This window comes from Nocardia sp. NPDC050713, assembly GCF_040654315.1.
Classification (GTDB): Bacteria; Actinomycetota; Actinomycetes; order Mycobacteriales; family Mycobacteriaceae; genus Nocardia.
The window spans coordinates 229,725-342,675 of record NZ_JBFAHS010000002.1 but is presented as its reverse complement, the minus strand read 5'-3'; the positions used below and the strand labels follow the sequence as shown (position 1 = coordinate 342,675).

110 protein-coding genes and 1 pseudogene (2 of these 111 only partly in view) are annotated in these 112,951 nt (G+C 69.0%); 52 read left to right on the top strand and 59 right to left on the bottom strand.

Translation table 11 applies throughout. The features are described 5' to 3' along the window. The 3 genes in view from AB0H49_RS04895 to AB0H49_RS04885 are tightly spaced (at most 22 nt apart) and all read right to left on the bottom strand, a layout consistent with a single transcriptional unit that may run on beyond the window. A protein-coding gene (locus AB0H49_RS04895; RefSeq protein ID WP_357247262.1) for a VWA domain-containing protein crosses the window boundary here: on the bottom strand, positions 1–967 show its 5' portion. Its footprint begins 320 nt before the window's first position; only the first 967 of its 1,287 coding nucleotides appear in the window; it begins with the start codon at positions 965–967; its stop codon lies beyond the left edge, outside the window. A gap of 22 nt (positions 968–989) precedes the next feature. Further along, positions 990–2,399 carry a phosphatase gene (locus AB0H49_RS04890; RefSeq protein ID WP_357247259.1) on the bottom strand — a complete coding sequence of 470 codons (1,410 nt, stop codon included), beginning with the start codon at positions 2,397–2,399 and terminating at the stop codon, positions 990–992. Next, the gene (locus AB0H49_RS04885) at positions 2,396–4,462 is read right to left on the bottom strand and encodes a tetratricopeptide repeat protein (RefSeq protein ID WP_357247946.1); all 2,067 of its coding nucleotides are present in this window, start codon (positions 4,460–4,462) and stop codon (positions 2,396–2,398) included. The genes AB0H49_RS04890 and AB0H49_RS04885 overlap by 4 nt, the downstream gene beginning before the upstream one ends. Here AB0H49_RS04885 and AB0H49_RS04880 point away from each other — a divergent pair. Then, positions 4,401–4,685: a hypothetical protein gene (locus AB0H49_RS04880; protein ID WP_355001731.1), complete on the top strand. Its 285-nt coding sequence runs from the start codon at positions 4,401–4,403 to the stop codon at positions 4,683–4,685. The two genes, AB0H49_RS04885 and AB0H49_RS04880, sit on opposite strands and share 62 nt — an antisense overlap. Before the next feature lie 40 nt (positions 4,686–4,725). Here AB0H49_RS04880 and AB0H49_RS04875 read toward each other — a convergent pair whose 3' ends face one another. From AB0H49_RS04875 to AB0H49_RS04845, 7 genes are all read right to left on the bottom strand, one after another. Continuing rightward, a complete protein-coding gene (locus tag AB0H49_RS04875; RefSeq protein WP_355001577.1) occupies positions 4,726–5,910 on the bottom strand; it encodes a hypothetical protein in 1,185 nt (394 codons plus the stop codon). Further along, positions 5,907–6,875 (bottom strand): glutamate ABC transporter substrate-binding protein, encoded by a 969-nt coding sequence (locus tag AB0H49_RS04870; RefSeq protein ID WP_357247256.1) that lies wholly within the window; start codon positions 6,873–6,875, stop codon positions 5,907–5,909. The genes AB0H49_RS04875 and AB0H49_RS04870 overlap by 4 nt, the downstream gene beginning before the upstream one ends. Beyond that, on the bottom strand, positions 6,872–8,143 hold the full coding sequence (locus AB0H49_RS04865; RefSeq protein ID WP_357247254.1) for a hypothetical protein: 1,272 nt from the start codon (positions 8,141–8,143) through the stop codon (positions 6,872–6,874). The genes AB0H49_RS04870 and AB0H49_RS04865 overlap by 4 nt, the downstream gene beginning before the upstream one ends. Before the next feature lie 135 nt (positions 8,144–8,278). Then, positions 8,279–10,243 (bottom strand): CocE/NonD family hydrolase, encoded by a 1,965-nt coding sequence (locus tag AB0H49_RS04860; RefSeq protein WP_357247251.1) that lies wholly within the window; start codon positions 10,241–10,243, stop codon positions 8,279–8,281. A gap of 26 nt (positions 10,244–10,269) precedes the next feature. After that, positions 10,270–11,130: an SDR family oxidoreductase gene (locus tag AB0H49_RS04855; RefSeq protein WP_357247248.1), complete on the bottom strand. Its 861-nt coding sequence runs from the start codon at positions 11,128–11,130 to the stop codon at positions 10,270–10,272. Between the two features lie 117 nt (positions 11,131–11,247). Next, positions 11,248–11,892, bottom strand: coding sequence for a helix-turn-helix domain-containing protein (locus tag AB0H49_RS04850; protein ID WP_357247245.1), 645 nt, complete (start codon positions 11,890–11,892; stop codon positions 11,248–11,250). Beyond that, positions 11,876–12,487, bottom strand: a complete 612-nt coding sequence (locus tag AB0H49_RS04845) for a helix-turn-helix domain-containing protein (RefSeq protein WP_357247242.1) — start codon at positions 12,485–12,487, stop codon at positions 11,876–11,878. Before AB0H49_RS04845 ends, AB0H49_RS04850 begins: the two co-directional genes overlap by 17 nt. 357 nt (positions 12,488–12,844) lie before the next feature. Between AB0H49_RS04845 and AB0H49_RS04840 the strand changes: the two genes are divergently transcribed. From AB0H49_RS04840 to AB0H49_RS04805, 8 genes are read left to right on the top strand one after another with little or no spacing between them, the layout of a single operon-like run. Continuing rightward, positions 12,845–13,690 (top strand): ABC transporter permease, encoded by an 846-nt coding sequence (locus AB0H49_RS04840; protein ID WP_355001584.1) that lies wholly within the window; start codon positions 12,845–12,847, stop codon positions 13,688–13,690. A gap of 1 nt (position 13,691) precedes the next feature. Beyond that, the gene (locus tag AB0H49_RS04835; RefSeq protein WP_355001585.1) at positions 13,692–14,558 is read left to right on the top strand and encodes an ABC transporter permease; all 867 of its coding nucleotides are present in this window, start codon (positions 13,692–13,694) and stop codon (positions 14,556–14,558) included. A 4-nt stretch (positions 14,559–14,562) separates the two neighbouring features. Continuing rightward, positions 14,563–15,624, top strand: coding sequence for a mammalian cell entry protein (locus AB0H49_RS04830; RefSeq protein WP_357247239.1), 1,062 nt, complete (start codon positions 14,563–14,565; stop codon positions 15,622–15,624). Further along, positions 15,621–16,643: an MCE family protein gene (locus tag AB0H49_RS04825; RefSeq protein WP_357247236.1), complete on the top strand. Its 1,023-nt coding sequence runs from the start codon at positions 15,621–15,623 to the stop codon at positions 16,641–16,643. Before AB0H49_RS04830 ends, AB0H49_RS04825 begins: the two co-directional genes overlap by 4 nt. Then, positions 16,631–17,665, top strand: a complete 1,035-nt coding sequence (locus AB0H49_RS04820) for an MlaD family protein (protein ID WP_357247233.1) — start codon at positions 16,631–16,633, stop codon at positions 17,663–17,665. The genes AB0H49_RS04825 and AB0H49_RS04820 overlap by 13 nt, the downstream gene beginning before the upstream one ends. Before the next feature lie 3 nt (positions 17,666–17,668). Then, positions 17,669–18,766: an MlaD family protein gene (locus AB0H49_RS04815; protein ID WP_357247231.1), complete on the top strand. Its 1,098-nt coding sequence runs from the start codon at positions 17,669–17,671 to the stop codon at positions 18,764–18,766. Continuing rightward, positions 18,763–19,821, top strand: coding sequence for an MlaD family protein (locus AB0H49_RS04810; RefSeq protein WP_357247228.1), 1,059 nt, complete (start codon positions 18,763–18,765; stop codon positions 19,819–19,821). Before AB0H49_RS04815 ends, AB0H49_RS04810 begins: the two co-directional genes overlap by 4 nt. Further along, complete coding sequence (locus tag AB0H49_RS04805) at positions 19,818–20,867, top strand: MlaD family protein (protein WP_355001591.1); 1,050 nt, start codon at positions 19,818–19,820, stop codon at positions 20,865–20,867. The genes AB0H49_RS04810 and AB0H49_RS04805 overlap by 4 nt, the downstream gene beginning before the upstream one ends. A gap of 188 nt (positions 20,868–21,055) precedes the next feature. Here the strand turns inward: AB0H49_RS04805 and AB0H49_RS04800 are convergent, their stop codons facing one another. From AB0H49_RS04800 to AB0H49_RS04775, 6 genes are all read right to left on the bottom strand, one after another. Next, positions 21,056–22,069 (bottom strand): HEAT repeat domain-containing protein, encoded by a 1,014-nt coding sequence (locus tag AB0H49_RS04800; protein ID WP_357247225.1) that lies wholly within the window; start codon positions 22,067–22,069, stop codon positions 21,056–21,058. Next, a complete protein-coding gene (locus tag AB0H49_RS04795) occupies positions 22,056–22,748 on the bottom strand; it encodes a HEAT repeat domain-containing protein (protein WP_357247223.1) in 693 nt (230 codons plus the stop codon). The genes AB0H49_RS04800 and AB0H49_RS04795 overlap by 14 nt, the downstream gene beginning before the upstream one ends. Before the next feature lie 86 nt (positions 22,749–22,834). Further along, positions 22,835–24,361: an FAD-dependent monooxygenase gene (locus AB0H49_RS04790; protein WP_357247220.1), complete on the bottom strand. Its 1,527-nt coding sequence runs from the start codon at positions 24,359–24,361 to the stop codon at positions 22,835–22,837. 200 nt (positions 24,362–24,561) lie between these two features. Beyond that, positions 24,562–24,852 carry a hypothetical protein gene (locus tag AB0H49_RS04785; protein ID WP_357247217.1) on the bottom strand — a complete coding sequence of 97 codons (291 nt, stop codon included), beginning with the start codon at positions 24,850–24,852 and terminating at the stop codon, positions 24,562–24,564. Positions 24,853–24,940: 88 nt separating this feature from the next. Next, positions 24,941–25,591: a pentapeptide repeat-containing protein gene (locus AB0H49_RS04780; protein ID WP_355001595.1), complete on the bottom strand. Its 651-nt coding sequence runs from the start codon at positions 25,589–25,591 to the stop codon at positions 24,941–24,943. Positions 25,592–25,660: 69 nt separating this feature from the next. Then, complete coding sequence (locus AB0H49_RS04775; protein ID WP_357247943.1) at positions 25,661–28,849, bottom strand: carboxyl transferase domain-containing protein; 3,189 nt, start codon at positions 28,847–28,849, stop codon at positions 25,661–25,663. A 50-nt stretch (positions 28,850–28,899) separates the two neighbouring features. On the opposite strand from AB0H49_RS04775, the gene AB0H49_RS04770 reads away from it, so the two are divergent. Next, complete coding sequence (locus AB0H49_RS04770) at positions 28,900–29,532, top strand: helix-turn-helix domain-containing protein (protein ID WP_357247214.1); 633 nt, start codon at positions 28,900–28,902, stop codon at positions 29,530–29,532. Positions 29,533–29,596: 64 nt separating this feature from the next. On the opposite strand, the gene AB0H49_RS04765 is transcribed toward AB0H49_RS04770, so the two are convergent. Further along, positions 29,597–30,070: a DUF1801 domain-containing protein gene (locus AB0H49_RS04765; protein WP_357247211.1), complete on the bottom strand. Its 474-nt coding sequence runs from the start codon at positions 30,068–30,070 to the stop codon at positions 29,597–29,599. 43 nt (positions 30,071–30,113) lie between these two features. Further along, positions 30,114–30,458: a VOC family protein gene (locus tag AB0H49_RS04760; RefSeq protein ID WP_357247208.1), complete on the bottom strand. Its 345-nt coding sequence runs from the start codon at positions 30,456–30,458 to the stop codon at positions 30,114–30,116. Between the two features lie 209 nt (positions 30,459–30,667). On the opposite strand from AB0H49_RS04760, the gene AB0H49_RS04755 reads away from it, so the two are divergent. Continuing rightward, positions 30,668–33,466, top strand: a complete 2,799-nt coding sequence (locus tag AB0H49_RS04755; protein WP_357247205.1) for a LuxR C-terminal-related transcriptional regulator — start codon at positions 30,668–30,670, stop codon at positions 33,464–33,466. 97 nt (positions 33,467–33,563) lie between these two features. Here the strand turns inward: AB0H49_RS04755 and AB0H49_RS04750 are convergent, their stop codons facing one another. Further along, positions 33,564–35,063, bottom strand: coding sequence for an NAD(P)/FAD-dependent oxidoreductase (locus tag AB0H49_RS04750; protein ID WP_355001600.1), 1,500 nt, complete (start codon positions 35,061–35,063; stop codon positions 33,564–33,566). A 145-nt stretch (positions 35,064–35,208) separates the two neighbouring features. Between AB0H49_RS04750 and AB0H49_RS04745 the strand changes: the two genes are divergently transcribed. After that, positions 35,209–35,337 (top strand): hypothetical protein, encoded by a 129-nt coding sequence (locus AB0H49_RS04745; RefSeq protein ID WP_357247202.1) that lies wholly within the window; start codon positions 35,209–35,211, stop codon positions 35,335–35,337. Between the two features lie 162 nt (positions 35,338–35,499). Continuing rightward, complete coding sequence (locus AB0H49_RS04740; RefSeq protein ID WP_357247199.1) at positions 35,500–36,915, top strand: amino acid permease; 1,416 nt, start codon at positions 35,500–35,502, stop codon at positions 36,913–36,915. Here the strand turns inward: AB0H49_RS04740 and AB0H49_RS04735 are convergent. Both AB0H49_RS04735 and AB0H49_RS04730 read right to left on the bottom strand, forming a co-directional pair. After that, entirely contained in the window at positions 36,912–37,313 is a 402-nt protein-coding gene (locus AB0H49_RS04735; protein ID WP_357247198.1) for a hypothetical protein, read from the bottom strand. The genes AB0H49_RS04740 and AB0H49_RS04735 overlap by 4 nt on opposite strands. Before the next feature lie 183 nt (positions 37,314–37,496). Beyond that, positions 37,497–38,888, bottom strand: a complete 1,392-nt coding sequence (locus AB0H49_RS04730; RefSeq protein ID WP_355001603.1) for a hypothetical protein — start codon at positions 38,886–38,888, stop codon at positions 37,497–37,499. Positions 38,889–39,095: 207 nt separating this feature from the next. Here AB0H49_RS04730 and AB0H49_RS04725 point away from each other — a divergent pair, with 207 nt between their 5' ends. The 3 genes from AB0H49_RS04725 to AB0H49_RS04715 all read left to right on the top strand — a co-directional run bounded on the left by AB0H49_RS04725 (position 39,096) and on the right by AB0H49_RS04715 (position 42,239). Next, the gene (locus AB0H49_RS04725) at positions 39,096–40,649 is read left to right on the top strand and encodes an alpha/beta hydrolase (protein WP_357247195.1); all 1,554 of its coding nucleotides are present in this window, start codon (positions 39,096–39,098) and stop codon (positions 40,647–40,649) included. Positions 40,650–40,670: 21 nt separating this feature from the next. Beyond that, entirely contained in the window at positions 40,671–41,312 is a 642-nt protein-coding gene (locus AB0H49_RS04720; RefSeq protein ID WP_357247192.1) for an HAD hydrolase-like protein, read from the top strand. 723 nt (positions 41,313–42,035) lie between these two features. Continuing rightward, a complete protein-coding gene (locus AB0H49_RS04715; protein ID WP_357247189.1) occupies positions 42,036–42,239 on the top strand; it encodes a cold-shock protein in 204 nt (67 codons plus the stop codon). 106 nt (positions 42,240–42,345) lie between these two features. Here the strand turns inward: AB0H49_RS04715 and AB0H49_RS04710 are convergent, their stop codons facing one another. From AB0H49_RS04710 to AB0H49_RS04700, 3 genes are all read right to left on the bottom strand, one after another. Further along, entirely contained in the window at positions 42,346–42,714 is a 369-nt protein-coding gene (locus tag AB0H49_RS04710; protein ID WP_357247186.1) for a MerR family transcriptional regulator, read from the bottom strand. A 432-nt stretch (positions 42,715–43,146) separates the two neighbouring features. After that, complete coding sequence (locus AB0H49_RS04705) at positions 43,147–43,344, bottom strand: hypothetical protein (protein WP_357247183.1); 198 nt, start codon at positions 43,342–43,344, stop codon at positions 43,147–43,149. Positions 43,345–43,376: 32 nt separating this feature from the next. After that, a complete protein-coding gene (locus tag AB0H49_RS04700; RefSeq protein WP_357247180.1) occupies positions 43,377–44,543 on the bottom strand; it encodes an erythromycin esterase family protein in 1,167 nt (388 codons plus the stop codon). An 81-nt stretch (positions 44,544–44,624) separates the two neighbouring features. Here AB0H49_RS04700 and AB0H49_RS04695 point away from each other — a divergent pair, with 81 nt between their 5' ends. Further along, on the top strand, positions 44,625–45,386 hold the full coding sequence (locus AB0H49_RS04695) for a MerR family transcriptional regulator (RefSeq protein WP_357247177.1): 762 nt from the start codon (positions 44,625–44,627) through the stop codon (positions 45,384–45,386). On the opposite strand, the gene AB0H49_RS04690 is transcribed toward AB0H49_RS04695, so the two are convergent. The 4 genes from AB0H49_RS04690 to AB0H49_RS04675 form a co-directional block, all read right to left on the bottom strand. Then, positions 45,373–45,720 (bottom strand): hypothetical protein, encoded by a 348-nt coding sequence (locus AB0H49_RS04690; protein ID WP_357247174.1) that lies wholly within the window; start codon positions 45,718–45,720, stop codon positions 45,373–45,375. The genes AB0H49_RS04695 and AB0H49_RS04690 overlap by 14 nt on opposite strands. 852 nt (positions 45,721–46,572) lie before the next feature. Next, complete coding sequence (locus tag AB0H49_RS04685) at positions 46,573–47,091, bottom strand: hypothetical protein (protein WP_357247171.1); 519 nt, start codon at positions 47,089–47,091, stop codon at positions 46,573–46,575. Between the two features lie 164 nt (positions 47,092–47,255). Next, a complete protein-coding gene (locus AB0H49_RS04680) occupies positions 47,256–49,538 on the bottom strand; it encodes an excinuclease ABC subunit UvrA (RefSeq protein WP_357247168.1) in 2,283 nt (760 codons plus the stop codon). Positions 49,539–49,712: 174 nt separating this feature from the next. After that, positions 49,713–50,375 carry an HD domain-containing protein gene (locus tag AB0H49_RS04675; protein WP_357247165.1) on the bottom strand — a complete coding sequence of 221 codons (663 nt, stop codon included), beginning with the start codon at positions 50,373–50,375 and terminating at the stop codon, positions 49,713–49,715. A 70-nt stretch (positions 50,376–50,445) separates the two neighbouring features. Between AB0H49_RS04675 and AB0H49_RS04670 the strand changes: the two genes are divergently transcribed. After that, on the top strand, positions 50,446–51,390 hold the full coding sequence (locus tag AB0H49_RS04670; RefSeq protein ID WP_357247162.1) for a helix-turn-helix domain-containing protein: 945 nt from the start codon (positions 50,446–50,448) through the stop codon (positions 51,388–51,390). A gap of 55 nt (positions 51,391–51,445) precedes the next feature. Here AB0H49_RS04670 and AB0H49_RS04665 read toward each other — a convergent pair whose 3' ends face one another. From AB0H49_RS04665 to AB0H49_RS04655, 3 genes are read right to left on the bottom strand one after another with little or no spacing between them, the layout of a single operon-like run. Further along, a complete protein-coding gene (locus AB0H49_RS04665; protein WP_357247159.1) occupies positions 51,446–52,330 on the bottom strand; it encodes an LLM class F420-dependent oxidoreductase in 885 nt (294 codons plus the stop codon). Positions 52,331–52,386: 56 nt separating this feature from the next. After that, positions 52,387–52,608 (bottom strand): hypothetical protein, encoded by a 222-nt coding sequence (locus tag AB0H49_RS04660; protein WP_357247156.1) that lies wholly within the window; start codon positions 52,606–52,608, stop codon positions 52,387–52,389. A 9-nt stretch (positions 52,609–52,617) separates the two neighbouring features. Further along, positions 52,618–53,700, bottom strand: a complete 1,083-nt coding sequence (locus AB0H49_RS04655; RefSeq protein WP_357247153.1) for an aldehyde reductase — start codon at positions 53,698–53,700, stop codon at positions 52,618–52,620. A gap of 108 nt (positions 53,701–53,808) precedes the next feature. Between AB0H49_RS04655 and AB0H49_RS04650 the strand changes: the two genes are divergently transcribed. From AB0H49_RS04650 to AB0H49_RS04635, 4 genes are all read left to right on the top strand, one after another. Continuing rightward, entirely contained in the window at positions 53,809–54,429 is a 621-nt protein-coding gene (locus tag AB0H49_RS04650; protein ID WP_355001618.1) for a TetR/AcrR family transcriptional regulator, read from the top strand. 95 nt (positions 54,430–54,524) lie between these two features. Then, entirely contained in the window at positions 54,525–54,839 is a 315-nt protein-coding gene (locus AB0H49_RS04645; protein ID WP_355001619.1) for a nuclear transport factor 2 family protein, read from the top strand. A gap of 40 nt (positions 54,840–54,879) precedes the next feature. Further along, the gene (locus tag AB0H49_RS04640) at positions 54,880–56,022 is read left to right on the top strand and encodes a nucleotide pyrophosphatase/phosphodiesterase family protein (RefSeq protein ID WP_355001620.1); all 1,143 of its coding nucleotides are present in this window, start codon (positions 54,880–54,882) and stop codon (positions 56,020–56,022) included. A gap of 100 nt (positions 56,023–56,122) precedes the next feature. Beyond that, positions 56,123–56,437, top strand: a complete 315-nt coding sequence (locus tag AB0H49_RS04635) for a hypothetical protein (RefSeq protein WP_355001621.1) — start codon at positions 56,123–56,125, stop codon at positions 56,435–56,437. Between the two features lie 38 nt (positions 56,438–56,475). Here AB0H49_RS04635 and AB0H49_RS04630 read toward each other — a convergent pair whose 3' ends face one another. Beyond that, complete coding sequence (locus tag AB0H49_RS04630) at positions 56,476–56,904, bottom strand: MmcQ/YjbR family DNA-binding protein (protein WP_357247148.1); 429 nt, start codon at positions 56,902–56,904, stop codon at positions 56,476–56,478. Between the two features lie 202 nt (positions 56,905–57,106). Between AB0H49_RS04630 and AB0H49_RS04625 the strand changes: the two genes are divergently transcribed. The 3 genes from AB0H49_RS04625 (at position 57,107) to AB0H49_RS04615 (ending at position 60,352) form a co-directional block, all read left to right on the top strand. After that, a complete protein-coding gene (locus AB0H49_RS04625; RefSeq protein ID WP_355001623.1) occupies positions 57,107–58,327 on the top strand; it encodes a transcriptional regulator in 1,221 nt (406 codons plus the stop codon). Positions 58,328–58,409: 82 nt separating this feature from the next. Next, complete coding sequence (locus tag AB0H49_RS04620; protein WP_357247144.1) at positions 58,410–59,927, top strand: aldehyde dehydrogenase family protein; 1,518 nt, start codon at positions 58,410–58,412, stop codon at positions 59,925–59,927. Positions 59,928–59,947: 20 nt separating this feature from the next. Then, on the top strand, positions 59,948–60,352 hold the full coding sequence (locus AB0H49_RS04615; RefSeq protein ID WP_355001625.1) for a DUF779 domain-containing protein: 405 nt from the start codon (positions 59,948–59,950) through the stop codon (positions 60,350–60,352). Between the two features lie 60 nt (positions 60,353–60,412). Here AB0H49_RS04615 and AB0H49_RS04610 read toward each other — a convergent pair whose 3' ends face one another. Continuing rightward, positions 60,413–61,966, bottom strand: a complete 1,554-nt coding sequence (locus tag AB0H49_RS04610) for a succinic semialdehyde dehydrogenase (RefSeq protein WP_357247141.1) — start codon at positions 61,964–61,966, stop codon at positions 60,413–60,415. Positions 61,967–62,169: 203 nt separating this feature from the next. Between AB0H49_RS04610 and AB0H49_RS04605 the strand changes: the two genes are divergently transcribed. The 4 genes from AB0H49_RS04605 to AB0H49_RS04590 are packed head-to-tail and all read left to right on the top strand — an operon-like array spanning position 62,170 to position 65,879. After that, the gene (locus AB0H49_RS04605; protein ID WP_357247139.1) at positions 62,170–64,518 is read left to right on the top strand and encodes a nitrate- and nitrite sensing domain-containing protein; all 2,349 of its coding nucleotides are present in this window, start codon (positions 62,170–62,172) and stop codon (positions 64,516–64,518) included. After that, a complete protein-coding gene (locus AB0H49_RS04600) occupies positions 64,518–64,913 on the top strand; it encodes a roadblock/LC7 domain-containing protein (protein ID WP_355001628.1) in 396 nt (131 codons plus the stop codon). The genes AB0H49_RS04605 and AB0H49_RS04600 overlap by 1 nt, the downstream gene beginning before the upstream one ends. Then, complete coding sequence (locus AB0H49_RS04595; protein WP_355001629.1) at positions 64,910–65,284, top strand: DUF742 domain-containing protein; 375 nt, start codon at positions 64,910–64,912, stop codon at positions 65,282–65,284. Before AB0H49_RS04600 ends, AB0H49_RS04595 begins: the two co-directional genes overlap by 4 nt. Then, entirely contained in the window at positions 65,265–65,879 is a 615-nt protein-coding gene (locus AB0H49_RS04590) for an ATP/GTP-binding protein (RefSeq protein ID WP_355001630.1), read from the top strand. The genes AB0H49_RS04595 and AB0H49_RS04590 overlap by 20 nt, the downstream gene beginning before the upstream one ends. Positions 65,880–65,957: 78 nt before the next feature. Here AB0H49_RS04590 and AB0H49_RS04585 read toward each other — a convergent pair whose 3' ends face one another. The 3 genes from AB0H49_RS04585 to AB0H49_RS04575 are packed head-to-tail and all read right to left on the bottom strand — an operon-like array spanning position 65,958 to position 68,876. Then, positions 65,958–66,323, bottom strand: a complete 366-nt coding sequence (locus AB0H49_RS04585) for a hypothetical protein (protein WP_357247134.1) — start codon at positions 66,321–66,323, stop codon at positions 65,958–65,960. Between the two features lie 4 nt (positions 66,324–66,327). Continuing rightward, positions 66,328–66,846, bottom strand: a complete 519-nt coding sequence (locus AB0H49_RS04580) for a hypothetical protein (RefSeq protein WP_355001632.1) — start codon at positions 66,844–66,846, stop codon at positions 66,328–66,330. After that, positions 66,843–68,876 (bottom strand): PEP/pyruvate-binding domain-containing protein, encoded by a 2,034-nt coding sequence (locus AB0H49_RS04575; protein WP_357247131.1) that lies wholly within the window; start codon positions 68,874–68,876, stop codon positions 66,843–66,845. The genes AB0H49_RS04580 and AB0H49_RS04575 overlap by 4 nt, the downstream gene beginning before the upstream one ends. 343 nt (positions 68,877–69,219) lie before the next feature. Between AB0H49_RS04575 and AB0H49_RS04570 the strand changes: the two genes are divergently transcribed. Beyond that, the gene (locus tag AB0H49_RS04570) at positions 69,220–69,465 is read left to right on the top strand and encodes a hypothetical protein (protein ID WP_355001634.1); all 246 of its coding nucleotides are present in this window, start codon (positions 69,220–69,222) and stop codon (positions 69,463–69,465) included. Between the two features lie 9 nt (positions 69,466–69,474). On the opposite strand, the gene AB0H49_RS04565 is transcribed toward AB0H49_RS04570, so the two are convergent. The 4 genes from AB0H49_RS04565 to AB0H49_RS04550 form a co-directional block, all read right to left on the bottom strand. Continuing rightward, positions 69,475–69,972 carry a hypothetical protein gene (locus AB0H49_RS04565; protein ID WP_355001635.1) on the bottom strand — a complete coding sequence of 166 codons (498 nt, stop codon included), beginning with the start codon at positions 69,970–69,972 and terminating at the stop codon, positions 69,475–69,477. 62 nt (positions 69,973–70,034) lie between these two features. Continuing rightward, on the bottom strand, positions 70,035–70,568 hold the full coding sequence (locus tag AB0H49_RS04560; protein ID WP_357247127.1) for a hypothetical protein: 534 nt from the start codon (positions 70,566–70,568) through the stop codon (positions 70,035–70,037). 184 nt (positions 70,569–70,752) lie between these two features. Beyond that, positions 70,753–71,169, bottom strand: a complete 417-nt coding sequence (locus AB0H49_RS04555; protein WP_357247124.1) for an NUDIX domain-containing protein — start codon at positions 71,167–71,169, stop codon at positions 70,753–70,755. A 9-nt stretch (positions 71,170–71,178) separates the two neighbouring features. Further along, positions 71,179–71,688 (bottom strand): helix-turn-helix domain-containing protein, encoded by a 510-nt coding sequence (locus tag AB0H49_RS04550; protein WP_357247121.1) that lies wholly within the window; start codon positions 71,686–71,688, stop codon positions 71,179–71,181. 53 nt (positions 71,689–71,741) lie between these two features. On the opposite strand from AB0H49_RS04550, the gene AB0H49_RS04545 reads away from it, so the two are divergent. Further along, positions 71,742–72,548, top strand: coding sequence for a thioesterase family protein (locus AB0H49_RS04545; protein WP_357247118.1), 807 nt, complete (start codon positions 71,742–71,744; stop codon positions 72,546–72,548). Between the two features lie 25 nt (positions 72,549–72,573). Then, positions 72,574–73,989 carry an MFS transporter gene (locus AB0H49_RS04540; protein WP_357247115.1) on the top strand — a complete coding sequence of 472 codons (1,416 nt, stop codon included), beginning with the start codon at positions 72,574–72,576 and terminating at the stop codon, positions 73,987–73,989. Positions 73,990–74,039: 50 nt separating this feature from the next. Here the strand turns inward: AB0H49_RS04540 and AB0H49_RS04535 are convergent, their stop codons facing one another. Next, on the bottom strand, positions 74,040–74,858 hold the full coding sequence (locus AB0H49_RS04535; protein ID WP_357247112.1) for an ABC transporter permease: 819 nt from the start codon (positions 74,856–74,858) through the stop codon (positions 74,040–74,042). Further along, entirely contained in the window at positions 74,858–75,817 is a 960-nt protein-coding gene (locus AB0H49_RS04530) for an ATP-binding cassette domain-containing protein (protein ID WP_355001642.1), read from the bottom strand. The genes AB0H49_RS04535 and AB0H49_RS04530 overlap by 1 nt, the downstream gene beginning before the upstream one ends. Positions 75,818–75,909: 92 nt before the next feature. On the opposite strand from AB0H49_RS04530, the gene AB0H49_RS04525 reads away from it, so the two are divergent. Together AB0H49_RS04525 and AB0H49_RS04520 are read left to right on the top strand one after the other, a co-directional pair. Beyond that, the gene (locus tag AB0H49_RS04525) at positions 75,910–76,653 is read left to right on the top strand and encodes a TetR/AcrR family transcriptional regulator (protein WP_357247109.1); all 744 of its coding nucleotides are present in this window, start codon (positions 75,910–75,912) and stop codon (positions 76,651–76,653) included. Positions 76,654–77,251: 598 nt separating this feature from the next. Next, complete coding sequence (locus tag AB0H49_RS04520; protein ID WP_355001644.1) at positions 77,252–77,506, top strand: IPT/TIG domain-containing protein; 255 nt, start codon at positions 77,252–77,254, stop codon at positions 77,504–77,506. 179 nt (positions 77,507–77,685) lie between these two features. On the opposite strand, the gene AB0H49_RS04515 is transcribed toward AB0H49_RS04520, so the two are convergent. The 4 genes from AB0H49_RS04515 to AB0H49_RS04500 all read right to left on the bottom strand — a co-directional run bounded on the left by AB0H49_RS04515 (position 77,686) and on the right by AB0H49_RS04500 (position 80,862). Further along, positions 77,686–78,147, bottom strand: a complete 462-nt coding sequence (locus AB0H49_RS04515; protein ID WP_357247106.1) for a hypothetical protein — start codon at positions 78,145–78,147, stop codon at positions 77,686–77,688. Positions 78,148–78,352: 205 nt separating this feature from the next. Further along, positions 78,353–79,459 carry a winged helix DNA-binding domain-containing protein gene (locus AB0H49_RS04510; protein ID WP_357247103.1) on the bottom strand — a complete coding sequence of 369 codons (1,107 nt, stop codon included), beginning with the start codon at positions 79,457–79,459 and terminating at the stop codon, positions 78,353–78,355. A 78-nt stretch (positions 79,460–79,537) separates the two neighbouring features. Continuing rightward, positions 79,538–80,464 (bottom strand): M56 family metallopeptidase, encoded by a 927-nt coding sequence (locus tag AB0H49_RS04505; protein WP_355001647.1) that lies wholly within the window; start codon positions 80,462–80,464, stop codon positions 79,538–79,540. A gap of 17 nt (positions 80,465–80,481) precedes the next feature. After that, positions 80,482–80,862, bottom strand: a complete 381-nt coding sequence (locus tag AB0H49_RS04500; protein ID WP_281292405.1) for a BlaI/MecI/CopY family transcriptional regulator — start codon at positions 80,860–80,862, stop codon at positions 80,482–80,484. Between the two features lie 117 nt (positions 80,863–80,979). Here AB0H49_RS04500 and dinB point away from each other — a divergent pair, with 117 nt between their 5' ends. Together dinB and AB0H49_RS04490 are read left to right on the top strand one after the other, a co-directional pair. Then, on the top strand, positions 80,980–82,242 hold the full coding sequence (gene dinB, locus AB0H49_RS04495; protein ID WP_357247099.1) for a DNA polymerase IV: 1,263 nt from the start codon (positions 80,980–80,982) through the stop codon (positions 82,240–82,242). Positions 82,243–82,348: 106 nt separating this feature from the next. After that, positions 82,349–82,726 carry a PLD nuclease N-terminal domain-containing protein gene (locus AB0H49_RS04490; RefSeq protein WP_355001649.1) on the top strand — a complete coding sequence of 126 codons (378 nt, stop codon included), beginning with the start codon at positions 82,349–82,351 and terminating at the stop codon, positions 82,724–82,726. 3 nt (positions 82,727–82,729) lie between these two features. On the opposite strand, the gene AB0H49_RS04485 is transcribed toward AB0H49_RS04490, so the two are convergent. The 5 genes from AB0H49_RS04485 to AB0H49_RS04465 are packed head-to-tail and all read right to left on the bottom strand — an operon-like array spanning position 82,730 to position 87,685. After that, complete coding sequence (locus AB0H49_RS04485; RefSeq protein WP_355001650.1) at positions 82,730–83,608, bottom strand: phosphoribulokinase; 879 nt, start codon at positions 83,606–83,608, stop codon at positions 82,730–82,732. Positions 83,609–83,651: 43 nt separating this feature from the next. Further along, positions 83,652–84,743, bottom strand: coding sequence for a class 1 fructose-bisphosphatase (locus AB0H49_RS04480; protein WP_355001651.1), 1,092 nt, complete (start codon positions 84,741–84,743; stop codon positions 83,652–83,654). 14 nt (positions 84,744–84,757) lie between these two features. Next, positions 84,758–85,819 carry an AAA family ATPase gene (locus AB0H49_RS04475; protein ID WP_355001652.1) on the bottom strand — a complete coding sequence of 354 codons (1,062 nt, stop codon included), beginning with the start codon at positions 85,817–85,819 and terminating at the stop codon, positions 84,758–84,760. Further along, positions 85,809–86,231 carry a ribulose bisphosphate carboxylase small subunit gene (locus AB0H49_RS04470; protein ID WP_355001653.1) on the bottom strand — a complete coding sequence of 141 codons (423 nt, stop codon included), beginning with the start codon at positions 86,229–86,231 and terminating at the stop codon, positions 85,809–85,811. The genes AB0H49_RS04475 and AB0H49_RS04470 overlap by 11 nt, the downstream gene beginning before the upstream one ends. A gap of 11 nt (positions 86,232–86,242) precedes the next feature. Then, positions 86,243–87,685, bottom strand: coding sequence for a form I ribulose bisphosphate carboxylase large subunit (locus tag AB0H49_RS04465; protein ID WP_355001654.1), 1,443 nt, complete (start codon positions 87,683–87,685; stop codon positions 86,243–86,245). Between the two features lie 126 nt (positions 87,686–87,811). Here AB0H49_RS04465 and AB0H49_RS04460 point away from each other — a divergent pair, with 126 nt between their 5' ends. After that, on the top strand, positions 87,812–88,693 hold the full coding sequence (locus AB0H49_RS04460; protein ID WP_357247941.1) for a LysR family transcriptional regulator: 882 nt from the start codon (positions 87,812–87,814) through the stop codon (positions 88,691–88,693). Between the two features lie 171 nt (positions 88,694–88,864). Here AB0H49_RS04460 and AB0H49_RS04455 read toward each other — a convergent pair whose 3' ends face one another. The 5 genes from AB0H49_RS04455 to AB0H49_RS04435 form a co-directional block, all read right to left on the bottom strand. Next, entirely contained in the window at positions 88,865–89,803 is a 939-nt protein-coding gene (locus AB0H49_RS04455; RefSeq protein ID WP_357247093.1) for a sigma-70 family RNA polymerase sigma factor, read from the bottom strand. Between the two features lie 10 nt (positions 89,804–89,813). Next, entirely contained in the window at positions 89,814–91,004 is a 1,191-nt protein-coding gene (locus AB0H49_RS04450) for an FAD-dependent oxidoreductase (protein ID WP_357247090.1), read from the bottom strand. A 90-nt stretch (positions 91,005–91,094) separates the two neighbouring features. Continuing rightward, the gene (locus tag AB0H49_RS04445) at positions 91,095–92,447 is read right to left on the bottom strand and encodes an FHA domain-containing protein (RefSeq protein WP_357247087.1); all 1,353 of its coding nucleotides are present in this window, start codon (positions 92,445–92,447) and stop codon (positions 91,095–91,097) included. A gap of 52 nt (positions 92,448–92,499) precedes the next feature. Next, positions 92,500–92,943, bottom strand: coding sequence for a hypothetical protein (locus AB0H49_RS04440; protein ID WP_355001658.1), 444 nt, complete (start codon positions 92,941–92,943; stop codon positions 92,500–92,502). 3 nt (positions 92,944–92,946) lie between these two features. After that, entirely contained in the window at positions 92,947–94,488 is a 1,542-nt protein-coding gene (locus tag AB0H49_RS04435) for a hypothetical protein (protein ID WP_357247083.1), read from the bottom strand. 211 nt (positions 94,489–94,699) lie between these two features. On the opposite strand from AB0H49_RS04435, the gene AB0H49_RS04430 reads away from it, so the two are divergent. The 15 genes and pseudogenes from AB0H49_RS04430 (at position 94,700) to nuoN (ending at position 111,383) form a co-directional block, all read left to right on the top strand. Next, positions 94,700–95,035, top strand: a complete 336-nt coding sequence (locus tag AB0H49_RS04430) for a hypothetical protein (RefSeq protein WP_355001724.1) — start codon at positions 94,700–94,702, stop codon at positions 95,033–95,035. Between the two features lie 524 nt (positions 95,036–95,559). Beyond that, complete coding sequence (locus AB0H49_RS04425) at positions 95,560–95,940, top strand: NADH-quinone oxidoreductase subunit A (RefSeq protein ID WP_355001660.1); 381 nt, start codon at positions 95,560–95,562, stop codon at positions 95,938–95,940. 48 nt (positions 95,941–95,988) lie between these two features. Continuing rightward, positions 95,989–96,543: an NADH-quinone oxidoreductase subunit B gene (locus AB0H49_RS04420; protein ID WP_141810953.1), complete on the top strand. Its 555-nt coding sequence runs from the start codon at positions 95,989–95,991 to the stop codon at positions 96,541–96,543. Further along, complete coding sequence (locus AB0H49_RS04415; protein WP_357247079.1) at positions 96,540–97,319, top strand: NADH-quinone oxidoreductase subunit C; 780 nt, start codon at positions 96,540–96,542, stop codon at positions 97,317–97,319. Before AB0H49_RS04420 ends, AB0H49_RS04415 begins: the two co-directional genes overlap by 4 nt. Then, positions 97,319–98,698: an NADH-quinone oxidoreductase subunit D gene (locus tag AB0H49_RS04410; RefSeq protein ID WP_357247076.1), complete on the top strand. Its 1,380-nt coding sequence runs from the start codon at positions 97,319–97,321 to the stop codon at positions 98,696–98,698. The genes AB0H49_RS04415 and AB0H49_RS04410 overlap by 1 nt, the downstream gene beginning before the upstream one ends. Continuing rightward, positions 98,695–99,405, top strand: a complete 711-nt coding sequence (nuoE, locus tag AB0H49_RS04405) for an NADH-quinone oxidoreductase subunit NuoE (RefSeq protein WP_355001663.1) — start codon at positions 98,695–98,697, stop codon at positions 99,403–99,405. The genes AB0H49_RS04410 and nuoE overlap by 4 nt, the downstream gene beginning before the upstream one ends. Then, a complete protein-coding gene (nuoF, locus tag AB0H49_RS04400; RefSeq protein WP_355001664.1) occupies positions 99,402–100,724 on the top strand; it encodes an NADH-quinone oxidoreductase subunit NuoF in 1,323 nt (440 codons plus the stop codon). The genes nuoE and nuoF overlap by 4 nt, the downstream gene beginning before the upstream one ends. A 23-nt stretch (positions 100,725–100,747) precedes the next feature. Then, entirely contained in the window at positions 100,748–103,258 is a 2,511-nt protein-coding gene (locus AB0H49_RS04395) for an NADH-quinone oxidoreductase subunit G (RefSeq protein ID WP_355001725.1), read from the top strand. Then, positions 103,251–104,564 (top strand): annotated as a pseudogene (nuoH, locus tag AB0H49_RS04390) (NADH-quinone oxidoreductase subunit NuoH); the annotation flags it as partial. The gene AB0H49_RS04395 and the pseudogene nuoH, both read left to right, overlap by 8 nt. Next, positions 104,556–105,134, top strand: a complete 579-nt coding sequence (nuoI, locus tag AB0H49_RS04385) for an NADH-quinone oxidoreductase subunit NuoI (protein WP_355001726.1) — start codon at positions 104,556–104,558, stop codon at positions 105,132–105,134. The pseudogene nuoH and the gene nuoI, both read left to right, overlap by 9 nt. 8 nt (positions 105,135–105,142) lie before the next feature. Further along, complete coding sequence (locus AB0H49_RS04380; protein ID WP_357247936.1) at positions 105,143–105,964, top strand: NADH-quinone oxidoreductase subunit J; 822 nt, start codon at positions 105,143–105,145, stop codon at positions 105,962–105,964. Continuing rightward, complete coding sequence (gene nuoK / locus AB0H49_RS04375; RefSeq protein WP_036536861.1) at positions 105,961–106,260, top strand: NADH-quinone oxidoreductase subunit NuoK; 300 nt, start codon at positions 105,961–105,963, stop codon at positions 106,258–106,260. The genes AB0H49_RS04380 and nuoK overlap by 4 nt, the downstream gene beginning before the upstream one ends. A 1-nt stretch (position 106,261) precedes the next feature. Then, complete coding sequence (gene nuoL, locus AB0H49_RS04370; RefSeq protein ID WP_357247072.1) at positions 106,262–108,148, top strand: NADH-quinone oxidoreductase subunit L; 1,887 nt, start codon at positions 106,262–106,264, stop codon at positions 108,146–108,148. Further along, on the top strand, positions 108,145–109,767 hold the full coding sequence (locus AB0H49_RS04365) for an NADH-quinone oxidoreductase subunit M (protein WP_357247069.1): 1,623 nt from the start codon (positions 108,145–108,147) through the stop codon (positions 109,765–109,767). Before nuoL ends, AB0H49_RS04365 begins: the two co-directional genes overlap by 4 nt. Further along, positions 109,764–111,383 (top strand): NADH-quinone oxidoreductase subunit NuoN, encoded by a 1,620-nt coding sequence (gene nuoN, locus AB0H49_RS04360; RefSeq protein ID WP_357247066.1) that lies wholly within the window; start codon positions 109,764–109,766, stop codon positions 111,381–111,383. The genes AB0H49_RS04365 and nuoN overlap by 4 nt, the downstream gene beginning before the upstream one ends. 60 nt (positions 111,384–111,443) lie before the next feature. Here nuoN and AB0H49_RS04355 read toward each other — a convergent pair whose 3' ends face one another. From AB0H49_RS04355 to AB0H49_RS04345, 3 genes are all read right to left on the bottom strand, one after another. Next, positions 111,444–112,376 (bottom strand): hypothetical protein, encoded by a 933-nt coding sequence (locus tag AB0H49_RS04355; protein WP_357247063.1) that lies wholly within the window; start codon positions 112,374–112,376, stop codon positions 111,444–111,446. Next, complete coding sequence (locus AB0H49_RS04350) at positions 112,373–112,729, bottom strand: hypothetical protein (RefSeq protein WP_357247060.1); 357 nt, start codon at positions 112,727–112,729, stop codon at positions 112,373–112,375. The genes AB0H49_RS04355 and AB0H49_RS04350 overlap by 4 nt, the downstream gene beginning before the upstream one ends. 216 nt (positions 112,730–112,945) lie before the next feature. Then, positions 112,946–112,951, bottom strand: partial view of a serine hydrolase domain-containing protein gene (locus AB0H49_RS04345; RefSeq protein ID WP_357247058.1) — the 3' portion only. It continues 1,356 nt past the right edge of the window; only the last 6 of its 1,362 coding nucleotides appear in the window; its start codon lies off the right edge, out of view — the gene reads right to left on this strand; the stop codon is at positions 112,946–112,948.

Below are 112,951 nucleotides of genomic sequence, written 5' to 3'. Positions count from 1 at the left end.
TCCACACCGCCCGCACCAGACCCTGCCCGACGACCTCGTCGCCGGCGATCACACTGACCCGCGCCGCCAGCTTCTCCCGTCCCGGCGCGGCGGGTTCCACCCGCACTTGCACGTGGTAATCGCGCTCCTCGGCGCCCCACGCTCCGAGCGGATACTCCCCCACCTGCGCGCCCGCCTCGACGCGGCGAGCCGTCAGGTCCTCGATGGCGGGCGCGACCTGCTTGACGAAGCGCACCGTCGCACCGGCCGGAGTCCAGACCCGCAGTGTCAGTTCGGGAATCGCCTTGGCCATCGAGGTGTGCGTCATCGCCGCGAAGTCCGCGGCCAAGTGCGCCGGGTCGGCGACGATGTCGACGGTGCCGTGCAGCGACGAGGCGATGGACCGCAATTCGTCCACCCGCCAATCGGTTCCGACGCCGCGGCAGTCGCAGGTGAACACGCCCTCGGACTGGGCGATCTCGGCGGCGAGGGACTCCGGCGACTCGTGTTCGTTCTTGCCGTCGGTGAGCAGGATCGCGTGCACCATGGCGCCCTCGTGTTTCTTGGCCAGTTGTCGGGCCAAGCCGAGCCAGGTACCCATGGCAGTGCCGCCGTCGGCACGCAATTTGTCGAGCTTTCGGCGCGCCGCCGCGCGCGTGGTCTCGTCCGCGGGCACCGAGGGCACGTCGGTCGGAAAGACCAGGCGGGCCATGGAGGTGCCCTGCACGATCGCGAAGCGGGTGCCGTCGGGCAGCGCGTCGAGCGCGGCCATGGCGGCGCGGCGGGCGCCTTCGAGCTTCTTGCCGTTGCCCATCGACCCCGAACTGTCGATGATCAGGATCTCCACGCGCTCCGGCGGCGGCCCGGCCGCGACGAAATCGGCGCCGGTCTCCACCGAGACCACCGCGTCGACCGTGCCCGAACCTTCCGCGAGGAACTCGTTCTGGTCGACGACCACCGAGATGCCATTGCCGGCAACAGAATTCACAATACTTCTCCTGGCTGGTCGATCAGGGCACCCGCGCGAGCGCGACAGTGATGTTGTCGCTGCCCCCGCTGCGCAGCGCGAACTCGACGAGATCGCGGGCCGCTCGCATCGGTTCCGCGGCGGTCGCGAGTGCGGCGAGCGCGTGGGCGTCCGGCTGGTAGTTCCACAGGCCGTCGCTGCACAGCAGCAGCAGGCCGGGACCACGGGTGCGGAAGACGCGCACGCAGGTGTCCGACCACGGCCGATCCCCCGAATCCGCGCCGAGCCAGCGCAACAGGGTGTGCGCCCTCGGGTCCTTCATGGCGGCCTGCTCGTCCATGGCGCCCGCGTCGACGAGGGCCTGGGCCCAGGAGTCGTCCACGGTGAGCCGTTGCGAGGGCGGGATGTCGGGCGCGCCGGGCGCGGGCACGAGCCAATACGCGCGGCTGTCACCGACGTTCGCCACCGTGATCTCGACCGTATCGGCGTCGTAGCCGCGCACGATGGCCGAGACGTACGTGCAGGACGGCGCGTGACTCTCGTGCACAGCGATATCGCGCACCGCCTGCGCCGCGGCGGCGAGACCGGCCAGCGCGGCGTCGGGGGCCTCCTGGCCTTCGGCCAGCGCGGCGAGCGTGGCGTCCACACCCGACCGAGATGCGGTGCCGGAGGCGGCCTGCGGATCCTCGGAGGTGGACACGCCGTCGCACACCACGATGACGACGGTTTGCGGACCCGCCGCGTCGTCCACCACGGCGGCGGCGACCGAGTCCTCGTTGCGCGCGTGCGCGATGCCACGGTCGGTGGCCACGCACACCGCGCCCAGGTCGGCCTCGAAACGGTCACGCGGAGCGCGCAATTGGCCGCAGCCGCGGCAGTAGCCGTCCGGGTCGTACTCCTGCGCGCCGCAGGCGTCGCACGGCCGCGGAGTCGCCGACTCGGACTCCGGATGCGGCAGCGCGACCCGGCGCGCGCCCAGTTCCCGCCCGCAGGCCTCGCAGTACCGATCGGCGCTCGAGACGCTCTCCCGGCAACCGGGGCAGCGCGGCGAAGCGCTCGGCGGTTCGGCGGGTTTCGCCAGGGGCATGGTCGGCACGGTGTCCGCCGGATGGGTCGGCACTGCGCTCACAGGTGGGGTCACGTAGGCACTCACGGTCGAAGTCGGCTGGTCGGGTGGGGTCGGCGCCGGGCCGGGCTCGGCGGGGTTGTCAGGCTCGGCGGGACGGGCTGTCTCGGTTGGACTGGTCGGCTCGGCGGGGTTGTCCGGCCCGGTGGTAGCGGTTGGCGCGGTGGGACTGGTTGGCGCGGTCGGACTGGCGGGCGCGGCGGGGGTGATCGGCTCGGTGGGTCGGTCGGGCTCGGCAGGGGCGATCGGCTCGGTGGGTCGGTCGGACGCGGCGGAACGGTCGGGCTCGGTGGGTCCGCTCGGCTCGGTGCTCCCGTCCCGGTTCACAGCGTGGTCCTCGGGCGGATGGCGTTGGCGCGGTCCACCAACTCGAAACGGGCCCACATGTCCTCGGTCTCGCGCGCCAGGTCGCGGAAGCAGCGCTCCAACCCGGTGCGCACCCCCTCCTGGTCGAATGGGACGCCGAGCAGCGGCACGTGGTTCGTCACCGCTCGGCCACTGTCGAGCCAGGCCAGCGCGGCGTCCAGCACTCGCATCCGCACCTGTGCGCCGCGGCGTTTGGAATCGAGCGCCAGCGCGTCGACCCGGCCGCCCGCGTCGCGCAGTACCGCCTCGGTCAGCTCGGCGGGCCCGCGTTCGGCGAGCAGCGCGTCCACCGCGGCGACGCGCGCGTCGGTGTACAGCGACGAGGACGGATCGACTTGGTCGAGTGCCGCGACCGCGCCGTCCCGGTCGCCCGCGCGGCGGCGCATCCGCGCCAGACCGAACACCGCGGCGGCGAAGGAGCGGTCGGTGCGCCAGACGGTGTCGTAGTAGCGCGCCGCCGCGCCGCCGTCGGCGGTGAGTTCGGCGACGGCCGCCAGCGCGAGCTTAGGCGCCGGTTCACCGGGCAGCGCCGTGTACACGGCGTCGAATTCGGCTCGGGCGGCGGCGAAATCGCGGGCGAGCAGCCTGGCCTGCCCGCGATACCAGGCCAGCCGCCAGTCACCGGGCAACCGGTCGGCGAGCTCGGTGAGCCTGCGCTCGGCCTCGGCCGGATCGCCGGTGTCGAGTGCGGCGCGCACCAGCCGCAGCGGGATCTCCACCGATTCGCCGCGGCCGGTGACCACCGAACGCAGCCCGTCGGCGAACGCGCGCTCCAGTTCGCCGGGCGTCGTCCCCGCCGTCGTGGCGAGCAGCGCGGCGCCGCTGTCGCTGGGATCCACCAGCGGCACCGGCAGTCCGGCCACGACGTCTTGCGGCGTGACCGCCGCGTCGACGCCGACACCGAAGACCACGCGCGGCGGCCCGAAATACGCCGACATGCCGGGGCGCGGTACCGCGTCGTCGGCGCTGAGCACCTCGCGCAGCACGCCGGTCAGCTGATCGGCCACCTCCTCCATCGAGGCGAACCTGGCCTCGGGATCGGCGTCCGTGGCGCGCAGCAGGAACCGGTGCAGCGAGTCGTAGCGGGTGAGCAGGGGTTCGGCGTCGGGTCCCGGCAGCGCGCCGAAATGCCCGCCCTGCTGTGGCACGTGCATGATCAGCACCGCAAGCGTGCGGCCGACGGTGTACACCTCGGTCGCGACGGTCGGTCCGGTGGCGGCGATCTCGGGCGCCTGGTACCCGATCGTGCCGTAGATGGCGCTGTCCTGATCGTCCATGGCGATCACCGCGCCGAGATCGATGAGCTTCAGTTGCTCGTCGGTCTGCATCACGTTGTCTGGCTTGAAGTCGCAGTAGGCGAGACCGAGCGAGTGCAGGTAGCCGAGTGCGGGCAGCATCTCCAGAATGTAGGCGATGGCTTGGGGCACCGGCAGGTATCCGCCGTCGGTGTCGCGCCGATCGCGCAGGATCTGCTTGAGCGAGGTGCCGCCGACGAACTCCATGACGATGTAGCCGACCGCGACGCCATCGGGTCCGGCGTGTTCGACGAAGTTGAAGATCTTGACGATGCTCGGATGCTCGACCTCGGCGAGGAACCGTTTCTCGGCGACGGCCGCCGCCATGGCGTCCAGGTCGCCGGAGTTGAGCAGACCTTTGAGCACCACCCAACGGTTGCCGACATTGCGGTCGGTGGCCAGATAGATCCAGCCGAGCCCGCCGTGCGCGAGGCAACCGACCACCTCGTACTGGCCGCCGACCAGGTCGCCAGCGCTCAGCTTGGGCGCGAAGGAGAACCGGGCGCCGCAGTTCGGGCAGAAGCCCTCGGTGCGGCCCGGCGCACCGTCCCTACCGCGGCCGACCGGTCGTTCGCAGGCGCCGCAGAAGCGCTTCGACTCGGCGACCATCGGGTCGGCGAGAACGGCGGAGGTGGGGTGAATCCGAGGCACCCGAGGCACGTCGACCATGCCCGCGCCGAGCCGTCCGCGCGCGCTGGGCTTCGACGAGGTCGACCGGCCGGTCCGCACCGAGCGCGCCGATCCCCGCGTGCTGCCCGCGGACGTGCGGGCCGAGGCGGCGACGGTCTCGGTCGCCGCCGGAGCGGTGCCGCAGGTGTCGCAGTATCCGCCGGATACGGTTCCGCCGCAGCCGGGTTCGGCGCAGACGTCGTCCGTCGTGCCCGCCGAATGCCCTGATTTCGATGCCGTCGCGCCGGTCGCAGCCGGTGCGGTCCCGCACACGGTGCAATAACCGTCCTCGACCGCCCCGTCACAGCCTGGCTCGGTGCAGGTCATGATCTCCTCCCCGATTTCCGCGCGACGATCTGCTGGTAGTCGGCGACCGCGCGGGTGGCCGCGGCGAGATCGCACGGCCGGTGCGCGAGCAGGTCGCTCGCGATCCGATGGCTCGCCAGGAGCTCGTCGTCCTCGGCGAGCGCCAGCCTGGCCGCCTTGGCGCGGTACGCGGACAGTCGCCCGCGCAGCTCGGCGCGGCGGTCCAGCAAGCCCTGGGCGAGTTCGGCCGCGCCGGCGGCCGCCTGGGTCGCCGCGGCGATCCGGCGGCGCAGGTTCAGTAGCTCCGCGGCCGCGCCGGGTTCGGCATCGAGGGCGGCCAGTTCGGCGTCGAGCCCCTTGTGTTCCGCGCCGGATGACGGCAGCGGCCCGGTACGGATCTTGCGTTCGGCTTCCGCACGCGCGCGTCCGGCTCGGGCCTCGGTCTCGGCGAGCACGGTCAGCCGGTCGCGGGTCGCCGCCACGGCGGCATCCCAATTCGCGGTGATCGATGTCAGCTCGGCGAGCACGTCGGCCGCGCGGTCCAGGCGCGCGCCGATATCGGCGAGGCGGGCGTCGATCTCGGGCGGTGTCAACGCCAGCGGGTCGGTGGCCGAGCGGCGCAACAGCTCGGCGATGGCCGCCCCGATGTCCCGCAGTTCGGCCGTGACGGCGCCCGCCCGATCCAACCGATCCTGAAGGGGCGCGAGCCCGGACAGCACCCGGTCGTTCACCGCGCCGACCTCGTCGAGAAAGGCGGCGATTCGGGGAAAGGTCGCGCGCATGCGATCCACCGTGTCGGCCAAGCCGACGAACAGCACGTGTTCGCCGGGCCCGGTGAGCGACCGCTGCGCCAACGGAATCGGGGTGCGCGAGGCCTCGTGCGGCCGCCCGTACAGCAGCCGGGTGAGTTCGGCGCGCGTCTCGGCGTCCAGCCGGGGGCGCGTGCCGCGCACAGTGCGCGCCGAGTCGAGGATGGCTTTCAGCCTGGCGAAGTCCTGCCACATCAGGTCCAGCTCGGCGTTGATCGGCGTCCACCGGCGCTCGGTGCGGCCGGTGGGCGGAAAGCGGCGCAGCAGGGTCAGTCCGGGGTGCCGGTCCAGTTCCAGCAGGGTGGCGGCGATCGCGTCGAATTCGCCGGTGCGGGCGGCCAATTCGCTGTCGATCTCGGCGAGGGTGCGTGGCTGCATGATCGCCCGGCTCACGCGGTGTACCGGGTTTCCGGCGGGCCGGGCGAAGGTCCGAGCGCGCTGAGGCGCGCGGCGTAGATGCGCTGCCAGGTGCCGTCGGCGCGCATCCGTTCGAGCACCGCGTTGACGAAGCGCACCAGATCGGGTGCGCCCTTCGCCACACCGACGGCGTAGGCGCCGCTGCCGATCGGTTCGCCGACCACCTCGAGGTTCCGGTCCTGGGCGACGAGACCGAACAGAATGGGGTCGTCGGCGCTGATCGCGTCCACGTGACCCTGTTGCAGCGCGGCCAGGCAGTCGGTCCAGTTGGCCACGCCGAACACCGTGAGTCGCTTGGGCAGCGCGAACAGCGGCCCCGACGCGGTGGTGCCCCTGGTGACGCACACCCGCTTGCCGCCGAGATCGGCCCCGGACCGGATGCCGGAGTTCTTCGGCGCCAGAATCCGCTGCGCCGCACGGTAGTACACGGCGGAGAAGTCGACGTCGCGGCGGCGCTCGCAGGTGGCCGAGAAGGTGCGCACGATCAGGTCGACCTTGTTCTCGCGCAGCGCCGAGATGCGCTCCTCGGCGGTCACCGAGCGCAGTTCGATCCGATTCGGGTCGCCGAACAAGGCCCGAGCGATCTCCCTGGCGATATCGATGTCGAAGCCCTCGATCTCGTTGGTGGTGGGATTGCGGAAACCGAACAGGTAGGTGTTCTGGTCGACGCCGACCCGGATCCGGCCGTTGGCCACGATCGCGGCCATCGGCGAGCCCGCGGGCATCGCGCCCGGCGGCGGCAGCGGGCCCGGCCGCAGGCTGGCCTCGGCATCGCACTCGTCCTCGGCCTGGCCGGGCGTGGTGATCTCGGCGAATTCGGGCGGGGCCGGATTCACCGCGACCGCGGGCGGCGTCGCGGGCACCGAGCTGTCGGTGCTGCACGCGACCAGCGGGCCGAGCGCGGCCAGGGCGACGACCAGTGCGAAGAGCCGTCTTGTCACAGGAACTCCTTCAGCCGCGGCCACAATCCGACGACCGCGGCGCCCGCCGCGAACAGCATCAGCAGCAACACTCCGGAGGGGCTCCAGGTCAGCGCGTCACCGGCGGCGTCGACACCGCCGCGCAGGTCGCTGCGCACCCGCTGCACGTCTGCGCGCAACGATTCGTCGAGCTGGGCGAACCGGGTCGCCGAACTCTCCGGCCCGGCGCCGATGGCCTGGTCGACGGCCGCCGGATAGTCGGCCGCCTGATACGCCGCGAGCTGGCGGCGATGACCCGCGGTCCAGCCCTCGAAGCGCAGGGCCGCGGGCGAATCCGGTCCGGTGACCTCCGCGAGCCGGTCGCGCAGCGCCGCGGTGTGGCGGGTGAAGGTCTCCTCGCCCGCGGCGATGTCACCGCGGGTGATCAGCTGCAAGGTCTCCGCCGTGCGGGCCTGCTGCGCCAGAATCCTTGCCTCGGCGAGAGTTTGGAATCGCAGGGCCGCGGCGTCGTCGCCGGTCTCCAGTGCCGCTGCGGCCACCGAGGTCGCCAGCACGGTCCACAGCAGCGCGACTCCGGTCGCCGCCGCCGCGGCGACGAGTCCGGGGTTGACCCGCCGGTTGGTGCGGCGCAGCAGGACGAAAGAGCCCGCGCCGCAGGCGAACAGCACCAGCAACAGTGTCGTGATCGTGGTGAACGGCAGCGCGCCGATCGCCCGCTGCTCCTCGTGCAGGGCCGCGAAGCGGAGGGTGCTGAGCTCCTCGGCGTTCTTCAACAGCGAATCCTGCATGACCTCGGAGGCCTCGCGCAGGTAGGCCGAACCGACCGGGAACCCTTGCCGGTTGTTCGCCCGCGCCGTCTCGACGAGACCGGTGTAGGCGGGCAATTCGGCGCTGATGGCCGCCACGATGCGGCGGGTGCGCTCGTCGGAGGCGTCCGCGGTGGCCTGGGCCAGCGCGTCGGCCGCGTCGGCGAGCGCCTGCTGGTAGCGTGCGCGCACCTGCGGCGTCTCGATGCCGCCGGTCAGAAATGCCTCGGCCGCGGCGGCGTCGGCCGCCGAGAGCGAGACGTAGAGGTTCTGCGCCGCGTAGGCGAGCGGCTCGGTGCGAGCCAAGGCGGCGTCGCGGCGGTCGATCTTCCCACTCGACTGGTTCGCGCCCGTGAAACCCGCGAGCAGGCACAACACCACCGTCACCAGCACGAGCGCGCCGATCAGTCCCGGTGTCGTGCGCGCGAAGCGCCGCACCCACGCCGCCCCGTCGCGCGCGGTCGCCGGAAGGCGAGGTCCCACACCGTCCCCCCTTCATCTACCCGGCCGGTGTCTCCGCACGCGATAGTACGGTAGGCCGCTGCGATCCGCTCCCCCTTGCCTTTCCGGTCTCGCGACCGCGCGGCAACGGCCGCCGATCCAGTTCGTTCGCGAGTATCAGTCGCCGCCGAGCGCGCGGAAGCTCAGGTAGCTGGGACGGTCAGGGCGCAACAGGATGCGCTGACCGGCGATCTGGCGCTGCTTCCACGGCGGAATCAGATGGCGCGGGAAACTAGTGGGGCTGACCGCGACTCGCAGCCGATGCCCGGCGCGAAGCAGCGCCTCGGTGGGGTTGATCTCGATGTCGATCTCGAAGGCCTCCCCCGGCGTCACCGGCAGCGCGGAATCGGCGGTCATGGGGTGCATGGCGAAAAGCAGTTCGCCCTCGGCGTAATAGCTGTCGGCGGCATCGATCGCGCGGAGCGTCGACAGCAGCGCGCCGCGAGTGAGGGGCGCCGACACACCGTCGGGGCGCACGTCGCACACGGTGACCGACCAGAAAGCGTCGGCCCCGTCGACCGCGGCGAGCAAGTGCAGATTCATCGGACCGGAGAGCACGGTGTCGGTCCCGAACGGCGCGCTGGTGAAGGTGATCGCGGTGGCCTCGCTGCGCCGGTCGTCGTTGCCGAAACGGTCGCCGAACAGCAGCGCGACGCCCATCGTCATGACCGCGGTATTGTTCGAGGCCGCGCTGACTCGGCCCGTCGGCACCGTCAGCGGGTACTCGGTATCCGTTGGCGCGGTCGACAATCCGCCGTCGGCGGCGGCGTGTGCCGCGGTGCCGCTCGGATCGGCGGTGAGGTAGAGCCTGCGCACACGCGTCGCCGGGTCCGGGAACTCGGCGCGGCGGATCCAGCGTCCATCGCCTTGTCTGCGCACCGTCACCGGTCCGTACCGGTCGATTCCGTTGTCGACGCCCTTGACCCAGCGGTCGAAGAACGCGCACTGGAGTTCGTCGAGCGCCTGCGGGTTGCCGGGATCGCCGAAGCCGGAGCCTGGCGTGAGGTGGTAGGAGTCGTCCACCAAGATCTGCTTGGCTCCCGGCGCGACCGGAATACGTTCGTAGATGCGGAAATTCGAGCGGTTGTAGACGTCGTGCCAGCCGCCGTGGATCCAGGTGGGGACGTCGATATCCTCGAAGTGCGCCAGCCGCGCCGCCCACTCCGGATTGAGGTAGCCGTCGGGGTGGTCGATGCTGACGGCGATCCGGATGGCGCGGCGTACCCAATCCGAGCGCCCGGTGATCCGGTCGCGCAGGTACCGGCCGAGCAGCCCGTTGCGGACGAGACCGGGCAGCGCCGGAAGCCGCCCGGCTCCGTGCACGAACAGGATCCACGCGAGCATGCCCGGTGTGGGCACCCCGCCGGTGAGCCCGAGTTCGCGCACCGGGTTCTCTCCCGCCTCGATGGCGAATACGGCGGCGAGTCCCTCGGGGCGCAAGCCCGCGGTGACGAGCGCCGCGATCGCGCCGTAGGAAAGACCCGTCACCGCGACGCGTCCGTCGCACCAGGGCTGTTCGCGCACCCACCGGACCACCTCGAGATAGTCCCGCTGTTCCCGGTGACCGAAGAAATCCCAAGTGCCCGTGGAGCTTCCGGTGCCGCGTACGTCCACCATCAGCCCCACGTACCCGCGCGACACGGCGGTGCGGTTGATCGCGAACGGTTCCAAGACACCGCCCGCGGGTGTGCGCAGCACGTCCCGCGCGGTCATCCTGGCGCGGTCGGACGGTGCGACGCGACCCGCCAGCGTGCGCAGCGCCCGATTCGCGCGCATGCCGTGCCGGTTGATCATCTTGTTGTAGGCGGTGAAGTTGATCAACGCCGGGAGCGGTTCGGTGGTCGGCCCGGAGCGGTCGCCTGGGCGCAGGACGTCGGCGCTCAGGACCGCGCCGTCGGACATCGTGATCGGAACCGTCACGGACGCATGCAGTTTCGGATAGCGCTCCGGTCCGATGTCGAAACGTGCGTCCGGCGGTGCGCCGGTGGCGCTCGTCAGCGGTTCGACCATGGCGATCCCCTCTCCGAGGTGGGTGTCCGGCCGCTGGCGCAGCCGGACGAAGCCCGCCGTCGAGCCGCGCATGGCCGGAGCGAAGGCGGAGGTACGCCTCAGGGTGCGCGCAGCACCCCTGGCTTGTCGACGTACCGCTGCATCGCCCAGTTCAGCCCGCGCATGGCGAGGTTGTAGGCGGGCGGGAAGTAGCGCTGGGCCCAGTGTCCGATGCGAATGTCCTGCGAGGTGTAGATCAGGTACCTGTTCCGCTCGACCCCGCGCACAATGGAATTCGCGGCCTGCTCGGCGGTGACGGCGTGCCGCAGGAACAGCTTCAGCCCGCGCTGTACCGCCTCTGCCTCGCGGTCGACGCCCGCGATGTCCACGCGGTTCACCATCGGGGTCGACATCGCGCCCGGGCACACCAGGCTCACGCCGATGCCGTGCCTGCGCAGGTCGAAGCGCAGCACCTCCGAGACGCCGCGCAGCCCGAATTTGCTCGCGCTGTACGGCGCGTGCCACGGCAGGCCGAACAGGCCCGCGGCCGAGGACACATTGACCAGGTGTCCGCCGCGTCCAGCCTCGATCATCGGCGGCAGGAACTCCTCGATGACGTGGATCGGCCCCATCAGGTCGATGTCGATGGTGCGCCGCCACTGGTCGTGGGTGAGCCGGTCGACGGTCCCCCAAGTGGCGATGCCCGCCACGTTCATCACGATGTCGACGCTGCCGATCTTCTCGTGCACCTTGGCCGCCAGCGCGACGACGGCGGTGTGGTCGCTGACGTCGAGCGCTTCGGCCAGGTGCACGGTGGCGCCCGTCGCGCGCAACTCTTCGGCAGTACGCTGCAGGCCTGCCGCGTCGATGTCGGTGAGGATCAGTGACGCGCCCTTGGCCGCTACCGCGTGCGCGGTGCCGCGGCCAAGACCGCTGGCCGCCCCGGTGATCAGGCAGCTCTTACCGTCGAACTTCGTCATGGCTAGACCATAGTGTTGACGAACATCATTGTCTATAAATCGGGCGCGATCCGTCCCAGACGGAACCGACCATGCGGCTGCGCAGCCCGCCGCCACTGCCTCGGAGCCCGTTGTAGCTCAGGGTTTTTCGTACAGCAGCAGATCGACCACCCGCAGAATCCGGTCGAGGTCGAAGCGCTCGGGTTCGGCGAGCATCTGGCGCGCGACGGTCTGCACGGCGCCTTGCACGATTTCGACGAAGACGTCCAGATCCACCTCGTCGGCGCGCTCTTCGGCAGGTCGGCTCGCCAGCCAGTCGCGCAGCAGCCGCCGCAACGGTGCGCGCAGTTCGTCGCGCGCCCGCTCGATCGGTGCGCGCAGTGCGGCGGGCACCCCGTCGATCGGGTAGTAGACCAGCCGCCAGCTGTCCGGTACGGAGCGCAGATCGCACAAGAAGCGCCTCAGGCCCGAGAACAGCGCCGCCTTGGGATCGGCGGGCGCGGCGGCACTCTCGGCGACGTGCGAGGTGGCGGCGACCATGCGCGCGGTCTCGCGCGCGATGAGATCGCGGAGCAGGTCGTCGCGGTTGGCGTAGAGGTCGTAGACCACCGGGCGGGTCACGCCGCCGCGCTCGGCCACCGCCGCGATGGTGACGTCGGCGAATCCGGACTCGGCGAGGATGCGTAAGGCCGTGTCGAGCAACTGTTCTCGCCGGTCGGCGGGCTGCAGGCGCTTGGCGTACCTGCGGCGCGGCCGCGCGGCGTCGCTACCGGCCCGCGCCACCGGACGCCTCCCCGATTCCAGCCGTCGCCACCGCTCGGCGCGCGATCCAGCGCAAGGTCGAGGCGATCGCGTCGCGGCGCTGCGTTCCGCCTTCGGCCAGCAGCAAGCGCGCGGCGGTCTCGCTGGTGCTGATGGCGGTGTAGCTGACGAGTTCGGCGTCCAGTTCGCGTTCGGCCATGGCGGCGATGATCCGGATCATCGCTTCGGAGCGCTCGCGCAGCGCCATCCGGCCGCGCGCCACCCGTTCGTGCGCCGAGGGCGGCAGGGCTTGGTCGCGCATCAGCACGAAGCGCCACGTGCCGGGCGCGGCCAGCACCATGTCCAGGAACAGGTCGGCGGCCTCGACCGCGATCGCGGTGGGATCGGTCCCTGGCCGGATCTCGGGAAAGGCCGCGGCGGCCATCGTCAACGCGCGCTCTTCCTCCCGATCGAGCAGGGCGGTGAAAAGAGCGTCGCGGTCGCCGAATTCGGCGTAGAGGGCGGGCCTGGTCAAGCCGGCGGCTCGGGCGATGGCGTGCATGCTCGCCTGGGCGTAGCCCTCGCGGAGGACGAGATCGCGTGCCGCGTCGAGGATCTGGTCGCGTCGCGCTGACACCTTCGCCTCCATGGTCGTAGGTTGTTGAGCGTCAGCACTCCCCCAGCGAACTGGTCACTCGATTGAAACAGTGTACGCAGGAGATGACTCGCCGGGGCGGAGCGCGCTCGAACGTCGGGCTGCCACACCTCGTCTTGCCTTCGGAGACAACCGGATTCGTCGAATTCTACGGCGACGACGTCGGCTCGGAGGTAAATTGACGTCGTTGTATTTGCGTGTGACGTGGATTACTTCCGGCCGGTAAAAGTGCTGGCTGTCACATGCGAATGTGTCGTCGGGCTACCGGCTTCCGGTGACTGTCGGGCGACGAGCGCCGAGGCGGATCGGCGTGCGCAACGGGGGACGCAGGGAGGAACCATGAAGGAGGCGCCACCGAGCGTCGCGGACGCGGGCGCGATCCGGATCGTGCGGGAAAATGTCACCGGCACAGCGGTTTCCAGCGTGCGCACCTTCGGAAGGGCCGTCGATCTCGGCATCGAGTCGGTGCGCGGCGCGCTCTCCGATCTGATCGGCCTGCGCTTCCAGTGGCAGGAGATGCTGCGCCAGGCCTGGTATCTGGTGACCGTCACGGCACTGCCCGCCGTCCTGATGGCGGTGCCCTTCGGCGTGGTGGTGTCGGTGCAGGTCGGCAACCTGATCCACCAGCTCGGCGCCGACTCGATGATCGGCGCGGCCGGCGGGCTCGGCGTGATCCAGCAGGGCGCGCCCATCGCGACCGGCCTGCTGCTCGGCGGTGCGGGCGCCTCGGCCATCGCCGCCGATCTCGGCGCGCGGACCGTGCGCGAGGAGATAGACGCGTTGCGCACCATGGGCATCAGTCCCGTGCACCGGCTGGTGATTCCCCGGGTGGTGGCCATGCTTTTCGTCGCGCCCCTGCTCAACGTGCTCATCATCTTCGTCGGCGTGGTCTCCGGCTACGCGGTGGCGATCAGCGCGCAGAACGTCACGCCGGGCAGCTACTGGGCGACGTTCGGTTCCTTCGCGGTCGTCGCCGACGTGTGGATCTCGCTGGCCAAGGCCATGCTGTTCGGATTCCTGGTGGTGATCATCGCCTGTCAGCGCGGGCTGGAGGCCAGAGGCGGTCCGCGCGGCGTCGCCGATGGTGTCAACGCCGCCGTGGTGATCTCGGTGGCCTCGATCATCGTCGTCAACCTGGTGATCACCCAGATCGTCACGATGTTCCTACCGCTGCGGGTGGCCTGAGATGACCGCGACACCGTACGCGCCAAGGGGTCTCGGCTGGGCCTATCGCGTCGTCCGCGAGCGCGGCAGGCTCCTCGCTCCGGTCGAGAACACCGGCTTCCTGCTCGGGTTCGTCTTCCAGGCGCTGTGGGCGATACCGCTGACGTTGCGCCGCTACCGCGCCCAGACGATGCGCACCATCACCGATATGACCTGGGGACGCGGGTCGGTCATCGTCGGCGGCGGCACCGTGCCGATGCTGGTGGTGCTCGGCGTCGCGATGGGCGCGGGTGTCGGCATCCAGTCCTTCGCCGCGCTGGACCTGATCGGGCTCGGACCCGTCACCGGGGTGGTGTCGGCCTTCGCCAACACCAGGGAGCTCGCACCGATCGCGGCGGCGGTCGGCTTCGCGGCGCAGGCGGGCTGCCGGATGACCGCGGAGATCGGCTCGATGCGCATCTCCGAGGAGATCGACGCCATCGAGTCCCTCGGGCTGCGCTCGGTGCCGTTCGTCGTCACCACGCGGGTCATCGCGGGCGCCGTCGCGATCGTGCCGACCTTCCTCATCGCGCTGATCCTGAGCTACCTGGCCTGCTCGGCCGTCATCGTGCTGCTGCACGGTCAGGCGGGCGGGGTCTACAACCACTACTTCTTCCAGTTCACCAGCGGCTACGACGTGCTCGCCGCGGTGATCAAAATCCTGGTGTTCGGCGTCACCGTGATCCTGATCCATTGCTACTACGGCTTTTTCGCCTCCGGCGGACCCGAGGGAGTCGGCATCGCCTCCGGTCGCGCGGTGCGTGCCAGCTTCGTCGCCATCATCGCCCTCGACATGGTGCTCACCATCGTGCTGTGGGGCGTCGACTCCGCCATCGAATTCCCGGGGTGAGCGCATGCCGAACTACGGACTGCCCGGCGTGCCGATGAACAAGCGCGGTTCCCGCGCGCTCGGCGCGGCCGCGTTGACGTTGACGGTCGTCGCGGCTCTCACCTGGCGCGCGGGGCTCGACGACCGGCCACCGGACCGCCTCCAGGTCCAATTGCGCACCGAGCAGATCGGCGAGGGCGTCATCGAGGGCACACGGGTGCGCTACGACGGCGTCACCGTCGGCGAGATCACCGAGATAACCGCCGTCGGCGTGGGTCGCCAGCTGATCACGCTGAATCTCGACAAGACGCAGACGGCGGGCCTGACCGACGCGCTGACCGTGGACTACGCCCCCGAAAACCTGTTCGGCATCAGCGCTCTCACGCTGCGAGCGGCCGACGGCGGCGCCCCGCTCACCGAGGGCGACCTGATCGATCTCGCCGGAGCGCACGCGGACAAGGTCACCGACGTGACCATGGGCAGCCTGCTGCGCGCGCTCACCGAGACCTCCACGGAGGTGCTCACCCCGCGGCTTTCGGAATTGCTCGCCACGGTCAACAGCGAGATGAGCTCGTTCGCACCGCTCTGGGAGGCGATCATCTCGCTGAGCCGCGCCGTGGCCGACACCCAGCGTTATCCGGCGCCGTACCTGATCGACCAGTACTCGGCCTTCTTCGGTGGCGTCGGCGATTTCGCCTCCGCGACCTTCCGGCTGCTGCACTCGGTCATGAACATCGAGATCTTCCTGAACGACCGCCCGCGCTACGACGCCACCATCACCATGGTCGTGGACGGTGCGCTGCCGTCGATCGGCGCGCTCGGCGACGCCGCGAACCGGCAATTGTCGCCGTACACAACCGAACTGACGCCGCTGGTCGCCGCCCTCGCCGCCACCGTGCCCGCGCCGGGTCGCTCGCGCGCCGAGCTGCTGGAACTGATCGATCGGTTGAACCGCATGTTCTCCGACACCCCTGACGGCCCCGCTTTGAACGTGGCCGTGATCCTGCGCGGGATGCCCGGGCTGGCGGTGCCGTTGCTCGGGACGTCGGACTTCGCGGCGCTCGATGGTTCGGGGGGTGCGCGATGACGACCCTGCCGATCCGAGCGGTGATGTGGCGACTCGGACTGTTCGCCGTCGCGATGCTCGTGCTGCTCGTCGTCATCGTGCAGGCGATCACCCGGCCGGTGGACGGCGAGACCGGTTCCTATACCGCGGAATTCACCGATGTGAGCGGATTGAAGACCGGCGACGACGTCCGGATGTTCGGTGTCTCGGTCGGCAAGGTCGCCGAGATCGAGCGGGCGGGCACCAACGCGCGGGTGCGCTTCACGGTTCAGCGCGACCGTCCGATCTACGACTCCAGCGTCCTCGCCATCCGCTACCAGTCGCTCACCGGGCAGCGCTACGTCGATGTGCGGCAACCGGATCGGCCGGGCACGCCGCTGCCGCCCGGTGCGGCGCTCGGGGTGGCCAACACGGTGCCGTCCTTCGACATCACCCAGCTGTTCAACGGGTTGCAGCCGGTGATCGCCGAGTTCTCCCCCGGCGCGCTCAACCAGTTCACCGAGAGCGTGCTCGCGGTGATCGAGGGCAACGGCTCCGGCATCGGTCCCGCGCTGGACGCCATCGAGAAACTCAGTCGCTACACCTCCGATCGGCAGGCGGTGATCGCGACCATCGTGGCCAACCTGCACGCGATCTCCGGGCAGATCGGCGGTCGCTCACCGCATCTGGTCACCCTGATGGCAGGCATCGCCGAGGTGATCAGCGCGTTCCGGGTGAAACTGGACGGATTGCTCGACTTCGCCGCCGCGGCCCCCTCGGCGATGGCGCCCCTGAACCGCCTGATGGAGACCCTCGGATTCACCGAACACGCGAACCCGGACCTGATGACGGACCTGCGGCTGCTGTTCCCCGACCCGGACGCCGCGCTGGACCTGCTCGGCAGGCTCCCCGGTCTGCTCCAAGCGCTGAGCAATGTACTGCCGCCCGCCCCCGGCGCGGCGGGACCGGTGTCGATGAGCTGTTCCAAAGGGTCGTTCCAACTTCCCCAGGTGCTTTCGGTGCTCGTCGCCGGGCAGAGGATCGCGATATGCAACGGATGACGCAACATCTGCTGAATCGGCTCGCGCCGCACGGGTTTTCGCACGACCGGCACCAGGCGGCGAAGAACGCGAGGGAGTTCCGCTTCGGCGTCCTCGGCGGACTGTCCGTCGCCGCGTTGCTGCTGGCCACGGCGGTGATCTATCTGGTCCCGTTCGGCAAGGCGAGCTACACCGCCGACCTGGTGGAGGCCAACTCGGTGAAGGTCGGCGACCAGGTCCGCCTGGCAGGCATCACCGTCGGCTCGGTGACGGCGCTCGAGCTGGGCGAGACGAAAGTGCGGATGACCTTCACCGTCGACCGCGACGTGTTCCTCGGCGACACGACCAGCCTGGAGATCCGCATGCTGACCGCGGTCGGCGGCCACTACGTCGCGGTGTTCCCCTCGGGCACAGAAGCTCTCGGCTCGCGACCGATTCCACCAGATCGAGTCCGGCTCCCCTACAGCCTAATGCGCATTCTGCAGGACGCCGCCGCGCCGGTCTCGGAAGTCGACGGCGAGACGCTGCGCCAGAATCTGGCCGCCCTCCAGCAATCCCTCGACACCAGTCCGGACGCGCTGCGTCAGATGGGCGGCGCGATGCAGTCGTTCGTCGACATCCTGCGCAGGCAGAACCACGAGGTCTCGCGCGCGCTCACGGTGATGGACGAGTACCTGCGCACCATCGACGTCAACAAATCGCTCATCGGCACGTTCGTCCGCGAGCTCGGCACACTGATGACCGTCGGCCTCGGCAAGCGCGCCGAGATCGCCTCGGCACTGACCATCGCCGCCTCGCTGCTGTCCAGGATCGCCGCCATAGAGCCGTCTTGGCGCGAGATCCTCGCGCCGCTGGCCGGGAAGCTTCGCGAGTTGCTGCCCCAACTGGAACAGCTTGCCGCGCAACTGGATCTGGCCCTTCCGCAGTGGAAGCAGCTGCGCGAGCGACTCGTGGCGCTGACCGCCTCCGAGGAGGGTGTCGTCATCGATCAGTCGGCGCTCACCGCGCCGGTGTGCATTCCGCTGCCCGGATGGGAGTGCTGAGCGATGAAACGCATTCTGCGTTCCCAGGGTTTCGTGACCGTGCTCGGCGCGCTGGTACTCGCGGCGGTCGCCGCAGTCGCTTACCTTGTGGTGTTCGATCCCGTGAAGAAGACGGTCGCCTACTGCGCCATGATGCCCGACGCCGTCGGCCTGTATGCGGGCAATCACGTGACAGCCCTTGGCATTCCGATCGGCACTGTGAACTCGGTGCGCCCCGAGGGCACTGGTGTGCGGGTGGACTTCGAGGTGCGGGAGGATCGCGTGTTGCGCGGCGAGGTCACCGCGACCACGGTCTCCGACACACTGGTGGCCGATCGCGACCTCGCGGTCCTCGGCGAGCCGGGCGCCGCGCCGTGGGACCGGTCGACGTGCATCACCAACACCTTCACGCCGAAGAGCATCAGTCAGACGCTCCAAGGCTTCTCCCAGCTCGCCGGACAGCTGACCGGCGGCGGAAATCCGGGCGAGCAGACAAGGATTCGCGACAGCGTCGTCGCCTTCGAAGCCGCCACCTCCGGCACCGGACCGGCGCTGAACAAGCTGATCACCGATCTCGGCGACGCGCTGCGCGCGCCCGACGCGGCCATCGGACATATCGGCGGGCTGCTCGACTCCTACGGCAGGCTGATGTCGAGCATCGCGATGAACTGGGACGACATCCGGATCGTGCTGTTGCAGGCGAGCGAGGGCATCGCCTTCATCAACGAGCTCTGGGACCGGGTGGTGCAGCTCATCGACTCGCTGCTGGTCATTCTGCCGTGGCTGAACAGCATCGCCCGCGAATACGGCAGGCCGATCCTCGGGGCGCTGGACGGCGCGCTGCCCGGATTGCGGCTGCTCTCGGCGAACGTCGCGACGCTGCGGCAGCTGGTGGAGATGATTCCGCCGATCGTGCAGTTCTTCGAGGAGGTGATCGACCCGGCGACCGGCAGGCCGCAGCTGACCTACGCCGCGCCCAGGGTCGGACTGCCCCGCGAGCAGGCCGACCAGGTCTGTGCCGCGCTGAACGCGGTGCTGCCCGGCCACTGCGGCGGAGCCGAAAACGGTTTGGCCGACGTGAATCTCATGTCCCTGGTGCTCGGAACGGTAGGTGCCCGATGACCACGCGATCTGTCCGGCGCGCCGCGCTCGTCCCGGTGCTGACACTAGGGCTGCTGTCGGGATGCGGATTCGATCCCGCGCAAGTGCCGGTGCCCGGCGCGACGGTGTCCGGCCCCACCTACCAGGTGCGGATCGAGCTGGCCAACGCGCTGAACCTGCCCGCCCGGGCGAAGGTCGTGGCCAACGGCGCGCAGATCGGCAGCCTGCGCGAGGTGAGCGTGGTGGATCCGACGCTCGAGCAGCCGGGCCGGGTGGAGGCCGTCGTCGAGATCGCCGAACGGGTGCGGCTGCCGGTCGGCACCACCGTCCAGCTGCGCCAGAACACCATCCTCGGCGACATCTACATCGGACTCACCACGCCGACAAGCGATTTCGACCGCACCATCCCGCCGGGCGGAACCATCCCGCTCGCGCGCACCCGGCCCGCGCTCCAGGTCGAGGATCTGCTGGCCGGCATGTCCACCTTCGTCGGCGGCGGCGCGATGCAGCAGATGCAGGACATCGTCAACCGGGTCAACGCGACCCTGCCCGACCGGCCCGCCGAGACGGCGCGGATCTTCGAGGTCATCGGTCGCGACGTGTCCGACGTGGCCGCCGACATGGCGGTGGTGGACCGGTTCCTGGACACCATCCAGCGGGATCTGGATGCCGCGCTGGACAATCCGCGCGAACTGGACGCGTTGCTCAGTGAGCGCGGGGCGGTCGAGATCCCGGCCGACGCGAAATCGCTGGTCCTCACGCTCGGCGTCGTCGGCGGGCTCGGCATCGTCGGGCACGCGATCGCCTGGCTCGGCCCGCTGCTGGAGGCGAGTGACGCTGCCGCGAAAGCCTTGGTGCCCTTGCTGTTCGCGGATCAGCCACTGGATCTGACCGCGCCGTCGAATCTGAACCGGGTCGTGTCGCTGGTTCGCGACAAGATCATTCCGTTCGTCGAGCGCGGTCCGAAACTGAACATCGGCGCGGTTGCGGTGGACGGAGCCGAGACGCCGGTCGCCACCGACGAGCAGGTGGCGCGAATCATCGCCACCCTCAGGATGATCGGAGTCGTGCGATGACCGTCGCCACCGAGCCCGACTATCCCGGCTACGTTCCGCCTGCTCCCGCGGGCAGCACGAGCGACGAGGTGCTGCGGCGGCTCGGCCCGGTCGCCTCGCTGGCCGCGATCGCGGCGATTCTGCTGATCGGCGTCGGCTACCTGAGTTTCGGCGTGGTGCGGGTCGGCTGGTTCACCGAGCACACCGAGGCCACGATGACGGTCCCGGATTCCGGCGGACTGCTGCCGCGCTCCAAGGTCCTGCTCTCCGGTGTCCAGATCGGGCAGATCACCTCGGTGACCCACACCCGCGCGGGCATCGAGGTCGACTTCCGCTACGACGCCGAATACCGTGTGCCCGCGAACAGTTCGGTGCGCATCGAAACACTCTCCGCACTCGGCGAGCCCTACCTGGAATTCCGGCCGACGGCCGCGGGTGGGCCGTATCTGCGCGACGGCGACCGGTTGGCGGCCGCCTCGGTGCAGCGTCCGGTGTCGATTCCCGAGGTCGCCCGCACCGCCACCCAGCTGCTGGAACAGGTGGATCCAGCGACGGTGGCCGCCATCATCGAGAACTTCAGCACCGGTCTCGCGGGCACCGAGGCGGTGATCCCGCAACTGTCCAGAGCCTCCGATCTGCTGGCCGCGACGCTCGTGAGCCGCACCGACCTGATCCGCGAACTGCTGATCGACATGCAGGCCCAAGCCGCCGAGATGACTTGGGCAGGTGGCGAATTGACCGCCGCCGCCACCCCGTGGGCGGACTTCGGGCCGCGGGTCAGCGAGGTGGCCGCGGCGATCGCGCGAGTCGTGCGGATCGGCGACACCCCGGGCGACTACCTCACCGACACCGAAGACGTGATCGGACTGCTTCCCTTCCTCGACGCGCTCACCCGGAAACTGGACATGCTCGGACCCGAACTGCGCGAACTGTTCCCGGTCGTCCAGCCGCTGCTCGCGCTGACCACCGGCGTGCTCGGCAAGGTCGACCTCGGCAGCCTGATCTCCCAGGCGCTGCACGCCACGACACCGGACGGCGCGCTGCGATTGCAGATCACCGTCCGGTAGGACCGCCCCGCTACCTCGACGTGATGTGGTCGCTCCGATCGACCACGTGACACCGCTCGATCTCGTACTCCAGCACCCGGTCGGTGCGGTACTCGGCTATTGCAGCGACTGCTGGATATTGCGCTGGAACCGATCGAAGGTGGGCGGGGCGCGGGTCGAGGCCAGCAGATCTCGGGGTTCCGGGCAGCTCAGGGCATCGTCGGCGCTTCGAGCACTTTCACGAGGGACGAGGCGAGGAGGGCCACGGCCCGATCATCGTCATCGGCCAGCTGCCGCAGGATATCGAGCGCGATGGTCCCCGGCATCTCGGCGAGTGCCTGTGTCAGTCGCATCCGCACCGCCGAATCCGCTGTGGGGGCGGCGAGTTCATCGGCTATCGCGCTCATGATCCGGGCCGCCCAGTCGGGGTCGACTGCCAAGGTGCCCAGTATCTCGGCTGCCTCCACATCGTTCGGGCCTTCGACCACTGTGCCGACGAGCGTCGGCACAGCTCGGGTGACGCCGCGCGCACCGAGGGCCAGGGCGGCATGTCTGCGGATCGTCGTGTCCGTATCGCCGAGCGCGTCTGTGAGCGCCGCGATCGCTTCGTCGCCGGGTAGTTCGGCGAGCGCCAGGACCGCGCGCCGCCGGATGTCGACGTCGTCCGAACTCATGGCGGGTATCAGACTTGCCACACCGTCACCGCCCGCCCTCGTGAGGGCCCACCGAAGGGCCCCTGCGACGTTCGGATCCGATTCGGTGAGGACCGCCTCGGCCAGCAACTCGGCGGGCATCGCCGGGACCTCGGCCGAGGCCAGAACGGCTTGCTGCCGTCGCGCGGCACTCGGCGATTCGAGTCCGTGCAAAAGCTCGACGATGCGCGCGACGTCCCGCCAGCTCGAGGGCTCGGCCGTATCGACCATGCGGAGCCGCTCGAGTAGCTCCCGCTCCCGGTTCAGTCGTCCCTCGGCTTTTCGGATGAGGTCGCCGACCAGTGCGGATGGAGTGAATCCTGGATCGTCGAGAGCGGATCCGATCTGGCGCAGTGACAGTCCCAGGGATCGCAGACCCTCGACGTGGAAGATCCGCCGGATGTCGTCGGCAGAGTATTCCCGGTAGCCGCCCACGGTGCGGCCGGTGGGTCGTACCAGCCCGAGCGAGTCGTAGTGCCTGAGCATTCGGGCGCTCACACCCGAGTAGCGCGCCACTTCACCGATCAGCACGCGTTTCCTCCTTCCGGTCCGGACCGAGCGCGACGACCCGCCGTGCCTCGTCGACGGCGAGGTCGAATCCGGCGTCCGGGTCGTGCAGCAGCCGCCGCGTGGCGCTCGCATGGGCACGCACCGTCGGGTCGTGACTTGCCGTCGCCGCCTTCAGGATCGGCTCGATCACGTCGCCGAGCGCGACGAGGGCGCGGCTCAGACTCAGCCGTACGTCCCGGTCACCCCGGCCCAATTGACTGGCCAGTTCCGCGGCCAGCACCTCCTTCTCCGCATCGGGCACGAGAACGACGGCGGCGCGCCATGCACTCCGCGCGACATCGTCGTCGGAATCGCGCAGCAACGACCGCGTGAGCGCGGGCCACGCGTCCTTGTCCCCGATCTTCGACAGTGTGTGCAGGGCCTGGCTCCGGGCTTGTGCGCGTTCGGAAGACAGTTCCGCGCGCAGTTTCGGAACCGTGATCTCCGACGGGTGGCGGGTCAGCGCCCAAGTGAGCATGTCGCGCACGAAGAAGTCCGGCTCGATCGCGCACCGTGCTACGAGCGCATCGATGAAATCGGGTGCGGGTCGCGTACCGATCGCCAGCGCCGCCTTCAGCCGCGTCGACGAGTTCCCAGCGGCCAATGCGTCGCGCAGCCGCGTGTCCGGTGAATTCCAGTGTCTCGAGTTGATGGGGACCACCTCCGACCGCCAGTGAAGACCTTCGCACTGTGACAAGGTCAAGCTGGCGGGCAAGACGACATGCACATCTGAAGTGGGCATGGCGCTTACGCAGCGGCCGCCGAGCCGAACCAGTGCGACAGCGCTTCGCGCAGAGTCGGTGCGGCGGTCTCGGCCGGTTCGCCGATCGTGGCGGCCCAGGCGATGTGGCCGTCCGGGCGGATGAGCAGGGCGTCGGCTGATTGATCGTCGGCCTTGGCCGTGCGAATGTCGATGCGGTGCGCCCATTCCCCGGCGATCTCGCGGAGCTGCGAGCGTTCGGCCAGGTCGAGGAAAACAGGCCGCCCGGCGCGCATGAGTTCCGCGACACTTGTCGTGCCCTGGTCGGTGCGCAGGGCGAGATCGGTCGCGAAGACGCCGGTCAGGGCATGCTCGCCGGGCATCGGGTAGCGGATGTCGGTGCCGCCGACCAGCGCTCCGACGCGGCGCAGAGCCGATTCGTCCCGGAGCAATTCCTGGAAGACCTCGCGCAGCGAGTCGGCGGCCTCGTCGTGTCCGCGCCGCAACGCCACCTGCGCCCGGGTCTGCAACCGCGCCCGCGCCCCGGCGAAGTGGCGTTCGTCGTGATAGGTGTCCAGCAGTCCGGCCGGAGCCCAGCCCTGGACGTCGGCGGCCAGCTTCCACGCGAGGTTGACCGAATCGAGCATGCCGACATTGAGCGCGGTGCCGGTGGCGGGCAGCAGGTGGGCCGCATCGCCTGCCAGCAGGATCCGCCCGGCCCGGTACCGTTCGGCTTGCCGATCCTTGAAGGTGAAGCGAGACAGTCGCTTCGGATCCGACATGGGAAGATCCACGCCCAGCACCCGGCGTACGCTGTCCGCGAGTTCGGTCAGGGTCAGCGGCTCGTCATCGTCGTAGTCCGCGGTCTCGTCCTCGACGGTCTGCAGAAACAGACCCCCGGGGTTGGGCGCGAACGCGAACATACCGCGGTCGGTTCGGTTGAACCCGAAGGGAAGCCGCCCCAAACCGGGGACATCGATGTCGCCGTTGTCGTGCACGGTGACCGCATCGCCCACCGAGACCTGAGCGACCCGGTTGACCTCCGGATAGGTGGTGCCGGGGAACCCGATACCCGCCATGTCGCGGATCCGGCTGCGGCCGCCGTCGCAGCCGACCAGGTAGCGGGCGGTCAGCCGGTACGGTCCGTCCGGCCCGCGCACCTCCGCGGTCACCGTGGCCTCGTCCTGGCTCACTCCGACCACCTCGTGACCGCGGCGGATCTCGGCGCCGAGTTCGCGGGCGCGTTCACCGAGTAGTCGTTCGATCTCCATCTGCGGAAGCGGCACCGCCCGCATCGGCGGATCCGCCATCTGTGTGAAGTCGAGATGCGTTCCGCCGAAAGGGAATCGGGCGGCCACGTGTGGGTCGCTGCTGGCCGCTTCGAAGCGATCCAGGATGCCGCGGTAGCGCAGCACGTCCAGGATCCGACCGGCGATACCGCTGGCCTTCGGGACGTCTCGGGGCTCCAGATGCTTCTCCAGCACCAGCGGCCGCACACCGGCCAGGCTCAATTCGGCGGCCAGCGTCAGTCCGGCCGGTCCGGCGCCCACGATGATCACGTCGATGTCGGTCACGCGTTACTCCCAATGTCCGCAGATTCTGGCTCAGGTCGGCAATTCTGCGGTACACCCGGGGTCTTGCCGCAAGGCCCCCGGTCGGCTATACCTTGAAAAGGGAAAGCACCGAGTACCTCCCGTTTCCATGGAGCGGCTGTTCACGAAGAGCCGGTGCGGAAACCTTCTGGCTTACCGGCGATCTGGTGGCCGCAGTCCGCTCAGGGGTTCGGCGGAAGAATCGGCGGCGCGAACACATCCTCCAACGGAGTCGGTCCGTTGTACCGGCGGCACTGACAGCCGACCCACTCCCGCATGCCGTGCATACCTCTCCGCGAGATCTCGGCATGACACTTACCCGTCTCCCGGTCGTGCAGCGCCAGGTCGTGCCCGCAACCGCAGCGCGCGGTGAGCGCCTTCGCCCCCGACCGAGCTCGCCGCCGCCCGAACCTGCCGCACACGAAGCCGACACCGACCAGCGCGGCACCAACCGCAAGGCTCAGGGGATCCATGCCCGAAGTATACGTATACGCATAGCCGCGGTCATTCGAACCGTACAGTGCCGCCAAGGGCCGTGGCCTCGAAGTCGGTGGTTCTCCGTTACGGCTCGTCGGCGACGGTGATGCCGAGGGCGCTTGCGAAACTCGGTGCGAGGTCCATCAGCTGTAATGGGGTGATCGTCGCGCCGCGGAGGCCGTCGAGTCCTTCGGCGACGCCGATTCGGGTGGCGCCGCGTAGGTCGACCTTGCGCATCCGGGTTTTGTTCAGTGCGAGGTCGGTGAGGGTGGATCCGGGGAAGCTCACCGTGTTCAGCTCGGCGTCGCCGAAATCGGGGTGGCGCAGGACGCAGTCGACGAAGGAGACCTCGCGCAGCTTCGCGCCGCGGAAGTTGACCGAGTCGAATTTGCAGCCCTCGAATCGGACGCGGCGCAGCACCGCGCCGCCCGCGTCCACGCCGGACAGCGCGCCTTCGACGAATTCGGCGTCGTGCCAAGAGGTATCGGCGAGCTCGGTGCCGACGAAGGCGACGGCACGCAACCAGACGTCGTCGAACCGGCCGTACCGGAAGCTTCCCCGGGTGACCGTCAGCGAGCTGAACGCGGACTGCGCGAAGCGCACGTGCTCGGCGGCGGGGTGTTCGAGCTGCCGGTCCTCGACGTGCACGCAGTCGTAATCGCCCTCGCGCGCCGGTTCCTCCTCGAACGGCGTCAGGTATCGCGCGAACGGCAGATCCGCCAGCTCACGTGCCACGCCCCACCTCCCTACCTCGGTCGACAACGGTCGGTCCTGTCTATCAGCACCCACCGACAACAGACGTCGTCACCGCAGCGTGCGCAACCAGCGGCGGGTGTCGGCGGGATCGATGACGTCGTCCAGCTCCAGCACGGTCGCCGCGGTGAGCGCTTTGCCGTTGGCGTAGGCGAGTCGCACCAGGTTGTCGAAGGCGGTCTGTCGTTCGGCGGGGTCGTCGATGGCGGCCAGTTCCTTGGCGAAGCCGAGTCGCACCGCGCCCTCCAGGCCCATGCCGCCGATCTCGCCGGTCGGCCAGGCGATCACGAAGCGCGGGGCGCGGAACGAGCCCGCGGCCATGGCCTGCGCGCCGAGGCCGTATCCCTTGCGCAGGATCACCGTGCCCCACGGCACCGACAGCCCGGCGGCCTCGATGAACAAGCGGCTGAACTTGGTCACTGTCGCGTGCGTCTCGGCTTCCGGACCGACCATGAAACCCGGTGTGTCGCAGAGGGATACGATCGGCAGTCCGTGCGCGTCGCAGAGCCGGAGGAACATGGCGAGCTTGTCGGCGGCGGGCGCGTCGATGGCGCCACCGAGGTGGTGGCAGTCGTTGGCGATCAGGCCGAAGGGCCTGCCCTCGACCCGCACCAGGGCGGTCACGACGCCGACGCCCCAGTCCGCGCGCAGCTCCAGCACAGAGCCGACATCCGCGACCGCCGCGATGGCGGCACGAATATCGAAGGCGCGCAGACGATTCTCGGGCACCACGTGACGCGCTAGACGCGGATCGGGCGCCGTCCATTCGGCGGTGCCGCCTTGGAAGTAGCCGAGATAGCAGCGAGCGAGGGCGACGGCTTCCGCTTCGTCGGCCGCGACCAGGTGCACCACGCCGTTGCGGTGCTGGACATCGATCGGCCCGATGTCCTCCGGCGCGTAGACACCGAGACCGCCGCCTTCGATCATGGCGGGGCCGCCCATGCCGATGTTCGCGTCGGGGGTGGCGATCACGACGTCGCACATGCCGAGCAGCGCGGCGTTGCCCGCGAAGCAGCGGCCGGAGACGATGCCGATCAGTGGCACGCGCCCGGACAGCGCGCCCATCGCGCGGAAAGTGGTGACGTCCAGGCCCGAGATGCCCGGGTAGTCGGTGTCGCCCGGCCGTCCGCCGCCGCCCTCGGTGAAGAAGACGACCGGAAGTCGTTGCTCGCGAGCCAGTTCCAGCATTCGGTCGGTCTTCGCGTGGTTGCGCATGCCCTGGGTGCCCGCGAGCACCGTGTAGTCGTAGGAGAGGACGACCGCGCGGCTCGCGTCCGCGCCGAAGCGGTCGGCGTTGATCGTGGCCACGCCGGTGATCAGGCCGTCGGCGGGGGTGTTGGCGATGAGGTCCTCGGGACTGCGGCGCAGCCGCTGGGCGGCGACCGCGAGGGCTCCGTACTCGACGAAGCTGTCGGCGTCGACCAGATCGGCGATGTTCTCGCGAGCGGTGCGCCTGCCGAGGCGGTGGCGTTTGGCGACGGCCTCGGGCCGGGCGGCGTCCAAGCCGACGCGGTGGCGCTCCTGCACCTCGGCGAGGTCGGCGCGAATCGCGTCCAGGTCCACGGCGGTGACGTTTACGGTCTCGCCCTCGTGCTCGGCGGCGGCCCAGACCAGCAGCGCGGTGTGCGGATCGACCGTGTCGCCGGGGGCGACCAGGTGTCGCAGTACACGCAGCGGCTGCTCCGCGCGCAGCACGTGCTGCATCTTCATGGCCTCCAAGACGGCCACCTCGTCGCCCGGCGCGACGACGACGCCCGGCTCGACCACGCTCACGACCGTGCCGCCCATCGGCGCCAGCAGCGCGGTCTCCCCGTCGAGCAGCGGGTCGGAAACGCGGGCGACGGCGTTGTCGGGCGTCGTGTCGGCCACCGGGAGGGCGGTGGCGAGATCCCCTGCGCGAGCGACGAATTCGGCGGCGCGCTGCTCGAACCAGGAGGTGCTCACCGTGCGTCCGTCGGCGAGTTCGTCGAGCACGACGCGCAGCACCGTCGCGTTGGTGTCCACACCGGCGACCACGGTCTCGGCCAGCGCGTCGGCGCACCGACGCAGCGCCGCCGGATACGTCCCGGCGCGCGCGATCATCTTGGCCAGCAGCGAATCGAAGTGCACACCATGCCGCATACCCGCGTACAGCCCGGTGTCGACCCGCACGCCGACGCCGGTCGGCGCGGCGAACCGCGCGACGGTGCCGGAGGCGGGCAGCACTTCCCCACCGGCCGTGACGATTTCGGCGTTCACCCGAGCCTGGACCGCGTAGCCGCGCGGCGCGAGATCGGGCAGCGCGAGCTCGGTGAGCGAGGCGCCGCGCGCCAGCTCGAACTGGATCGCGACCAGGTCGATGCCCGTGACCTCCTCGGTGACGGTGTGCTCCACCTGGAGTCGCGGATTCACCTCCAGGAACCAGTAGTGCGCTCCGCTGACCAGGAATTCGACGGTGATCACGCCGCGACAGCGCACCGATTCGGCGAGCGCGACGGCGTCCGCGTGCAGCCGCTCGCGCAGCGCGGTATCGAGTCCGGGCGCGGGCGCGATCTCGATCAGCTTCTGGTGGCGGCGCTGCACGCTGCAATCCCGGTCACCGACCGCCACCGCCGCGGCGCCGTCCGCGACGACCTGCACCTCGATGTGCCTGGCCTCCGGAACCAGCGCCTCGGCGTACACCGTGTCGTCGCCGAACCCGGCCCGTGCCTCGGCCCGGCAGTGCTCGTAGGCGGTGGCCAGTTCGTCCGGGTCGCGCACCACTCGCATGCCGCGTCCACCGCCGCCCGCCGCCGCCTTGACCATGACGCCCTCCGGATAGCGGGCAAAGAGCTCGGCGATCTCGTCCACACCGGACCCCGCGGGTGTCGCGGGCAGCACGCGCACGCCCGCGCGTTCGGCCGCCGCACGCGCCGCGGTCTTGTCGCCGAAGATCCGCAGTACTTCCGGCGTCGGACCGACGAAAACCAGCTCGGCCGCGGCGCAAGCGGCCGCCAAATCCGCGCTCTCACTGAGGAATCCATATCCGGGGTGGACCAGCGCTCCGGCCCCCGCCTTCCGCGCCGCGGCGACGATGCCCGGCACGTCGAGGTAGGCGGACGCGCCGTGTCCGGACAACGCCACCGCGTCATCGGCCAGGCGCACGTGCATGGCCTCGCGTTCGTCCTCGGTGTACACCGCGAGCGTGGAGTATCCGTGCTCACGTGCGGTCCGCAGGACTCGAACCGCGATTTCTCCTCTGTTGGCCACGACGACGCGCATGCCGCCCAGTGTCGTTGACATTGACGTCAACGTCAATGAGCATGGGTGTCGTGACCTCTTCCGCCTGGTCGGTGCGCGCCGCGCGCGAACGCTCGCACACCGACCGCCACCGCGACCTGCTCGACGCCGCCGCCAGGGTCTTCGCCGCGCGCGGCTACGCCGAGACCACCGTCGCGGCCATCACCGCAGAGGCCGGTGTCGCGCGCGCCACGCTGTACGTGTACTTCGCGTCGAAAGAGGAGATCTTCCACGCGCTGGCCGCCAGGGTGCGCGACGATTTCCTCGCCGCGCAGGAACCCGGGCTCATCGGCGACGATCCGCGAAAGACGTTGCACGCCACCATCGACGCCTTCGCCGCCGCGGCCCGCGACGCCGGTCCGCTGCTGCGGATGATCGAGGAACGCGGTGCCATCGAACCGGCACTAGCGGGTCTCGCGACCGAGATCGCCGAACGTCCGATCCGTCGCTTCGCCCGATGGATCGAGCGCCAGCGGCGGGCCGCGACGGTCGCGCCGGTCGCCGAGCCGCGCGTGGTCGCGGAGACGATCGGCTATGCGCTGGCCAGCGGCGCGCTACAGCGCCGGGCCGCGGATTCGGCGGCGTGGGAGGAGTATCTGCGCAGCATGCGGACGGTGGCGGAGACGCTGCTCGGCATGAGCTCCGCAGCGGCTCCCGCATCCTGAACTCGCGGTCCCCTGCCACCGGGGTGCGGGTGCGGTCCGCTCCGCGCCCCGATAATTGGGCGCCTCAGCCCACCGCCCGCCGCACGAGCTCGCCGATCCTCTTCTCGTCGTCGGCGGTCAGCTTCGTCAGCGCGAAAGCCGTCGGCCACAGGGTGCCGTCGTCGAGGTTCGCCGAGTCGTTGAAGCCGAGCGTCGCGTACCGCGCCTTGAACTTCTCCGCGCTCTGGAAGAAGCACACGACCTTGCCGTCCTTGGCGTACGCGGGCATGCCGTACCAGAGTTTCGGCGCGAGCTGCGGCGCGCTGTCCTTGACGATGGCGTGGATCCGTTCGGCCAGAACGCGATCGGCGTCGGCCATGTCGGCGATCTTGGCGAGCACGTCCTGCTCACCGTCGGCCTTGGTGGCGCGCGAGCCGCGGCGCGCGGCCGTCTTCAGCTCCTGGGCGTGCTCTTTCATCGCGGCAAGTTCTTCGTCGGTGAAGGCGACAGCGCTCTTGCTCTTGGCGGCGGTGCGGGCGGTGGTCTTCTGGGTGGTCATCGTCGGTTCCTTCGTTCGGGGGGTTGATGGGGTCGGGCGGCGCTCAGCTGTCCTGAAGCAACCCGAGGACATTGCCGTCGGGGTCGGTGACGGTGGCCACGAGGCGACCGGCACCGACGTCGCGCACGGGCTCCTTGACCGTGGCGCCCGCGGCGGTGACTTCGGCGAGCTTCGCCTCGATGTCGGGCACGTGCCAGTACGCCACCGGGGCGGTCATGTTCTGCGGTCCACCGCCGGGCACCAGCCCGATGTGCTGGCCCTCGACTTCGAAGCCGACGTAGTAGGTTCCGTCGGTCTGCGGCTCGACGCCGAGCAGCGCGGCGTACATCTTCTTGGCCGCCGCCAGGTCGGAAACCGGATGCAGGACGGTCTTGATTCCCGCGGTCATACTCACTCCTGATGTGGTCGAGATCGTCTTGGGTGCGGAACCGGAGGGCACTCGCACCGTTTCGGCCGTTCCTCCGATGTCCATGGCAATTACGGTAGGCACGGCGCGGGGCACCGACATCCGTGCCGACCACGGAACGCTCCACTGAACGTGTGCGTAGCTTGCCCGTGCGACCCCGGGGACAAGACCCGTACGGGAAGATGGGCGACGTGTCGAAGCAGAAGGTCGCCGTAGGGATCTCCGACCGGGAGGCCGAAGTCCTGAATCTCGTTGGGCAACATCGCAGCAATGCGGAGATCGCCGCGCAGTTGTTCATCTCGGTGCGCACCGTGGAGACCCATGTGTCCTCGCTGCTGCGCAAGGTCGGTGTCCCCGACCGGCGGGCGCTCGCCGCCCGCTCGGCCGAATTCGCGCGGGCGGAGCGGATGAGCGAGACGATCGTCGCCCTCCCCTCGCCCCTGACGTCGTTCGTCGGCCGAGCTCGGGAACGCGACGCGCTGCGCGAAGCCGTCCGGACGCACCGCCACGTGACCGCCCTCGGTCCCGGCGGGATCGGCAAGACCCGGCTGGCGTTGGCCGCCGCCGCGGATCTGGCCGGTGACTTCGCGGACGGCGTCTGGTTCGTCGACCTCGTGCCGGTCACGGATCCCGCGATGATCGGCTCCGCCGTGGCCAGCGCCCTCGGCCTCGGCGAGAACCCGGGTCGCGGCCTCGACGACTCGGTGCAGTCCGCGCTGGCCGATCGCCACACTCTGCTCGTGCTCGACAACTGCGAGCACCTCCTCGACGCCGCGGTGCCGTTCATCGAGCGCCTGCTCGCGCGCTGCCCGCGCGTGACCGTCCTGGCCACCAGCCGGGCTCGGCTCATGGTGCCCTTCGAGCACGTCTACGTGGTGCCCCCGCTGTCCCTCGACCGCGACAACGACGCCATCGCACTGTTCCTGGAACGCGCCTCCGCTTTGGGCTGGGCCGTGGATCCGGAGCAATACGACCGAGTCACCGAGATCTGCGAGCGGCTCGACGGGCTGGCTCTGGCGATCGAACTCGCGGCCGCCCGGCTGCCCACGCTCGGGCTCGACGGTCTTACCGCGAGCCTGGCCGACCCGCTGCGGCTGCTCGTCGGCGGACGTCGCGCCGACGACCGGCACCGGTCCGTGCGGGCCATGCTCGACTGGAGCCAGGCGCTGCTCACCGACCCGGACCGGTGCCTGCTGCGCCGCGTCGCGGTCCTCGTCGCGCCGTTCACCGCCGCCGACGCCGCGGTGGTGGCCGGTTATCCGCCGCTGGCGCCGGACGCCGTCGCGGACGGGCTGGCTCGGCTCGCCGAGCAGAGCCTGCTGACCACCGTCGCGTCCTCGGCCGGTACCCGCTATCGGGCGTTGGAGGCGATTCGCCAGTACGAGACCGAGCAACTCGGCGCGACCGGCGAACTCGCCGAAGTTCTCGCCCGCCACGTGCGCTGGTGCGCGAAGACCGCCGCCGAACTGGCCGTGGAATTGCCCGCGACGAGCGGCGGGTGGCGCACCAGGTTCGACGCGGCGGTCGACGACATCCGGGCGGCGCTGGCCTGGGCGGCGGAACAGCCCGGTCATCGCGCCGAGGCGCACGAGCTGGCCGTGCTCCTGGCCCAGCTGACTTTCGCCCGGAATCTGGTCGGTGAGTCCCAGCAGCGCTACGAACAGGCGGCCTCGCTCACCGACGACCCGGCGGCCGCGGCGTCGGCGCTTCGGTCCGCCGCGGCGGTGGCCGGTTGTCGCATGCGCGGCGAGGACATGTACCGCCTCTACCGCGCCGCCGCCGGGACCGGCGCCCACGACCCCGCCGCGGCCGCACGCGATCTGGCCACGGCCGCGATCACGGTCTATCGGATGACCGACACGTTCAGCCAGCTGCCGCCCTCGGGCGTCGCCGCGATGCTGTTGTCCGAGGCACGCGAGCTCGCGGGGGCGGATCCGGCCGCGCAGGCCGCGATAGCGCTGGCCGAGTGCGGGGTGCTCGCCGACGCCATCGATCCGGATCAGGGTGGGCTCGGCGCGCCCGAGGCGATCGCGCTCGCCGAACGAGCTGTCGATCTGGCGTATCGGACCGGCGATCCGCTGGCGCAGAGCGCGGCGCTCGACGCACTCGCCGCGGCCCAGTGCTGGGCGGGCGACACCTTCGCCACCGCGGCGACGGCGCTTCGGCGAGTCGAGCTCCTCGGGTCCGTGCCGGTGACGCCTGCGGGCGCGGTCGAGCGGGTCAACGCGCTCGCGGAGGCGGCCGAAACCTGCGTCGGGGTGGGCGATTTGGCGAACGCCCTGCGCTGGGGTGAGCAGCTTCGCGACCTGCCGCTGCTAGCCGAGCGGGGCGACTTCGCCACGTCCCGGCTGCTGGTGGCGAATGCGTTGGCGGGCAATGTCGCCGACGTGCTGGCGGGCAGCGGGCGGTTCCTCGACGGATGGGAACTCTCCGGACGCCTGCCCGCACCTCACCTCGGCACGGCGGCGGCCGCGGTGGCGCTGGTCCACGGTTTGCGTGGTGACGACGCGGCGCGCGCCGAGTGGTTGGCCACCGTCGACGCGCTCGGCGTGACGCGCGAGCAGAAGACCGCCTACAGCGCCGTGTTCGACGCGATCGTCCTGCTGCACCGTGGACAAGCCGACCGGGCGCTGGCAGGGCTGGCGGCGGAGCCGGACGAGATGGACGAGCGAGTCGTGTGGGTATGGCGCCATTGGTATCTGGCACTGCGCGCCGAGGCCGCGGTGCTCGCCGGTCATCCGAACGCCCGCGACTACCTCGCCGCGGCGCGAACCGTCGTGGCGGGCAACCCGATCGCCGACGCGATCCTCGATCGGGCCGCGGCCCTGCGCGACAACGAACCCGACGGCCTACTCGCCACCGCGGCCGCCTTCGAAGCAGCCCGCTGCCCCTACCAACAGGCCCGAACTCTGACGCTCCTCGGGGGCGACTCCGTCGAGGTCGGCAATGCCGTTCTGGCAGACCTCGGCATCACCCCTCCCACGCCATAACGAACCCGCACAACCGCTGACGAGCCGCACATCGTGCCCTCGAACGACTTCAGCCCGCCGACGTATCGGCGGCTGAAGATCGACTGTGTCGCGGAGGTCAGGCGCTGCGGCTCTCGAGCAGCGCGTCGGGCCGTTCGGCGGCGGCGCTGAAGGTCAGCACGCCGTCCTCGAGCGGCGCCTTGCGCAGCAGCGCGCGGTCCCGGAAGTAGTTGTTGACGACCTGCCACGGCCCGTTGGTGCCCTGGCGCGGCATCACCGCGTCGCCGCGCTTGATGTAGCCGGAGGTCAGCGCGCCGCCCATGACCGAGTCGGCGCCGCGGTCGCCGTCCTTGGCCACCGCGACGAACTTGGTCAGACCGTTGGACTTCAGGTGGTTGAGCAGGCGGCAGAAGTACTCGGCGGCCAGATCGGCCTTGAGCGTCCACGAGGCGTTGGTGTAGCCGAGCACCATCATCGCGTTGGGCACGCCGTCGAGCAGCGCGCCCTTGTAGACGACGCGGTCGCGGGTCACCACCGGCTCACCGTCGATCTCGAGCGACGCGCCGCCGAGCATCTGCACGGTGAGGCCCGTCGCGCTGATCACGATGTCGGCCTCGAGTTCCTCGCCGGAGGCCAGCCGGATGCCGGTCTCGGTGAACGTGTCGATGCGGTCGGTGGCGATCGAGGCCTTGCCGCTGCGCAGCACCTTGAACAGGTCGCCGTTGGGCACCACACACAGGCGCTGGTCCCAGGGGTTGTAGGACGGCGTGAAATGGCGCATGTCCAGATCCGCGCCGACCTGCAACCGGACCGCGGCGAGCAGCAGCTTCTTGGCCGCCGCCGGGTTGGTGCGGGACAGCTGGAAACTGGCGCGCTGCAAGGCGATATTGCGCGCCCGGCCGATCCGGTAGGCGAGCTTGGCGGGCACCTTGGCCGCCTTCATGCCGACGGCGACCGGGTCGTCGGCGGGCAGTGCGGTGATGTATGTGGGCGAGCGCTGCAGCATGGTCACGTGCGCGGCGTCGTCGGCCATGGCGGGGATGAGCGTGATGGCGGTGGCGCCGCTGCCGATGACGACCACGCGCTTGCCGCGGTAGTCCAGGTTTTCGGGCCAGTGCTGCGGGTGCACGATCTGCCCGCCGAAGTTCTCCTCGCCGGGGAACTCGGGGCGGTAGCCCTTGTCGTAGTCGTAGTAACCGGTGCAGCCGACCAGGAAGTTGCTGGTCCACTCCTCGGTGGCGCCGGTCTGTTCGTCGAGCGCGGTCACCGTCCACAGCTCGGTCTCGCTGGACCAGCGCGCGGTGGTCACCTTCCTGCCGAACCGGATGTGCTCGGTGACTCCGTACTCGGCGGCGGTGTCCTCGACGTACTGGCGGATGTGCGGGCCGTCGGCGAGCACCTTGGTGCCGTGCCAGGGACGGAAGCCGTAGCCGAAGGTGTACATGTCCGAGTCGGAGCGAATGCCGGGGTACTTGAACAGGTCCCAGGTCCCGCCGATGGCGCTGCGACGTTCCAGGATCGCGTAGCTGCGTCCGGTCCGCTCGCGGGTGAGGTGGCAGGCCACGCCGATTCCGGACAGGCCAGCGCCGATGATCAGTACGTCGACATGCCGCGTCATTGAGGTACTCGTTTCGTTCTGGTCGCGCACCCGGGCGCCGTCGTCCGAGCGTGGTAATCGAGAGTACATGTTATTCGCAGTAACGTCTAGAGCGCCAATCCCCTTGATCGGCGATAAAACCACGGTGGTCGCAAACCGTGCCCCCATGCCCAGCGCTCGGATGGTGCGGTTGCACGGCAGCAGCGCCGACCGGCTGGAGATCACGCCGAATCCGTGGGCCGGTGTCGGATTGGTGCGCGTCGGGACGCCGGGCGCGGCGTCGTTTTCCAGCTGACGGGCGTGCGGCCGCTGCCGATCGGCACTGTCTGCAAACCCCCGGTTATCGACCCCGCTACGGCACCCACGAGAATGGATCCTCGGTTTCGGCCCACGAAGGCCGAGCCGAGGATCCACATCTCGTATGGGGACGGGTGAACCGCGTCCCGAGAGGAAGCCGATGACCAGCGCAGAACAACGGTGGCGCCGCCGCACGCCCGACGACGCGAGCCTGCCCGGCGCCGACTCGTCGCTGAAACGCAGCCTCGGGCGGCTCGACCTGACCGCCATGGGCGTGGGCACCATCGTCGGCGCGGGCATCTTCGTCATCACCGGCGTGGCGGCCGCGGAGAAGGCCGGGCCGTCGATCGTGCTGTCGTTCGGACTGGCCGGTCTGGTCTGCGTGCTCGTCGCGCTCTGTTACAGCGAACTCGCCGCGATGGTCCCTGTCTCGGGCAGCGCCTACACCTACACCTACGCCACGCTCGGCGAAGGACCGGCGTTCCTGGTCGGCTGGAACCTGCTGCTGGAATTCGTCATCGCGGGCGCGGCCGTGGCGATCGGTTGGTCCGGCACCACGGTGTCGGCACTAGATTCGATGTTCGGCATCACGCTCCCGCACGCCATCACCGCCGGGCCCGGCGAGGGCGGTGTGGTGAACCTGCCCGCGGTGCTGATCATCGCCGCGATCGTGGCCGTGCTGGTCGGCGAGGTCTCACTCACCGCGCGCATCACCAAAGCGCTCGTCGCAGTGACCATCGGCGTGCTGGTGCTGGTGATCGCCATCGGCGCCCCGCACGTCGACCCGGGCAACTGGGCGCCGTTCGCGCCGTTCGGCTGGAGCGGCATCATCGGCGGCGCGGCGATCGCGTTCTTCGCCTTCCTCGGTTTCGACGTGGTCGCGGCCTCCGCCGAGGAGGCGCGCAACCCGAAGCGCGACGTGCCCTTCGCCATCATCGGCACCGTGCTCATCGCGACGTTGCTCTACGCGCTCGTCAGCGCCGTGCTCACCGGCGTCGCCCCGTTCCCGACCCTGAACAACGGCGCCCCGATCGCCACCGCCTTCGGCGCGCTGAACATCGGCTGGATCGGCAACGTCATCATCGTCGCGTCGATCATCGCGCTCACCAAAGGCCTGCTGCTCATCGTCTACGCGCAGGTGCGGTTGAGTTTCGCGATGTGCCGCGACGGCCTGCTCCCCCGCGGCCTCGCCGCCACCGGCACGCGTTCGACGCCGGTGCGGCTGACGCTGGTGCTCGGTGCGGGCTGCGCCGCCATCGCGGGCCTGCTGCCCATCGACATCGTGGTCGAACTGGTGAACATCGGCGCGCTGTCGGCCTTCGCCGTGGTGTGCGTCGGAGTGCTGGTGCTGCGCAAGCTGGAGCCGGACCGCGAGCGTCCGTTCCGCACCCCGCTCGTTCCGCTGGTGCCGATCCTCGCGCTGATGGGCTGCGCGCTGATGGCGTTCACCCTGGACGAGCTGACCTGGGTGCGTTTCGCGGTCTGGGTCGCTATCGGTGTCGCGGTCTACCTCGGCTACGGACGCAAGCACTCGGCCTTCGCCGCGAGCCGCGTCCCCGTCGCGCCGAGAAGTTAGCCCCGCCCGCCGGGCTGCACCCAGCGCAGCAATGCGTCCACCGTCGTTTCCGGCGAGGTGTTGAAACACAGCCGGATGCCGGGCGCCGACTCGGTCAGAACGTTCACGATGCGCTCGAACAGCAGCGTCTGCTCGGGCAGCATCCGCACCCCGCCGCCGATCATCGCCAATCCGTAGTCGGCCTCCGCCAGCCTGTCCTTGACCATCTCCTCGGCCGCGTCGGGGTCGACCGGAACCGAGCACGACACGACGTCGAAGCCCGAATCTCGCAGCATCGCCGTCCCGGCCTCGACCCGCGCGGTCAGCTCGGCCTCGTCGAGACCGGCGTGTTTGCTGTAGTCGAGCTGGCTCGGATGCAGGCCGATGGACAGGATCTTGGTATCGGAACCGAGGGGCATGCCGTCCACAGTGCCAGCGGTCGCCGATTCGCGCAGATCCACACGTGATGCCGGTCTGCACTCGGTGCAGATCGCGCTGTCACGTGGGAGGTTTCGGATCGCGGCATCGAGTGCAGCCGGAGTTCCACGTGAATCAGGGCGGTTACCAACCGGATTCGCGACGGTCCGCTCGGACGCCCCTCCTCACCGCGTGTACCGATGCTTGACTCCCACCGGGAAGTAGTCCGGATCCCCCAGCGGCCGCAGCTCCACATGCGGCACATGTCGCTCGACCGGCACATAGTTAGCGTATTCGCTGTTGTGGGCCAGCAACTCGTCCCGAACGGCGTCGGCGACGAGCCGGGTCCGTTCGACGGTGTTCGCCTCGTCCGGTCCGAGCTCGACCGTGATCCGCAGCAGCCGATTGCGATCGGCGTCCTCCCAAGCCTCGAGCACGAACTTCCCGGTGACCCAGTCGCTGATCTCCGGGCGCTCCAACCCGAGCGACACCGTTTCGGGATAGACATTGGCCCCGAACACCGAAACCGCGTGGATGGAGCGGCCGAACACGAACACGAAGGGCAGGTCCGGCCCGGTCTCCTCGTCCGGTTCGAACCCGTGCGCCCGGCAGAACTCCACCATGCGTTCGTGCGGGATGACACCGCCGTCGTCGGCGAGGTGATACCGGATCAGCGGCACACCGGAGTCGGCGGTGAACACCAATGTGCCGTCGACTGTTTCGAAGAAGCGGTCGGCCGGGTTGTACTGCATCAGCGCCGGCAGGCGCTGACCGCCGAACAATTCGCGCGCCGCCGCGGGATGTTCGGCGAGGAACCGCCGGATCCGCACGCTGAGCGGGGTCTCGTTGCCGAGCACACCGGCGTCGGCCGTGCCGTAGAGCGCGGCGACATCGCGCACCGGATCGAGACCCGCCCGCTTACCCATGAGATCGCGCCACTGCTCGCTGAACACCTCCCCCGCGCACACCAGTTTCACCGCGTAGCGCGACCAATCGACCTTTTCGCGCAGCCCCGTGTCGATGACGTCCTTGAGGAAGGGCGGATACCCGAACAGCACCACCTGGTCGAAGTGTGAGCCGAGTTCCGGTACCACGCGCAGGATCTCGGCCTTGTTGTTGCCGGGGGCCACGATCGTCATGGCCAGTTCGGCGGCCAGCCCGCGCAGGCAGGACAGCGTGTAGAGGCCGCCGACCCAGGTGCCGAGCGGGAAGCACACCACGGCGAGGGTGCGCCGGTGGGTGGCGTCGAAGCCGTGCACGAGAACCTGTTCGAAGCGGCGGGTCGCGGCCGCCTCGTCGGCGGCGGAGCGAGGCCAGAAGGTCGGCGTGCCCGTCGAACCGGACGACACCGCGATCAGGTCGCACGCCCCCAGATCGCCGTCGCGACAGCGCTGTGGCAGCGAATAGCGTTGGTGATAGTTCTCTTTCGTGACTAGCGGCAGTCGCGCGAATCCCGTGCCGTCGACGACCGAGGCCGCGTCGACACCGTGGCTGTCGAGGAAAGCGCGGTAGGCGGGCACGGTCGCCGCCGTTCGCTGGAACAACGCCACGAGCCGCTGCTGCAAATCCGAATCCATCTCCGAGGTAGCCCTTCCGCGAGGCGAAACCTGCGTGGGTCCAACGTACCGCCGGGCCGTGCCGCGCGGGGCGATCCGCACGGATCGCCACTTTCTCGCTATCTTCGAAGAGACCTGTTGCGAGAGTTCGACGGGCGCGGCGCGATATTCCCGCGGAATGTCGCGGAGGATCGGGGGACGACGGTGCGGTCGAGTCGGTGCGTACTGATGAGCGTCATCGCGGCCGCGGCACTGGTAGCCAGCGGCTGCTCGATCACGCCGACCGTGCAAGGCAGCGCGAGTCCCTCCCCCGCCCCGCTGCCCACGCTGCGGGATTACGAGGCGCAGCGGGTCGAGTGGGCGCCCTGCCGCGAGCAACGCGAGGCCGAGTGCGGCGAGATCCGCGTGCCCGTCGATTACGCCCATCCGGAAGCCGCCGCCCTCACCATGCCGCTGGTGCGTTTGCCCGCCACCAACCCCGCCCAGCGCATCGGAGTGCTCACCACCAACCCGGGCGGGCCTGGCGAATCCGGTTACCAGGACGTGCTTTCCGCGCTGAACCCGGACGACACCGGACTGCGCAAATTTCGTATCCGCTACGACCTCGTCGGCTTCGACCCGCGCGGCGTCGGCCGCACCGCTCCCGTGCGGTGTCTCGGCGACCGCGCGATGGACGAATACTTGGCCACCGACTTCACGCCGGTGAACGACGAGGGTCGCCGCTTGGTCGCCGAGGCGCACCGCCGTTACGCCACCGCGTGCCTGCGCAACACCGGCAACCTGCTCGGTTTCGTCGGCACCGAATTCGTGGTGCGCGATATGGACATCATGCGCTCGGCGCTCGGCGAGTCGAAGCTGAACTTCTTCGGCTTCTCCTACGGCACCCGGCTCGGGCAGCTGTATGCCGAGCAGTTCCCGGATCGGGTCGGGCGAATGGTGCTGGATTCCGTCGACGACCCGAGCCTGACGCCGGACCGGTGGGATTCGCTCGACGCTTCCGACGCTCCCGTGCCCGGTGCGATCTCGGCGCGAGATCGCTTGGTGCACAGCATTCTCGAAGGCTGCGCGAGACGTGCGGACTGCCCCCTCGGCAACGATCTGGACGCCGCCATGCGACGACTGATCGACCTGATCGACCGGGTGGACGCCGACCCCATCCCCGCCTCGGACGGCCGCCGCGTCGGTTCCAATCTGGCCCTGCTCGGCATCTTCATGGCGACCTACGACGAGCGCTACTGGCCGCGGTTCGAGCGCGCCTTCGCCGACGCCTTGCGCGGTGACGGCACCGGGTTCGCGGAACTCGCCGACTTCTACGTCGGTCGCGAGGAGGGCCGCTACAGCTCCTCCGATCCGGCGTTCTGGTCCGTGGAGTGCATGAACGACGACCCGGCCGCTTGGCGCTCGAAGCCGGAAGACGTGATCCTCCGGGATCTGGCGCAGGAGGCCGAGTGGGCGGCCGTGCGCTCACCGCTGTTCGGCGCGAACCGGGTGTTCAGCACCCCGCTGTGCCTGTTCTGGCCGGTCCGGCCGACCCAGAAGTCGGCGGGCGTGGACGCGGCGGGCGCACCGCCCATTCTGCTGCTCAACAACAGCGGCGATCTGGCGACCACGATCGAGGACGCCGAGAACGTGGCCGCCACCTTGGCCGACGCCGTGCTGGTGGTCAGCGAACACGACGGCCACATCGCCTTCGACAACGGTTCGGCCTGCGTGGACGCCATCGTCATGGCCTACCTCTACGACGGAACCCTCCCACCGGACGGGACTCGCTGCACGGACTGACCGGCCGGATAGAGTCGAGCGGTGACCTGGACCGTCGGCTTCGACCTCGACATGACCCTGATCGACTCGCGACCGGGAGTCTCGTACGCCATCGACACCGTCGCCGCGGAATTCCAGCTCCCGCTGCGCGGGGCCGACTTCGTGCAGCGGCTCGGGCCGCCGCTGAATCTACTGCTCGCCGAGGCGGGCGCGCCCGACGAGCTCATTCCCGCACTGATCACCCGCTACCGCGAGCTGTACCCCGACGTGGTGCCGCGCATCCCCGCCATGCCCGGCGCGGAGGCCGCCCTCGCCGCGGTGACCGCGCGCGACGGGCGTGTGATGGTCGTGACCGGCAAGCACCAACCGCTCGCACAACTCCACCTCGACGCGCTCGGCTGGCGAATCGACTACCTCGCCGGTGGGTTGTGGTCCACCGGCAAGGCCGAGGTCCTGCGCGCGCAAGGCGCGGCGATCTACGTCGGCGATCACGCCGGTGACATGCGCGGCGCCAAGGCCGCCGACGCGTTCGCCGTCGGCGTCACCACCGGTCCCTGCGACGCCGCGGAGCTGGTGGACGCGGGGGCCGACGTCGTACTGCACGACCTCACCGAATTCCCTTCCTGGTTGGCGGAATTCGCGGCGGTCGTGGCGCCCTTCGCGTCGGGCTCGCTTCAGGCGTAGCTCCGCCGCCTCCGGCCTGCGCGTTCTGCGTACCTCGGCATTCGCTCCCGCGTGCGCGGGCCAGGGGCGGCGCACTGGCCGTCCGGCAGCGTTCCTGCTCGGGTGTAGTGGCGCAATCGCCCGGGATCCGGCGCTGAGCCCGGCCGAGGATTGAGACCGTGTGACCTGTTTGGCGAATCGCGGGCGTTGTTGTCTAGCGGCTGCCGAACCTGAATTCTTGTGTTGCAGCGAGCTGGGGGTGCGGTCGTCTCGGCCGCCGCCTGCGCAAAACGGAACGGGACCAGACCCTGGTGGCGGAGGGTAGGGGCAACGAGGCTGTCGAGGCCTTTCAAACGAGGGACCATCCAGTTGTCCGACAAATCTCCGCGTAGCAAGATGCCCAAGGCGCAGGGCAAATCCCCGAAGGAGAAGCGAGCGGAGAAGAAAGCCAAATCCGCCGATCCGCAACCCGTAATCGAAGGCTTCGAAAAGAAGAGCAATAAGCACCGCTGACCTGCGTTGACCGCAGCGAGGGCAGGCCGAGGCGAACACGTCGTTCGGATGTGTTGAAACGCTTCAATTTTCGATACCTCGATCATCCAAATCGCAGGCCATGCCTGGCGGAGTGTTCCGCGTCACACAACGCGGGGAATCACGGGCACTTGTGGCATAGTTGGCGATCGAGAACGGGCTTCTCACCAAGAATTTGCCCGGCTCACCTACAGAAAAGAAGTTGCTTACAACATGGCTCAAGGCAGTGTGAAGTGGTTCAACGGTGAAAAAGGCTTCGGCTTTATCGCTCAAGACGGAGGCGGCCCGGACGTCTTCGTGCATTACTCGGCCGTGAACGGCACGGGTTACAAATCCCTCGATGAGGGTCAGCGTGTCGAGTTCTCGGTGGAGCAGGGCCAGAAGGGTCCCCAAGCCCAGGACGTCCGCGCCATCTGATCCCGCGCGAACGGTTTTCGTGAAGAGCTTCGCACCCCTAGGTGCGAAGCTCTTTTCATTTGGCCACCCGACCGCGGGCTGACTGCGTTGGACCTGCATGCGGTGGCTACGGATGCTCCACGTCGCGGACTTCATGCGCGTCGAGGGCGTGCTGCAGAGTGACGTTGAGCGCCTGGGCCTCCGCGAGCTGATCTTCCAGGATCACGATCCGGCACGCGCCCTCCAAGGAGTTGCCTGCGTCGATCAGCTCGCGCACCCGCGCGGCGATCCGCAACTGATAGCGCGAGTAGCGACGATGCCCCCCTTCCGAGCGTTGCGGGGTCAACAGGCGCGCACCATCAAGAGAGCGCAGAAACGCCTGGGTGACACCAAGGAGCTCGGCGGCGCGACCCATGCTGTAGGCGGGGAAATCCTCGTCATCTAGTCGGTCCACCCCGCCTTTATCCGGAGTGGGAGTCATATCCGGTTGCTGCATAGCACCTCTCAATGATTTTCAAACGACAGGAGGCCCCGGCGCACTGGGCGCCGGGGCCTGGGAAATACGTATACGAAGGGGTAGAGCTGATCACCGGCCCTCATAGGCCGATGGCATACATCGCACCCGAGAGCGCTCGGGTCGCGGAACACGATTTCGACTATTCAGTGGCCACCACCTCCATGTGTACGCGTCTTGTCTGCGAGGTTTCGTTTCTTGCTGTGCCCGCCCCGCCAGCGGCGGTCCAGCAGCCAGAGGGCCAGCCGGATTCTCGCCTGCGTCGGCGGGGCGGGGGTACCGCATACCAGGCAGTTCGCCTACCCAGTCACTCGATCTCTCACTTTCGACGGCAGTGAAATTACACAACCACACAGAGAATGTCTAGAGTCACCACTGCAGATTTTCTGGTGAGTGATCGGCCCACCGGAAGCATCAGCCAGCGTCGTCGCGCTGCCAGATCGTGCTTCGCAGGTCGGCACCCCGAATCACCTGGTCGCGCCAGGGGGACATGTCGCCGAACCGTTGCAAGAGCTGCTGCTGCGCTTGGTCGCGCAGTCCCTGAAGACTCCCCTGGAAACCCCCAAGCGGCCCGAGCAGTGTCTGCATCAACGGGCCGAGTTCTTCCAGCATGTCCTCTGCCCCCTGCTCCGGCCGTGCGCGGCTTACGACGGACTCCGTCCCGCTGCGTCGCTCAGGCGGGCACCGGTATTGATGTGCAGGACCGCGTCGGCCGTGTCGAGGATCGCTTGGTCGAGCGGCGAGTAGCCCTGCTGCGGGGTGGTGTCGGTGCGCGGACGAGCGGAGGTCACCGTCTCGGCCGGTGTCAGACCCCAGTCGGCGATGCCGGTCTGGAGGACGCTCTCGTAGGTGCCCGGTTCGGGCTCACCGAGTTCGAGCGTTTCGCTGCGGCCCAGGCTTCCAGCGATGAAGGCGTACCGCTCACCCAGCAAGGAACCCACTATGGCGCCCGCCCCGAACCATCGGAAGTCCATTCCCGCCATTTGGATGCCGCCCATATTCCGCTGTAGGTGGGCGTTGTGGGCGCCGACCATGGTTCCGCCGCGCCGGGCCTCAATGTTTCGGATGTCGAAGAGGTTCTGGGCCATCGACGTCTCGCGGATGTCCAGCAAGCCCGATAGGCGCCTTCGCTCGTCGCCCTGGTGAGCGGCCTGCCGGTGATAGCGCAGCAGACAGAGACCGGCGGTGAGGTGGACCTCGGTCTTCAGCCACGCCGCGCGTGATGTCGCCGCGATCAGTTCCGGTGCGCGCGCGTAGAGCGCGAGGAGCATGTCGTCGGCGACCTCCCGCAGGCGCTCGGCCGCGGCTGTGGCGCCGATCGACATGGACGGATCCATGATCGCCTCCGCGCGATCCCAGCGGTCGTCGTCCCCGAGGAGTTCGGCGAGGTCGAGATCGAGACGCAGATAGTCGCGGGCGTGCTCGAGATAGCGGCGTGGGCTCGCTGCGTTCGGGTTCTCCATCGGGGCGTCGAAACCGTGGAAGGCCAAGCGTTCCAAAGGCGGTCGGTCCCGGTTGTATTCGCGCATCCAGGCGACCAGTTCGCGGTTGGCGTCCAGTTCGCCGAAGCCGTGCGAGAAGCCTTCGCTCATCGCGGTGTCGAGGCTGCCGACACCGTCCTGCACGAAGTCGTTCACGAGGAGCGCGGCGACGCGGTCGGTCTCCAACGCGATCGAGCGGAAGCCGCGGTCGACCAGTTGGACGAACAGCTCGTTGCGGACGAACCCGAAGGACGGTTCCTGGTGCGTCGGTTCGCCGAGCGCCAACAGCTCACATGACGTGGAGACGAAGTCTCGAATGTCCTGACTCATGTGTTTCGATCGTATCGTTGAAAGATCGGTTGAGGCTTCCGCTGCTACGACCTGACATCTGCGCGGTAAAGTCTCGAATCGGTGATAACTGTGCGTCCCTCCGATCTAGCCCGCGAACACGGCCTCTCGACCCAAGCGGTCCGCAACTACGAGCGCGACGGGTTTCTCCCGCCCGCCGAGCGCACACCCACCGGCTACCGGATCTACACCGAAGTGCACGCGGTGGCTCTACGCGCCTACCTCGGTCTCGTCGCGGCGTACGGGCACGCGACCGCGGGCCGGATCATGAACGCGCTCCACGACGACGAACTCGACGACGCCCTGCGCATCATCGACGGCGGCCACGGCCAATTGCTTCGCGACCGGGAAACCCTCGACTCGGTGCGGCGAGCGGTGAAACACCTGACGGCGGAGTCCCACGCCCTCGCCGATCACGCGGAAGACATCGACAGCCGAACCATCCGCGAACTCGCGCACGGCCTCCGCCTCACCCCCGCGACCCTGCGCAACTGGGAAAGCGTCGGCATCCTCGCACCGGTGCGCGACCCAGCCACCGGGTACCGCCGCTACAGTGCGAGCGATGTCCGCGACGCCGAGCTCGCGCACCTCCTCCGGCGCGGCGGCTATCCGCTGGAGCAGATCGCCACCGTGGTGCAACAGATCCGAAATGCCGGTGGCACAGCCGCATTGGCCGCCGCCCTGGACGACTGGCAACGAAAACTCACCGCGCAGGGTCTCGCCATGCTCGACGCGGCCGGTCTGCTCGGGACCTACATGCGCTTGATCGACCACGCTGCGCCGGAACCAGTTTCGACGTCGTCCGCGCCGGTCAGTCGGCGATAACCTCCAGTTCCGGTCGGTGCTCACGCATCGCCTCGGTGACCTTCAACAGCGAGACCGACAGCGATGTCATCGGGATGGACGGCGCGGTGGCGATCGCGAACTCGCGATCCGGATGCGCCAGCACCAGGTCGATGGCGTCGCCACTCGAACACCGGCGCACCCGCACGTGATCCACCGTCGACCACGCGATGCGCCCGAACGCCCGGTGCTCCACACCCTCGTCGGTGATCACCAGATCCGGCCTACGCCGAAACCCGGACCACGCCATCTCCGCACCGATCGCGACAAACACCAGCGCCCCGATCTTGCCACCGATCACCGCGGTATCGGTCACCACCGCGAGCACACAAATCGCGGCGAGCCCCAGACACGCGACCGCCACTCCCAACGTCGTCCGCCACGACCGAAACACCGTGTCCGGCCGCCGAGACGCCCCCTTCCGCACATGCATTGGCGCATCCTAACGGTGGGCCACCGACCACCAGCCCGCGCGTACACGTGACTACGCCCCCAGTCCGGCCAGAACCGTGCCGCGTGTCCGACGGATACCGCGGAGGCCTGCTGGCCGAAAACTGTTGAGCGTCGGGTCTTCGACACGACGTCGACCACGTGGTCGGCGATCTGGATGACATCCGGGTCGCGCTCGACCACTAGAAGGCTTGAACAGCAAGCGTTCGACACGGTGACAGAGTGCAGCCTCCGAGCCGACTCCGGTGCGCTGAGGCTCGCTTCTCCGTGCTACGGCGAGGACGGCGGTGATCTGGTGACAGTTCCGAGGGGGTGGCTGCGGTTGCGCGTGTCCTTGACGACGTCGGCCGATACGGATTTCACCGATTGGCAACACATCCGGATTCAGTGCTGGCCTGCCGAACCCACCGACGCCGTCTTGGTCAAGGGATGGAATCACGAGACAGGCTCATTCCACCCCGTACCGACGAACTGAAACCCGCGTCGCTTCGGTTCGTGTTCGGGCGAGTCGCCGTGACATTGTCACTCTCGACAACCGCTGATGTCAGGAGTTCTTCATCTTCGGGTAACTCCACGCCGGGCCGAACCTCATTCATCCGCAACAACCTTCGGCGAACCCGGCCCTATCGAGCCCAGCGCGACGTGGAATCTCAGACAGTGAAAGCCGCAGGCTGCTGGCCTGCGGCTTTCACAATGGTGGACCCCAGACAGTGCTGCGCTATTTTCCAGGCTCGAAACGCCAGCGCTGGTGTGCACCACCGCGAGGGGTCATGATCAGCTCGACCTTGCCGAACATTCCTTCATTGCCCGGTGCATAGGTGATGACGTTCTCGGGCTGACCCTCCAGGTAGATATATCCATCCTTGGTCTGCAACTGAGCGGCATGGATGGAACCAATACCGACCATCTCCACGTAGTCCGGGTTGTTGCCGTCGCCGAGGCTACTCATGGAATCGGGGCTGATCCGGAGGGCGAAGTTCCCGCGGACGTCTTCTTTGACTGTGTTGATCAACAGGGCGCCGTCGGTGTACCAGCGTTGCCGTGGCTCCCCGGTGACCGAGAGCACCTCGACGGCGGGGTTTCCGGTTTGTGTAGCCATACCGTGACGCGCGTTGTACTCCTGGTTGCCGTCAGTCCTGCTGGTGATGCCGGGCTTGGTGGTCAGGCATAGTCCGGAATCCAGCTCGACGATCCGGAACTCACCCGAAGGAAACCCGTTGGTCTGTGAACTGGTCATGACAATAGCCTCCCACCTGCGCAGACGTGCTGTCCGTAGGCGGAGATCGCGTGTCCGTCATCGCAGCTGGGGCTCTGGCACGGCTGTCCCGCTATGTTCTGACGGCCGTCGCCGGAAACCGCGCGGCCGCACCGATTCTCGTCGGTGCGGCCGCGGGGTTCGGGTCAGGCTCCCTTGTACTTGCGCAGGTATTCGCCGGTCAGGGAGGTCGGGTGGGCGAGGAGGTCGGCGGGAGTGCCGGTGAAGACGATTTGGCCGCCGTCTTTGCCGCCGTCGGGGCCGAGGTCGATCACCCAGTCGGAGTGGGCGACGACGTCGAGGTTGTGTTCGATGACGACGACGGTGTTACCGCGTTCGACGAGGCCGTCCATGAGCGCGAGCAGGGTGTCGACATCGGACATGTGCAGGCCGGTGGTCGGCTCGTCGAGTACGTAGATCGAGCCGGTGTTCTGCAACTGGGTCGCGAGCTTGATGCGCTGGCGCTCGCCGCCGGAGAGCGTGCTCATCGCCTGGCCGAGGCTCAGGTATTCCAGGCCGACCTCGTTCATGGTGCGCAGCTTGCCGTTCAGCGCCTTCTCCGTGAAGAAGGCGAGCGCCTCCTCCGCCGACATCTCCAGCACGTCCGCGATGGATTTGCCGCGCAGGGTGTGGCCGAGCACGTCCTCGCCGAAGCGGCGACCGTCGCAGGCGTCGCAGTGGGTGGTGACCGGATCCATGTAGGCGATCTCGGTGATGATCACACCGCGCCCCTCGCACTGCTTGCAGGCGCCGTCGGAGTTGAAGCTGAACAGGCTCGGCGATTCGCCCGTCGCCTTGGCGAACAGCTTGCGGATGGGATCCATCAATCCCAGATAGGTCGCGGGGGTCGACCGGGACGACGCCGCGATCGGCGACTGGTCGACGAACAGCGCCTCGGGATGTTGGCGCACGAACACGTCTCGGATGAGGGAACTCTTGCCCGAACCAGCCACGCCGGTGACCGAGGTGAGGACACCGGTGGGGATGGCGACGGTGACATCGCGCAGGTTGTGGACGCTCGCGTGCTCGATCAGCAGCTCACCGGTGGCGGCGCGGAAGGTGTCCTTGACGGTGAAGGGCCTGCGCAGACCCGCGCCGGTGGGCGTATCGGCGGAGCGCAGCTCGGCGAAGCTGCCCTGGAACACCACTTGCCCGCCGTGCACACCGGCGCGCGGACCGACGTCGACCACGTGGTCGGCGATCTGGATGACATCCGGGTCGTGCTCGACCACCAGCACGGTATTGCCCTTGTCCCGCAATGCTTTCAGCAGATCGTTCAACCTGCCGACGTCGCGGGGATGCAGCCCGACACTCGGCTCGTCGAAGATGTAGGTCATCCCGATCAGCGTGCTGGACAGATGCTTGATCATCTTGAGCCGCTGGCCCTCGCCGCCGGAGAGCGTCGAGGTAGACCGGTCCAGGCTCAGGTACCCGAGTCCGATGTCGGCGACGCGCCGCAGCGCGGTCCGGATGGCGTCGGCCAGGCCCAGCGCGGCCGGGTCGGTGATCTCGTCGAGCACCGCCATCAGGTCGGTGATCTGCATCCGCGACCAGTCGGCGATATTCCGGCCGCCGATCTCGGTGGCCAGCGCGGCGGCATTGAGGCGGGCGCCCTGGCAGCTCGGGCACACGGCCTCGGTGAGGAACTTCTGCATCTGCTCGCGGGTCTTCTCGCTGAGCGTGGAGGTGTCGCGCTGGAGGCGGGTGCGGGTGAACTTCGCCGCGAGCCCCTCGTAGTCGGCCTTCCAGGTGCCCTTGGCGAAGGTCAGTTCCACCTTGCCGCCGCTGCCGTACAGGAAGTCCTCGTACTCGGCCTCGGTGTAGTCGGCCAGTTTCTTGTCCGGATCGAAGCGACCGGAATTGCCGTAGAGCTGCCAATCACCGCTGCCCACACCGTAACCCGGGAGCAGGATGGCGCCTTCGTTGAGCGACTTGGTGCGATCGATCAGCCGGTCGGGATCCGCGCGGACCGTCATGCCGAGCCCGTCGCAGTCCGGACACATACCCTGCGGCACGTTGAACGAGTAGTTGTAGACGAATCCCGCCGAGGGCGAACCGAATCGGGCGAACATCGCGCGCACCATCGAGTAGATGTCGGTCATCGTGCCGACCGTGGAACGCGGGCCGCCGCCGACCGGCTGCTGATCGATGACGACCGGCGCGGTCAGGTTCTCGATCGCCTCGGCGTGCGGCCGCTCGTAGCGCGGCAGGAAGTTCAGCACGAACGCCGGAAAGGTGGCGTAGAGCTGCCGCTGCGACTCGACGGCGATGGTGTCGAAGACAATGGACGACTTGCCAGACCCGGAAACACCGGTGAAGACGGTGATCTTGTTCTTGGGGATCTCCAGCGAGACATTGCGCAGATTGTGCTCGCTGGCCCCGAGCACCCGGATGACATCGACGGAAGCGGCCGAATCGGTAGAAGGCATGCCGAACACCATGCCATCGCGCACCGACAAAAGGCCCAGTGCCGAGTGACGCAAATCACAACTCCAGGGCATCGGTGTCACCCTCGGCCGCAAAGGCCTGCCCGGGCGAAGCATGAGTCAGGTACACAGGGACGCCGACTCCGAAGCACGGAACTTTCGCAGCCCCTCCGCAGTTCATTCCCCCCATCTGGATTCGTTCACCATCCGTTCCAGGCTGGTGATGTGTGGTGGGGTCGAGCGTTCTCGGACCAGTTCGCCTGCGATGGTGCAGATCGGCGCTTTGTTCGGACGAGCAGTAGCCTGGTCGACGATGACATCGACCAGGGTCCGTGCCAACGACAGGCGAGGATAGGCTCGATGGATCACCGCTGCCTGCGCGTCGCTCACGGCGTCGGGAAAGAGCCCGCCGTCCATGGCGATACCGTTGCGCGTCAGGTCGCACAGGGATCCGCGACGTTCAGCGATGCCCGGCGAGGTGTGCAGGGCGATGGCCATCCAGACCGCGTCGACATCGGCCGCGGCAAGGCCGTGGCCGGAAAGGATCTCCGCGGCGATATCGGCGCCGTCGACCTCGAAGCGCTGATCACCGTTGCCCCGCTCGCTCAGGCCGATGTCATGTAACACGCAGGAGGCGAACAGTAACTTCGTGTCGAAGTCACGTTCGGCCACCATGCCGCGGTGCGCCGCGAGCAGCCGGGCGAACAAGAAGCTGCGGACGCTATGGTTGGCCACCGCCGGTGCTTCCGCCGCGACCACGAGTTCGACCACGACGTTCGTCCACGGCGCTGTCGGCAGCGCAAGCAGTTCCAGGTCGGCACTAGGCGATTGATCAGTCATTCCCCGATCATCGGCGTCGCGGTATTGATCGGCGAGTGGCAGGAATGCCGATATTCGTTAGATTAACGCCATGCCCGTGCATCGTGTCGCCATCCTCGCGCTGGACGGGGTGATCCCTTTCGACCTCGCCATCCCCACCGGCGTCTTCGGCCCACACGCCGGAACTCCCTACCGGTCGACGATCTGCGGACTCCGCGGAGAGGTCGAGACGGCCGCCGATTTCTCCGTGTCGGTGAACGGCCGGATGGGCGACCTGCTCGACGCCGACACCGTCATCGTTCCCGGCTATACACCGCACCGCCGTCCACCTCCGCCGGAGGTGCTGGCCGCGTTGCGCGCGGCGCATCAACGAGGCCGACGGGTGGTGTCCATCTGTACCGGCGCGTTCGCACTGGCCGCCGCCGGGATTCTCGACGGGCGGCGGGCGACGACGCATTGGCGCCATACGGACGAGCTGGCCGCTGCTTATCCGCTGGTGACGGTCGATCGCGATGTCCTCTACGTCGATGAAGGCGAGATCCTGACATCAGCAGGCGTTTGCTGCGGCATTGATCTGTGCCTGCACATCGTCCGGCGCGACCTCGGCGCACACGCCGCCAACGAGATCGCGCGCGCCATCGTCGCGCCACCGCATCGCGACGGCGGACAGGCGCAATATGTACGAACACCATTGGGAGCGCACGCCGCAACGGCGTTGACCGCCACCCGCGCCTGGGCGCTGCAACACCTCGACGAACCCCTCACCATCGCCGCACTGGCAGGCCATGCCAACACCTCGCCGCGCACCTTTGCCCGGCGCTTCGTCCAGGAAACCGGGCTGACCCCACTCCAATGGCTGCTGCGGGCACGGCTCGACTCGGCCAGAGAGCTGCTCGAATCGCGTGACGACTGCATCGATGACATCGCCCGACGCTGCGGTCTCGGCACCGCGGCCAACCTTCGACTGCACTTCCGCAGACACTTCGGCACCACCCCGACTGCCTACCGTCGCACATTCGCCCACGAATCGAAATGACCTGTGAGCAAACGGCAGCCATCGAGATGCGGCAGCGGCCCGCATGAACCCCGGATCAGCGCAGGCGGGCGAGGACCGGGGCGAACTGCTCCATACTGCTCTCCAGCACGGTGAAGTAGCTGAATCCGAAGCGCTCGCGCAGTTCTCGGACGCGGTCGGCAATCTCGTCCGGGGAACCGATGAGCAGGGCCGGGACCCGCTCGGGGCTGTCGGCGGCCGAGGGCGGCAGCGCCGGTGCGTAAGCGTCGGCGAGCGCGGGCCAATCTTCCCGCGAGACAACGCGCTGCAACAGGAGATTGAGTTCGACCTCGCCCGCGCGATCGCCGAGCCGCCCGTTGACGTAGGCCACCCGCTCGGCGATCTTGTCTTCGTCGGCGAGCTGCACGGGGCCGCCCGGCGTCACCGCTCCCCCGCCCGCGAAGCCGACGATGTCCGCTTGCTCGGCGGCGAGCTTCAGCAGCCGATCGCCCCACCCGGCCAGCAGCAGCGGCGGGCCCGACGGCTGCGCGGGGCGCGGCTGGTAGTCCGGGTCGGCGAACAACTCCCGCAGCGTGGTCACGGTCCGCTCGAGGTGCCGCACCCGCTGACCACCGCTCTCGAAAGGGATTCCCGCGGCGTCGAACTCGGCGCGGACATAGCCCGCGCCGAGCCCGAGTTCCACGCGCCCGTCGGTGAGCTGGTCCGCGCCCGCCGCGTCGCGAGCCAGCAGCACCGGGTTGTAGAAGGCGGTGTTGAGCACGAAGGTGTTGAGCCGCACCCGTTCGGTGGCCTCGGCGGCCACGATCATGGCGGGAAACGGCGCGGGCAGGCCGAGGTGGTCGGCGACACCGATCACGTCGAAGCCGAATCCTTCGGCCCTGCGGCACTTTTCGATCCATCGGGACCTGGACTCCGGCGTCACCATGTTCACGCCGAAACGGAGCGGACGCTGCACTGTCACCAGAACTGTCTACCCGCTGGCTCGGCGCGCCCGCCACCCGAGGCCGCCGGACGAGTTCAGCACTGCGCGATCGCGCTCGCCGCGACGGCCACGCCGAGCAGCGCGACCGCCGCGCTCAGCGCGGGCACCGGGCGCTGTATCGCGCTGCGGCCCAAGCGGCGCAAGGCCGCCGCGTCGAGGCGGCGCGCCTGCCCTTCGGTATTCGAGGCGTCCCGATCGCGGCGGAACCAGCGACGGACGAAGCCGAGGATCGCCAGGACGATAGTCGCGGTCACCATGCCGGCCCCTCAGGCGCCGAGCGCGTTCGAGGCCGGCCGCGGCGCGGTCGCCTTCGGCCGCACACCCGGCGCGTCGACGATGCCAAAGCTGAGCAAGCTCTCGGCGGTGTCGAGCACGGTCTCCCGGACCGGGCGCATGGTCCAGCCGAGTTCCCTGCGCGCCTTGTCCGCGCTGACCGACTCGGTGCGGCCGAGCACCGGAACGACCAACCGGAGACCCTTGTCGAAGCGGGCGATGAACCGGATCAGCCAGTCGGGCAGCACCCGGGTGGGCACCCGCAGGCCGCGCGGGTTGTATTCGTCCGCCAGGATCTTGGCCAGCTCGCCCATCCACAGCGCATCGGCCGCGCAGATGTACCGGTTGCCCGCGGCCTGCGGCAGTTCCATCGCCAGCCGGTGCGCCACGGCGAGATCGCGCACGTCGACCGGTGTCCAGCCGGTGCGAATCGAGCCGGGCACGTCGCGCGCCAGCAGCCGCCGAATCGGCTCGTGCGAGGTACTGGTGGCGGGGTGCTGCAGCGGGCCGAGAATCATGCCTGGGTTCACCGCGGCCAGCTCGAGGCCGCGCTCGGCAGGCAGGCCGCGGACGAAGTCCCACGCCGCGCGTTCGGCCAGCGTCTTGCTCTTCTGGTAGGGCGGAATCCGTTCCACCACCGACCAATCCGCTTCCGTGCGCACCTCGTCCACGTCGTGGCCGTAGGCGATCGCGGCGACCGAGGAGGTGAGCACCACGCGGCGCACCCCCGGCTCCGCGGCGGCCGCGCGCAGCACCCGCAGCGTGCCCTGGACGGCCGGTTCGACGAGTTCGCGCTCGTCGTCGGGAACGTACGACGGGAACGGCGAGGCCACGTGCAGCACGTACGCGCAACCCGCGACGGCCTCGGCCCAGCCCGTGTCGTGGTCGAGATCGGCGGCGACGAACTCGAGGTCCGCGCCGAGGCGGCGCGCGAGCTCCACGAGGTGGGCGCGCTTGCCGGTACTCGCGAGGTCGCGCACGGTGGCGCGGACCCGGTAGCCGTGTTCGAGAAGTTCGGCGATGACATGTCCGGCGACGAATCCCGTTGCGCCGGTGACTAGTACCTGGTTGCTCATGTGTCCCACCTGTCTGGGGAAGAGTCGAGACGGCCGGAATCTAAGCGCCGCTTAGATAATCTAAGCACCGCATAGATAGGTTGTCCAGCCCCCGTCGCATACGCTCGGATGGTGAAGCGGACCAGTTACCACCACGGCGCACTACGTGATGAGCTGATCGCCGCCTGCTTGCGCCTGATCGAAACCGAGGGCATCGCGGCGGTGAGCCTGCGTCGCGTGGCCAGGGAGGCGGGCGTCAGCACCGGCGCGCCGTATCATCACTTCGCCGACCGAGCCGCGCTGCTCGCGACGCTGTCCACCAAGGGATTCGAGTTGCTCGCCGCCGAACTCACCGCCACGCGGGCGGCGGCGACCGGCTCACCGCTGGACACCCTCGGCGCACTGACCGTCGCCTATGTCCGCTTCTCGCGCGAGCAGCCCGCCTATTTCCGCCTGATGTTCCGGCCGGAGCTCTCCCAACCGGAGAAGCACCCCGACGCCGTAGTCGCGGGTGACGCCGCGTTCGCGGTTCTGGCCGATGCCATCGGTGACTGCGTTGCGGCCGGTCTGCTGCCCGCCGACAAAGCCGACATCCTCGGCATCACCTGGTGGGGCATCGGCCACGGCCTCGCCTCGCTGTGGCTGGACGGTCAGCTGGAGAAACGGAGCAGCCAACTCGGCACGACCGCTCCCGAACTGGTCGAAGAAGTACTGCGCACGGTGTCTTCGTTTCTCGCGCCCGGGCCTTGACCCGGTACGGCGGTTTCTGCCCTAGAGTGGGCGCCAGATGTTTGCTGTTCCGTCACTGCTCAACCCGATTACCGTGAGCCGAGAGGGATGACCGGATGTCCGCACAGCAGCTCGACCCCGTCGTCCAGGAGTTCGTGGACGCGCTCAACGCCAACGACCCCGACCGCTTCCGCGCGGTGCTCACCGAGGACGCGACCATGTCCGACGACGGCGTGGAGCGAGATGTCGCGCAGTGGACCGATGCGGAGATCTTCGCGAGCAACGGCCGGATGCAGGTCGAATCGGTGACCGACGGCGGCATGGAACTGCTCGCCGACTACACGAATTCGCGCTGGGGATCGATGCGCACCGCGTGGCGGTTCATCGTGCGCGACGGCCGGATCAGCCGATTCGAGACCGGACAGGCCTGACCCCTTGCCGTGGCCGCGCCGATCTTGACATTCTGACCTCGTGTTCGACGCGCCTCCCTACGGCTCGGGTTCCCTGGCCGACCTGTTCCCCTCCGTCCTGGCCTGTCTCGGTGTGCCCGGCGAAATCGATCGGCTCGGCCTGGGCCTGTCCGCTCGCCGGATCTGCGTCCTGCTGGTGGACGGGCTCGGCGCGGAAGCGCTCGCCGCGCACCAGCAGGAGGCGCCCTTCCTGTCGAGCCTCGCGCCCCGCCAGCTCTCTGCGGGCTTCCCGAGCACGACCGCGACCAGCCTGAGTTCGCTCGGCGTCGGGGTGCCGCCGGGCGAGCACGGCATCGTCGGCTACCTGATGAACGTGCCCGGCTACGACCGGTTGGTCAACGCGCTGCGCTGGCGTCTGCACGGCGAGGGTCCGAAAGTGGACCTGCTGCGCGAACTCGTGCCGGAGCAGTTCCAGCCCGCCGCAACGGTATTCGAGCGCGCCGCCCGCGCCGGGATCAGCGTCTCGCAGGTCGCCCCGATGTACCAGGCGGGCTCCGGGCTGACCAGGGCCGTGCTGCGCGGCTGCGATTTCCGCCCGAGCCTGTCGTTCGGCGATCTGGTCGACGGCGTGTCCACCGCCTTGCGCGCGGGCGACCGCTCGCTGGTCTACGCCTATCACGGCGACCTGGACACCACCGGTCATGTGCGCGGTCCGTCCTCGGACGCCTGGCGGCTGGAACTCTCGCACGTCGACCGCCTCGCCGCGACGATCGCCGAAAACCTGCCACCCGACGCGGCGCTGTTGGTGACCGCCGATCACGGCATGGTCGAGCTGACCGGAACGGTGGACTTCGACGCGGTCGAGGCATTGCGCGCCGGTGTCGACCGCCTCGGCGGCGAGCCGCGGGCCCGGCACGTCTACACCGTCGACGGCGCGGTGGACGATGTCGCGGCGGCGTGGCGGGAGACGCTCGGTGCGGATTTCGCGGTGCTGCCGCGCGCCGAGGTGATCGAACGCGGCTGGTTCGGGCCGACGGTGGGGTCGGCGGTGGTCGAGCGGATCGGCGATCTCGTCGTCGCGGCGCGCGGCCCGCGCGGTGTCATCCGCACCGGGGCCGAACCGCTGCAATCGGCCATGCTCGGCCACCACGGGTCACTGACCTCGGCCGAGCTGAACGTGCCGCTGCGCACCTGCCTCGCCTGATCGACACACCGGACCGCCTCGACACACCCGAGCCCGACCCGCTTACCCTCATACCGATCGCGGCGGCCCATCCGCTCGACCAGGCGACCAGGAGGAGCAGATGAACGCCACCGTGACCCGGACCGTCCTCGGCGCGGCGGCCGCCGCGCTGCTGCTGACCGGCTGCACCGACATCGAGCGCGCGCTCAACAAGGGCGGCGACACACCGTGCAGCGAGTACGTCCAGCAGGACGCCGACACCAAGCGCATGACGATCACCAAGTTCGTCAAACAGCAAACCGGTGACGAGCGCGAACCCGCTGGCACCGCCGTCGACGCCACCATCCTCTCGGTCGACCTGCTCTGCGCGGGCCAGCGCAACGCGGAGACGCCCATCAAGAACGCCGACGTGGCGGGCATCTTCCTCAACAAGTGAGACGCGCGCACCCGCCGGTCGGCCTCATCGTGCGCAGCTCAGTGCCGGGCGGGCGGATGGGCGGCCAGCCAGTCGGTGGCGCGCTTGCGTGAGGCGCGGGAGAGCCAGGCGTCCTGGATGATCTCGGTGAGCTCGCCCACGGTGATCTCGTCCAGGCGGCAGGCGCGCACCAGGACCGAAGGGTGTCCGTCGAAGTGCGTGGTCGTGAAGAACGGCGAGTCCGGATCCTGTACCAGCGCTTGCTTATCCGATTCCGAGGGCACCCAGATGACGATGACGTCCGAGTAGCGTTCGCCGGTGTGCGGATCGAAAGCGTCCGGCCGTGGATTGCGGAAGAAGACGAACGACTTCCCGCCGACCTGGTAGATGGCGTTGCCGAGCGGGCCCGCCGCATTGGTCACGTGCGGCATGCCGCGCGCGATGGCGTGTACGTCGGCGACTCGGGCGGGTCGCTCTCGTTTGCCCATGCCCCGAGCCTAATCGGCACCGCCGGACGGAAGCGGTCTTCAGCCGAGCACAGCCGAAGCCGATGCGGAGGAACGCCCTATGGCCGTGGCGTGCGCGGAGGTTCGCCTGATGCCCGCTGCGAAACCGGCGCGTCGGGGTTCTGCGTCCGCCATGATGAGAAGACGAAGAGGCGAGTTCACTCTACGACAAGGGTTTTCCGAGGTGGCACTCTCGCGCACCCTCACCCGGCAGCGGGAAGAACTGGAGAAGGAGTGGAGCCGGTGGGCATCGACCACCGGCTCCCGCGCTCGTGTCCGTCCAGCGTCCAGTGTCCTACGCGACGACGTGGCGCAGTCCTGGCAACGTTCGCTGCACACCGTCGATCCGGCCCGCGCCGTCGCGCCCGCACTCGACCGGATCGACGATCGTTGGGCGGAATCCCCACTGCGCGAGCCGGTCACCGAGCTGGCGGGCCAGATGCGCAGCATCGCCGAGGACGCGAAATACCTGGCGGTGGTCAGCGACGCGGCGGGCACGATCCTGTGGTCCGGCGGCGACCGCAGACTGCGGCGCCAAGCCGAGGATGTGAACTTGGCGCCGGGCGGCTGCTGGGACGAAAGCCATATGGGCACCAACGGGTTGTCCCTCGCGCTGCACGACGACCGCCCGGTCACCGTCTTCTCCGCCGAACACCTGGTCGCCGCGCTGCACGGCTGGGTCTGCTATTCCGCGCCGATCCACGCGCCGGACGGCAGGCAGCTCGGGGTGCTGGATCTGTCCAGCGTCTGGAGCCGGTCGCATCCGATGGCCATGGCCTCGGTGCGGTCTCTGGTGACGGCGGTGGAGACGGTGCTGCGCACGAGCGCGCCGCCGCCCCCAGAAGGGGTTCGGCTCGAATGTCTCGGCACCGCACGGTTGTCGCGGGACGGCAGGCCGGTGCCGTTGCCGCCGCGTCAGCTGGAGATCCTCGCGCTGCTCGCGCTGGAACCGGAGGGCTACACCCCCGAGCAGTTGCACGTGGCGGTCTACGGCGACCGTCCGGTCTCGACCAGCACCCTGAAAGCCGATGTCTCGCACTTGCGCCGGGCCACCGGTGGTGAGATCGCCAATCGTCGCTACATGCTGACCGGTCCGCTGTCCTGCGACGCGGTCGATTTGCTCGCCGCGATCACCGCGGGCGACACTTCCAGCGCGGTGTGGCATTACCGCGGCCCGCTGCTTCCCGGTTCCGACACCCCGGGCGTCGTCGAATGGCGCGACTATCTCGAGGTCGGCATTCGCACCGCGGTCCTGGCCAGTGACCGTCCCGAGCACGCGATCGCGTTCGGCGAGCGCGCGACGGGTGATATCGCCGTGCACGAACACGCGTTGCGGCTGCTGCCCGCCGACGACGTGCGTCGCGCGGTGGTCGCCGCCCGGTTGCACAACGCACTGCACGGCTGACCCGACGCGGTCACCAACCTCGCGCCAACCTTCACCGTCCATAGTGACGTCGTCGATGGGTTTCGCGCGAGGAGTGATTGCGATGATCTACGCCAAACCGGGTTCCGACGCCGCGATAGTCGGTTACGCCACCCGCTACGACAACTTCATCGGAGGCGACTGGGCCGCCCCGATCGAGGGCCGGTACTTCGACAATCCCTCCCCCGTCGACGGCGAAACCTTCTGCTCGGTCGCCCGTTCCACCGCGGCCGACATCGATCTGGCGCTGGAGTCCGCGCACCACGCCGCCGCGGCATGGGCGGCGACTTCCCCGACCGAGCGCGCGAACATCCTCATCAAGATCGCCGAGCGTCTGGAGAACAGCCTCGAGCCGCTCGCGGTCGCCGAGACCTGGGACAACGGCAAACCGGTCCGCGAAACCTTGGCCGCCGACCTGCCTTTGGCGGTGGACCACTTCCGCTACTTCGCGGGCGCCATCCGGGCCCAGGAGGGCAGCATCGCCCAGATCGACGCCGACACCGTCGCCTACCACTTCTACGAACCGCTCGGCGTGGTCGGGCAGATCATTCCGTGGAACTTCCCCATTCTGATGGCGGCGTGGAAGCTGGCTCCCGCGCTGGCCGCGGGCAACTGCGTGGTGCTCAAGCCCGCCGAGCAGACGCCCGCCTCGATCCTGCTCGTGGTGGAGCTGATCGCGGACCTGTTGCCGCCCGGAGTCCTCAACGTGGTCAACGGTTTCGGTGTGGAGGCGGGCAAGCCGCTGGCCGCCAGTCCGCGGGTGGCCAAGGTCGCGTTCACCGGCGAGACCACCACCGGGCGGCTCATCATGCAGTACGCGAGCGAGAACATCATTCCGGTGACCCTGGAGCTGGGCGGCAAGAGCCCCAATATCTTCCTGCCCGACGTCATGGCCGCCGACGACGAATTCCTGGACAAGGCCGTCGAGGGCTTCGTGATGTTCGCGCTGAACCAGGGCGAGGTCTGCACCTGCCCGTCGCGTGCGCTGATCCACTCGTCCATCTACGACGAGTTCCTGGCCCGCTGCCTGGAGCGGACCGCGGCCATCAAGGGCGGGAACCCGCTCGACGACACGACCATGATCGGCGCCCAGGCCAGCAACGACCAGTACGAGAAGATCCTGTCCTACATCGACATCGGCAGGCAGGAAGGCGCCCGCGTGCTGACCGGAGGCGAAGCGCGCAAGGTGGACGGCCTACCCGGCGGGTACTACATCCAGCCCACCGTTCTCGAGGGCGACAACACGATGCGCGTCTTCCAGGAGGAGATCTTCGGACCCGTGGTGGCGGTGACCCGTTTCGACACCGTCGACGAAGCGGTCCGGATCGCCAACGACACCCTCTACGGCCTCGGCGCGGGCGTGTGGACCAGGGACGGCGCCACCGCCTACCGGATGGGCCGGGCCATCAAAGCGGGCCGGGTGTGGACCAACTGCTACCACGCCTATCCCGCGCACGCCGCCTTCGGCGGATACAAGAAGTCCGGCATCGGCAGGGAGAACCACAAGATGATGCTGGACCACTACCAGCAGACCAAGAACCTGCTGGTGAGCTACTCCCCTACCAAGCTCGGATTCTTCTGATGCGGAATCGGATCACTCTGATGTCGAACCGGATCCATCGCGTCGGCATGACCGACGCGGCGCAAGTGGTGTTGCGCCGGTTGATCGAACACCACGGGCCGGTACTGTTCCACCAGTCCGGCGGATGCTGCGACGGCAGCTCGCCGATGTGCTTCCCGGCCCGCGAGTTCCAGGTCGGGGCCGCCGACGTGCTGCTCGGACAGCTGCCATTCCACACCGAATTCTGGATGAGCGGCGATCAATTCCAGCTGTGGAAACACACGCACCTCACGGTGGACGTGGTACCGGGGCGCGGCTCCGGCTTCTCCCTGGAGACGCCGGAGGGCGTGCGTTTCCTCATCCGATCCCGCCTGCTGACCGACGAGGAAGCGGCAGCACTGGCGGCCGGTCCGCCGCCGCGCACCGGAGCCGAACGGCTCACCTGAGGCCCGGCGACGGGACGCCTGGCCGGCTCGCCCGCAGACCGAGCCGGCCAGGCCCCGAACTCAGCGACCAGGAAGGAACCGGAGGCTGCGCGCGACGAACATCAGGAAGCGCTGCCACTTGTCCTGCGAAATCAGCGGCGGCGGATCCAGATTCATGAATCGGGTGACCACGACCGTCTGCGGTTCGGTGAATTTCAGCAGACCGTCCGCGCCGTGCCTGCGCCCGACGCCGGAGATGCCCATGCCGCCCATCGGCGCCGCGGTGGTGCCCCACGCCGGGGCGTAGCCTTCGTCGACGCACACGGTGCCGGCGTGCAGTCGCTGCGCGATCTGCTCGCCCGCCGACTTGCTCTCCGCCCACACGCTGGCGTTGAGGCCGTACTCGGTGTCGTTGGCCAGCCGGATGGCGTCCTCGACGGAGTCGACCGGGTAGATCGACACCAGCGGGCCGAAGGTCTCGTTGCGGCCGCACTCCATCTCGTCGGTGACGTCGGCGAGCACGGTCGGCTCGAAGAACAGCGGGCCGAGGTCCGGGCGCACCTTGCCGCCCGCGAGCACCTTGGCGCCCTTGGAGGTGGCGTCGGCGACGTGCTTGGTGACGGTCTCCAGCTGCGACTCCGAGATGAGTGAGCCGATGTCGGCCGAATTGTCGTAGGCGGCGCCCAGTTTCGCGGCGCGCACCGCGGCGGTGAACTTCTCGGTGAACTCGTCCGCGACCGCCTTCTCGACGTAGAGCCGCTCGATCGAGATACACAGCTGGCCCGCGTTGGAGAAGCACGCTCGCACCGCGGCCTTGGCGGCCTTGTCCAGGTTCGCGCCACGGGTGACGATCATCGGGTTCTTGCCGCCCAGTTCGGCGGAGAAGCCGATGAGCCTGCGCCCGCACTGTTCGGCGAGGGCCCGGCCGGTGGCCGAGGAGCCGGTGAACATCAAGTAGTCGCAGTTGTCCACGATGGCGGTGCCGACCTCGGTGCCGGGGCCCGGCACCACCGCGAGCAGGTCACGCGGCAACCCGGCGCGGTAGAGCAGTTCGGCGGCGGCCAGCGCGGAGTACGGCGTCTGGCTGTCGGGCTTGACCACCACCGCGTTGCCCGCGAGCAGGGCGGGGATCGAGTCGCCGATGGACAGCACCATCGGGTAGTTCCACGGGGCGATCACGCCGACGACGCCCTTGGGGTGGACGTGCACCGCGGCGCGGTTCAGCACCGGGAACGCGCCAGGCACCTTGCGCGGCTCCAGCAGGCCCGGCGCGACCTTGGCGAAGTAGCGCGCCGCGAACATCATGCCCATGATCTCTTCCTGGGCCGCCCAGCGCGCCTTGCCGGTCTCGGCCTGGATGACGTCCATCAGGGCTTCGCGGTTCTCGATGAGCAGCGCCCGGAAGCGGTCGAACACCGCGGAGCGCTCCGCGGCGGGACGGGCGGCCCAGCGCGCCTGCGCGGACCTGGCTTTGGCGAACGCCGACGCCACGTCCTCGGCGGTGCCGACCGGCACGGAGCCGAGCGGCTTGCCGGTGAACGTCTCGGCGATCGTCTTGCGCGAGCGAGCCTCGTGGCCGTCGATCGCGGCGAGCGCGCTCAGACGGTCGAAGACTCCGGCTTCCGGCGCGGGCATCCTTGCCTCCTACTTGTGAGTAACTTCGGGATACACACAATCTACGCTGTCGCGCCCCTCCAGCACACGCGGTCGGGAAGACAAATCGGACCTGCCCATGTTTCGTTCAGTCGTGGATCAGCTTCGTTTCGCGTTGTCAAATCGAGTCCCGCTCAGCGGGACCGGAATTACAGCCGTGTAGTCCGCTGACTTACGGTGTCCCGATGTTCAGAGCGAGGCTCGGTGTCCGGAGCCGGATACTGGCGATCGCGCTCCTGCCGAGCCTGACTCTGCTCGTCATCGGCGTGGGTGCGGCGGGATATCTGGTCGATCAAGGCAACACCGCGAAAGACTGGGCGGCCCAGATGCAGGCCGCGATTCCCTCGACCAGGGAATTGATGGAGGCGACGCAACAAGAACGCCACCTCACCCTGGCGCACTTGGCGGGCGACGATTCGAACGGCCCAGCGCTCACCGCGGCGCGGGTGCGGCTCGACGGCGCGCTGCGCAAGTTGCTGGAGGCCTCCGAGGGAATCCGCGAGGTGGACGACTCGAAGATCGGTGACGACCTCGCCGGGTTCAACACCCTGGCCGAGCATCTGGCCGGCGTTCGCGCGCAGACGGATTCGCGCCAACTGCCGATGGCCGAGGCGTACGGCTTCTACAACCGGCTGCTCGATGTCGTCTCGGTGGGCTCGCAGGTCGCCCAGCAGTCCGCGCCGGACGCCGAGATCGGCGTGGAGATCACCGAGGGCATGCGGTTGCTCTACGCCGCCGAGGCCATGTCGCGCGGTCACGCGCTGGCCGTCGCGATGGTCACCGCGAACGGCGACCTGCCACTGCCGGTCGAGGAGTACCTGCGCCAAATCGGCTTCTACCACACCGAGATCGGACTGCTGGCCAGCGAGATCGACATCGAGCAGCGCGAAGCGGCCGCCGCGCTGACCGGATCCGAGGCGTGGCAGCGGCTGTCCGCGATGGAGAACGCCATCGCACGGCGTTACGTCGCGCCCGTCGAGGACGAATCGTCCACCGGCACCGCGAGCCGCGAGGAGGCCGAGCCGCTGCCGCTCTCCCCGCAGGACTGGCAGGCCGCCGCCGCGGAGATCAACCGCGGGCTGCTCGATCTGTGGATCACCCAGAACAAGCACACTCAGCGGCTGGCCGAGGAGAAGTCGTCCGATTCCGCGCTCACCTCGCTCTTCGGCGGCGGTGGCGTGCTGCTGGTCAGTGTCGCCGCGATCGTGGTCGCCGTGCTGATGGCCAACCGGATCATCCGGCGGCTCAAGGGGTTGCGCGGCGAGACCCTGGCGCTGGCCGACGAGCGGCTGCCCGACATGATGCGCAGGCTGCGCGCGGGCGAACAGGTCGATCCCGCCGAGGAGACGCCGCGCCTGGACTACGGCCGCGACGAGATCGGCGAAGTGGCGCAGGCTTTCGAACACGCGCACGCGGCCGCGGTGTCGGCGGCGGTGGACGAGGCCCGCACCCGCGAAGGAGTCAAGGCGGTCTTCCTCAATATCGCCCACCGCAGTCAGATCGTGGTGCACCGGCAGCTGGAGATCCTGGACGAGGCCGAGGCGCGCCAAGAGGATCCGGCCTTGCTGGAGACGCTGTTCCGGCTCGACCACCTGGCGACCCGCGAGCGCCGCAACGCCGAGAACTTGATCATTCTGGGCGGCGGCCAGCCGGGCAGGCAGTGGCGCTACCCGATTCCGCTGATGGATCTGGTGCGTTCGTCGGTCGGCGAGACGCTCGACTACGCGCGGGTGCGCGTGTCGCGGCTGCCCGAGGTGCGTGTGCTGGGAACGGTGGTCGCCGACCTCGTGCACCTGCTGGCCGAGCTGGTCGACAACGCCACCGCGTTCTCCCCGCCGCAATCGCGGGTGGAGATCTTCGGCAACGTCGTCGGCCGCGGTGTGGTCGTCGAGGTCAGCGACCAGGGCATGGGCATGCCCGAGGCCGAGCTGGAGCGGGTGAACGAGATGCTGCGCAACCCACCGGACTTCGGTGTCGCCACGCTCTCGGCGGATTCGCGCCTCGGGCTTTTCGTGGTGGCGCAGCTGGGTGTCCGGCACGGTGTCACGGTGCGGCTCGCGGAATCCGATTACGGCGGCATCCGCGCCATCGTGCTCCTCCCGACCGCGCTGCTGGTCACCGAGACCGCGCCGAGCGCACCGGAGACACCGGCCACCGATCAGACGCGACGCCCGCGGCATCCGGTGCCGTTCATCGAGGCGCCCGGAACCGAAACGCCCGGCGGCGCTACCGAACCGACGGCCGCGGTGCTCACCATGGACCCGCCCGCCGCGCCGAAACCCGAACCGGCGGCGCCGGATCCGAACGGATCGACCTCCGCCCCGCCCGCGACCACCGCCGACGGCAGGCCAGTGCTGCCCAAGCGCAACCGACAGACCAATCTCGCGCCCCAACTGGCGCAGCCGTCGACCCCGGAACCCGTCGCCGAACGTGAGCGTTCCGCCGAACAGGCCCGGGATCTGATGTCCGCCATCGAGAATGGAACCCGGCAGGGTCGCCGTGCGCAGCCCGCCGACGAACAGGAAGGCGTGTAGTGACCGCTCCCAAACCCGGTGATCTCAACTGGCTGCTGGACGATCTGGTGGATCGGCTGGCCGGTGTGCGGCACGCGGTGGTGCTGTCCACCGACGGACTGCTGCTCGGCCGCTCCGCCGCGATGACCCGTGACGACGCCGAACACTTCGCCGCCATGTCCTCGACGCTGTACGGGCTCGCGCGCAGCGCGGGCAGTCGATTCGACGGCGGCGGCGTGCGCCAGGCGGTCATCGAACTCGACCGCGCCGTGCTTTTCGTGACTTCCGCGGGCGACAACGCCTGCCTCGCGCTGCAAGCCGCCGAGAACGCGAATCTCGGCATGGTGGCGTACGAGATGAACGTGACCGTCCAGCGTGTCGGCTCCTATCTGTCCACCCCCGCCCGATTGCCATGACGCGCCGGGGTGAGCCGTGGTTCGACGACGCGGCCGGACCGCTGATCCGGCCGTACGCGCTGACCCGTGGACGCACCATGGGCGCAGGTCACGATTTGGACATCGTGACGGTGGTGATCACCGCCTCTCCCGCACCGACAATGCGCAGGCCGGAGCCCGAATACGCGGAAATCGTGCGCCTGTGCCGTGATCCGCAATCGGTGGCCGAGGTGGCGGCCAACTTGAAACTTCCCCTTGCGGTGACCAAGATTCTCGTCGGCGACCTGATCGGCGAGGGACAACTGATCTTCCGGGCTCCGGTGCAACCGGAGGCTGGCCCCGGCGATCTCAACATATTGCGAGCGGTACTGGATGGCATCAGAAAACTTTGACCCCGCCCGGCTCGATCCCGACGGGGCCCAGCACTTGGCCGCGTCGGTCAAGATCCTCATCGCCGGCGGCTTCGGCGTCGGCAAGACCACGATGGTGTCGTCGATCAGCGAGATCGCGCCGCTACGCACCGAGGAACTCATCACCGAAGTCAGCAGCGGCGTCGACGATCTCTCGGGCGTCGAGTCCAAATCGACCACCACGGTGGCGTTGGACTTCGGCCGCATCACCATCGACCGCGATCTGGTGCTGTACCTGTTCGGCACGCCGGGACAGGACCGGTTCTGGTTCCTGTGGGACGAGCTGTCCCGCGGTGCGCTCGGCGCGGTGGTGCTGGCCGATACCCGGCGCCTCGGCAATTCCTTTGCCGCCGTGGACTTCTTCGAGCGACGTGGGCTGCCGTTCATGGTCGGGGTGAACTGCTTCGACGGGGCGCCGCGCTACACCGAGGACGAGGTGCGCGACGCACTCGATCTCGACCAGGAGACCCCGGTGATGCTGTGCGACGCCCGTCACCGCGAATCGGCCAAGAACGTGCTGCTGACGCTGGTGCAGCACCTCATCGAGCTGGCCGGACGCGAGCACGTCACCACCTGAGCCGACGCGCCTGACGGGCGCTGCCGGACGTTGTCCGTGCCCAGCTCGCGCACGGCCGGAGCGAAGGCGGAGGTACGCCTACCCGGCCCGCGAGCCGAGGTAGCGGCCGAGCACGCCGTCGACGGTGAAGTCTTCCAGGCAGCCGACGAGGCGGCGTTCGGTGTGCTCGCCGAGCGCCGGTGTGAGCGTCACCGCCCAGGCGTCGCCGTCGGCCACCGGTCCCGCGACCACGAGCACGTGGTTGACGTGGCTGGCGCACTTGTCCCACAAGCGAAGTGCGGGCTCGGTCGCCCCGTCGGCGTCCTTGGCGCGCGCGTCGAAGCGCGCCACCTGCGTGCTCGCCGCCGCGCCCCGATCGGTTTCGAACTTCATGTTCTGCGCCATGACGAGCAGTACCGTCGCGACGAGGACCGCGCCCGCAGCGAGCAGCAGAATCCGGCGCATCGGGTCACCGCCGCGATCGCACCAGCGGGCCGTGCAGCAGATGCAGGCGGTCCGCGCGCGGGGTGAGGAAACCGTTGGGCGGCAAGTGCAGCCGGTCCAGGCGGTCGACGATATGGCGTTCGGTGACGGGACCCGCGGTGGCTTTGGCGAGCCGCTCCACCAGCCACGCCACCCCGGTCAGCAGCACCCCGCTCGCCAGCAGCACCGGAACGAACACCCCGAGCCGATCGGGTCTGCTGAGCCAGGCGAAGGTGACCCGCGGCGCGGGTGTGGCCGCGTGCACGATCCGCGCGGTGCGCGCCCGGTCCGCCGCCGCTCCGAGTTCGCGCTGCATGTCGCGCAGTCGCTTGGTCAACAGCATGGCGACCAGCGCGATCTCGGCGGCGATGAACAGCACCGCGGTCAGAATGGCGCGGTTCCACTCCCACCGGTACAGGTAGACGAAGACGTAAGCGCCCGTGGCGATCAGCGTGCCGATGGCGAGCAGCACGCCGAGCCCGCGCGCACCGCGATCCCGAGTCATCGGGGTTCCTCCGTCTCGATCGATTGCCGCACTTCGCCGCTGCGCCCGTCCACCTGGACCACCGCGCCGTCGGGCAATCGGCGGGTGGCGTCGGGGTAGCCGACCACCACCGGGACGCCGTGCTCGCGAGCCAGGATCGCCAGATGACTGAGCGGACTTCCGGTTTCGGCGATCAGGCCCGACAGCCGCGGCACCACCACGGCGAGCCGCGGATCGAGATGCCGCACGACCAGGACCGATCCCGCGGGCGGACGATCGCCGATGTGCACCATGCCGCGGCCGACGCCGCCGCCCGCGCCGATGCCGCGGTCGGTGCGGCCGCGTCCCCTGGACACCGCGATCGGGAAACCATCGGTGGCGAGCCGGAATTCGGCGGGCAGCGGAAGATCGTCCGGCGCCGTGCGGTCGGCCAGGTCGTCCGGTAGCCGCCGGTATCGCACTGCTGTGCGCAGTTCGTCCAGCGACAACAGGGTCGAAGTTCTTGGGTCGTCCAGCAGTCCGGCCGCGGCGAGCCTGCCGCCGAGTTCCCACGCCGCCCTCGCCCCGAGTTCTTGCACCCAGCGGGCGCGCAGCCGCAGCGCCTCCCTGGCCAGCGCGAGCTCGCCCGCACCGTCGCCGATGGGCAGCGGGTCACCCTGGACTTCGGGCACTCGCGGCGGCGGACCGATCCGCGGCGGGGTCAACGCCAGCACGACCGGCAGTTCCTCGATCACCCGTTCCTCGGGCAGACCGGTGGCGCGGGCGGTGGCGAGCGCCGACAGCGCCATCTCGGCCGCGGTGGGCGCGGATTCGCCCTTCCCGCCGAGCATTCCGGCCAACGCCTCGTAGCCGTGCAGCGCGGTCAGCGCGGTGCGGGTGTTGTCGAGCACCGCGAGCAGCGCGAGGTCGGGGAGTTCGGTGAGCGGCGGCACCTCGGCCAAATCCGTGTCGACGCGCTCGCAGGTCTGCTGAGCCAGGTCGGGCAGCGCCACGGCGAGCCTGCCGACCCGCATGGCCGCGCCGAGCCGCCGCGCTCCTGGCCGCGGATCGAGCAGCCGCGCGAGGCTGCGGCGTGGGCGCACCACACCGAGCAATTCGAGATCGGCGACCGCGATTCCGCGCACCGCGGTGGCGACCGGTGACTCGTGCAGCGCGCGTGACGACGCGGCTCCGGTCATATCGATCGCGACACGGAGGCCATCGGCGAGGGGCGAAAGCCACAGATCCTGTTCGAGCGGGCGCAGCGGGTCGGGAAAGGTCTCGGCCAGCGGACCGGGTCCGAGGACCGGGCCACGCGCCGGTCCGTGCAAGGCGGTGACCGGCCGGGCCTGTAGCAGGATCACCCGGCCACGCCTGTCGATCGCCCATTCGATGTCCAGCGCACCGCCGAACACCCGCTCCGCGCGCAGCGCCAGCCGAACGACTTTGCGCCGCAGCCCGATCGGCAGCGGATCGGCCTCGGGCGTCGCGACCGAGGTCACGCGTCCGCGCCGGGTGATGGTCGCGGTCCACCCGCCCTCGGCGCCGCCGACGACCGCGCTGGGTCCGCGCCGCGAGGCACTGATCATCATGCGGTCGGTGCGCCCGGTCACCGGGTCGGCGGTGAAGACGACGCCGCCCCAGCCCGCCGCGAGGAACGGCTGCACGAGCACCGCCATCGCGGCGTCCACGCCCGCGCCGAGGTCGGCCGGCGGTCCCGAGGCGAGCACCTCGTCGACGGCGTCCCGGAATCCCTGCCAGTCGCGCACGTCGAGCACGGAGGTGAACAATCCGGCCATGGACTGGTGCGCACCGTCCTCGGCGACCGAAGAGGACCGCACCACAAGGGCTTTCGCGCCCGCGCCGGAGAGGCCGCGCCATTCGGCTTCGGGCGGGTCGCCGCGGTGCGACCACGCGGTGGTCAGGACGAAGCCCTCCAGCACGGGCAGGCCGTGCGCGGCGGCCGTGGCCAGCGCCGCCGCCTTGGCGCCGGTGAGCTCGGCATCGCGCGCTCGCGGATCGCGCAGGGCGACGATGCCTGGCCGGTTCGTGGTGGTTGTCGTGATGGTCATCGAACCGCCTTCGACGGAAGAACAACGCTGTTTCGGGGGCCGACCGGTCGAACCTAAGAGGAGATGACCTCTCCACTTAGGCGTCTTCCCAGTGTTTCCCCGGAGTCCGGCGCCTGTCAAGGAATGGACGTTCGTCTTGCGAGTCGCGCAGTTCACTGCCCCGTGGTCTGGCGGCCCCCTACTGTTCACGGTACGATCCCGCGCCCGCGCCGAGCGCCTCGCGCGCACAACGTTATTCACCGGCAACGCGGTCGCGACCCAGAAACGAGTGCCCCGGCAGTTCGGGGCTGTCGGGCCGCCGCTCGCTGCTTCGATACTTGCCGCGAACGAAAGGAAGATTCCAATGTCACTGTCTCCGAATATCAGAAAAGCCCTGGTCACCCTCGCCGTCTCCGGCGCGCTGGTGACCTCGACGGGGCTGGTCACCGCGCCCGCTCAGGCCGCACCGGCGCCGGTACCCGCCGCTTCCGCGGCGGTCGCGGATTCCGGATCGGCCAGCGGCTCGGCCACTTACGGCCGCGACTTCGTCGAGCTCATCGTCTGCCTGCTGAAGGGGCAGTTCATGGGCTCGAAGTACCCGCTCTGCTGACGGGGTCGTTCACACCTGGCTGAGCCAGGACAGGAAGACGAACACCCCCGCTACGGCGAGGACGAGCGCCGCCGGGACCGGCCAGGCCGGCCCGGCGCGTTCGAACAACTTGCGAATCAGCCGCAGTTGCAGTGCGCCGAGCCCGGCGAGCACCGCGAGCCAGACCGGAAGCAGACCGACGCCGAGCGCCGCGTGCACCGCCCACGCCCCCGCCAATGTCGGCCCGCCCCAAGAGTTCTCGTAGTCGTCGGCCGCGACCAGCGGATAGCAGACGCCGCGGACGACGGCGATAGCCGCGAGGAAGACCAGAAACCAGGCCAGCAGGCCGACGCCCGCGCTCAGCACCGAATGCGCCACGACCCGAGCGGGCGTGATCCCGCGTCGACGGATCGGCTCACGCAGCCACCTGCGCGGCATGCGCATCCGAACCGCGACCGGCGCGGCGGCCAGCGGCAGCGCGACCACCGCGTAGGCGGCCCAAAGGGCGAGCGAGCGAACCGACCTCATACTGGGACCGTATCGCGGGGCAGGCGATGCCGCCCGCTCGCACCCCGGAGGCGATGTCCGCTTTACCGAGCCGTCCGTCGGCGCGGTTTCGCGCGTACGGCCGCGTGCGCATCGCGGAGCAGACCGGGCGCCAGGCTCCGGTGAACGGCCGACAACCGGCCCCAGATGCGCTCGGCGATCGGCCGGTCGTAGTCGATGATCGTGGCCAGCGACAGATGCTCACCATCGATGTGGACCACCAGATTGCCAGTGAGCATCCAAGAGGGCGCGGCGAGCGTGATCCAGTTGTCGCCCCGTGCCGCGATCCGCCAACCGGCTACGTGGTCAGGTGACCGCCGCCAGGCGAGGCGTATGCCGAGTAGAACGCGCCAGATGAACTGCCCCTGCAACCCCGCGACGTCCCCGAAGGCGGCGCGCGCCCACTGTTCCGGCGACCAGTCCCCGGCGTCGCCGGTGACGAGCGTGAACAGGTCGATGTAGTCGGGATCGGGGATCGTGGCGAGCGCCAAGATCGCTTCGGGAATCTGGTGCTGCTGGAAGACGGGCAACTCGATGTCGTCCCCGGTCATCTCGTCGGCTCGTGACAACTCCTGCATCGTGCGTCCTCCTTCGCCCACCGGACCGTCTTATACGGTGCCGTATATGACCAGGTTAGACCTTGCATACGGTGGCGTATAGATGATGCCGGTGTGAGAGCGGGCACGGCCTCGGTAGAGCGGATGCCAAGTACGACAAGCGAACCGAGCGGAGTGCGGATCGACCAGGTACGGCCGACCGGCTTCAGTGCAGCAGACCGGCCGCGGCCAGATCGTCGAAGAGCAACTGGTCGACCGGCGGCACGGAGTCACGATCGGCGTAACCGAACCAAGCCATCTCATCGATCTCGCTACTGGCGGTCAGAGTGCCGCGATAGTCGGCGGTGTAGCAACTCATGCGAACGGTCACGCCATCGGCCGGTCCGTGCACTGCCGCCTCGTAAGTGCCGACGTGCCGGGCGGTTTCGGGCACCAGCGTGACGGTGAGCTCCTCCTCGATCTCGCGCAGCAGCGTCTGCAGATCCGTCTCCGCGCCTTCCCTCTTGCCGCCGGGAATGTAGAAGATGCCCTTGCCGCGTGGTCGCGCGCACAGGATGCGACCGTCTTCGATCCGCACCCACGCGACCGTATCGATCACCGTCTCCACCCGCGCGTCCGTCACGCGCGCAGCCTATCGCGGCGGCGCGCTACGGGCCGCGTCCTGGGCCAGCGCGGCCGGGATCAGCGACTTGTCGCGGGCGCCGGGACCGTACACCGGCCGCAGTTCACGCCCCTGGACGCGCTCGCCGCACTCCGAGCACACCGGCTCGATCGTCGTCCGATGGCCACAAGTGGTGTGCACCGTCTCCAGCGGCGGACCGTCCGGCGCGGCCCATTCGTCGCCCCACTGCCGCATCGCGGTGACGACCAACCACAGCGAACGCCCCTTCGGCGTGAGCCGGTAGTCGTGCCGAGGCGGATTCTCCTGGTACGGAACCTTTTCCAGGATTCCGTTGGCCACCAGGTGCTCCAGGCGTTGGGTCAGCACATTGCGCGCGATGCCGAGCCTGGCGCGGAAGTCGTCGAAGCGGGTTACGCCGAACAGGGCGTCGCGCACGATCAGCAACGTCCACCACTCGCCCACCACCTCCAGGCACTGGGCCAGCGAGCAGTTCATGTCCTCGAAGCTCGTCCTGCGCATGCCGACAGCCTAGTCGGTTGCTTCAAAGAACTCACTACCCTATGGTGCGTTTCATGAAGCAACTCACTGACCGGCCGTTGGCCGAGGAGTTCGCGCTCGACGCGACCGGCCCCGGCGCCTGGCAGGCCCGGGTGGATCGAACGTGGCGGGGCTGGACCGGCCCGCACGGCGGCGTGATCGCCGCGCTGCTCGTGGCGGTGGCCCGGCGGGCGACGGGCGAGGAACTCCCGGTGCGCGCCGTTGATCTGCGTTTCCTCGGCAGGCCCGTCGACGGCGCGTTCGTCTTCTCGGCCACCGCGCGCCCACTCGGGCGCGGCACCGCGATCGTCGACGTGATAGCGCGGCAGGAATCGGGCGAGGTCGCCGCGGCCTCGATCACACTCGGCCGCACCGCGCCGAGCTCGGTACCGGACCGCGCCGAACGTCCTGCCCCCGAGGTCGCGGCCGCCGATGCCTGCGCGACCTTCCGATTGCCGCCCGAAATCGTCCCCGTGGGAGCGCATTTCGACATCCGGCCCGCCGCGGGCCCGCTGCCGTTGACCGGCGCCGCGCAGGCGTGGATGTGCGCGTGGATCGCGCTGAGCCCGCCGATGATCATCGACGCGGCCACCCTCGCGATCCTGGCCGACGCGCTGCCGCCCGGCATCTTCCCTACCCTGTCCGCTCCGATCGCCGTCCCGACCGTCGCGTTCTCGATGCACCTGCACACCGACTTCGCAGCGCCCGCCGGGCAGCCGGTATTGGTGCGCGCCGCGAACACCGGCACCGGCGGCGGCTGGTCGGTGGACGACGTCGACATCTGGGACGCGACCGGGCGGTTGCTGGTCTCGGCCAGGCAAACCCGTCGAGTTCTCGGCTGAAGCGGAGGAACGTGTGAATACCGCTGTGCCCACAGAAAATCGGCCCGCTGCCGATTCGCGGCTCGTGCTCGGCATCGTGTCCGTCGGTGTCCTGCTGTCGAGCCTGGACCTGTTCATCGTCAACGTGGCGCTGCCCGACATGGCGCGCGAGTTCGGCGGCGCCGAGCTCGCCGGACTGTCCTGGGTGCTGAACGCCTACGCCATCGTGTTCGCGGCACTGCTGGTTCCCGCGGGACGCCTGGGCGACCGCGGCAGCAATCGGACCACCTTCCTGCTCGGCTTGGCCGTGTTCGTGCTCGGTTCCGCGGCGTGCGCGGCCGCGTGGAATGTGGCCTCGCTGGTGGCGTTTCGGGTGTTGCAGGCGGTCGGCGGGGCCATGCTCACCCCCTCGTCGCTGGGTCTGGTGCTCGCGGCGACACCGCCCGAGCGCCGGGCCACGGCGGTGCGCCTGTGGGTGGCGTTCGGCGGCCTCGGCGCGGCGCTGGGGCCGGTCGTCGGCGGACTGCTCGTCGAAATCGATTGGCGCTGGGTATTTCTGGTGAACGTGCCGATCGGGCTCGTCGCCCTCGTCGCCGGTCTGCGCAGGTTGCCCGATCCGCGCGGCGACGGTGGCGCGCTGCCGGATCTGTTCGGCGCGGTCGCGCTGGTCGGGGCGATCGCCGCGGTGGTGCTCGGACTGGTGAAGGGCGAGGACTGGGGATGGACGTCACCGGAGGCGCTCGGCGCTTTCGCCGCCTCGGCGGTGTTCGGTGTCGCCTTCGCTGTTTCCTCGGCACGTCACCACAGTCCGGTCGTCGACCCCGGTTTGCTGCGGGGCCCGAATTTCGCGCTGATGGCGGCCAATTCGGTGCTGTTCCAGGTGGCCTTCGCGGGCATGCTGCTGTCGGTGGTGCTGTGGGCGCAGAACGTATGGGGGTGGTCGGCGCTGCGCACCGGGCTAGCCATCGCGCCGGGGCCGCTGGTGGTGCCGATTGTCGCCGTCTTGGCGGGCAGGCTGATCGGGCGTGTCGGCGCCGGTCCCGTGATCGCCGCGGGCGGTGTGGCTTTCGCCGCGGGCATGGTGTGGTGGGCGCGCGCGATCGAGCTCGCGCCGGACTATCCCGCGGGTCTGCTTCCCGGCATGGTCGTCAGCGGTCTCGGCGTCGGCCTGACGCTGCCGACCGCGTTCGCGGCGGGCACCAGCGGCATTCCGCCGCAACAGTTCGCCACGGGGTCGGCGGTGTTGAGCATGGCGCGCCAAATCGGTTTGGCCGTCGGTGTCGCCGTGCTGGTCGCGGTCCTCGGCTCTCCCGGCGACCCACTCGCCACCCTCGATGCTTTCCGTCGCGGGTGGTACGTCGTTGCCGCGGTCGCGCTCGCCGCGGGCCTCGTCGGGTTCGGCGCCAGGATGCCGCGTCCCGCTGTGCCGGAAGCCGCCGTTCTCGAAACAGCGCGGCCGTAGCGAACGTTCGCTGCCCGGCACGATCGGTAGTGCCGGGCAGCGAACGGGTTTCAGCGGCTCAATCGCTGGAAGCGACGCACCGCGAGCGGCAGGAAGATCCCGGTCAGCACCAGCGGCCACACCACCGCCATCAACACCGCGTGCTGTTCGATCCACGAATCACCGCTGCCCACCGGCGTTCCGAACAGTTCGCGAGTAGCGGCCACGGTCGAGGAGATGGGATTCCACGCCGCGATGTGCCCGAGCCAGCTCGGCATCAGCTGCGGAGCGACGAAGATGCTGGAGATCATCGTCAGCGGGAACGCGACGGCGAACAACCCACCCGCCGCCTCCGGATTCGGCACGATCAGCCCGAGCCAGACGCCGAGCCAGATCAGCGCGAATCGCAGCCACAGCAACAGCGCGAAGGACGCCGCCGCGCCGAGGATTCCGCCGTCGGGTCGCCAGCCGATCGCGTAGGCGGTGATCATCAGAATGGTCAGCTCGGCGCAGGCCACGATCAGATCGGTGACGCCGCGTCCGGACACCACCGCAGAAGGCGCCATCGGCATCGAGCGGAATCGGTCGATGACGCCCTTGGTCGCGTCGTAGACGACGAGCGTCGCGGTGTTGATGAAGCCGAACGCCATCGTCATCGCGAACATGCCCGGCATCAGGAAGTCCCGGTAGTCGCCGCCGCCGGGCACCGTCATGGCACTGCCGAAGACGTAGCCGTAGAGCAGCACCGACAGAATCGGGAAGCCGAGCTGCCAGGCGATGTTCACCGGCTGGCGCTGGTAGTGGGTCAGCCCGCGCCGCACCACGTTCCAGCAGTCCGCGAACGCCCAATACACGCGGGAGCGGTTCTGCACGAGATCGATCGTGTTCATCAGGCGGCCTCCTCGGCGGTCGTGCGGTGTCCGGTCAGCTGGAGGAAGACGTCGTCGAGGCTCGGTCGGCGCAGGCCGATGTCCTCGACCGCGATGCCCTCGTCCTGCAGCGTGCGCGCCACGTCGGTGAGCGCGGCGACGCGGTCGGTCACCGGCGCGTACACCCGGCGCTCGGCGTCGTCGGTGTCGGGCTCGCCGGTGCAGACCCTGGCGAGCACCTTGGCCACCAGCGGCAGATCGGCGGCCTCCGTGGCGACCACCTCGATCAGGTCGCCGCCCACGGTGTTCTTCAGACCGTCCGGGGTGTCGTCGGCGATTGCGCGGCCCTGGTCGATGACCGTGATCCGGGAGGCGAGCCGGTCGGCCTCCTCGAGGTATTGCGTGGTGAGCAGCACGGTGGTGCCGTCGGCGACCAACGCGCGCACCGACTCCCACACCTCGCCGCGGCTGCGCGGATCCAGTCCAGTGGTCGGCTCGTCCAGGAACAGCACATCCGGGGCCAGGATCATCGAGGCGGCCAGATCGAGCCTGCGCCGCATGCCGCCGCTGTACTTGCCGACGCCGCGGTCGGCGGCCTCGACGAGATCGAAGCGCTCCAGCAGTTCGGCGGCCCGCTCTTTGGCCCCGCGCCCGCCGAGATGGAACAGCCTGCCGAACATCTCGAGGTTCTGCCGTCCGGTGAGCACCTCGTCGACCGCGGCGTACTGGCCCGTCAGCCCGATGCGCGCCCTGACCTCCCTGGCTTGCCGCACGACATCGAGTCCGGCCACCGTCGCGTGGCCGTCGTCGAGCCGGATCAGGGTGGACAAGATGCGCACGGCGGTCGTCTTGCCCGCGCCATTCGGGCCGAGCAGGCCGTGCACCGTGCCGCGTCGCACGGTGAGCTCGAAGCCGTCGAGCGCGTTCTTGTCCCCATATCTCTTGCGCAAGCCCTCGGCCCGCACCGCGTAGTCGTTCACCGCATCCTCCCTGTGGACCCTTAACTGGGTACGTTGTACCCGAATTAGGGTACAACGTACCCAGTTCTGCGCCAAGCGTTTAATCTGAAGCCATGACGACCACCGAGACCAGCGGCAGCGGCGACCTCGCGCGCACACTCGACCTGCTCTGGGACACCGGCCACCGACCGAGTCGTGGGCCCAAACCCACGCTGACACTGGATCGGATCGTCGAGGCCGCGATACGGGTGGCCGACGCGGAAGGCCTTGCCGCGGTCACCATGCGGCGCGTCGCCACCGAGTTGGGCACCGGCACGATGTCGCTGTACCGGTATCTGCCGGGCAAGGCCGAACTGCTCGACCTGATGCTCGACCGGGTCCAGCAACCGCCGGAGACGGCCGTCCCGCCCGACGGCTGGCGCGCGATGCTGCGGGAGTACGCGTACGAAATGCTCGAGATGTACCGCCGCCATCCCTGGCTGCTTCAGGTCAATCAGACCCGACCGGTCCTCGGCCCCGGCACACTCGCAGGCATGGAGCACCTCGTCGGCGGGATCAAACCGATGGGCTTGGCCGACCCCGAACTGATCTCGGTGCTGGTGATGATCTCCGGCTACGTCTGGGGCGTCGCCCGCACCCAAATGTTCGCCGAGGAGGCCGAGCGCTCCACGGGCATGACCGACGCCGAGTTCTGGGAAGCCCAATCCCCCGCCCTCGAAAAGGCCATGGCCACCGGCAATTACCCCATCATGGCCTCGCTCTCCGAATCGGCCTTCGACTCCTCCTTCGACCACTTCGACTTCGGCCTGCAACGCATCCTCGACGGGTTGGAAGTCTTCGTCGCCAAGCGCAACTAGCCGGTTGCTTTGCCCGATACAGGGCTGTGCGAAGGCGCGCACGAACTTTCGGCGTCGAAATTGAGCCCCACGGTCGGTGTGCAGAATGCAGCCGGCTACATCCCTCGATCGATAGCCGAATTCCGGGTCGCCGCGGAGGACGTCGAACCGGGCGCGACCCGATAAGCAGCGTCGAATTCGGCGCCGGTGACCGGTTCGGTCAGCCACCGTTAGTACGGTTGACGCGCGAGATTCAACACCCGGCACGCCACCGCGACGGGGATCCCGTCGACGTCGGCTCGTCCATTTTCGACAGCGTTATCAAGCGGATCCCGAAATCGGCGGCGACCTGGTCCAACGTCACACCGTCGTCACGATTGCGAGCGACGCGCACGACATTGTCACAAAACTCGCGGGGATAGGGCTTGGGCACGATGACACCCTCTCGAGCCACCCGAGGGGAAAGCCAACTCGGTTGTCACCTATCCGTGCGGCAATCCCCTTCGGATTCCTTGCCGAAGTCCGGTTTCGGTGGCTTACTGGATATGTAGCGGTTGCCGCAGAAGATCGACATCCGTTGCAAGATAATCCATTTCACTATTCGGCTTGGAGTCGAACCATGGCAGCTGTACTCACCGCCCTCACACCCAATACCGGCCCAGCGACGACATTCAGCACTGTCGTGATCACCGGCTCCGGGTTCAGCAATGTCGGTCCTCTGACCGTGCGCTTCGGTACGAAGGCGACCACGTTCACCATCGACTCCGACACCCAGATCACGGCCATCTCCCCGACGGGAACAGGCACCGTGGACGTCACTGTCAAAGTGGAGCTGGACGGCATCAGCAACGCACTGCCCTTCACCTACGTCTGACCGCGCGGGTGTGGCCGTCGGTGGGCGACTGCCTGCCGACGGCCGGATCGCGTTGTGTCGCAGGTATGGGCCGTGCTGTCGGGAACCAGCAGGCTACGCCACGCTCGAACGGGTACTGGCGGCGTAGGACCGTGTTGGCAGCGGGCATCGAGATGCGTTCTCGGAGCCGCGGATTGCGTTCAGGGTAGGAAGGTCGCCGAGATGACGGTGGCGTCGGCGTAGCTGAAGTACCAGCCGATCCATGTGTCGGCCATATGGAACTGGATCCCGTGACCGCTCGCCGGTCCGCTCGTGATCGACCACAGGCCATTACCGTATCCGGTCGCCGTACTGACGCGGCCGTCCGACCAGGTGAAGGTAGCCGTACTGGTCGCACCCGCCGCGTTCCACGGAATGGTCACGCTGAACTGTCCGGCGTAGATGCCTGGGAGCAGTGGGCTGGCGCAGTCCCGCAGGGTCGCCTCACGGTGGATGTTCTGTCCGGCGCTACCGGTGCCGGGGGTCGATCGGCCGGTCATCAGACCGCCCTGGGCGCAGCCTCCGTTGCCGGAGCTCGGCGGCTGGGTCTGTCCGTGGGGTGCGGCCAGCAGCGGTATCGCCCACAGAATTACCGCGATCAGTATGGCTCGACGTATAAACACGGCACCACCTCCCTGGGACGAGGACAGCACACGAACGCGGTCGGGCAGGACGGCCGTCGATGATCGCGCGGCACGAATCACTACTGACCCGACCTGCAGCTTATCGGCCGCGGCCTGCGTTCGATCACTTTCGACGCGGGACTGTTCTGTCCGCCCGGCGAGGACGCGGATCGAAACGCCGAACACAGCGCGGCGACAGTGGTCCTCAGGCCGCCCGCACGGCTACCCCGTCCAGACCGGCCGCGCGCGAAACGCGAGCTGCGGCACCGTCGAGGTTCTTCGGCAGCGGCGCACCGTCGAACATGCTGACGAGCAGTTCGGATCCGTCGAGTTCCCAAGTGCCCGCGATACGCCCGTCCACGACGACGAGCGGTGCGATCCAGCCCGCGGTCTTACTGACGCGTGCGCGGTGCGCCTTAGGGAGCAGTTCGGTGTCGCCGGTGCCCGGGCCGAGCACGTACTGGTCGAAGGGGCCGAGCAGGTGGACAGAGGGGGTCGGCTCGGTCGTGGCGAGTTCGTCGGCGTGTTCGGTGAGGATGTAGCCGGTACGACCCTCGACCTCCACCGTCGTGAGCGCGTCGCCGAGTTCGGCGAACCAGCCGCGAACGGTGGTCTTGCGCAGGCTGTTGCGGCTGAGCCAGGCGTCGAAGGTCTCGGGTGTGGCTGGGCCGTAGGCGCCGAGATAGGCGGTGATGGCAGCGGGCGCGGCGACCTCGGGCTCGGCGAGCCCCGGCCAGTCCGCTACGAGTCGCGCCGGGCTGGTGAAGGTCACTTTGCTCCCGCGCGCCGGTCCGTGGCAGATCGCGCCTTGCCAGGCCAGCGGTTTGAGCAGCGCGCCCCAGCCCGAGCGCAACTCCTCGCCAAGCTCGTGGAAGGCCCGGTCGGCGATGAGCGCCTCGACCAGCTCTTCGCGGGTGAGTTCTGCGTCGGCGAGAATCCCGCCCACCGCCTCGGTCAATGCGGCGACCTCCGTGGGCGTCGCGCCGAAAGTGCGCTGCCACGAAGGCTTTTCCCAGGTCCGGGCGGACGCGATGAGTGGAAGCACGGCGGCGGCTCCCGCGGGCGTCATGGCGTGCAGGGTGCCGCGCATGCCCCAGGTCTTGATCAGCGTGCCGTTGGACAGCGCGGCCACCACAGCCCCGTCCTCGGGTGCGGCGCTGCGCAGCGCGACCGCCGTTTCCGCCGCCGAGGTGACCTGCGCTTGCACACCGCACAGGCGACCGACGAGCTCGGGCACGGACGCCGCGGTGGGCCGCGCGACATATTGGCGGGCGAGCCGCCAGGCGAAAACCTGATCCCAGGTGACGCGCACCCGATCCTCCTGTGTCAGCCGATGATCGTGCCGCACGCTACACCCGGGCTCCGACAAACCCGCCATGTGCGGACTCGGTCAGTTGATCAACGTGCTGCAGAACAGAATGCCGACGGCGATCTCGAACAGCCCGATGACGGTGGCCGCGATGACGCCGAGCAGCGCGGTGCGGTTGGTGGCGCGGTGCACGCCGCGCACCGGGGCGACGAGCCGTTCGGCGCGGGCCAGCACCGCGGTCCCGGCCGCGCCGAGCGCGCCAACCGGCACCGGGGCGCCCGCGCCGACCAGGGCGAGCAGCCCGCCGAGCAGGGGTTCGCGACCGTGGACCCGGGCCGCGCGATCGTCGGCGCACATCTCGAGCAGCCTGCCGATCTCCGCGCTGCCCGCGGTGAGCAGCCGCAGTCCGGGCAGGGTGGTCGCCATCGCGCGCAACGTGGCGGTGAGCGCGGCGTGGCGGCCGCGCAGGTGTGCGTGTTCGTGGGCCAGCACCGCGGCCAGCTGTTCGCGGGTCAGCGCGTCCAGCGCGGCGCTGGTGACGACGATGGTCTCGGGCCGTCCCGCGACGCAATAGGCTTGCGGCTCCGGCGAATCCAGCACGACCGCGCCGACCTCGGGCAGCTCACGCCCCACCATCCGCACGGCGCGCCCGTGCGCGAAGGTGCGGCGGCGCAGACGCAGCGCCACCCGCGCGGCCTGCAACGACACCGCCGCGACGCCGGAGGCGAGCACCGCCGCCAGCGAGTAGGTGACGAGCTGCGCGGCCCAGCCGTGCATGTGCATCGGGAACGACAGCACCGAATAGCACGCGCGCAGCGCCTCGCTCGGATGCCGCCAATAGGTGGCGAACTCGACGACCAGCAGACCGGCCGCGAGCACCCAGGCGCCGAGCGCCCCGGCGATGGCGACCAGCCAGGCCAGCACCCCCAGCCGCGGCGCGACGCCGCGGCGGGTGAGCCGGTGCAGCACCGGCGGTCCGAAGACCGCGACGGTGCTGCCGTATGCCATCAGGCACAGCGCGACGTTCACGGGGCCTCGGGGGTTCGTCGCGCGGTCAGCCTGCGCAGTGCCGCCCGCAGTCCCGCCGACTCCTCGGCACTGATCCGGTCCACGAAATGGCTGAGCACCAGGTCGGAGCGACCGCCGGAGCCGAGCGCCTCGAGCATCAGCCGGGCGCTGTGCTCCTCGCGGGTCAGCGTCGGCCAGTATCGGTAGGCCTTGCCCGCCCGCTCCCGCGCCAGCCATCCTTTGCGGTGCAGGTTGTCCATGGTGGACATCACCGTGGTGTACGCGATGCCGCGCTCGGCGGAGAGTTCCTCGAAAATCTCCCGTACCGTCGTGGACTCCGCGTCTCTGTCCCAGATGCGGTCCATGATCACCGCCTCCAGGTCTCCGAATCCGCGCACCGTACCGACTCCCTCATCGTCGTCCGATCTACTGTCGCCCAAAGGGTACCGAGGATCGGCTTTGACTACGGAGGCAAACCGTAGATCGGTGCGGTTCGTCGCCGCGTATGCGAACATATGTTCGTGTCCGATCGCCGTGCCTCTCCCGCCGTCGCGCCGCCGCGCGGCCGGGAACGCCCGCGCATCGAGGCGCGCGCCGAGGCCTCGATCCTGCACGCGGACCTGGACTCCTTCTACGCCTCCGTCGAACAGCGCGACGATCCCGGACTGCGCGGCAAACCGGTGATCGTGGGCGGCGGGGTCGTCCTCGCGGCGTCCTACGAGGCCAAGGCGTTCGGGGTGCGCACTCCGATGAACGGCGCGCAGGCGCGGCGGCTGTGCCCGAACGCGATCGTGGTGCCCCCGCGCATGAGCGCCTATTCCGAGGCGAGCAAGGCAGTGTTCGAGGTCTTCCGCGACACCACGCCGGTGGTCGAAGGGATCTCGATCGACGAGGCGTTCCTCGACGTCGGCGGGTTGCGCCGGATCGCGGGTCCGCCGCTCGACATCGCCCAGCGGCTGCGGGCGCGGGTGCGCGACGAAGTGGGCCTGCCCATCTCGGTCGGCATCGCGCGCACCAAGTTCCTCGCCAAGGTCGCCAGCGCGGTGGCCAAGCCCGACGGACTTCGCCTGGTGCCGCCCTCCGCCGAGCTCGACTTCCTGCATCCGCTTCCGGTCGAAAGGCTGTGGGGCGTCGGCGATGTCACCGCCCGCACGCTGCACGAACACGGCGTCACCCGGATCGGGCAGCTGGCCGATCTCGGCGAGAACGCGTTGCGCGGCTTCCTCGGCCCCGCGGCCGCCCGCCACTTGTACGCGCTCTCGATGGCCAGGGATCCGCGCCGCGTCGAGACCGGTCGCCGCCGTCGCTCCATCGGCGCGCAACGCGCCCTCGGCCGCCGCGCCCGCCCCGCCGACGAGATCGAGGCCTACCTGCACGGTCTCACCGACCGACTCGGCCGCAGGCTGCGCACCGCCGACCGGGTCTGCCGAACAGTGGTGCTGCGCATGCGTTTCGACGATTTCAGCCGCGCCACCCGATCCCGCACACTGGCCGAGGCCACCGACCACACCGACACCCTGCTGCGCGCCGCGCGCCAGCTGCTCACCGACGCGATGCCGATGATCGAGGAGCGCGGGCTCACCCTGATCGGCCTGGCGCTGACCAATCTCGACGACGCGGACGCGGTCCAGCTCACCCTGCCGCTGGAGGCGCGCGCCACCAACACCCTCGACGCCACCCTGGACGACTTACGCCGCCGCTTCGGCTCGGCCGCCGTCACCCGCGCGGCGCTGATCAACCGCGGCGAAGGTCTGTCGGTGCCCCTGCTGCCCGACTGACTCACTACCCGTAAGCTCGTGCGCGGCCGGTTCAGCGGGGGGACTCACTTCGATCTTCGAGAACCGCGAACGGTCCGGGACTTTTCCGTCGTCGCAAGGAGATCGCATGCCTTACGCCGTGCTCGGCTTCCTCACCCTCGCTCTCTGGGTGTACTGCCTGGTCGACATCATCACCTGCCCCGAAGCGGGCATCCGGCATCTGCCGAAGATGGGTTGGCTGCTCGTCGTCGTCCTCATCCCGACCATCGGCGCGCTGCTCTGGCTCTTCGCCGGGCGCCCGCTACACGAACCGCGCACCCGCTCGACCACCCGCTACGCCGAGTACGACCGCCCCGGTCGCCACATCGCACAAAACCCCGACGAGGACGAGGCATTCCTGCGCAGCCTGCGGGAGCGCGCCGAGCAACAGCGCGCCGAGGCTCGCCGGCAGGAAGCGGAGCGGCAGCGGGAACAGGATCGCCGCCGCGAAGAGGGCCAGCTCTGAGGCTCACCAGCTTCGCTTGGGCCGCTTGTCCATCAACCGCAGGATCAGCGGCGTGAAGATCAGCTGCATCGCCAATTCCATCTTCCCGCCGGGCACCACGATGCAGTTCGGCCGCGACATGAACGAGTCGTGCAGCATCGACAGTAGATACGGAAAGTCGATGACCTTCGGATCGGCGAAACGGATCACCACGAAACTCTCGTCGGCGGTCGGAATACTGCGAGCGGTGAACGGATTCGAGGTGTCCACGGTCGGCACCCGCTGGAAGTTGACGTAGGTGCGGGAGAACTGCGGGCAGATGTAGGTCACGTAGTCGGGCATGCGGCGCAGGATGGTGTCGATCACGGCCTCGCTGGAGTAGCCGCGTTGGGTCTTGTCGCGATAAACCTTTTGAATCCACTCCAGATTGATGATCGGCACCACCCCGACGAGCAGGTCGGTGTACTGCGCGACGTCCACCGTCGAGGTGACGGCCGCGCCGTGCAGCCCCTCGTAGAACAGCAGATCGCTGCCGGGAGCGAGTTCTTCCCACGGGGTGAAGGTGCCCGCCGGCTGACCGTACGGCTTGGCCTCGGCGTCGTCGTGCAGGTAGCGGCGCACCGTGCCGACGCCGGTCTCGCCGTAGTCGCGGAACAGCGTCTCGAGCTCCTTCAGCAGATTCGCTTCCTCGCCGAAATGCGAGAACCGCACGTTGCGGTTCTGCTCGGCCTCGGCCATCGCCAGCTTCATCTCGTTGCGATCGAAGCGATGGAAGGAATCGCCCTCCACGATCGCCGCGTTGATTCCCTCGCGGCGGAAGATCTCCTGGAAGGTTCGGGTGACGCTGGTCGTGCCGGCACCGGACGAACCGGTGATCGCGACCACGGGATGTTTGACCGACATGGCACCTCCTGAATTGCCGGACAACGGGTTTCGGCGCGCCGGATCAGCGACCGGCCGAACGGAACAGCGACCGGTTGCCGAACAGCGAACTGTCGAAGCTGGGCCCTTCGTCCGGCTCGTGGTGGTAGCGCTCGATGCGCTCGACCTCGTTGCGGGAGCCGAAGATCAACGGCACCCGCTGGTGCACGTCGTCGGGGGTCACCTGGAGCACCCGCTCCACACCGGTGGTCGCCGCCCCGCCCGCCTGCTCGACGATGAACGCGACCGGACTCGCCCCGTACAGCAAGGCGACCCGCCCGGGCCGGGCGGGCGGGCGGGTGTCGTGCGGGTACAGGTAGACCCCGCCGCGAGTGAGGATGTGGAAGGTGTCGGCCACCAGCGAGGCCACCCAGCGCATGTTGAAATCGCGTCCGCGCGGCCCGTCGACACCGTCCAGGCATTCGTGCACGTATCGCCGCACCGGACGCTCCCAGAACCGCTCGTTCGCGGCGTTGATGGCGAAGCCCGCGGTGTCCTCGGGGATCCGCATGCGCGGGTGGGTGAGCACGAAGGCGCCGATCTCGCGATCGAGGGTGAATCCGTCCACGCCGCGGCCGGTGGTCAGCACCAGCATGGTGGCCGGGCCGTAGAGGGTGAAGCCCGCGCACACCTGCTCGGCGCCCGCTTGCAGGAAGTCCGCTGCCGTCGGCTCGCCGCCTTGCCGCCCCCACACCCGCTCCGGCGCGCGCAGCACGCTGAAGATCGTGCCGACGGGCAGATTCACGTCGATATTGCTGGATCCGTCCAGCGGATCGAACGCCAACAAATATTTCCCGCGCCGGTGCGTGTCCGGCACGGGATGGATCTCCGGCATCTGTTCGGAGAGCAGCGCCGAGAGATGGCCGGTCCATTGGGTTTCCGCGACCATGATGTCGTTGGTGATGGCATCGAGCTTGCGGTGCACCGTGGGCGGCAGGTTGTCCGGTTCGGAGGCGCCGAGCGACCCCACGATCGCGCCACGGGTCACCTGGTTGGCGATGATCTTCGTCGCGGTCGCGACGACGTTCACCAGGGCGGAGAACTCACCGGACGAACCGGGGTGCCGGTGTTCCTCCTCGATCGTGTAGCGGGTGAGGGTCTTCAGTCCTTCTGGCATCGCGTCTCAATCGGTCATGCGGGGGCCCTCGCGGTTGGCCCGTCCGGCTGCTCGGTGGTGCCCGACGAGCGGCGCTCCGCTGCCCCGTCGCGCGCACCGCTGTCGGTGAACACGCTGCTGCCGTACACGTCCCGGTCGGTCAGCGTGATCAGATCGGTCCTGGTCAGCGGTCGCCGCAGCTCCACCAGACGCTTGGCCTGGCGCAGCCGGCACCGGTCCAGCGCGTTGCGGACGCTGCGGGCATTGGAGAAGCGCGGTCGTGTCATCCGCAACTCCAGATACTCCGCGAACGCCGCGGCCGCGGCCGGATCGAAATGGAAGTTCTCCCGCGCCACCATCAACTCGGCGATGGCCATCAGCTCGGCGTGGGTGTAGTCGACGAACTCGAGATGATGCGCGACCCGCGACGACAGACCCGGATTGGCGGAGAAGAAGCGCTCCATCCGATCCGGATAGCCCGCGAAGATCACCACCAGGCTGCCGCGTTCGTTCTCCATCTCCTGGAGCAGGATCTCGATGACCTCCTGCCCGTAGTCGCGCTCGTTCTCCGGCCGGAACAGGTAGTAGGCCTCGTCGATGAACAGCACCCCGCCCGCCGCCTTGGCCAGCGCCTCCTTGGTCTTCGGCGCGGTGTGCCCGATGAACTGACCCACCAGATCGTCGCGGGTCACGGTGTGCACCTTGGGCTTTCGGATGTAGCCGAGCGCGTGCAACATCTCGGCCATGCGCAGCGCCACCGTCGTCTTGCCGGTGCCAGGGCCGCCGGTGAAGCTCATGTGCATGGTGGGTCGCGAGGCGTCGAGACCGAACCGCTGCCGGGCTCGGTCGATCAGCAGCAGCGCGGCGATCTCGCGCACCCGCAGCTTCACATTGGCCAGGCCGACCAGCTCGGCGTCCAGCCTGCTCAGCGTGTCCTCGACATCGTTGCCCGCGATATCGGTCGACAGATCCAGCGTCGCGTCCGGCCCGAGCACGGGCGCCTCGGGCTCGGAGTCGGCCGCGGCGTGCACCGGCCGGGGGTCGTCGACACCCGGCCGGTGCAAGCGGAAACCGGAGCCGTTCCGATCAGCCGCCATACCGCTGTCCCTGCGGGTGATCGGTGGCGTAGGCGCGCAGTCCGTAGGTTTGCACGCGGTCGGGGCCCTCGGTGCGGGTCAAGGTGAAGCCCGGCTCCTCCGGCGGACGCTGCACCAGGAAGCTCAGCGCTGTGGTCTGCCTGGTGTAGCTCGCGTCGTAGGCGAGCACCCGAATGTAGTGCCGCGGGAAGGTCGCCCGGCACGCGTCGATCTCGGCGAGCACGCCGTCGGGCTCGTCCAGATCGAACAGCGGCAGACCCCACATCTCCCAGTACGCGTTGCGCGGGTGCGGATCGTCGGTGTACTCGATCGACACCGGCCACCCGTTGAGCAGCGCGTAGCGCACTTGCGCGGCGATCTCGGTGTCGGTGAAATCGGGCAGATACGAGAAGGTTCCGTGACGCAGATACATGCGAACGCCTTTCAAACGCTGGCCGTCGGCACCGCGTCGGGTGCGTCGGTGGAGGTGTAGTCGAAGGTGACATCGCCCCAGGTCGCCAGCGCGACGTCGAGCGGTCGGCAGATCTCGGCCGCCTTGCGCAGCACGTCCGGCCCTTCCTTCAGCAGATCGCGGCCCTCGTTGCGCGCCTTCACCACCGCTTCCAGCGCCACCCGGTTGGCCTCGGCGCCCGCCGCGATGCCCAGCGGATGGCCGATGGTGCCGCCGCCGAACTGCAAGATCACGTCGTTGCCGAACAGGTCGAGCAGCTGGTGCATCTGGCCCGCGTGGATGCCGCCGGAGGCCACCGGCATCACCCCGGGCAGGCTGGCCCACTCCTGATCGAAGAAGATGCCGTTGCGCGGTTCGGTGCGAATGTGGTTCTCCCGCAACGTGTCGTAGAACCCCTTGGTCGTGGCCGGATCGCCCTCCAGCTTGCCGACCACGGTGCCCGCGTGCAGGTGATCGACGCCGATGAGCCTGCACCACTTGGCCAGCACGCGGAAGCTCACGCCGTGCGTCTTCTGGCGGGTGAAGGTGGCGTGGCCCGCTCGGTGCAGGTGCAGCAGCACCCCGTTGCGCCGCGCCCAATGCGACATGGACTGCATCGCTGTGTAGCCGACGGTCAAGTCCATCATGATGACCACGCTGCCGAGTTCCTTGGCGAACTCCGCGCGTTCGTACATCTGCTCCATACTGGCCGCGGTGACGTTGAGATAGTGGCCCTTGATCTCGCCGGTCTCGCACATGGCGCGGTTCACGCCCTCCATGGCGAACAGGTACCGGTCGCGCCAGCGCATGAAGGGCTGCGAGTTGATGTTCTCGTCGTCCTTGGTGAAATCCAGGCCGCCCTTGCACGCCTCGTAGACCACCCGGCCGTAATTACGCGCGGAGAGCCCCAATTTCGGCTTCACCGTCGCCCCGAGCAACGGCCTGCCGTATTTGTTGAGGTATTCGCGCTCCATCACCGTGCCGTGCGGCGGGCCCTGGAAGGTCTTGACGTACGCGACCGGAATGCGCATGTCCTCCAAGCGCAGCGCGAGCAATGGCTTGAAACCGAACACATTGCCGATGACCGAGGACGTCAGATTCGTGATCGAACCCTCCTCGAACAAATCGATGTCGTAGGCGATGTAGGCGAAGTACTCCCCCGGCCTGCCCGGAACCTCGTCGATCCGGTAGCACTTGGCCTGATACTTCGAGTGTGCCGTGAGCCGGTCGGTCCACACCACAGTCCAAGTGGCCGTGGACGATTCACCCGCGACGGCGGCCGCGGCCTCGATCGGATCCACGCCACGCTGCGGTGTCACCCGGAACACGGCGAGCACATCGGTGTCCGACGGCTGATAGTCCGGAGCGTAATACCCCATCGACGCATACGACTGAACGCCCGGATCCCACCGATCCCGTTCGATCTCTTCGGCCATCGTTCCTCCTGGAGCGTTGTGGGCGTTGCGAATTCCAGGATGACGGGGCCATCGACCACAAACAATTTGAATGTTTCTGGTAATCCTCAACCTTTTCTTCGGGTTTGCTACCGTCGGTGGGTGGGTATGGTGAGTGCGGCGCGGATGGAAACATTCCTGACCGTCGCCCGCCAGGGCAGCATCCGGCGCGCGGCGACCCAGCTGCACGTCACCGAGGCGGCGGTATCGGCCGCGGTCGCCCACATCGAGAAACAGCTGGGCGCCAAACTCATCGCGAAGGCGGGTCGCGGCATCGCGCTCACCGAGGCGGGGCGCGTCTACGCCGAATACTGCCGCAGCATCCTCGGTCTCATGAAGGAAGCCCAGGCCGCCGTGCGGCAGGCCGAGATCGGGCGTTTGCGCATCGGCGTGGTGGCCACCGCGGGCGAGTCCGTGCTGCTGCGCCCGCTGGCCAAGTTCCGCAACCGCTATCCGGACATCGAACTGAGTCTGTCCATCCATCCGCGCGACGTGCTGTTCGTCGAATTGCTGCACCACGAAACGGATCTCGTCATCGCGGGCCGCCCGCCGCGCGACGCGGGCCTGGTCACCCGCGCCCGGCGCGCCAGCCAGCTCGTCGTCGTCGGCGCGCCCGATCGCAGCCGCGACCCGCTGCGCTCCACCTGGCTGCTGCGCGGCCGCGGCTCCGGCACCCGCGACGCCACCCTCGCCCTACTCGACCAACTCCAGATCTCCCCACCCACCCTGACCCTCGGCTCGCACGGCGCGGTGATCGCCGCGGCCCGAGAAGGATTGGGCGTCACCTTGATTCACAACGACGCGGTCGAACACCACATCGAAACCGGAGCACTGCGCGTCCTGCCGGTGGACGGCACGCCCCTGGACCGCGCCTGGCACGCCATCACCACCCGCACCCCCACCCCCACCACGCGCCTGTTTCTCACGCACATCATGGATCGCGCCGAAGTGGGCGAAGACGCCTTCCAAAATCCAACGACGTTGTCGTAGAGCCCGATCGGCTATCGGGTGCGCCGCTGGCCACCGCCAACACTCGCGCCCGGATTCATCGCAGGGTGAGCGGGGTGTCTCATTCGCTCCGAGGGGCTCGAACACAAGACACCGCGGCACCGGCGATCCCGACAGGATGTGATGCGTATCACTCGCGTGTCGGCCAGTCGGTCACCACGATTCGATCAGCGGGGGATCGTGCTCTCGCCGCTGCCACTCCGCTGTGATGCGACGGAGTCGGGCCGGGGCGGCGATGCTGCGCATGCCTGCGATCTTGTCGCCACGGATCTCCAGGATCGCGACGCCGAGGACGCGGTCGTCGAGCGTGAACAGCATGGCCGGGCAACCGTTCACCACGGCAGCGTGGATCGAGGGTGAGCCACCGGCGAATCGCCGCTTGGCCGCAGACGGTTTGAAGCCCGCCCGCACCGCCTCGGCGAGCCGCTGCGGAGTCGAGTACCGGATCAGCCTCGCGGCCAGCCCGCCTGCGCCGTCGGAGATGCCGGTCGCGTCATCGGTCAGCAGCGCCACCAGCCGTTCGGTCCGGCCCGAGGCGGCCGCATCGACGAAGGCCTCGACGATTCGCCGCGCGGAGGCAGGGTCTGTGTCGGCGGCGTTGCGGGCGGCGGCGATTCGACGCCGGGCCCGGTGGGCGTGTTGCTGGCTCGCGGATTCGGTGATGCCGAGAATCTCGGCTATCTCGGCGTGGTTGTACGCGAAGGCCTCGCGCAGCACGTAAACGGCCCGTTCGACCGGCGACAGACGCTCCATGAGGGTCAGCACCGCCAGCGTCACCGATTCGCGCTGCTCGACGGTGTCGGCCGGGCCCAGCATCGGGTCGCGGTCCAGGAGCGGCTCCGGCATCCAGGTGCCTACCGCGCGTTCGCGCCGCACCTTCGCCGAACGGAGCCGGTCGATCGCCAGATTGGTGACGATCTTGGTCAGCCAGGCCTCGGGCACTTCGACGTACTCCCGGTCGGCGGCCTGCCACCGCAGGAAAGCGTCCTGCACCGTGTCCTCGGCGTCGGCGGCCGAGCCGAGCAGACGATAGGCGAGCGAGGCCAGCCGATTCCGGCTGGCCTCGAAACGCGCCACGGTGGCAGTGTCCATGAGCACGACTCTATGCGGCGACCACGTCGAGCGAGTGCTCTCGGGTGGTGGCCAAGCGGTACCGGCGACTCGGCTTTCCGAAGGTCGGGTGGCTCAGGGTCCATGCTGCGGTGGTGAGGATCGCCGACTTGACGCGCGCGGCCGTCCGGCCGCACAGCGCCCCCGACTTCGCCCGCGCGTCACCGTCGACCAGCTGGAAGATCGCGTCCTTGCGGCCGAGGCTGATGTGGTTGCCGACATACGCCAGCGAGGTCGCCTTGATCTTGCGCCCGGTCCGATCGCCGAGTATCGCGGCCGTCGCCTGCTGGCTGGTGAATCCCGCCGAAGCGCACGACATCGGCAACGGCCGACCGTTCTCGCCGATGACGAAGACGCTGTCACCGGCAACATAGACATCCGGGTGCGAGACCGACCGCATCTGACGGTCGACGGTGATCTGGCCGTTGGGTTCCACCGCGAGGCCGCTGGCGGCGGCGATGGGGTGGACGGCGAAGCCTGCGGCCCACACGGTCGCGTCGGCGGTGAAAGCGGTGCCGTCGGCGGCGATCGCCGCCGTTTCCTCGACGCGCTCGATGGCGGTGTGCTCGTGGATGGTGATACCGAACCGGTCGAAGGCTTGCAGCAGGTGGCGGCGGGCCTTGGTACCCAACCAGCCGCCGAGTTCGCCGCTGGTGACGAGGCTGACGCGAAGTTCGGGGCGGGATTCGGCGATCTCGGTGGCGGCCTCGATCGCAGTCAGGTTGCCGCCGACCACCAGCACCTTCCCGCCCTCGCCCAGTTCGTCAAGGCGCGCGCGCAGGCGCAGCGCGGCCGGCCGCGCGGCCACGTGGTAGGCGTGCTCGTCGACGCCGGGGACACCGTGGTCGGCAACGGAGCTGCCGAGCGCGTAGAGGAGGGTGTCGTACTCGAGCAGACCGATGCCCGCGCCGTCGGCGACGGTGACCGTCCGATGCTCGACGTCGACGCCGGTCACCCGCGCCACCCGGAGCCGGATGTCGGTGCCGGCGAACACCTCCGTCAGCGGCCGGTGGCGCAGCTCCTGCCCGGCTGCCAGCTGATGGTTGCGCAGCCGCTCGACGAAATCGGGTTCGGCGTTGACGACGGTGATCTCGAAGTCGTCGGAGTGGAGTTGGCGGGCCAGATACCCGGCGGAGAAGGCTCCGGCGTATCCGGCTCCGAGGACGACGATGCGGTGCTTCATGATTCGCTCCTGTCTGGTTCGCGTGCTCCCTGAACGAGACAGCCCGCGAATTCCTGACAGCATCAATCAGTGAAGTGGGTCACCCCGCGCTCACATCTGACCGTGCTGCGAATCGAAGGTGGCGGTGCGGCCACCGAGGAGGATTTGGGCGCCGGGTTGCAGGATCACCGGGTGGCCGGGGAGGGCGCGGGTCCAGTCCTGGTGGCCGGGTTGACGGATGTGGGTGCCGTTGGCGGAGCCGCTGTCGATCACGGTGACATCCCAGTCCTTCAAACGGATCTCGGCGTGGGTGCGGGACATGCCGCCGGAGGCGTCCTCCACACGGATCGGGCGGGCGCCGCGCCGCGCCGCCTCGGAGTGGTCGGGTTCGCGGCCGAGTACGCAGTCGGAGTAGAGGATGTAGGAGGTGCCGTCGTCGAACAGCAGCAGGCCGAGCGGCGGGCGTTCGCCGTCGGTGAGGACGCAGGTGAGCTGGTCCATGCGGATTCCGCAGACCGCGCAGAACGACACCCGCGGGTCGTTGTGGTGCTGACGCGCGCACTTGTAGCCCTTGACGATCACCCGCCGCTCGTCCGCGCCACGCGACACCGCCGGTTCGGGCTGGCGGCCCGGCCCGGACGCGACATGCCCGCTGTCGATCGGGCGGCCGCCGGACGAGTGCTCCGGCCCGGTGTCAGGCCGCACCGGCGAGCTCCCGCGTTTGTGTCCACCGTCGACCGGTTTGGGCGCGCGTCGATCCGGTTCCGGTGTGAACGGTCGTGGCACCGCGGTCTCGTCGTCGACCGGCGCGCTCGGCGCCAACGTCTCCTGGAGGTCGATCTCCGCGGTCCGCTGCGCGGCACTCGATCGATCGTCGGTCTGCCGCTGCCCCCGTGCGACCGAGGGCTTATGTCCTTTTACCACCGCCACTTTCGACACGGGCTGCCCGTACCAGAGCACCGCACCCGACCCCGGAACGGCACCTTCCGCCAACGTGCACACTCCGCGAATCCCCGGCAGCTCGCTCCCCCGATCCGCCTCGTCCACGAACAACCCGGCGCCGATCGCGGGCGCCGGGATCACCACCCGGTCCACGGTGAAACCGGCGTCGCTGCCGCGCAGCACCTCCGAGCGGTCGGCGCCGGCGAGCACCGCGCTGACCCGCCCGTGCAGGAACACCGCGAGTCCGGTGGCGGCCGGTGTGAGCACTCCGAACTCGACGGCGTCCTCGTCATCGAGACTCATCAGCCAGGTGGTGGCAAGGCGTGCGAACATGCGTCCGGTGCGCTTCGGCTCCTTGGCCGCCGCCTCGTCCACCAGTTCGCGCAGCGCGATCAGGACGGCGCCCGCGAGAGTGTCTTCGGTCGCCGTCACATCGTCCCGGTTGGCCACCACGAGGACCACCCCGCCGTGGCACGCCACAAGGTGCGTCCCAGGCAGCACCTCGACCCGCGGATCCGTCACCGCCGTCCTCCTTCGCGGCGCCCGTCCCGGCTCGGACGGCGCACCGCCCCGCTCACAGGAACCTGCCTCCGTTGTACCGCCAGCGGTGGAAGAACAGCCGGATCGGCCCGTTCACGAAGAGCCAGAACACGATCCAGGTGACCACGAAGTGGATCAGGAACGCCGCCGCCGATGGCCGCAGCTGCTCGGGCAGCACGATCGTGGTGGTGCGGAGCAGCAGCCACATCAGCAGCCCCTCGTTCACCATCGTCAGCAACCCGAACAGCGTCGGCCAGTCCTTCTCCCATCGGAATTGCTGCAGCAAGTGGTACAGCAGCTCCCAGAGCACGCCGACCAGAATCACCGCGAGCAGCACCGACAGCGTCACCCGATAGGACTGGCCCAGTGAGAGCGAACCGGTCGGCAGCAGCGGCGTGATGAACAACGCGACAAGCAGACCGAGCGCGCCGAGCACGAGAACACGGGTCTGGATTCGCCCGTTCAGAGTGGGAGTCATCGCTCAGATCTTCTTGTCGTTGACCCACAGCCACCACTGCCGCGCGGAGCGCAGCGGGCCGAGGCGCCGGCAGAAGCCGAGCGCGGCGAGGTCGTCGGCCATTTCCAGTGCGGCGTATTGCAGCCCGAGGAACGAGTCGACGCCCGCGTAGTAGCCGCCGAGCGTCGCGCTGCCCGCGGCGTACATGCGCCCCGTGCCGCTGCGGGTGCCGATCAGCTCGAAGGTGCGGTCCACGTCGAGTCGGCCGACCGGATTGCGTCCGGCGCCCGTGTGGTCGAGCAGATCGGCCAGCAAACGGTGTTCGCGGATATCGGCTTCCAATCCGGTGCAGTCGATGACGTAGTCGGCGTGCGCCTCGAACGGCTGGCTCGGCGGTCGAAACGGCAAAGGCGCCTCGACATCCGGCGAGATGGTCGTCACCACGCCCGGCCTGCCGTCGGCCGGCCGCAGATCGCGCGCCGTGCCCGCCATCACCTGATACCAGCCCTGCGCGCGGCCCCGCCGCAACTGTTCCTGCCAGCTCTTGCGCACCGGCGTGGTCGTTCCACCGAGCGACTTGTACAGCGCGGCGCGCTGCTCACCTTCCAGCCCGCGCAGCTTCGCCTTGAGCTGCCCGCCCCACGCACCCTTGGGCCAGTTGAAACCCTGGTAGGACCAACCGTCGCCGCCCTTGCGGCGCAGGAACACGCTCGGTCCCTGCGGTCCCGCCACGTAGGTGCGGAACAGGTGCAGGATCCGGGTGTCGAGTTCGTACTGGTCGCGATCATCGATCAAACGCTGCAACACTCGGCTCGCCACGATCCCCGCGCCGCGGATCATGACCGTCCCCGGTCTTCGCTGCAACGCCTGATAGACGTGTTCGTGCGGTTCGTAGGCGTTCACGACGCGGGTGGGGTCGCGGAAGCGCTCGCGATAGGCCTGCAGGTCGGGCAGCAACCGCAATCCCGGATAGCCGACGGCCACGTGCACGTACGTGCTGCGAAAGGCCACGCGCTTGGTCGGCGTCGCGCCGTCGGGTGGAGTCAGGATCGTGTAATAACCGCCGCCGTGGCGCCTGCGCACCATCCGGACCTGCCCTTTGTAGAGCGAGCGGGCGTAGTCGACGCGGTGGTACTCGCGCTCCATCGCGGCGAAGGCCTGACCGGCGCGCGGGGTGTAGTAATTGGTGAGGATCGGCTCGGTGAGCACGTTCCACAGCGGCGCCAGCGACTTGTCGGCAATCGCCTCGCGTACCGCGTACGACGGGAAGCCCCAAATGTTCTCGGGGGTGCTGCCGGAATCGCTGCGGAGTCGCTCGCCGCGCGGAATCTGCGACACCCTGGTCAGATATTCGTACCCGGCCCACGGCACGTCCTGCGGACCGAGCACCGCGATCGAACGCGCGGGCACACCGTAGATCCGGAGTGTGTCGAAGGCGGCGAACGACCCGATTCCGCTGCCGATCGTCACGAACGGTACATCGATGACCGGTATCCCGGCCCTGTCGAGCAAGTCATCGGTCCACACGTCGGTGTCGACGAGGACCGGGGTGAGATCTCCCCGCATTCGCCGGATGGTACCGGCTAATTCCTATGGAGCGCTTGCGATCACCTTGTACCCACGCAACCCACCCGCGACGACGCGCGCATCGATCTGCGCCAACCTGCCACGCCGCGGACCGCCGCGGACGTACCATCCCTGCGTGGCCGACTCGACTCGTTCCACCCCGCTGCGGGTGCTGGTCTACAGCAACGACGCCGATACCCGGCGCCAGGTGATGCTGGCGCTGGGCCGAAACCCGCACCCGGAGCTACCCGAACTCGACTACCTCGAGGTGGCCACGGCGCCGGTGGTCATCGAGCGGATGGACGAGGGCGGCATCGACCTCGCCATCCTCGACGGCGAATCGACGCCCGCGGGCGGACTCGGCATCGCCAAGCAGCTCAAGGACGAGATCGACGAGTGCCCACCGGTGCTCGTGCTCACCGGCAGGCCGGACGACGCCTGGCTGGCGACCTGGTCGCGGGCCGAAGCCGCCGTCGCGCACCCGATCGATCCGATCCGGCTCACCGAGGCCGTCGTCGCGCTGCTGCACGACCGCACCGCTGCCTGATTAATAGCAATTCCTCATCATTCGACCGGTGGATCGCATCGCCGATTCGATCCATCCGGCCCAGCAACTAATGAGCAATCGTCACCAATCGCCCTTCGGGTACGCCGCCGAGCAATACCGTCGCGTTCGGTCGCGCGATCGTCGCGGGCGACTCATCGGTAGCGAAGATACTCGGCGGTAGCTTGGCGTCGTGCGCGCAGCACGAACGACGTGCCGGTTCGTCACGTGACAGACCGTGCGGATTGCCCCACATCAGTCATAAATCCCAGTTCCGAATTCGATCAAACAACCGGGAACAAAGGAGTGGCGGTCAGTCCTATCAGTTGTAGGCTGTGCCGTAGCTCACATGGGCGCGAGCACGGGCATGAGACCCGCTGTGTCTGATCTCCCTGGCGCACGCCCCGCCGAGCGAGGCCATGGGGCGAGTCTGGCCAAGGCGGACAACGACGTCAGCCCGCCTCGGAAGCTGCCACCAGCCGCCGTACAGGAGCCCCGGGAGGGCTCGCAGGAGGGGAAGTGCAGTCGTGAACATGGAGTTGCCGACCCTGGTGCTCGGCGCGGTCGCCGCGGCCTTCGCGGTCTTTTCCATACTCTTGGCCGCTCTGATCGGGCCGAAGCGCTACAACCGGGCCAAGCTGGAGGCCTACGAGTGCGGCATCGAGCCCACTCCGCACGCCGTCGCGGGCGGGCCGGGAAACGTTACCGGACAGCGCTTTCCGGTGAAGTACTACCTCACCGCCATGCTGTTCATCATCTTCGACATCGAGATCGTGTTCCTCTACCCGTGGGCCGTTCACTTCGACGCGCTGGGTCTCTTCGGTCTCGCCGCGATGGCGCTGTTCATCTTCAACGTCTCGGTCGCCTACGCCTACGAGTGGCGCCGCGGCGGACTCAGTTGGGACTGATCGCCACCAAGGTTTCGCCCGCACAGTGGAAGTGAGAGTTAGTCGGATATGGGTCTCGAGGAAAAACTGCCCAGCGGCTTTCTGCTGAGCACGGTGGAGGACTTCGCCGGATATCTGCGCAAGGGCTCGTTGTGGCCCGCCACCTTCGGTCTCGCCTGCTGCGCCATCGAGATGATGGCCACCGGCGCAGGACGATTCGACATCGCCCGCTTCGGCATGGAGGCGTTCCGCGCCTCGCCGCGCCAGGCCGATCTGATGATCGTCGCGGGCCGGGTCAGCCAGAAGATGGCGCCGGTGCTGCGGCAGGTCTACGACCAGATGACCGAGCCGAAATGGGTGCTCGCCATGGGCGTCTGCGCTTCCTCCGGCGGCATGTTCAACAACTACGCCATCGTGCAGGGCGTCGACCACGTGGTGCCGGTCGACATCTACCTGCCCGGCTGTCCGCCCCGCCCGGAGATGCTGCTCAACGCGATTCTGGCACTGCACGCCAAGATTCAGGAGATGCCGCTCGGCGTCAACCGCGAGGAGGCGGTCCGCGCCGCTGAGCAGGCGGCGCTGGCGGCGACACCGACCATCCGGATGGAGGGTCTGCTGCGATGACCTTCGACTCCCCCGAGAACGCCGAAACCAGTTCGCCCCAGTCGGAAATCGACGCCGCCGCGACCGCGGGACCCGAGGGCACGCTGCCGCCGGAGGCCGAACCCGAGCCCGCGGGCGAGGACGTCATCGGCGTGCGGCGCGGCATGTTCGGCATCTCCGGCACCGGCGACACCTCCGGATACGGCCGCCTGGTCCGTCCCGTCACACTGCCCGGCAGTACGCCAGCGCCCTACGGCGGCTACTTCGACGCGATCGTCGACGCGCTGCGAACGGCGTTGGCGCCCACCGGCACACCGTTCGAGAGCGCGATCGAGAAGGTCGTCGTCTTCCGCGGCGAGCTCACGCTGCACGTCCGCAGGGAGCACCTGCTGCTGGTCGCACAGGCGTTGCGCGACGACGCCGCACTGCGTTTCGAACTGTGCCTGGGCGTCAACGGCGTGCATTACCCGAACGACACGGGTCGCGAACTGCACGCGGTGTACCACCTGATGTCGGTCACCCACAGCCGCAGGCTGCGCGTCGAGGTGTCCGCACCCGACGCCGACCCGCACATCCCCTCGCTGTACTCGGTGTACCCCACCACCGACTGGCACGAGCGGGAGACCTACGACTTCTTCGGCATCCTCTTCGACGGTCACCCGTCGCTGACCCGCATCGCCATGCCCGACGACTGGCGTGGCCACCCGCAGCGGAAGGACTACCCGCTCGGCGGGATCCCGGTCGAATACAAGGGCGCGCGCATCCCGCCGCCCGACGAGCGGAGGGCGTACAGCTAGTGAACGACATCGAAACCCAGCCCGGCGTCGACACCACCGACTCCGGGCGCGAACCCGCTGCGCCCCGGCGGGAGCACGCCGCGAACCCATCGGAACCGACCGTCGTCACCGTCGCCGGTCAGGACTGGGACACCGTCACCGAAACCCTCGACGGCGCGGGCGAAGAACGCATCGTCGTCAACATGGGCCCGCAGCACCCGTCCACACACGGCGTGCTGCGGATCATCCTGGAGATCGAGGGCGAGACCGTCACCGAAGCCCGCTGCGGCATCGGTTACCTGCACACCGGCATCGAGAAGAACCTCGAGTTCCGCAATTGGACGCAGGGCGTCACCTTCGTGACCCGGATGGACTACCTCTCGCCGTTCTTCAACGAGACGGCGTACTGCCTCGGTGTGGAGCGGCTGCTCGACGTCACCGAGCAGATTCCCGAGCGGGCGACCGTCATCCGGGTGCTGCTGATGGAGCTCAACCGCATCTCCTCGCACCTGGTCGCGCTCGCCACCGGCGGCATGGAACTGGGCGCGCTCACCCCCATGCTGTTCGGGTTCCGCGAGCGCGAACTCATCCTCGACGTCTTCGAGACGATCACCGGCCTGCGGATGAACCACGCCTACATTCGTCCGGGCGGCCTGGCCCAGGACCTGCCCGACGACGGCGCCACCAAGGTCCGCGAACTGCTTGCCCTGCTGCCGAAACGGCTGCGCGACATGGAGCATCTGCTCACCCAGAACCCGATCTGGAAGGCGCGCACCCAGGACATCGGCTACCTGGACCTGACCGGTTGCATGGCCCTCGGCATCACCGGCCCGGTGCTGCGCGCCACCGGCCTGCCGCTGGATCTGCGCAAAGCCCAACCCTATTGCGGTTACGAGAACTACGAGTTCGACATCCCCACCACCACCGGCTGCGACTGCTACGGCCGCTACCTGATCCGGGTGGAGGAGATGAAGGAATCGCTCAAGATCGTCGAACAGTGCCTGGACCGGCTGCGGCCCGGACCGGTGATGATCGAGGACAAGAAGCTGGCCTGGCCCGCCGACCTGCAACTCGGCCCCGACGGACTCGGCAACTCCCCCAAGCACATCGGCCGCATCATGGGCACGTCGATGGAGGGCCTCATCCACCACTTCAAGCTCGTCACCGAGGGCATCCGGGTCCCGGCCGGGCAGGTGTACGTGGCGGTCGAATCGCCGCGCGGCGAGCTGGGCGTGCACATGGTCAGCGACGGCGGCACCCGGCCCTACCGCGTGCACTATCGCGATCCTTCGTTCACGAATCTGCAAGCGGTGGCGGCGATGTGCGAGGGCGGCATGGTCGCCGACGTCATCGCCTCCGTCGCCAGCATCGACCCGGTGATGGGTGGTGTCGACCGATGACCGAGATCCTGCTCAAGTTGTCCACTCGGCCCGAGCCGTTCCCGCCCTACGTGCGGGAGCGGCTGGAGATCGACGCGGCCGCGATCATCGCGCGTTACCCACACCCGCGTTCGGCACTGCTGCCGCTGCTGCATCTGGTGCAGGCCGAGGAGGGGCACGTCTCCGGCACCGGCATCGAGTTCTGCGCCGAGCAGCTGGGCCTCACCGGCGCCGAGGTGACCGCGGTGGCCACCTTCTACTCCATGTTTCGGCGCACACCGACCGGCGACTATCACGTCGGCGTGTGCACCAACACGCTGTGCGCGGTCATGGGCGGCGACGCGATCCTCGCCGCGCTGGAAACCCATCTAGGCCTGCGCCACGGCGAGACCACGGCCGACGGGTCGATCACCCTCGAGCACATCGAATGCAACGCCGCCTGCGATTTCGCGCCGGTCGTGATGGTGAACTGGGAGTTCTTCGACAACCAGACACCGGAATCGGCGCGAGCCCTGGTCGACGCGTTGCGTGCCGGGCAGCAGGTGACACCGACCCGTGGCGCACCGCTGTGCACGTTCCGGGAGACCGCGCGGATCCTCGCCGGCTTCCCCGACGAGCGGCCCGGCGCGCTCGACGGCGCGGCCGGGGAGGCGACCGTCGCGGGTCTGCGGGTGGCCAAGGACAACGACATGCAGGCGCCGCGGCCGAACGGGGAGGGCCTCCGATGACGATGTTGACGCCGGTGCTCACCGAATACTGGGACGATCCGCAGTCCTGGACCATCCACACCTACCGGCAGCACGACGGCTATCAAGCCGTGCGCAAGGCGCTGCGGATGGAGCCCGACCAGGTCATCCAGACGGTCAAGGACGCCGGACTGCGCGGTCGCGGCGGCGCGGGCTTCCCGACCGGCATGAAGTGGGGCTTCATCCCGCAGGGTCCCGGACCCGACGGCACGGTGAAACCGCACTACCTGGTGGTCAACGCCGACGAGTCGGAACCCGGTACCTGCAAAGACATTCCGCTCATGCTGGCCACGCCGCACGCGCTGATCGAGGGCGTGATCATCGCCGCCTACGCCATCCGCGCCGCCACCGCGTTCATCTACGTGCGCGGCGAAGTGGTGCCCGTGCTGCGCAGGTTGCAGGCGGCGGTCGCGCAAGCCTACGAAGCGGGCTACCTCGGTCGCGACATCCTCGGCTCCGGCTTCGACCTCGAGCTGATCGTGCACGCGGGCGCGGGCGCCTACATCTGCGGCGAGGAGACCGCGCTGCTGGATTCGCTGGAGGGCCGCCGCGGCCAGCCCAGGCTGCGCCCGCCGTTCCCGGCCGTCGCGGGTCTCTACGCCTGCCCGACGGTGGTCAACAACGTGGAGTCCATCGCCAGCGTGCCGCCTATCATCCTCAACGGAACCGACTGGTTCCGTTCCATGGGCAGCGAGAAGTCCCCCGGTTTCACGCTCTACTCGCTGTCCGGCCACGTGGCCAGGCCCGGTCAGTACGAGGCGCCGCTCGGCATCACGCTGCGGGAGCTGCTCGACTACGCGGGCGGCGTGCGCGCGGGCCACCGGGTGAAGTTCTGGACGCCGGGCGGCTCGTCCACCCCGCTGTTCACCGAGGAGCACCTGGACGTCCCGCTCGACTACGAGGGCGTCATGGGCGCGGGATCCATGTTGGGCACCAAGGCTTTACAGATCTTCGACGACACCACCTGCGTGGTGCGCGCGGTGCTGCGCTGGACCGAGTTCTACGCACACGAGTCCTGCGGCAAATGCACACCGTGCCGGGAGGGCACCTACTGGCTGGTCCAGCTGCTGAAGCGGGTCGAGGAGGGCCGCGGCACCGAGTCGGATCTGGACAAGTTGCTCGACATCAGCGACAGCATCAACGGCAAATCGTTCTGCGCGCTCGGCGACGGCGCGGCCAGCCCGATTCTCTCCTCGCTGAAGCACTTCCGCGAGGAGTACATCGACCATCTGCGCTCGGGCGGCTGCCCGTTCGATCCCGCGCGCTCGACGGCCTGGGCCGAGGAAGAAGGGGCTCGATGAGCACGGCATCGCGCAGCGATTCGATGAGGGGTGGCGGCCGGGAGACGGGTGGGCCGGCGACTGTGAGTACCAACACGAGCGGGCTGACGCCCGCGGATCTCGTCACCGTCGTCATCGACGGCACGCCCGTCAGCGTGCCCGCCGGAACCCTGGTGATCCGCGCCGCGGAACTGATCGGCATCCAGATCCCGCGCTTCTGCGACCATCCGCTGCTCGATCCCGTCGGCGCCTGCCGCCAATGTCTGGTCGAGGTGGAGGGCCAGCGCAAGCCGGTCGCCTCCTGCACCCAGACCGTGGCCGACGGCATGATCGTGCACACCCAGCTCACCTCGCAGGCCGCCGAACGGGCGCAGGAAGGGGTGATGGAGCTGCTGCTCATCAACCATCCCCTGGACTGCCCCGTCTGCGACAAGGGCGGCGAGTGCCCGCTGCAGAACCAGGCCATGTCCTCCGGCCGTCCGGAGACCCGGTTCGACGGCGTGAAACGCACCTACCCCAAACCGATTCCGCTCTCCTCGGCAGTCCTGCTGGACCGGGAGCGCTGCGTGCTGTGCGCCCGCTGCACCCGGTTCTCGCAGCAGGTGGCGGGTGATCCGTTCATCGAGTTGATGGACCGCGGCGCGCTCGAACAGGTCGGCACCGCGCAGGCCGAACCGTTCGACTCCTACTTCTCCGGCAACACGGTGCAGATCTGTCCGGTCGGCGCGCTCACCGGCACCAGCTACCGATTCCGCGCCCGTCCGTTCGATTTGGTCTCCAGCCCCAGCGTGTGCGAGCACTGCGCCTCCGGCTGCGCGCAGCGCACCGATCACCGCCGCGGCAAGGTGTTGCGCCGGCTCGCGGGCGACGACCCGCAGGTCAACGAGGAATGGAACTGCGACAAGGGACGCTGGGCGTTCGCCTACGCCACCGAGCGCGACCGCCTCACCACCCCGCTGGTCCGCGGCTGGGACGGCACCCTGCGTCCGGCGTCCTGGTCCGAGGCGCTCGCCGCCGCGGCCGAGGGGCTGGCCGCCGCGCACGGCAACGCCGGTGTGCTCGTCGGCGGACGGGTGACCGAGGAAGACGCCTACGCCTATTCGAAGTTCGCGCGAGTCGCGCTCGGCACCAACGACATCGACTTCCGTATCCGTCCGCATTCGGTGGAGGAAGCCGATTTCCTCGCCGCCCGCGTCGCCGGGCAAGGCGTCACCGTCGACTACGACGCGCTGGAGCGGGCTCCGATCGTGCTGCTCGTCGGGTTCGAGCCCGAGGAAGAGTCCCCAATCGTCTACCTGCGGTTGCGCAAGGCCGCCCGCAAGCGCGGCCTGCCCGTCTACGCGCTGGCGCCGTACGCCTCGCGTGGTCTCGAGCGCATGTCGGGCACCCTCATTCCGGCGACGCCGGGGGCCGAACCGCACCTGATGGAGGCGCTTCGCACGGGCGAGATCCCGTTCGACGGCCAGGAATCCGAGACGATGGCCGCGGCCGCGCGACTGTTGCGCGATCCGGGCGCGGTGGTCATGGTCGGCGAGCGCATGGCGGGCATCCCCGGCGCGCTGTCTGCCGCCGTCCGGCTGGCCGAGGAGACCGGCGCCGCGCTGGCATGGGTGCCGCGGCGGGCAGGTGAGCGCGGCGCGGTCGAAGCGGGGGTTCTCCCCGGACTGCTGCCCGGCGGTCGACCGGTGGCGGATCCGCTTGCCAGGCAACAGGTTCGCGAGATCTGGAACGTCGACGAACTGCCGGTGACGGCGGGGCGCGACACCACGGCGATCTTGGACGCCGCGCCGACCCTGGGCGCGCTGGTCGTCGGCGGCGTCGATGTCGCCGATCTGCCCGACCCGAACGCCGCGCTCACCGCCATCGACGCGGCACGCTTCGTCGTCAGCCTGGAACTGCGGCACAGCGCCGTCACCGAGCGCGCCGACGTGGTCTTCCCGGTTGCCGCGACCATGGAGAAGTCCGGCACCTTCCGCACCTGGGAGGGCAGGCCGCGGCCATTCGACGCCGCGCTCGGCGAATCCACCGTGCGCCGCACCGCCGCACCGCTGTCCGATCAGCGGGTGCTGCAAGCCATCGCCGACGAGATGCGGGTGCGCCTCGGCCTCCCCGACACCGCGACGGCGCGCGCCGAACTCGCCGCGCTCGGCGCCTGGGACGGCCAGCCCGTCGCCGCGCCCGCGCACCGGCCGCATCCGATCACCCAGCCCCGGCAGGGCAGCGCGGTGTTGGCGGGCTGGCGAATGCTGCTCGACCTGGGCCGTATGCAGGACGGCGAACCGAATCTGGCGGGCATCGCCCGTCCGCCGGTGGTCCGGCTCTCCCCCGCGACCGCCGCCGAGATCGGCGCGGCCAACGACGATCCGGTCACCGTCACCTCCGAGCGCGGCATGCTCACGCTGCCGCTGCTGATCACCGACATGCCCGACCGGGTGGTGTGGCTGCCGCTGAATTCCCCCGGCAGCTCGGTGCCCGAACAGCTCGCCACCCAGCCGGGCGGCGTCGTGCAAGTGCGCCACGCCGACGAGAGGATGAAGGAACACCGCCATGAGTGATCCGGCTCTGTTCGCCACGGCGACCGTAGGGCCCTCCGTGGCCACGCGAGCTACCGCCTCCGCGCCTGACACGCTCGCCCTCTTCGGCCACGACCCCCTGTGGCTCGTCATCGCCAAATCCCTGGCGATCTTCGTCTTCCTGCTGCTCACCCCGATGATCGCGGTGCTCGCGGAACGAAAGATCGTGGCGCGCATGCAGATGCGCATCGGCCCCAACCGCGTCGGCCCCAAAGGCTCGCTCCAGAGCATCGCCGACGGCGTGAAGATGGCGCTGAAAGAGGACATCGTCCCCGCCATCGTGGACAAGCCGATCTACATCCTGGCGCCGATCATCGCGGCCATTCCGGCGTTCATGGCTTTCGCGGTGATCCCGTTCGGCGGTGAGGTGTCCATCGCGGGCCACCGCACCGCACTGCAGCTGACCGACATGCCGGTGGGCGTGCTGTACATCCTCGCCATCACCTCGATCGGCGTGTACGGCATCGTGCTCGCGGGTTGGGCGTCCGGCTCGACCTACCCGCTGCTCGGCGGACTGAGGTCGACGGCGCAGGTCATCTCCTACGAGATCGCGATGGCGCTCTGCTTCGCCGCGGTGTTCCTGCAGGCGGGCACGATGGCGACCTCCGGCATCGTCGCCGCCCAGGACGGCACCTGGTACGTCTTCCTGCTGCTGCCCTCGTTCCTGATCTACTGCGTGTCGATGGTCGGCGAGACCAACCGGGCGCCGTTCGACCTGCCGGAGGCCGAGGGCGAACTCGTCGGCGGCTTCCACACCGAGTACTCCTCGCTGAAGTTCGCGATGTTCATGCTCGCCGAATACGTCAACATGGCAACGGTTTCGGCGCTGGCGACCACGCTGTTCCTCGGCGGCTGGCACGCGCCGTGGCCGATCAACATGTGGTCGGGCGCGAACACCGGCTGGTGGGGCCTGCTGTGGTTCACCGCCAAGGTGTGGACGTTCCTGTTCGTGTTCATCTGGCTGCGCGGCACCTTGCCGCGGCTGCGCTACGACCAGTTCATGAATCTGGGCTGGAAGCTGCTCATCCCGGTGTCGCTGCTGTGGGTCATGCTCGTCGCCGCGGCTCGGGTGCTCGACAACGAGGGTTTCACCTGGGCGACCGCCGCCATGATCGTCGCGGGCGTGCTGATCACGGCGCTGATGATCGGTCTGTTCCTGCGGGCCGGACGCCGACCGGGCGCCCCGCCACTCGTCGACGAACCAACGGCCGACGCGCACGCGCCGAGCGGCGTCTTCCTCGGCTTCCCGACACCGCCGCTGCCCGCCGGCATCCGTCACGTGGACGCGACGAAAGGTCATCCGCTGGAACCGCTTTCCGGTTTCGCGGTCACCGCGCTCACCATGTTCAAGAAGCCGAACACCGAGTTCTACCCCGAGCACAAGGTGCCGACCGCGCCCCGCTATCACGGTCGCCACCAGCTCAACCGTCATCCCGACGGTCTGGAGAAGTGCATCGGCTGCGAACTGTGCGCCTGGGCCTGCCCCGCCGACGCGATCTACGTGGAAGGCGCGGACAACACCGAGACCGAACGCTTCTCCCCCGGCGAACGGTACGGCCGCGTCTACCAGATCAACTACCTGCGCTGCATCGGCTGCGGCCTGTGCATCGAGGCCTGCCCGACGCGGGCGCTCACCATGACCAACGAGTACGAACTCGCCGACGACAACCGCGCCGACCTCATCTACGAGAAGGACCGGCTGCTCGCGCCACTCGAACCGGGCATGACCGCACCGCCGCACGACATGTACCCCGGGACGACCGAGGGCGACTACTACCGCGGCACCGTCCCCGGCGCGGACGCCGAATCCGACGAGAAGCAGCGCGCGACAGCAGGCGCGGAAGGAGGGACGCGGTGACGCTACTGATGGCCGCCGAGCCACTGACCCGCACATCCACCGGCGAGGCCGTGCAGTTCTGGATCCTGGCCCCGCTCGCCGTCCTCGGCGCGCTCGGCATGGTGTTCGCGGCCAAAGCCGTGCACTCCGCGATCTGCCTGGCCGCCACCATGATCACGCTCGCGGTGTTCTACATCGCCCAGGACGCGCTGTTCCTCGGCGTGGTGCAGATCGTGGTCTACACCGGCGCGGTGATGATGCTGTTCCTGTTCGTGCTCATGCTGGTGGGCGTCGACTCCGCGGAATCGTTGAAGGAGACCCTGCGCGGCCAGCGCTTCGCCGCCGCCGCGGTGGGACTCGGTTTCGGCTTCCTTTTCATCAGCGGCATCGCCACCGGCGTCCGCGACTCCAAAATCCGCTTCCCCGCCACCGGTTTCGCCGGTCGCGACGTGATCGGCGAACTCGCCGAGCTGATCTTCGTCCGGTACGTGTGGGCCTTCGAACTCACCGGCGCGCTGCTCATCACCGCCACCATCGGCGCGATGGTGCTCGCGCACCGCGAACACTTCGGCCCGCGGATGGATCAGCGCGAACTGTCCCGCAGGCGGTTCCGCGACGGCACGAGCCGCGCCACCCCGCTGCCGACGCCCGGCGTCTACGCCAGGCACAACGCCGTGGACATTCCCGCCAGGCTGCCGGACGGCTCGTTCGAGGAGCTGTCGGTCAGCACCATCTTGCGGCACCGCCGCACCAGGGCGCTGACCGAGGCGGCCGTCATCTCGGTCGGCTCCGGCGACGGTGACGCGAAGACCAACGGCCACGAACCCGCCGACGAGGAAGGCACCCGGTGAACCCCGAGAACTATCTGTTCCTGTCCGCCCTGCTGTTCACGATCGGCGCGGCCGGAGTGCTGTTGCGGCGCAACGCGATCGTGGTGTTCATGTGCATCGAGCTGATGCTCAACGCGGTGAACCTGGCGTTCGTCACCTTCGCGAGGATGCACGCGAACCTGGACGGCCAGGTGTTCGCGTTCTTCACGATGGTGGTCGCCGCGGCCGAGGTGGTCGTCGGCCTCGCCATCATCATGACCATCTTCCGCGCCCGCCGCTCGACCTCGGTCGACGACGCCAACCTGCTGAAGTTCTGACGTGGATACCGCGATCCTGACGCTGCTGCCCGCGCTGCCGCTGGCCGGGGCCGTCATATTGCTGCTCCTCGGGCGCGTCGCCGACAAGTGGGGCCATCTGCTCGGTTGCCTTGCCGCGCTGGCCTCCTTCGGCGTGGCCGTGTGGGCGTTCGTCGTCATGCTCGGGCGCGACGGCGCCGAGCGGGCGGTGCACGCCGACCTGTTCAGCTGGGTGCCGGTGAGCGGCCTGCAAGTGGACTTCGGTCTGCAAATCGACCAGCTGTCCATGTGTTTCGCGCTGCTGATCACCGGTGTCGGCTCCCTGATCCACCTGTACTCGATCGGGTACATGAGCCACGATCCGGATCGGCGGCGCTTCTTCGCCTACCTCAACCTGTTCCTCGCGGCCATGCTGCTGTTGGTGCTGGCGAACAACTACCTGGTGCTCTATCTCGGCTGGGAGGGCGTTGGTCTCGCCTCCTACCTGCTGATCGGCTTCTGGTACGGAAAGCCCTCCGCCGCAACGGCCGCCAAGAAGGCGTTCGTGGTCAACCGGGTCGGCGACATGGGCTTGGCGCTGGCCATGATGGCGATGTTCGCGACCTTCGGCTCGATCGGATTCGGCGAGGTGTTCGCCGCCGCGCCGGGAGCGAGCGAGGGCACGCTCACCGCGATCGGCCTGCTGCTGTTGCTCGCCGCGTGCGGCAAGTCCGCGCAGGTGCCGCTGCAGTCCTGGCTCGGTGACGCGATGGAGGGTCCGACGCCCGTGTCGGCGCTCATCCACGCGGCCACGATGGTCACCGCCGGTGTCTACCTGATCGCGCGGTCCAACGTGATCTTCGACCTCGCGCCGAACGCCCAGCTGGCCGTGGTGCTCGTCGGCGCGGTGACGCTGTTGTTCGGCGCGATCGTCGGCTGCGCCAAGGACGACATCAAGAAGGCGCTGGCCGCGTCCACCATGAGCCAGATCGGATACATGGTGCTCGCCGCGGGTCTCGGACCCGCGGGCTACGCCTTCGCGATCATGCACCTGCTCACCCACGGCTTCTTCAAGGCGGGCCTGTTCCTCGGGGCGGGCTCGGTGATGCACGCGATGAACGACGAGGTCGACATGCGCCGCTACGGCGGACTGCGGAAGGTGCTGCCGATCACCTACGTCACCTTCGGGCTCGGCTACCTCGCGATCATCGGAGTGCCGCCGTTCGCGGGCTTCTTCTCCAAGGACAAGATCATCGAGGTGGCCTTCGCCGAGGGCGGCGCGGCCGGGTACGCGCTGGGCACGGTCACCTTGCTCGGTGCGGGTCTCACCGCGTTCTACATGACGCGGGTGATGCTGATGACCTTCTTCGGCTCGCCACGCTGGAAGCCCGACACGCATCCGCACGAGGCGCCCGCGGTAATGACCGGCCCGATGATCCTGCTGGCCATCGGCTCGCTCGCCTCCGGCCTGGTGTTCGTGCTCGGCAACGCGCTGGTGAACTGGCTGGAGCCGGTGGTCGGCGCGCACCACGGCGAGGAGGTGGTGCCCGCGGGCGTGGTCACCGTACTCGCGCTGGCCGTCGTCTCGGTCGGCGTCACCATCGCCTACAGCCAGTACGCGCAGCGTGACATCCCGGAAACGGCGCCGGAGGAAGTCTCGGCGCTCACCGTCGCCGCCCGCAAGGATCTCTATGGCGATGCGGTCAACGAGGGCGTGTTCATGCGTCCCGGCCAGCACCTCACCCGGTCGCTGGTCTTCGTCGACAGCCGCGGCATCGACGGGATCGTCAACGGCACGGCCGCACTGATCGGCGGGCTCTCGGCCCGCGTCCGCCGGGTCCAGTCCGGATTCGTGCGGTCCTACGCCCTGTCCATGTTCACCGGCGCGGCCCTGGTGGCCGCCGCCCTGCTGGCGGTGAGGATCTGGTGACTACCTATCCCTGGTTGACCACCCTCTGGCTGCTTCCGGTCGTCGGCGCGGTCCTCGTGCTGGCGTTGCCCGCCGCGCGGCGGGTGCTGGCACGCGGTGTGGCGCTGACATTTTCGGTGTCCGCACTGGTGATCGCCGTCGTGCTCGCCATGCGATTCGAGCCCGGCGGCGAGCAATACCAGTTCGTCGAATCCCACGAGTGGATCCCCGCCTTCGGCGCCGGATACACCCTCGGCTTGGACGGCATCGCGCTGGTGCTGGTGCTGCTCACCACCGCGCTGGTGCCGCTGCTGATCCTGGCGGGCTGGCACGACGACCGCGCGGCGGGCTCCGGCAGGCGGGTCGCGCACACCTATATGGCGCTGATCCTGCTCGTCGAGGCGATGGTGCTGGTCTCCTTCGTGGCGCTGGACATCCTGCTGTTCTACGTCTTCTTCGAGGCCATGCTCATCCCGATGTACTTCCTCATCGGCGGCTTCGGGCCGAAGACGGCGGATGTGCAACTGCGCCAGCAGCGTTCGCGCGCGGCGGTGAAGTTCCTGCTGTACAACCTGTTCGGCGGACTGATCATGCTGGCCGCGGTCATCGGTCTCTACGTGCTGACAGCGCGCGAGGGCCTCGGCGCGGACGGTGCGGGAACCTTCGACTTCCGCACCGTGGTCGCCGCCGCCAATGCCGGTGAGCTCGGCGCGGGTCCGGCGGTGCTGAACGCCCTGTTCCTGGGGTTCATGTTCGCCTTCGCCGTGAAGGCGCCGCTGTGGCCGCTGCACACCTGGCTGCCCGACGCGGCGGTCGCCGCGACACCGTCCAGCGCCGTGCTGATGATGGCGGTGGTCGACAAGGTGGGCACCTTCGGCATGCTGCGCTACTGCCTGCTGCTGTTCCCCGACGCGTCGGGAACCTACGCGCCGCTGGTGATCACGCTCGCGGTGGTCGGCATCGTCTACGGAGCGCTGCTGGCGATCGGCCAGACCGACGTGATGCGCCTCATCGCCTACACCTCGATCTCGCACTTCGGCTTCATCATCCTCGGCATCTTCGCCATGACCAGTCAGGCGCAGACCGGGGCGACGCTCTACATGATCAATCACGGCATCTCCACCGCCGCGCTGTTCCTGATCGCCGGGTTCCTCGTCTCGCGGCGCGGCACCCGGGTCATCGCCGACTACGGCGGGGTGCAGAAGGTCGCGCCGGTGCTGGCCGGGACGTTCCTCATCGCGGGACTCGCGACGCTGTCGCTGCCCGGTCTCGCGCCGTTCGTCAGCGAATTCCTCGTGTTGATCGGCACTTTCAGCCGCTACCAGGTGGCCGCGATCGTCGCGACCGGCGCGCTGGTGCTCGCCGCTATCTACGTGCTGTGGCTGTACCAGCGGATGATGACCGGTCCGGTGACGAAGGGCAACGAGAACCTCCACGATCTGGCGCCGCGCGAACTGCTCGTCGTCGCACCGCTGATCGCGGCGCTGCTGTTCCTCGGTCTCTATCCGAAACCGGTGCTGGACTTCATCGATCCCGCCGTCGGCCAGACACTGACCACCATCGGCCGCCAGGATCCCGCGCCGACGGTTCCGGCGCCCGCAGCGGGCGCGGCGAACCTCCAGGAAGGAGGGCACAAGTGACCACGCACTCGATCCCGCTCGCCGCGTCCGTTCCCGCGCCGAGCATCGAATACGGCGCGCTCGCACCGATGCTCATCGTGTTCGGCGTCGCGGTGGCCGCGGTGCTGGTGGAGGCGTTCGTCGCGCGGCGCTACCGCTACGGCACCCAGGTGTGGCTCAGCCTGATCGGTCTCGCGGCGGCGTTGGTGGCCGTCATCCGGTTGGCGGGCACCGAATCCACCGCGGTGTCCGGGGCCGTCGCGATCGACGGGGTGACGTTGTTCTTGCAGGGCACCATCCTGGTGGTCTCGATCCTCGGCGTGCTGTTCATCGCCGAACGCGGCGCGCAACCGCTGCCGCAGGCGCGCTCCGGGCCCGGCACCTGGAGCCTGGCCGCGGCGACCGTCGGTCGCGGCGCGGACGCGTTCACCCCGCAGGCGTCGGCGGTCCCCGGCAGCGCGGACGAGCAGGCCGCGATCCGCGCGGGCATCGCGACCACCGAGGTCTTTCCGCTGACGCTGCTCGCGGTCGGCGGCCTGCTGCTCTTCCCCGCCTCGAACGATCTGCTGACCATGTTCGTCGCGCTGGAAGTGCTGTCGCTGCCGCTGTATCTGCTGTGCGGGCTCGCGCGGCGCAAGCGACTGCTCTCCCAGGAGGCGGCGCTGAAATACTTCCTGCTCGGGGCGTTTTCGTCGGCGTTCTTCCTGTACGGCGTCGCGCTGCTGTACGGGCAGGCTGGGACGGTGCGGCTGTCCGGGATCGCCGACGCGATCGCGGAGCACCCGTCCGACGCGATGCTGGCGCTGCTCGGCGTGGCGATGCTGGCGGTCGGGCTGCTGTTCAAGATCGGCGCGGTGCCGTTCCAATCCTGGGTTCCCGACGTGTATCAGGGGGCGCCGACCCCGATCACCGCGTTCATGGCGGCGGCCACCAAGATCGCCGCGGTCGGCGCCATGTTGCGCATATTGCAGGTCGCGGTGCCTGGCTTGCGGGACGACTGGCGGCCGGTGCTCGCCGCGGTCGCGATCGCGACGATGGTGGTCGGCGCGGTGCTCGCGGTGACGCAGACCGATGTGAAGCGGATGCTGGCGTATTCGTCGGTGGCGCACGCGGGCTTCATCATCACCGGTCTGGTCGCCGCCAACGACGCGGGCGTCGCGGCGGTGCTGTTCTATCTGGTCGCCTATGGGCTGGGCACGCTCGGCGCGTTCGCGGTGGTGAGCCTGGTCCGCGAGCCCAGCGGTGACGAGGCGACCGCGCTGGCGCAGTGGGCCGGGCTCGGCCGCCGCTCCCCCTGGCTGGCGACGGTTTTCGCGCTGCTGCTGCTCTCCTTCGCCGGTCTGCCGCTCACCAGCGGGTTCGTCAGCAAGTTCGCCGTGTTCGAGGCGGCCGCTTCCGGTGACGCCGTGACGCTCGTCATCGTCGGCGTCATCTCGAGCGCCGTCGCGGCGTTCTTCTACATCCGCGTGATCGTGTTGATGTTCTTCACCGATCCCCCGACGGATGCCCCGGTGGTGGTCACGCCCGCGCTCACCCAGGCACTCGTCCTGCTGACCGCCGTGGCGACCCTGGTGCTCGGTGTGTTCCCGCAGCCGCTGCTGGATCTGGCCGAGCGAGCGTCGACCTTCGTGCGCTAGGCTCGTGCGCACACGCGCTGGCCCCGACCGGAGACTCGGTCGGGGCCAGCGCTTTTCGCGCTACTTGTCGAGTTTCGCCCGGAACGGGCCGCCGACGCTGTTGAACAGCAGGTCGCCGTTCGGGAACGCCTCGATGATCGCGTACGCGCCGTGGCCGTAGTTCGACTGCCCGAAGATGGTGCGGTGCACGGTCTCTCCGGTCTTCCAGTCCAGGCCCGTGACCTCCCAGCCGTCGGCCTTGCTGTAGCCGTTGACGAACACGATTCCGGCCTCGGTCGACACCGCGGGCACCATGGAGGTGGACACCACGTCACCGCGCTCCCACACCGACGTCCACTTGTCCGCGGCCGGATCCCATTCGAAGCGCTGCATGCCGTGCGGCGGTTCGTCGACCGGACCGTTGGCGAGCCCATCGACCAACCGGTCCGGATTGCCGCCCGTGCCGATGTTCTGCCCGACGAACGCACCGTAGTCGCGCACGACCACGGACTGCTCGCTCTGGATGAACTCGGGCTTCGGGTCCGACAGTCCCGCGGTCACCTCGATCTGGTCGGCGATGCGGTTGGACTCGGCGTTCGCCTTGGGCTGGAAGCCCGGGGGGATCTCGTTGCGCCAGAAGGCGACCAGCTTCATGTGGTCGGCGCCGTCGGTGATCACCACGAGTTCGTCGGAGCCCTCGCCGAAGCCCATCAGGGTGGGCGTCGATCCGGTGCCGATGCCGAACTTCACCGCGGGCGGCTGGCGGCCGAAGCCGTAGGGCGCGGACCAGGCGCCGTCGGCTTGCTCGGTGGACAGCTTCATGCCGGTCCACACCACCTTGCGCATGATCTTGTCGGAGGCGACGTAGATGCCGCCCTTCTCGTCGACGGCGATCGAGTTCGAGACGGTCTCGTCGTCGCCGAAGCGGATCTGCTGCGGCTGCCCCGACAGTTCGCGGTCGATCGCGATCAGACCGCGCGAGGAGACGACGATCAGATGGCCGTCGTAGGTCATGTTGACGCCGACGATGCTCTCGCGAATGCCGAGCGAGGTGCCGCCCGCGCCGAGACGCGATTGTCCTTGTCCACCAAGCCGTACACGCCGTTGGCGATGCGCTGCCAGGTCGCCCCGCCCCAGTCGTCGCGGATGGCGCTCTGGATCTGGGCGGTGTCGGTGAACGTCTGGTCCAGCACCTCGTCCAGCGCCTGCGGCGGGATGGGCTGCACGCCGGGGGCGTCCATGGCAGCGACCTCGCGGAACCCGCGATCCGAGACGTCCACGTACCGCACGCCGGAGCTCGACGAGATCCACCTGTACTTCTCCGACGGCGAGGCCAGCGTGATGATGTTGACCGGGCCGGTGGCCACGCGCGGCATCTGTTGCGGGTCGACCCGGAAGGTGCCGCGCGGCACGGGATCGGCGAAGCTGTCGGACTGGCCGGGGTCCAGGTGGGTGACACGATGCGCGCAGTCACAAGATCACTTTCCGCACTCGGTGCAAGCAAGAGGCCCTGTCGACTACCAGGACCGCGGTTCAGGTGGCCTCGGGCGAGGCGAGGTAGCGGACGGCGGCCGCGCCTAGGCTCACGC

Bases quoted from the DNA above. Each gene is read 5' to 3' on its own strand.
- AB0H49_RS04830 (WP_357247239.1), top strand. From the start codon at position 14,563: ATGCCGAACTACGGACTGCCCGGCGTGCCGATGAACAAGCGCGGTTCC.
- AB0H49_RS04590 (WP_355001630.1), top strand. From the start codon at position 65,265: ATGGCATCAGAAAACTTTGACCCCGCCCGGCTCGATCCCGACGGGGCC.
- AB0H49_RS04435 (WP_357247083.1), bottom strand. From the start codon at position 94,488: ATGCGGGGAGATCTCACCCCGGTCCTCGTCGACACCGACGTGTGGACC.
- AB0H49_RS04525 (WP_357247109.1), top strand. From the start codon at position 75,910: ATGACGACCACCGAGACCAGCGGCAGCGGCGACCTCGCGCGCACACTC.
- AB0H49_RS04565 (WP_355001635.1), bottom strand. From the start codon at position 69,972: ATGAGGTCGGTTCGCTCGCTCGCCCTTTGGGCCGCCTACGCGGTGGTC.
- AB0H49_RS04585 (WP_357247134.1), bottom strand. From the start codon at position 66,323: ATGCGCCGGATTCTGCTGCTCGCTGCGGGCGCGGTCCTCGTCGCGACG.
- AB0H49_RS04735 (WP_357247198.1), bottom strand. From the start codon at position 37,313: ATGCCCCTCGGTTCCGATACCAAGATCCTGTCCATCGGCCTGCATCCG.
- AB0H49_RS04645 (WP_355001619.1), top strand. From the start codon at position 54,525: ATGTCCGCACAGCAGCTCGACCCCGTCGTCCAGGAGTTCGTGGACGCG.
- AB0H49_RS04395 (WP_355001725.1), top strand. From the start codon at position 100,748: ATGAGGGGTGGCGGCCGGGAGACGGGTGGGCCGGCGACTGTGAGTACC.
- AB0H49_RS04730 (WP_355001603.1), bottom strand. From the start codon at position 38,888: ATGGATTCGGATTTGCAGCAGCGGCTCGTGGCGTTGTTCCAGCGAACG.
- AB0H49_RS04725 (WP_357247195.1), top strand. From the start codon at position 39,096: ATGAGCGTCATCGCGGCCGCGGCACTGGTAGCCAGCGGCTGCTCGATC.
- nuoF (WP_355001664.1), top strand. From the start codon at position 99,402: ATGACGATGTTGACGCCGGTGCTCACCGAATACTGGGACGATCCGCAG.
- AB0H49_RS04810 (WP_357247228.1), top strand. From the start codon at position 18,763: ATGACCACGCGATCTGTCCGGCGCGCCGCGCTCGTCCCGGTGCTGACA.
- AB0H49_RS04805 (WP_355001591.1), top strand. From the start codon at position 19,818: ATGACCGTCGCCACCGAGCCCGACTATCCCGGCTACGTTCCGCCTGCT.
- AB0H49_RS04535 (WP_357247112.1), bottom strand. From the start codon at position 74,858: ATGAACACGATCGATCTCGTGCAGAACCGCTCCCGCGTGTATTGGGCG.
- AB0H49_RS04610 (WP_357247141.1), bottom strand. From the start codon at position 61,966: ATGCCCGCGCCGGAAGCCGGAGTCTTCGACCGTCTGAGCGCGCTCGCC.
- AB0H49_RS04710 (WP_357247186.1), bottom strand. From the start codon at position 42,714: ATGCAGCAACCGGATATGACTCCCACTCCGGATAAAGGCGGGGTGGAC.
- AB0H49_RS04475 (WP_355001652.1), bottom strand. From the start codon at position 85,819: ATGGCGGCTGATCGGAACGGCTCCGGTTTCCGCTTGCACCGGCCGGGT.
- AB0H49_RS04420 (WP_141810953.1), top strand. From the start codon at position 95,989: ATGGGTCTCGAGGAAAAACTGCCCAGCGGCTTTCTGCTGAGCACGGTG.
- AB0H49_RS04575 (WP_357247131.1), bottom strand. From the start codon at position 68,876: ATGACCATCACGACAACCACCACGAACCGGCCAGGCATCGTCGCCCTG.
- AB0H49_RS04465 (WP_355001654.1), bottom strand. From the start codon at position 87,685: ATGGCCGAAGAGATCGAACGGGATCGGTGGGATCCGGGCGTTCAGTCG.
- AB0H49_RS04775 (WP_357247943.1), bottom strand. From the start codon at position 28,849: ATGCGCGTCGTCGTGGCCAACAGAGGAGAAATCGCGGTTCGAGTCCTG.
- AB0H49_RS04595 (WP_355001629.1), top strand. From the start codon at position 64,910: ATGACGCGCCGGGGTGAGCCGTGGTTCGACGACGCGGCCGGACCGCTG.
- AB0H49_RS04660 (WP_357247156.1), bottom strand. From the start codon at position 52,608: ATGGTGACCGCGACTATCGTCCTGGCGATCCTCGGCTTCGTCCGTCGC.
- AB0H49_RS04765 (WP_357247211.1), bottom strand. From the start codon at position 30,070: ATGACCACCCAGAAGACCACCGCCCGCACCGCCGCCAAGAGCAAGAGC.
- AB0H49_RS04880 (WP_355001731.1), top strand. From the start codon at position 4,401: ATGCCCGCGCCGAGCCGTCCGCGCGCGCTGGGCTTCGACGAGGTCGAC.
- AB0H49_RS04440 (WP_355001658.1), bottom strand. From the start codon at position 92,943: ATGACTCCCACTCTGAACGGGCGAATCCAGACCCGTGTTCTCGTGCTC.
- AB0H49_RS04455 (WP_357247093.1), bottom strand. From the start codon at position 89,803: ATGGACACTGCCACCGTGGCGCGTTTCGAGGCCAGCCGGAATCGGCTG.
- AB0H49_RS04545 (WP_357247118.1), top strand. From the start codon at position 71,742: ATGAAGCAACTCACTGACCGGCCGTTGGCCGAGGAGTTCGCGCTCGAC.
- AB0H49_RS04520 (WP_355001644.1), top strand. From the start codon at position 77,252: ATGGCAGCTGTACTCACCGCCCTCACACCCAATACCGGCCCAGCGACG.
- AB0H49_RS04685 (WP_357247171.1), bottom strand. From the start codon at position 47,091: ATGACCAGTTCACAGACCAACGGGTTTCCTTCGGGTGAGTTCCGGATC.
- AB0H49_RS04460 (WP_357247941.1), top strand. From the start codon at position 87,812: ATGGTGAGTGCGGCGCGGATGGAAACATTCCTGACCGTCGCCCGCCAG.
- AB0H49_RS04550 (WP_357247121.1), bottom strand. From the start codon at position 71,688: ATGCGCAGGACGAGCTTCGAGGACATGAACTGCTCGCTGGCCCAGTGC.
- AB0H49_RS04815 (WP_357247231.1), top strand. From the start codon at position 17,669: ATGAAACGCATTCTGCGTTCCCAGGGTTTCGTGACCGTGCTCGGCGCG.
- nuoE (WP_355001663.1), top strand. From the start codon at position 98,695: ATGACCGAGATCCTGCTCAAGTTGTCCACTCGGCCCGAGCCGTTCCCG.
- AB0H49_RS04740 (WP_357247199.1), top strand. From the start codon at position 35,500: ATGACCAGCGCAGAACAACGGTGGCGCCGCCGCACGCCCGACGACGCG.
- AB0H49_RS04835 (WP_355001585.1), top strand. From the start codon at position 13,692: ATGACCGCGACACCGTACGCGCCAAGGGGTCTCGGCTGGGCCTATCGC.
- AB0H49_RS04605 (WP_357247139.1), top strand. From the start codon at position 62,170: ATGTTCAGAGCGAGGCTCGGTGTCCGGAGCCGGATACTGGCGATCGCG.
- AB0H49_RS04745 (WP_357247202.1), top strand. From the start codon at position 35,209: ATGCCCAGCGCTCGGATGGTGCGGTTGCACGGCAGCAGCGCCGACCGG.
- AB0H49_RS04785 (WP_357247217.1), bottom strand. From the start codon at position 24,852: ATGGATCCCCTGAGCCTTGCGGTTGGTGCCGCGCTGGTCGGTGTCGGC.
- AB0H49_RS04580 (WP_355001632.1), bottom strand. From the start codon at position 66,846: ATGACTCGGGATCGCGGTGCGCGCGGGCTCGGCGTGCTGCTCGCCATC.
- AB0H49_RS04470 (WP_355001653.1), bottom strand. From the start codon at position 86,231: ATGTATCTGCGTCACGGAACCTTCTCGTATCTGCCCGATTTCACCGAC.
- AB0H49_RS04840 (WP_355001584.1), top strand. From the start codon at position 12,845: ATGAAGGAGGCGCCACCGAGCGTCGCGGACGCGGGCGCGATCCGGATC.
- AB0H49_RS04485 (WP_355001650.1), bottom strand. From the start codon at position 83,608: ATGTCGGTCAAACATCCCGTGGTCGCGATCACCGGTTCGTCCGGTGCC.
- AB0H49_RS04630 (WP_357247148.1), bottom strand. From the start codon at position 56,904: ATGGGCAAACGAGAGCGACCCGCCCGAGTCGCCGACGTACACGCCATC.
- AB0H49_RS04480 (WP_355001651.1), bottom strand. From the start codon at position 84,743: ATGCCAGAAGGACTGAAGACCCTCACCCGCTACACGATCGAGGAGGAA.
- AB0H49_RS04820 (WP_357247233.1), top strand. From the start codon at position 16,631: ATGCAACGGATGACGCAACATCTGCTGAATCGGCTCGCGCCGCACGGG.
- AB0H49_RS04760 (WP_357247208.1), bottom strand. From the start codon at position 30,458: ATGACCGCGGGAATCAAGACCGTCCTGCATCCGGTTTCCGACCTGGCG.
- AB0H49_RS04490 (WP_355001649.1), top strand. From the start codon at position 82,349: ATGCCTTACGCCGTGCTCGGCTTCCTCACCCTCGCTCTCTGGGTGTAC.
- AB0H49_RS04415 (WP_357247079.1), top strand. From the start codon at position 96,540: ATGACCTTCGACTCCCCCGAGAACGCCGAAACCAGTTCGCCCCAGTCG.
- AB0H49_RS04825 (WP_357247236.1), top strand. From the start codon at position 15,621: ATGACGACCCTGCCGATCCGAGCGGTGATGTGGCGACTCGGACTGTTC.
- AB0H49_RS04705 (WP_357247183.1), bottom strand. From the start codon at position 43,344: ATGCTGGAAGAACTCGGCCCGTTGATGCAGACACTGCTCGGGCCGCTT.
- AB0H49_RS04450 (WP_357247090.1), bottom strand. From the start codon at position 91,004: ATGAAGCACCGCATCGTCGTCCTCGGAGCCGGATACGCCGGAGCCTTC.
- AB0H49_RS04650 (WP_355001618.1), top strand. From the start codon at position 53,809: ATGGTGAAGCGGACCAGTTACCACCACGGCGCACTACGTGATGAGCTG.
- dinB (WP_357247099.1), top strand. From the start codon at position 80,980: ATGTTCGTGTCCGATCGCCGTGCCTCTCCCGCCGTCGCGCCGCCGCGC.
- AB0H49_RS04855 (WP_357247248.1), bottom strand. From the start codon at position 11,130: ATGACGAAGTTCGACGGTAAGAGCTGCCTGATCACCGGGGCGGCCAGC.
- AB0H49_RS04380 (WP_357247936.1), top strand. From the start codon at position 105,143: ATGGCCGCCGAGCCACTGACCCGCACATCCACCGGCGAGGCCGTGCAG.
- AB0H49_RS04750 (WP_355001600.1), bottom strand. From the start codon at position 35,063: ATGACGCGGCATGTCGACGTACTGATCATCGGCGCTGGCCTGTCCGGA.
- AB0H49_RS04715 (WP_357247189.1), top strand. From the start codon at position 42,036: ATGGCTCAAGGCAGTGTGAAGTGGTTCAACGGTGAAAAAGGCTTCGGC.
- AB0H49_RS04355 (WP_357247063.1), bottom strand. From the start codon at position 112,376: ATGACCTACGACGGCCATCTGATCGTCGTCTCCTCGCGCGGTCTGATC.
- AB0H49_RS04860 (WP_357247251.1), bottom strand. From the start codon at position 10,243: ATGCGCGGCTCGACGGCGGGCTTCGTCCGGCTGCGCCAGCGGCCGGAC.
- AB0H49_RS04700 (WP_357247180.1), bottom strand. From the start codon at position 44,543: ATGAGTCAGGACATTCGAGACTTCGTCTCCACGTCATGTGAGCTGTTG.
- AB0H49_RS04620 (WP_357247144.1), top strand. From the start codon at position 58,410: ATGATCTACGCCAAACCGGGTTCCGACGCCGCGATAGTCGGTTACGCC.
- AB0H49_RS04635 (WP_355001621.1), top strand. From the start codon at position 56,123: ATGAACGCCACCGTGACCCGGACCGTCCTCGGCGCGGCGGCCGCCGCG.
- AB0H49_RS04560 (WP_357247127.1), bottom strand. From the start codon at position 70,568: ATGCAGGAGTTGTCACGAGCCGACGAGATGACCGGGGACGACATCGAG.
- AB0H49_RS04430 (WP_355001724.1), top strand. From the start codon at position 94,700: ATGCTGGCGCTGGGCCGAAACCCGCACCCGGAGCTACCCGAACTCGAC.
- AB0H49_RS04505 (WP_355001647.1), bottom strand. From the start codon at position 80,464: ATGGCATACGGCAGCACCGTCGCGGTCTTCGGACCGCCGGTGCTGCAC.
- AB0H49_RS04655 (WP_357247153.1), bottom strand. From the start codon at position 53,700: ATGAGCAACCAGGTACTAGTCACCGGCGCAACGGGATTCGTCGCCGGA.
- AB0H49_RS04670 (WP_357247162.1), top strand. From the start codon at position 50,446: ATGCCCGTGCATCGTGTCGCCATCCTCGCGCTGGACGGGGTGATCCCT.
- AB0H49_RS04680 (WP_357247168.1), bottom strand. From the start codon at position 49,538: ATGCCTTCTACCGATTCGGCCGCTTCCGTCGATGTCATCCGGGTGCTC.
- AB0H49_RS04615 (WP_355001625.1), top strand. From the start codon at position 59,948: ATGTCGAACCGGATCCATCGCGTCGGCATGACCGACGCGGCGCAAGTG.
- AB0H49_RS04570 (WP_355001634.1), top strand. From the start codon at position 69,220: ATGTCACTGTCTCCGAATATCAGAAAAGCCCTGGTCACCCTCGCCGTC.
- AB0H49_RS04675 (WP_357247165.1), bottom strand. From the start codon at position 50,375: ATGACTGATCAATCGCCTAGTGCCGACCTGGAACTGCTTGCGCTGCCG.